Annotated in this window: 89 protein-coding genes and 1 tRNA gene; 53 read left to right on the top strand and 37 right to left on the bottom strand. The window is 48.1% G+C overall.

The genetic code is table 11. The annotated features are described in order from the left end of the window. Positions 1-43: 43 nt before the first annotated feature. The 4 genes from DXA74_RS06020 (at position 44) to DXA74_RS06005 (ending at position 5,965) form a co-directional block, all read left to right on the top strand. The gene (locus DXA74_RS06020) at positions 44-553 is read left to right on the top strand and encodes an RNA polymerase sigma factor (RefSeq protein WP_118525872.1); all 510 of its coding nucleotides are present in this window, start codon (positions 44-46) and stop codon (positions 551-553) included. Then, the gene (locus DXA74_RS06015) at positions 543-1,058 is read left to right on the top strand and encodes a hypothetical protein (RefSeq protein ID WP_118525871.1); all 516 of its coding nucleotides are present in this window, start codon (positions 543-545) and stop codon (positions 1,056-1,058) included. Before DXA74_RS06020 ends, DXA74_RS06015 begins: the two co-directional genes overlap by 11 nt. A 13-nt stretch (positions 1,059-1,071) precedes the next feature. After that, entirely contained in the window at positions 1,072-1,548 is a 477-nt protein-coding gene (locus DXA74_RS06010) for a DUF4252 domain-containing protein (RefSeq protein WP_118525870.1), read from the top strand. 394 nt (positions 1,549-1,942) lie between these two features. Continuing rightward, positions 1,943-5,965: a glycoside hydrolase family 2 TIM barrel-domain containing protein gene (locus tag DXA74_RS06005; protein WP_118525869.1), complete on the top strand. Its 4,023-nt coding sequence runs from the start codon at positions 1,943-1,945 to the stop codon at positions 5,963-5,965. Positions 5,966-6,283: 318 nt separating this feature from the next. Here the strand turns inward: DXA74_RS06005 and DXA74_RS06000 are convergent, their stop codons facing one another. Genes DXA74_RS06000 through DXA74_RS05990 form a run of 3 tightly spaced genes read right to left on the bottom strand, consistent with a single transcriptional unit; the run spans position 6,284 to position 8,630 of the window. Continuing rightward, positions 6,284-7,060, bottom strand: a complete 777-nt coding sequence (locus DXA74_RS06000; RefSeq protein ID WP_199666095.1) for a CPBP family intramembrane glutamic endopeptidase — start codon at positions 7,058-7,060, stop codon at positions 6,284-6,286. Between the two features lie 10 nt (positions 7,061-7,070). Continuing rightward, entirely contained in the window at positions 7,071-8,000 is a 930-nt protein-coding gene (gene ribF / locus DXA74_RS05995; protein WP_118525867.1) for a riboflavin biosynthesis protein RibF, read from the bottom strand. A 9-nt stretch (positions 8,001-8,009) separates the two neighbouring features. Further along, complete coding sequence (locus DXA74_RS05990; protein ID WP_118525866.1) at positions 8,010-8,630, bottom strand: HAD family phosphatase; 621 nt, start codon at positions 8,628-8,630, stop codon at positions 8,010-8,012. A 112-nt stretch (positions 8,631-8,742) separates the two neighbouring features. On the opposite strand from DXA74_RS05990, the gene DXA74_RS05985 reads away from it, so the two are divergent. The 3 genes from DXA74_RS05985 to DXA74_RS05975 all read left to right on the top strand — a co-directional run bounded on the left by DXA74_RS05985 (position 8,743) and on the right by DXA74_RS05975 (position 10,951). Next, a tRNA-Ile gene (locus DXA74_RS05985) sits at positions 8,743-8,816 on the top strand. A gap of 99 nt (positions 8,817-8,915) precedes the next feature. Continuing rightward, complete coding sequence (locus DXA74_RS05980) at positions 8,916-9,590, top strand: M15 family metallopeptidase (RefSeq protein WP_118525865.1); 675 nt, start codon at positions 8,916-8,918, stop codon at positions 9,588-9,590. A gap of 5 nt (positions 9,591-9,595) precedes the next feature. Further along, complete coding sequence (locus DXA74_RS05975; RefSeq protein WP_118525864.1) at positions 9,596-10,951, top strand: class I SAM-dependent methyltransferase; 1,356 nt, start codon at positions 9,596-9,598, stop codon at positions 10,949-10,951. A gap of 8 nt (positions 10,952-10,959) precedes the next feature. Here the strand turns inward: DXA74_RS05975 and ccsA are convergent, their stop codons facing one another. The 7 genes from ccsA to DXA74_RS05940 all read right to left on the bottom strand — a co-directional run bounded on the left by ccsA (position 10,960) and on the right by DXA74_RS05940 (position 20,906). Further along, entirely contained in the window at positions 10,960-13,194 is a 2,235-nt protein-coding gene (gene ccsA, locus DXA74_RS05970) for a cytochrome c biogenesis protein (protein WP_118525863.1), read from the bottom strand. A 377-nt stretch (positions 13,195-13,571) separates the two neighbouring features. Further along, a complete protein-coding gene (locus DXA74_RS05965) occupies positions 13,572-14,693 on the bottom strand; it encodes a Rid family hydrolase (protein ID WP_118525862.1) in 1,122 nt (373 codons plus the stop codon). A 22-nt stretch (positions 14,694-14,715) separates the two neighbouring features. After that, entirely contained in the window at positions 14,716-15,423 is a 708-nt protein-coding gene (locus DXA74_RS05960) for a hypothetical protein (protein WP_147401042.1), read from the bottom strand. Positions 15,424-15,445: 22 nt separating this feature from the next. Then, a complete protein-coding gene (locus DXA74_RS05955; RefSeq protein WP_118525860.1) occupies positions 15,446-16,747 on the bottom strand; it encodes a porin in 1,302 nt (433 codons plus the stop codon). A gap of 97 nt (positions 16,748-16,844) precedes the next feature. Further along, positions 16,845-18,194: a di-heme oxidoredictase family protein gene (locus tag DXA74_RS05950; RefSeq protein ID WP_118525883.1), complete on the bottom strand. Its 1,350-nt coding sequence runs from the start codon at positions 18,192-18,194 to the stop codon at positions 16,845-16,847. A 157-nt stretch (positions 18,195-18,351) separates the two neighbouring features. After that, positions 18,352-19,569 (bottom strand): imelysin family protein, encoded by a 1,218-nt coding sequence (locus DXA74_RS05945; RefSeq protein ID WP_118525859.1) that lies wholly within the window; start codon positions 19,567-19,569, stop codon positions 18,352-18,354. Positions 19,570-19,598: 29 nt separating this feature from the next. Beyond that, positions 19,599-20,906 (bottom strand): hypothetical protein, encoded by a 1,308-nt coding sequence (locus DXA74_RS05940; RefSeq protein WP_118525858.1) that lies wholly within the window; start codon positions 20,904-20,906, stop codon positions 19,599-19,601. A 245-nt stretch (positions 20,907-21,151) separates the two neighbouring features. Between DXA74_RS05940 and DXA74_RS05935 the strand changes: the two genes are divergently transcribed. Beyond that, complete coding sequence (locus DXA74_RS05935) at positions 21,152-22,105, top strand: LuxR C-terminal-related transcriptional regulator (protein ID WP_158576023.1); 954 nt, start codon at positions 21,152-21,154, stop codon at positions 22,103-22,105. 72 nt (positions 22,106-22,177) lie between these two features. Here the strand turns inward: DXA74_RS05935 and DXA74_RS05930 are convergent, their stop codons facing one another. Beyond that, positions 22,178-23,329, bottom strand: a complete 1,152-nt coding sequence (locus tag DXA74_RS05930; protein ID WP_233550467.1) for an OmpA family protein — start codon at positions 23,327-23,329, stop codon at positions 22,178-22,180. Positions 23,330-23,522: 193 nt separating this feature from the next. On the opposite strand from DXA74_RS05930, the gene DXA74_RS05925 reads away from it, so the two are divergent. From DXA74_RS05925 to DXA74_RS05885, 9 genes are all read left to right on the top strand, one after another. Further along, the gene (locus DXA74_RS05925) at positions 23,523-24,671 is read left to right on the top strand and encodes an N-acetyltransferase (RefSeq protein ID WP_118525855.1); all 1,149 of its coding nucleotides are present in this window, start codon (positions 23,523-23,525) and stop codon (positions 24,669-24,671) included. Positions 24,672-24,682: 11 nt separating this feature from the next. Beyond that, entirely contained in the window at positions 24,683-26,707 is a 2,025-nt protein-coding gene (locus DXA74_RS05920; protein WP_118525854.1) for a DNA topoisomerase IV subunit B, read from the top strand. Beyond that, positions 26,704-27,162: a pantetheine-phosphate adenylyltransferase gene (gene coaD / locus DXA74_RS05915; protein ID WP_118525853.1), complete on the top strand. Its 459-nt coding sequence runs from the start codon at positions 26,704-26,706 to the stop codon at positions 27,160-27,162. Before DXA74_RS05920 ends, coaD begins: the two co-directional genes overlap by 4 nt. An 8-nt stretch (positions 27,163-27,170) precedes the next feature. Next, positions 27,171-28,760, top strand: coding sequence for a S41 family peptidase (locus DXA74_RS05910; protein ID WP_118525852.1), 1,590 nt, complete (start codon positions 27,171-27,173; stop codon positions 28,758-28,760). 291 nt (positions 28,761-29,051) lie between these two features. Next, positions 29,052-30,341: a DUF3575 domain-containing protein gene (locus DXA74_RS05905; RefSeq protein WP_118525851.1), complete on the top strand. Its 1,290-nt coding sequence runs from the start codon at positions 29,052-29,054 to the stop codon at positions 30,339-30,341. Beyond that, a complete protein-coding gene (locus tag DXA74_RS05900; RefSeq protein WP_118525850.1) occupies positions 30,338-31,273 on the top strand; it encodes a DUF5119 domain-containing protein in 936 nt (311 codons plus the stop codon). Before DXA74_RS05905 ends, DXA74_RS05900 begins: the two co-directional genes overlap by 4 nt. A gap of 43 nt (positions 31,274-31,316) precedes the next feature. Further along, the gene (locus DXA74_RS05895) at positions 31,317-32,480 is read left to right on the top strand and encodes a fimbrillin family protein (RefSeq protein WP_118525849.1); all 1,164 of its coding nucleotides are present in this window, start codon (positions 31,317-31,319) and stop codon (positions 32,478-32,480) included. A gap of 163 nt (positions 32,481-32,643) precedes the next feature. Further along, positions 32,644-33,741 carry a fimbrillin family protein gene (locus DXA74_RS05890; RefSeq protein ID WP_118525848.1) on the top strand — a complete coding sequence of 366 codons (1,098 nt, stop codon included), beginning with the start codon at positions 32,644-32,646 and terminating at the stop codon, positions 33,739-33,741. Between the two features lie 32 nt (positions 33,742-33,773). Next, the gene (locus DXA74_RS05885) at positions 33,774-35,822 is read left to right on the top strand and encodes a hypothetical protein (RefSeq protein WP_118525847.1); all 2,049 of its coding nucleotides are present in this window, start codon (positions 33,774-33,776) and stop codon (positions 35,820-35,822) included. A gap of 126 nt (positions 35,823-35,948) precedes the next feature. Here DXA74_RS05885 and ybeY read toward each other — a convergent pair whose 3' ends face one another. Together ybeY and ruvB are read right to left on the bottom strand one after the other, a co-directional pair. Next, positions 35,949-36,377 (bottom strand): rRNA maturation RNase YbeY, encoded by a 429-nt coding sequence (gene ybeY / locus DXA74_RS05880; protein ID WP_118525846.1) that lies wholly within the window; start codon positions 36,375-36,377, stop codon positions 35,949-35,951. A 14-nt stretch (positions 36,378-36,391) separates the two neighbouring features. Then, positions 36,392-37,423, bottom strand: coding sequence for a Holliday junction branch migration DNA helicase RuvB (gene ruvB, locus DXA74_RS05875; RefSeq protein ID WP_118525882.1), 1,032 nt, complete (start codon positions 37,421-37,423; stop codon positions 36,392-36,394). A 125-nt stretch (positions 37,424-37,548) separates the two neighbouring features. On the opposite strand from ruvB, the gene DXA74_RS05870 reads away from it, so the two are divergent. The 4 genes from DXA74_RS05870 to DXA74_RS05855 are packed head-to-tail and all read left to right on the top strand — an operon-like array spanning position 37,549 to position 43,893. After that, positions 37,549-38,781 (top strand): nucleoside recognition domain-containing protein, encoded by a 1,233-nt coding sequence (locus DXA74_RS05870; protein ID WP_118525881.1) that lies wholly within the window; start codon positions 37,549-37,551, stop codon positions 38,779-38,781. A 40-nt stretch (positions 38,782-38,821) separates the two neighbouring features. Next, on the top strand, positions 38,822-40,315 hold the full coding sequence (locus DXA74_RS05865; RefSeq protein ID WP_118525845.1) for a lipopolysaccharide biosynthesis protein: 1,494 nt from the start codon (positions 38,822-38,824) through the stop codon (positions 40,313-40,315). Between the two features lie 18 nt (positions 40,316-40,333). Beyond that, on the top strand, positions 40,334-41,692 hold the full coding sequence (locus DXA74_RS05860; RefSeq protein ID WP_118525844.1) for a TIGR00341 family protein: 1,359 nt from the start codon (positions 40,334-40,336) through the stop codon (positions 41,690-41,692). 32 nt (positions 41,693-41,724) lie between these two features. Next, positions 41,725-43,893 carry a S46 family peptidase gene (locus tag DXA74_RS05855; protein WP_118525843.1) on the top strand — a complete coding sequence of 723 codons (2,169 nt, stop codon included), beginning with the start codon at positions 41,725-41,727 and terminating at the stop codon, positions 43,891-43,893. A gap of 361 nt (positions 43,894-44,254) precedes the next feature. Here DXA74_RS05855 and DXA74_RS05850 read toward each other — a convergent pair whose 3' ends face one another. After that, positions 44,255-46,183 carry a DEAD/DEAH box helicase gene (locus DXA74_RS05850; protein ID WP_118525842.1) on the bottom strand — a complete coding sequence of 643 codons (1,929 nt, stop codon included), beginning with the start codon at positions 46,181-46,183 and terminating at the stop codon, positions 44,255-44,257. A gap of 118 nt (positions 46,184-46,301) precedes the next feature. After that, a complete protein-coding gene (locus DXA74_RS05845; RefSeq protein ID WP_118525841.1) occupies positions 46,302-47,915 on the bottom strand; it encodes an alpha-galactosidase in 1,614 nt (537 codons plus the stop codon). A 208-nt stretch (positions 47,916-48,123) separates the two neighbouring features. Here DXA74_RS05845 and DXA74_RS05840 point away from each other — a divergent pair, with 208 nt between their 5' ends. Further along, on the top strand, positions 48,124-49,044 hold the full coding sequence (locus tag DXA74_RS05840; protein WP_118525840.1) for a carbohydrate kinase: 921 nt from the start codon (positions 48,124-48,126) through the stop codon (positions 49,042-49,044). Here DXA74_RS05840 and DXA74_RS05835 read toward each other — a convergent pair. The 5 genes from DXA74_RS05835 to DXA74_RS05815 form a co-directional block, all read right to left on the bottom strand. Then, positions 49,041-50,159 (bottom strand): DegT/DnrJ/EryC1/StrS aminotransferase family protein, encoded by a 1,119-nt coding sequence (locus DXA74_RS05835; protein WP_118525839.1) that lies wholly within the window; start codon positions 50,157-50,159, stop codon positions 49,041-49,043. The two genes, DXA74_RS05840 and DXA74_RS05835, sit on opposite strands and share 4 nt — an antisense overlap. Continuing rightward, a complete protein-coding gene (locus tag DXA74_RS05830; RefSeq protein ID WP_118525838.1) occupies positions 50,156-51,121 on the bottom strand; it encodes a GNAT family N-acetyltransferase in 966 nt (321 codons plus the stop codon). Before DXA74_RS05830 ends, DXA74_RS05835 begins: the two co-directional genes overlap by 4 nt. Before the next feature lie 3 nt (positions 51,122-51,124). Then, positions 51,125-51,520, bottom strand: coding sequence for an FdtA/QdtA family cupin domain-containing protein (locus tag DXA74_RS05825; RefSeq protein ID WP_118525837.1), 396 nt, complete (start codon positions 51,518-51,520; stop codon positions 51,125-51,127). A gap of 73 nt (positions 51,521-51,593) precedes the next feature. Then, on the bottom strand, positions 51,594-52,154 hold the full coding sequence (locus DXA74_RS05820) for a TIGR00730 family Rossman fold protein (protein ID WP_118525836.1): 561 nt from the start codon (positions 52,152-52,154) through the stop codon (positions 51,594-51,596). Between the two features lie 67 nt (positions 52,155-52,221). Continuing rightward, positions 52,222-53,202, bottom strand: coding sequence for a helix-turn-helix transcriptional regulator (locus DXA74_RS05815; protein ID WP_118525880.1), 981 nt, complete (start codon positions 53,200-53,202; stop codon positions 52,222-52,224). A 511-nt stretch (positions 53,203-53,713) separates the two neighbouring features. On the opposite strand from DXA74_RS05815, the gene feoB reads away from it, so the two are divergent. From feoB to DXA74_RS05795, 4 genes are all read left to right on the top strand, one after another. Then, positions 53,714-55,987 carry a ferrous iron transport protein B gene (gene feoB / locus DXA74_RS05810; protein ID WP_118525879.1) on the top strand — a complete coding sequence of 758 codons (2,274 nt, stop codon included), beginning with the start codon at positions 53,714-53,716 and terminating at the stop codon, positions 55,985-55,987. A gap of 102 nt (positions 55,988-56,089) precedes the next feature. Further along, positions 56,090-57,157, top strand: a complete 1,068-nt coding sequence (locus tag DXA74_RS05805) for a carbohydrate porin (RefSeq protein ID WP_147401041.1) — start codon at positions 56,090-56,092, stop codon at positions 57,155-57,157. A 49-nt stretch (positions 57,158-57,206) separates the two neighbouring features. Beyond that, on the top strand, positions 57,207-58,505 hold the full coding sequence (locus DXA74_RS05800; RefSeq protein ID WP_233550466.1) for a pitrilysin family protein: 1,299 nt from the start codon (positions 57,207-57,209) through the stop codon (positions 58,503-58,505). Positions 58,506-58,529: 24 nt separating this feature from the next. Further along, the gene (locus DXA74_RS05795) at positions 58,530-59,774 is read left to right on the top strand and encodes an NAD(P)/FAD-dependent oxidoreductase (protein WP_118525834.1); all 1,245 of its coding nucleotides are present in this window, start codon (positions 58,530-58,532) and stop codon (positions 59,772-59,774) included. A 90-nt stretch (positions 59,775-59,864) separates the two neighbouring features. Here DXA74_RS05795 and DXA74_RS05790 read toward each other — a convergent pair whose 3' ends face one another. After that, entirely contained in the window at positions 59,865-60,545 is a 681-nt protein-coding gene (locus tag DXA74_RS05790; protein ID WP_118525833.1) for a BT1926 family outer membrane beta-barrel protein, read from the bottom strand. A 354-nt stretch (positions 60,546-60,899) separates the two neighbouring features. Here DXA74_RS05790 and DXA74_RS05785 point away from each other — a divergent pair, with 354 nt between their 5' ends. Continuing rightward, the gene (locus DXA74_RS05785; protein WP_118525832.1) at positions 60,900-62,171 is read left to right on the top strand and encodes a histidine-type phosphatase; all 1,272 of its coding nucleotides are present in this window, start codon (positions 60,900-60,902) and stop codon (positions 62,169-62,171) included. A gap of 73 nt (positions 62,172-62,244) precedes the next feature. Here the strand turns inward: DXA74_RS05785 and DXA74_RS05780 are convergent, their stop codons facing one another. The 3 genes from DXA74_RS05780 to dapB are packed head-to-tail and all read right to left on the bottom strand — an operon-like array spanning position 62,245 to position 65,139. Beyond that, on the bottom strand, positions 62,245-62,889 hold the full coding sequence (locus DXA74_RS05780; protein ID WP_118525831.1) for a WbqC family protein: 645 nt from the start codon (positions 62,887-62,889) through the stop codon (positions 62,245-62,247). 15 nt (positions 62,890-62,904) lie between these two features. Further along, positions 62,905-64,353, bottom strand: coding sequence for a S26 family signal peptidase (locus tag DXA74_RS05775; protein ID WP_118525830.1), 1,449 nt, complete (start codon positions 64,351-64,353; stop codon positions 62,905-62,907). 30 nt (positions 64,354-64,383) lie between these two features. Beyond that, positions 64,384-65,139 (bottom strand): 4-hydroxy-tetrahydrodipicolinate reductase, encoded by a 756-nt coding sequence (gene dapB / locus DXA74_RS05770; protein ID WP_118525877.1) that lies wholly within the window; start codon positions 65,137-65,139, stop codon positions 64,384-64,386. A 93-nt stretch (positions 65,140-65,232) separates the two neighbouring features. Here dapB and DXA74_RS05765 point away from each other — a divergent pair, with 93 nt between their 5' ends. The 3 genes from DXA74_RS05765 to dprA are packed head-to-tail and all read left to right on the top strand — an operon-like array spanning position 65,233 to position 68,067. After that, on the top strand, positions 65,233-66,552 hold the full coding sequence (locus DXA74_RS05765) for a DUF2851 family protein (RefSeq protein WP_118525829.1): 1,320 nt from the start codon (positions 65,233-65,235) through the stop codon (positions 66,550-66,552). Then, positions 66,542-66,952, top strand: coding sequence for a thioesterase family protein (locus DXA74_RS05760; protein ID WP_118525828.1), 411 nt, complete (start codon positions 66,542-66,544; stop codon positions 66,950-66,952). The genes DXA74_RS05765 and DXA74_RS05760 overlap by 11 nt, the downstream gene beginning before the upstream one ends. Continuing rightward, positions 66,949-68,067, top strand: coding sequence for a DNA-processing protein DprA (dprA, locus tag DXA74_RS05755; protein ID WP_118525827.1), 1,119 nt, complete (start codon positions 66,949-66,951; stop codon positions 68,065-68,067). Before DXA74_RS05760 ends, dprA begins: the two co-directional genes overlap by 4 nt. 373 nt (positions 68,068-68,440) lie before the next feature. Here the strand turns inward: dprA and DXA74_RS05750 are convergent, their stop codons facing one another. From DXA74_RS05750 to DXA74_RS05735, 4 genes are all read right to left on the bottom strand, one after another. Continuing rightward, positions 68,441-68,815 carry a hypothetical protein gene (locus DXA74_RS05750; protein WP_118525826.1) on the bottom strand — a complete coding sequence of 125 codons (375 nt, stop codon included), beginning with the start codon at positions 68,813-68,815 and terminating at the stop codon, positions 68,441-68,443. 511 nt (positions 68,816-69,326) lie between these two features. Next, a complete protein-coding gene (locus DXA74_RS05745; protein ID WP_118525825.1) occupies positions 69,327-70,085 on the bottom strand; it encodes a succinate dehydrogenase/fumarate reductase iron-sulfur subunit in 759 nt (252 codons plus the stop codon). 37 nt (positions 70,086-70,122) lie between these two features. Beyond that, entirely contained in the window at positions 70,123-72,105 is a 1,983-nt protein-coding gene (locus DXA74_RS05740; protein ID WP_118525824.1) for a fumarate reductase/succinate dehydrogenase flavoprotein subunit, read from the bottom strand. 35 nt (positions 72,106-72,140) lie between these two features. After that, positions 72,141-72,818, bottom strand: a complete 678-nt coding sequence (locus tag DXA74_RS05735) for a succinate dehydrogenase cytochrome b subunit (protein WP_118525823.1) — start codon at positions 72,816-72,818, stop codon at positions 72,141-72,143. Positions 72,819-72,986: 168 nt separating this feature from the next. On the opposite strand from DXA74_RS05735, the gene mnmG reads away from it, so the two are divergent. From mnmG to deoC, 6 genes are all read left to right on the top strand, one after another. Continuing rightward, a complete protein-coding gene (gene mnmG / locus DXA74_RS05730) occupies positions 72,987-74,858 on the top strand; it encodes a tRNA uridine-5-carboxymethylaminomethyl(34) synthesis enzyme MnmG (protein ID WP_118525822.1) in 1,872 nt (623 codons plus the stop codon). 54 nt (positions 74,859-74,912) lie between these two features. After that, positions 74,913-75,443: an adenine phosphoribosyltransferase gene (locus DXA74_RS05725; protein ID WP_118525821.1), complete on the top strand. Its 531-nt coding sequence runs from the start codon at positions 74,913-74,915 to the stop codon at positions 75,441-75,443. 53 nt (positions 75,444-75,496) lie between these two features. Further along, a complete protein-coding gene (gene uvrC, locus DXA74_RS05720; protein WP_118525876.1) occupies positions 75,497-77,356 on the top strand; it encodes an excinuclease ABC subunit UvrC in 1,860 nt (619 codons plus the stop codon). 282 nt (positions 77,357-77,638) lie between these two features. After that, positions 77,639-78,091: a D-aminoacyl-tRNA deacylase gene (gene dtd / locus DXA74_RS05715; protein WP_118525820.1), complete on the top strand. Its 453-nt coding sequence runs from the start codon at positions 77,639-77,641 to the stop codon at positions 78,089-78,091. A 5-nt stretch (positions 78,092-78,096) separates the two neighbouring features. Beyond that, the gene (locus DXA74_RS05710) at positions 78,097-78,420 is read left to right on the top strand and encodes a nucleotide pyrophosphohydrolase (protein WP_118525819.1); all 324 of its coding nucleotides are present in this window, start codon (positions 78,097-78,099) and stop codon (positions 78,418-78,420) included. 2 nt (positions 78,421-78,422) lie between these two features. Next, complete coding sequence (gene deoC / locus DXA74_RS05705) at positions 78,423-79,337, top strand: deoxyribose-phosphate aldolase (protein ID WP_118525818.1); 915 nt, start codon at positions 78,423-78,425, stop codon at positions 79,335-79,337. Between the two features lie 228 nt (positions 79,338-79,565). Here the strand turns inward: deoC and DXA74_RS05700 are convergent, their stop codons facing one another. Continuing rightward, complete coding sequence (locus tag DXA74_RS05700) at positions 79,566-80,540, bottom strand: polyprenyl synthetase family protein (protein ID WP_118525817.1); 975 nt, start codon at positions 80,538-80,540, stop codon at positions 79,566-79,568. Between the two features lie 91 nt (positions 80,541-80,631). Between DXA74_RS05700 and polA the strand changes: the two genes are divergently transcribed. From polA to lgt, 3 genes are all read left to right on the top strand, one after another. Then, complete coding sequence (gene polA / locus DXA74_RS05695) at positions 80,632-83,400, top strand: DNA polymerase I (RefSeq protein ID WP_118525816.1); 2,769 nt, start codon at positions 80,632-80,634, stop codon at positions 83,398-83,400. A gap of 113 nt (positions 83,401-83,513) precedes the next feature. Then, a complete protein-coding gene (gene ychF / locus DXA74_RS05690; RefSeq protein ID WP_118525815.1) occupies positions 83,514-84,617 on the top strand; it encodes a redox-regulated ATPase YchF in 1,104 nt (367 codons plus the stop codon). Between the two features lie 11 nt (positions 84,618-84,628). After that, positions 84,629-85,474: a prolipoprotein diacylglyceryl transferase gene (lgt, locus tag DXA74_RS05685; protein ID WP_118525814.1), complete on the top strand. Its 846-nt coding sequence runs from the start codon at positions 84,629-84,631 to the stop codon at positions 85,472-85,474. Between the two features lie 81 nt (positions 85,475-85,555). Here the strand turns inward: lgt and DXA74_RS05680 are convergent, their stop codons facing one another. Then, positions 85,556-86,437, bottom strand: a complete 882-nt coding sequence (locus tag DXA74_RS05680; protein ID WP_118525813.1) for a LysR substrate-binding domain-containing protein — start codon at positions 86,435-86,437, stop codon at positions 85,556-85,558. 106 nt (positions 86,438-86,543) lie between these two features. Here DXA74_RS05680 and DXA74_RS05675 point away from each other — a divergent pair, with 106 nt between their 5' ends. Further along, positions 86,544-86,981, top strand: coding sequence for a hypothetical protein (locus tag DXA74_RS05675; RefSeq protein WP_118525812.1), 438 nt, complete (start codon positions 86,544-86,546; stop codon positions 86,979-86,981). Between the two features lie 11 nt (positions 86,982-86,992). Beyond that, a complete protein-coding gene (locus tag DXA74_RS05670) occupies positions 86,993-88,456 on the top strand; it encodes a catalase (protein WP_118525811.1) in 1,464 nt (487 codons plus the stop codon). A gap of 645 nt (positions 88,457-89,101) precedes the next feature. Here the strand turns inward: DXA74_RS05670 and mutS are convergent. Beyond that, positions 89,102-91,717, bottom strand: a complete 2,616-nt coding sequence (mutS, locus tag DXA74_RS05665) for a DNA mismatch repair protein MutS (RefSeq protein ID WP_118525810.1) — start codon at positions 91,715-91,717, stop codon at positions 89,102-89,104. Positions 91,718-92,201: 484 nt separating this feature from the next. On the opposite strand from mutS, the gene DXA74_RS05660 reads away from it, so the two are divergent. From DXA74_RS05660 to DXA74_RS05625, 8 genes are read left to right on the top strand one after another with little or no spacing between them, the layout of a single operon-like run. Next, complete coding sequence (locus tag DXA74_RS05660) at positions 92,202-92,717, top strand: flavin reductase (protein ID WP_118525809.1); 516 nt, start codon at positions 92,202-92,204, stop codon at positions 92,715-92,717. A gap of 58 nt (positions 92,718-92,775) precedes the next feature. Next, on the top strand, positions 92,776-95,613 hold the full coding sequence (leuS, locus tag DXA74_RS05655; protein ID WP_118525808.1) for a leucine--tRNA ligase: 2,838 nt from the start codon (positions 92,776-92,778) through the stop codon (positions 95,611-95,613). Positions 95,614-95,615: 2 nt separating this feature from the next. Further along, on the top strand, positions 95,616-96,539 hold the full coding sequence (locus DXA74_RS05650; RefSeq protein ID WP_370448488.1) for a YitT family protein: 924 nt from the start codon (positions 95,616-95,618) through the stop codon (positions 96,537-96,539). Continuing rightward, complete coding sequence (locus DXA74_RS05645) at positions 96,536-97,426, top strand: YitT family protein (protein WP_118525807.1); 891 nt, start codon at positions 96,536-96,538, stop codon at positions 97,424-97,426. Before DXA74_RS05650 ends, DXA74_RS05645 begins: the two co-directional genes overlap by 4 nt. 5 nt (positions 97,427-97,431) lie before the next feature. Next, positions 97,432-98,016, top strand: coding sequence for a non-canonical purine NTP diphosphatase (locus tag DXA74_RS05640; protein ID WP_118525806.1), 585 nt, complete (start codon positions 97,432-97,434; stop codon positions 98,014-98,016). Positions 98,017-98,036: 20 nt separating this feature from the next. Next, a complete protein-coding gene (locus DXA74_RS05635) occupies positions 98,037-100,337 on the top strand; it encodes a two-component regulator propeller domain-containing protein (RefSeq protein WP_118525805.1) in 2,301 nt (766 codons plus the stop codon). Then, positions 100,338-101,345, top strand: a complete 1,008-nt coding sequence (locus tag DXA74_RS05630) for an acyltransferase (RefSeq protein WP_118525804.1) — start codon at positions 100,338-100,340, stop codon at positions 101,343-101,345. Between the two features lie 8 nt (positions 101,346-101,353). Continuing rightward, positions 101,354-101,986, top strand: a complete 633-nt coding sequence (locus tag DXA74_RS05625) for a response regulator transcription factor (protein ID WP_118525803.1) — start codon at positions 101,354-101,356, stop codon at positions 101,984-101,986. Between the two features lie 139 nt (positions 101,987-102,125). Here DXA74_RS05625 and DXA74_RS05620 read toward each other — a convergent pair whose 3' ends face one another. The 3 genes from DXA74_RS05620 to nadA all read right to left on the bottom strand — a co-directional run bounded on the left by DXA74_RS05620 (position 102,126) and on the right by nadA (position 105,040). Beyond that, complete coding sequence (locus tag DXA74_RS05620; protein WP_118525874.1) at positions 102,126-103,412, bottom strand: O-acetylhomoserine aminocarboxypropyltransferase/cysteine synthase family protein; 1,287 nt, start codon at positions 103,410-103,412, stop codon at positions 102,126-102,128. 69 nt (positions 103,413-103,481) lie between these two features. Continuing rightward, positions 103,482-103,964 carry a GNAT family N-acetyltransferase gene (locus DXA74_RS05615; RefSeq protein ID WP_118525802.1) on the bottom strand — a complete coding sequence of 161 codons (483 nt, stop codon included), beginning with the start codon at positions 103,962-103,964 and terminating at the stop codon, positions 103,482-103,484. An 83-nt stretch (positions 103,965-104,047) separates the two neighbouring features. Beyond that, a complete protein-coding gene (nadA, locus tag DXA74_RS05610) occupies positions 104,048-105,040 on the bottom strand; it encodes a quinolinate synthase NadA (protein ID WP_118525801.1) in 993 nt (330 codons plus the stop codon). Between the two features lie 462 nt (positions 105,041-105,502). Here nadA and DXA74_RS05605 point away from each other — a divergent pair, with 462 nt between their 5' ends. After that, positions 105,503-106,039: an RNA methyltransferase gene (locus tag DXA74_RS05605; protein WP_118525800.1), complete on the top strand. Its 537-nt coding sequence runs from the start codon at positions 105,503-105,505 to the stop codon at positions 106,037-106,039. A 667-nt stretch (positions 106,040-106,706) separates the two neighbouring features. Here DXA74_RS05605 and DXA74_RS05595 read toward each other — a convergent pair. Further along, positions 106,707-107,336, bottom strand: coding sequence for a DUF4294 domain-containing protein (locus DXA74_RS05595; protein ID WP_255420791.1), 630 nt, complete (start codon positions 107,334-107,336; stop codon positions 106,707-106,709). 132 nt (positions 107,337-107,468) lie between these two features. Between DXA74_RS05595 and DXA74_RS05590 the strand changes: the two genes are divergently transcribed. From DXA74_RS05590 to DXA74_RS05580, 3 genes are all read left to right on the top strand, one after another. Next, a complete protein-coding gene (locus DXA74_RS05590; RefSeq protein WP_158576022.1) occupies positions 107,469-109,484 on the top strand; it encodes a helix-hairpin-helix domain-containing protein in 2,016 nt (671 codons plus the stop codon). 78 nt (positions 109,485-109,562) lie between these two features. Further along, the gene (locus DXA74_RS05585) at positions 109,563-110,339 is read left to right on the top strand and encodes a radical SAM protein (RefSeq protein WP_118525797.1); all 777 of its coding nucleotides are present in this window, start codon (positions 109,563-109,565) and stop codon (positions 110,337-110,339) included. A gap of 48 nt (positions 110,340-110,387) precedes the next feature. Further along, complete coding sequence (locus DXA74_RS05580) at positions 110,388-111,887, top strand: TrkH family potassium uptake protein (RefSeq protein ID WP_118525796.1); 1,500 nt, start codon at positions 110,388-110,390, stop codon at positions 111,885-111,887. Positions 111,888-112,040: 153 nt separating this feature from the next. Here DXA74_RS05580 and DXA74_RS05575 read toward each other — a convergent pair whose 3' ends face one another. Both DXA74_RS05575 and nadB read right to left on the bottom strand, forming a co-directional pair. Beyond that, positions 112,041-113,411 (bottom strand): MATE family efflux transporter, encoded by a 1,371-nt coding sequence (locus tag DXA74_RS05575; protein ID WP_118525795.1) that lies wholly within the window; start codon positions 113,409-113,411, stop codon positions 112,041-112,043. Between the two features lie 171 nt (positions 113,412-113,582). Next, the gene (nadB, locus tag DXA74_RS05570; protein ID WP_118525794.1) at positions 113,583-115,172 is read right to left on the bottom strand and encodes an L-aspartate oxidase; all 1,590 of its coding nucleotides are present in this window, start codon (positions 115,170-115,172) and stop codon (positions 113,583-113,585) included. Positions 115,173-115,343: the final 171 nt, after the last annotated feature.

Here is a 115,343-nt window from a genome sequence, read left to right as displayed (position 1 = left end):
AGTGTAACATTTGTGCCACTCACCCGTCTTTATTATAGAGCAGATGAAAGAAACCAGTTTCCAGCACGATATACTCCCGTTGAAGGACAAACTCTTCAGAACGGCCTTACGAATCACATTGGATACGGCAGAAGCCGAGGACATTGTGCAGGAAACCCTTATCCGCATCTGGCACAAACGGGAAGAATGGAACAGCATGGATTCGATAGAAGCCTACTGCCAAACCATTTGCCGCAACCTGGCTCTGGACCGCGCAGCGCGACTGAGCAACCAGAACATCCGGCTGGAGGATGCCAGCAGCGACCCCGCCAGTGCACAAACCCCGCAGGAAACTCTCGAAAACAAAGACTATCTGCACATCGTGCGCCAGCTGCTCGAGGAACTGCCCGAGGCGCAACAGCAGGTTCTGGAACAGAGAGAAATTGAGGGGAAAAGCTATAAGGAAATTGCTCAGACTTTGCGGCTCACGGAAGATCAGGTGAAAGTGAACCTGTTCCGGGCCCGACAAAAAATTAAAAAACGATTCTTAGAGATAGAGATATATGGATTATAAATACATCGAACAGCTGCTTGAGCGCTACTGGAATTGCGAGACAACTCTTGAAGAAGAGGATATCTTGCGCACTTTCTTCTCACAGAAGGAAGTACCGGCGCATCTGCTTCGCTACCGTTCCCTGTTCACTTACGAACAGACGATCAAGAAGGCACGGCTCAGCGATGACTTCGACGAGAAAATCCTGAAACTCATCGAAAGCGAGGAGGCACCGGTAAAGGCGAAGACCATTAACTTCACCCAGCGCATACGCCCGCTCTTCAAGGCAGCGGCAGTCATTGCCATCCTGCTCACTCTGGGCAATGCCGCACAGCACTCCTTCAAGCAAGAAAACGCTCAAAAAGAATATAACTACGACCATTATCAGGACACTTACAAAGACCCTGAGGTGGCCTATGATCAGGTTTCCTATGCTCTGCAGATGGTAGCCAAGGGACTGAACGACTCGGTGATGACCGACTCAACAGCCGCCCTGAATACCAAAGCGGCAGGAAAGAACCGATAACCATGCGCCGTTTATGAAAAAGGCAACGCTCATGCTGGTATTGACCATGGCCGGAAGCCTGGCAGCCAGCGCGCAGGACTTTGCTTCGCGGTTTATGATGGACTTCAGCAAGGACACCACCATACATTGCCAGACCATCAGCCCGAAAATGATGGAAAAACTGGTTAACGTACACCGCAAGAACAATGAACGCGCAGAAGCCCGCCAACTGATTGCCAAACTCAAAAGTGCACGCATCATTCAGGGAGCAGACAAACCCAAATATTTTCTGCATGCCGAAAAGATGCTCAAGCACAACCGCCAGCGGTTTATCCCGCTCAATCAGTCTACGGCCCGGGGAAACAACCAGATTTTTGTCCGACGGAAAGAGGATTTCATCATCGAACTGATCATGCTGAACAAGGATTCGGCCGCAGGAACCTTCACGATTGTGAACCTCACCGGTGACATGGACGACGAGTTCATCCGGGTGCTTTCGGGCAACAAGTAAACAGAAATAATTTTTGCTTTATATATTAAAACAAGTTAGTGCTTAATAAAACAATCACGAAACTGTGAAGTTTCAATCTCTCAATTTTTTCATAACATACTAACGTGGGACAGGGCTGCCGCCGAGGCAGCCCTTTTCTTTTGCCCGCCACACCAAAATTTCATCATAATGAATGCAAAAAATCATCACAATCATCTGTTAAAATCATTATGATGATTTTTGAGAACGAACATACAGGCGTAAAATATTACATTCCTATTTCAATTCTTAATTTTAAGGCTAAAAGATTGAGGATAGTATTTTTATTATTATCTTTGTAGCATGTGAAATAGTTTTTCCAAACAAATACTCTTTTGATCCAATCAGAAACTAATATTAATAATCATTTATATCTATGAGAAAAATTACCTTTAGTTTCATTCTATGCTGCATGACCTTAGGGTCGGCCAATGCACAGCAGCCTTTGGGCGGCTTTCTGTATGGCATAGAATCACAGCCGGTGGGTACGGAATGGGAAGCCCCGGAAAAATTATCCTTGAACAAGGAACAACCACGCGCCTACTTCTTCTCTTTCGGTGACGTGGAAAGCGCCAAGAAGGTGCATCCGGAAGCCAGCAAATACTGGCAGGACTTGAACGGAACCTGGAAATTCCACTGGGCTCCGAATCCGGACGAACGCCCGAAAAACTTTTACGAGGCCAACTTCAACGCCGAAGGTTGGGACGACATCAAGGTTCCTTCTTGCTGGAATGTAGTGGGCATTCAGAAAGACGGCTCCCTGAAGTATGGTGTGCCTATCTATTGCAACCAGCCGGTTATCTTCAAGCACACAGTGGCTGTGGGCGACTGGAAAGGTGGCGTGATGCGCGAGCCGAACAAGGACTGGACCACTTACAAGTATCGTAACGAGGTTGGTTCTTACCGCCGCACCTTCACCGTATCCGAGGATTGGAAAGACCGCGAGGTTTATATCAACTTCGACGGTGTGAACTCTTTCTTCTACCTGTGGATCAACGGCAAGTATGTAGGTTTCTCTAAGAACTCAAGAAATACCGCTACCTTCAATATCAGCGACTATCTGGTTAAGGGTGAGAACGTAGTAGCCGTAGAGGTATATCGTAACTCCGACGGTTCCTTCCTCGAAGCTCAGGATATGTACCGTCTGCCGGGTATCTTCCGCGACACTTATCTGACTTCTACTTCAAAGGTTGAGGTACGCGACATGAAGATCAACACCGACTTGACTGCAAACGGTGCTTCTGTAGAGGTGAACGCCAAACTGCGCAATCTGGGCAAGAAGGCTGCTAAGGGATATACTCTGAACTACAGCGTTTATGAGAACAAGCTTTATTCTGACGACATCGTGGGTCAGGTAGGCCAGCCGGTTGCTTCAGAGAGCTTCACTCTGGAAAAGGATGACAACAAAGCCATCAGCACGAAATTCAATATCGACAACGCCAAGTTGTGGTCAGCCGAAGAGCCTAACCGCTATACTTTGGTTGTTGAACTGAAGGACAAGAAGGGAAAGACCGTAGACGTCGTTTCTTCTTACTTCGGTGTATGCAAGGTAGAAATCAAGGACACCAAGGCCGAGGATGATGAATTCGGACTGGCCGGACGTTATTTCTACGTAAACAACAAGCCGGTGAAACTGAAGGGTGTGAACCGTCAGGAAATCAATCCGAACAGCGGTAACAGCATCACTCACGAGCAGATGGAAGAGGAGATTATGATCATGAAGCGCGGTAACATCAACCACGTGCGTAACTCTCACTATTCTTGCGATCCTTACTGGTACTACCTGTGCGACAAATATGGTATCTATCTGGAAGACGAGGCGAACTTGGAAAGCCATGAGTACTACTACGGCGACGCATCTCTTTCTCATGTTCCTGAATTCAAGGACGCTCACGTAGCCCGCGTTATGGAGCTGGTACACGCTCATGTGAACCATCCTTCTATCGTGATCTGGTCTTTGGGTAACGAGGCCGGCCCGGGTGACAACTTCAAGGCTGCCTACAATGCCATCAAGGAGTTCGACACCAGCCGTCCGGTTCAGTACGAGCGTAACAACGATATCGTGGATATGGGTTCTAACCAGTATCCGTCTATCGCTTGGACTCGTGAGGCCGTTAAGGGTAAATATAACATGAAATATCCGTTCCATATCTCTGAGTATGCTCACTCTATGGGTAATGCCGGAGGTAATCTGGAGGACTACTGGGAAGCTATGGAGTCAACCAACTTCTTCTGCGGTGCCGCTATTTGGGACTGGGTGGATCAGTCACTCTATAACTACGACAAGACTACCGGCGAGAAATATCTGGCCTACGGAGGCGACTTCGGCGAGAAACCAAACGACGGTATGTTCTGTATGAACGGTATCCTCTTCCCGGGACACAAGCCGAAACCTGAATATTATGAGGTGAAGAAGGTATACCAGAATGTAGGCGTTAAGGCCGTAGACATCACCAAAGGCCAGATCGAAGTGTTCAACAAGAACTATTTCGAGCCGATGACCGATGTGGAAATGGTATGGTCTCTGTGGAAAGATGGAAAGAAGATTCAGGAAAGCAACGCCTTCAAGGGTCCGCGCAACATCCTGGGTCCGCGCGAAAAGGGTAATTACACCATTCCGTTCGACTACAGCGCACTGGATGCCAACAGCGAATATTTCGTAAAAGTACAGTTCCTGCTGGCTAAGGATATGCCTTGGGCCAAGAAGGGATATGTGCAGATGGAAGAGCAGCTTCCGGTGAAGAGCGCCGGACAGTTCGCCAGCATCAAGGAGAGCGCCAAGGGCGACAAGCCGACTTTGTCACAGACTAAGGACAAGAACCTGGTTAAGGGCAACGGCTTCTCTGTAGTATTTAACAATGCAACCGGTACCATCAACAGTCTGCAATACGGCAGCAAGGTGATCTTTGCCGACGGCAACGGTCCGAAACTGGATGCGTTCCGTGCCATGACCGACAATGACAACTGGGCATACCGCCAGTGGTTTGCCAAGGGATTGAACAACTTGCAGCACAAGGTGCTCGATTCTAAGGTATACACTAAGGAAGACGGAACTGTAGTATTGGCTTACACCGTTGAGTCACAGGCTCCATACGGACAGAATATCCGCGACTTGGGTATCAGCTCCGGTAAGTACGAGATTACCAAGAGTAAGGACTTCGGTCCGGACGACTTCAAGTTTACCACCAACCAGATCTGGACCGTTTATCCGGACGGCTCTATCGAATTGGAGGCAAACATCAATTCAAGCGAACCGGGTCTCGACCTGCCACGTTTGGGTTATGTCATGAAGACTCCTTCAGACCTGAAGAACTATACTTACTATGGACGTGGTCCACAGAACAACTACAACGACCGTATGAACGGCGCCTTCGTACAGCTTTATAACAGCACCGTACAGGATCAGTTCGTTCACTTCCCGAAACCTCAGTCTATGGGTAACCGCGAAGATGTTCGTTGGTGTGCTTTGACCGACGAGGCCGGAAACGGTGCTCAGTTCATTTCTACCACAACCTTCTCGGCTTCTGCTTTGCCATGGTCGGCTATGCAGATGGTAGAAGCTCCGCATCCTTATCAGTTGCCTAAGTCAGACGGTAACTATCTGCACCTGGATTTGAAGGTAATGGGTCTGGGCGGTAACAGCTGCGGACAGGGTGGTCCGTTGGAAGAAGACCGCATCAAGGCAAGCAATCATTCTATGGGCTTCATCATCCGTCCGGTTCAGAAGAGCGACGATATGAGCGAGCGTGCCAAGGTTTCTGCTGCCGGTGACATGCCATTGGGCGTTGCCCGCGACCGTGCCGGTAAGGTAACTATCTCAACCGAAAAGAAGGATGCCGTAATCTGCTACACATTGAACGGTAGCAAGAAGGTACAGACTTACAGCGAACCTGTAAATATGCGCGACGGCGGAACCATTACCGTTTGGGAGAAGAGCAACGACAAGCTGAAGACAACCATGACATTCGAGAAAATCGAGAATGTGCCGGTTGAAGTTATGTATGCAAGTAGCGTGGAAAGCGGTGAAGGTGATCCGAACCATTTGGTGGACAACGATCCGAACACATTCTGGCACACCATGTACTCAGTAACCGTTGCCAAATATCCACACTGGGTGGACTTTGATTGCGGAGAAGTAAAGACTCTGAAAGGATTCACTTATCTGCCTCGTCAGGATAGTCCGAACGGACGAATCAAAGATTACCAGATCCAGGTAAGCAACGACGGTAAGACTTGGGGTGATGTTCTGGTTAAGGGTTCTTTCGAGAACAATGCAAAAGAGAAGCGCGTGATGTTCAGCAAGCCGGTTAAAGCTCGCTACGTACGCTTCACAGGCTTGAGTTCTCAGGACGGTCAGGACTTCGCAACTGGTGCTGAAATGGGCGTATTGGCTGAATAAACAGCCTTTGAATATAAAAAGAACGACCGGCTCAAGAATTTTTGAGCCGGTCGTTCTTTTTTCTCTCCCCAGTTCCTCCCCGATTTTAACCCTGTTATCTAAAATAAAGCCTCCTTTGTAATCAACGGGATTGCCCTATATTATCAACAAAGTACCTATTCTATAACTCAAAAGGCTCTGTCAGACTTCGTAACCAGAAGCCGTGACAGAGCCTTTTGTATCAAAGAGAAGCAGATTCGGGATCTTAATCAAATTTCCATCTCCACAGAACCTGAATCCCGCAATCTTTCAGTCTCTTTTCATTAAAATAAGAATTGCTTATTCTTCATTCAAGAAAACAGGAGCTTTGCTTTTAAAGGCTTTTCGATAAGACAAAGCCAAGCCTACAAAAGCAATTGAGGAACAAAGTATCAAGGCCCCCAATCCCCAGGGGCCGAAGAAGTCCATCATTTTCTGGTCCTCTCCCCAAATGGTAAAGGTAAGTACGCCAATCAGGTTGTTCAAGGCATGGAGCATCCAGACAGTCCATACGCTGTTCGTACGCCAGTAAATCCATCCGAACAACAAGCCAAACAGGAAGGCGCCGGGAATCTGTGCCGGATTACCATGAATCACCCCGAAAGTCACCGATGAAATCACAATAGCCCATACCGGGAAATAATGCCCTCTCCGCAAAATATCCAGCATACCTTTACGGAAAATCAACTCCTCGACCAAAGGGCCCAATAGCACAATATTCAGAACCCCCAAAGGATTAACCATCAGGCCGGCAAAAGAGGTTTGCATGATATCCGACAAGCGAAGCAATTCGGTCAGCCCGTTAACCGGAATAATCGCCAGCAACACGAGACCAAGCAAAAAAGCCGTTTCTTTCATATTCCAGGAATAACGGCGGAAAGTTTCCTGGAAAGATAAAATACGGCATCCGAAAAGAAGTACCGCAACCAGCAAATTACTCAACAAAAGGAGTACCGCCAACACATTGGTACTTTGCGGATTTATCTGCAAAAAAGAACAGACAACTGTTCCTAGAACAGACATAAGCAACTGTGTTCCTAAAAACAGGACTACCAGTCCCAGCAATCGCCACCACATACGCATCTTGTTATCGTTTTAATAATTGTTCCACTTGAATACGGTCTTTCTGTAATTGGGCAACCAGTTCTTCCCTATTCGAGAAGCGCTGCTCCGGGCGCAGATACTTCACAAAACGCACCGTAAGCTTTTGTCCATACAAACTGCCGGAAAAGTCCAGAAGATGCACCTCTATGGTCGTTTGTGCCCCATTATCCATTGTCGGGCGGTTTCCAATATTCAGCATACCGGGATAGGACACTCCGTCGGGCAAGTCCACCCACACTGCATACACACCATCGGCCGGAATCAGCTTTTCCTCGGAATCGACCGATACGTTTGCCGTAGGAAAACCTAATGACGAACCGATATGAAAGCCATGCACCACCGTACCGCACAACGAGTAATAGCGTTGCAGCGCATGCGTAGCGAAATCCAGATCACCGGAGAGCAATGCCTTGCGGATTACCGACGAACTGACATGCTGCCCCTCATCCTGATATTCACAGGACTGCACCACCTCGATGCCCAGTTCCTTTCCATAACGGACATAGTCCTCAAAAGTATCGCAGGCTCCGTGCCCGAAATGATGATCATAACCGATCAGCAACACACGCACATGAAGCTGTTTCAGCAACACATCGCGCATGAACTCATAGGCAGAAAGGGCCGACATCGCCAAATCAAAATGCAACAATACGGCATGATCCGCTTCTGACTGTTCCAGCAAAAGGCATTTCTCTTCAAAAGGAGAAAGCAATTGCGGACGATAATCGGCCTGCATCACCTGACGGGGATGGCGGTCGAAAGAAATCAACAGAGAGTCGAGTCCCCGTTCGCGGGCCAATGTCGTGACCTGATGCACCAGGAAACGGTGTCCGCAGTGCATCCCGTCGAAGAAACCGATAGTAGCCACCGAAGGGCGGAAGTCATGCTGTTCTATAGAGGTAATAATCTTCATATTCTAGAGTTAGGAAATAAATAAAGGCAACCAGTCGTCAGCTTCGGCCGGACAATAGGTCTGTATGCCCAAAGCAGAGGCAGCCGCACAATTGGCAGCCGAGTCATCAATAAAGAACGTTTCTGAAGCTTCCAACTGTTCGCGTCGCAACACTTCCTGGAAGATCTCCTTTCCGGGCTTCATCAGTTTCAGATCGCACGACAGATAGATATGGTCGAAATAGTCCTCGACATGACCGCCCTGCACTGTAAACAGGTATCGGGCAGAATAATCCCAGTGAATCATATTCGTATTGCTCAGCAAAAAGACACGGTAGTGTTCGCGCAGCTGTTTCAACGCCTGCAGACGGCGCTGCGGAATGCGCACCAGCATCCGATTCCAGGCTCCGGCAATCTGTTCGTCGGTGGGCTTCTCCGCCCGGGTACTCATCTGGCGCAGTGTTTCCAGAAATTCCTGTGGAGTTGCAGCACCGCTCTCGAGCAGGGCAAACGGTCCTCCCTGCACGTAATCCCGGATATGCTCCTGCACATCAATTCCCAGTTCGGCAAACGACTGAACTGTCTGCTGTTTATCCAAATCTACCAGCACTCCGCCAAAATCAAAAATCAGGTTTCTTATCTTTTTATCCATACAGTTATCCATCAAAAATATTTAGAAACGATGATGCAAAATTACTAATTTTTATTTGCTTTATTCGACTGAATGTATTAATTTTGCAGACACAAAAGGGAATTATTCCTTTGGACTTGTAGCTCAGTTGGTTAGAGCAACAGACTCATAATCTGGAGGTCCCTGGTTCAAGCCCAGGCTGGTCCACAATGAAACAAAGAGCTGTAAACGGTTGTTTACAGCTCTTGTTTTTTTCCGACAAACCGATTCTCGGTGCAACACCCGGAGAATCCTAAATTATTTCGTATGAAGCAACTATTGACACTATGCCTGTTGCTCGGCTCACTGGCTGCCCCACTCCATGCCCAGCAACCCAGCGCCACGGCCCGTTCGATGGCCAAACAGGGGCTGGTGGATATCCATGAACTGGCTCCGGACATCCCGGTCAGCCTGATGTATGCACGGGCCGACAATTTCACGGGAAAGGTTCTCTATAAAGACCTCAAAGAGGCATATCTCCATCCCAAGGCCGCCAAGGCTCTGGCCAAGGCGCAGCAGATTCTGAAGAAGTCGCATCCGGAGCTCACACTGAAGGTGTATGATGCCGCACGCCCCATGCACATCCAACAGATCATGTGGAACGTGGTGGCCGGTACCCCGAAAAACATTTATGTGAGCAACCCCAAAAACGGAGGAGGCATGCACAACTACGGAATGGCGGTAGACCTGACGCTGGCCGATGCCAAAGGAGACAGCATTCCGATGGGAACGCTCATCGATCACCTGGGACCGGCTGCACACATCGACAAGGAGGCTCTGCTCGTGCAGAAAAAGGTCATTTCGGCAGAAGCCAAGCGCAACCGTGAATTGCTGCGCTCGGTGATGAAGCAGGCGGGCTTCAAACCCTTGCGCACCGAATGGTGGCACTTTAACCTCATCTCCCGCGCACAGGCAAAAGCTTATTACAAACCCATAAAATAGAATTCATGTTTCATCAAGATACCTGGGACTTTATCCGCAAACACGCGCAGGATGATGTCCGCAAACTGGCATTGAAACGGCCGACAAATCCGAATGTGGACTTAAAGGAAGCGCTCGTACAGATTGAGGGCTATCAGACGGCACGGAAGAAACTGCCGCTCTGGGCGGAGAATCCGCAACTGGTCTATCCGCCGCGCATCTCCATGGAGCAATGCTCGTCCGAAACCACGGCGCTCTACAAACAACAGGTGGTGCGCCGCCTGCTGCAAGGCTTGAACGGTCCGCTGAGCATGGCCGACATGACCGGCGGTTTCGGCATTGACTTCAGTTATCTGGCACCACTCTTCGACCGTGCCTATTACATCGAACAGCAGGAAGTACTCTGCCGCATTGCGGAGCACAACCTGAAAGTGCTGGGACTGGAGCAGGCCGAAGTACTGCATGGCGACGGTGTAAAACGAATGCCGGAGAAAGCTCCGCTCACGCTGGTCTTCATCGATCCGGCACGCCGTGACCAGCAAGGAAAGAAAACAGTGGCACTAAGCGACTGTACTCCCGATTTAGGAGCCATTCAGGAACGTATACGTTCGTGTAGCCGCTTCTGCATGGCCAAACTGTCGCCTATGCTCGATATTCATCAGGCGCTTCAGGAATTGAAAGGAGTAATCGAAGTACATGTAGTAAGTGTGGACAACGAATGCAAGGAACTGTTGCTGATTCTTGCCTCCGGAAAGACTGAAAATACAGCCGAAATTGCAACGGCGGGAAAAAGACAAGAAACAGACTGTAATCTGGCTTCAGCAACAGATAAGGGTAAAGAAGCATCCGCAAACAAGCTTGAAAGCGCAAGCACAACCTCAAAATCGGAACGAAACGCCGTAAATAAACCGGAAGAAATACGTATCTGCTGTATCAATCTCCAGAAGGGAGAACAACAGACCTTCGAATATACCGCACAGGAGGAAGCCACGGCCGAAGCGGTCTATACCGACCAGCCGGGCGCTTATCTTTACGAACCGAACACTTCGCTGCTCAAGGCCGGAGCCTATAAATGTCTGTGCGCGCGTTTCGGTGTTCGCAAACTGCATCCGAACAGTCATCTGTACACCTCCGACACACCGTGTGCCGACTTTCCGGGACGGCGGTTCCGCGTTACGGGCAGCCGCACCTTCAGCAAGCAGGACCTGAAACAAATCGCCCGAGATATTCCGCAGGCGAATATTACCATCCGGAACTTCCCGTCAACCGTGCAGGAACTCCGCAAGAAACTGAAAATAAAAGAGGGGGGCGACCGTTATCTGTTCGTCACCACCCTAAAAAACGAACAGCACATCATTCTGGAATGCCTGAAAGCGGAGTAACTCCGTTTTCAGGCATAACTGTGCATACCCCCCAAGAAATAATTCACACCGATGTAGGTCATCAAAACCGTCAGAAAACAGAACAGCATATAAAGATGGTAACGCACCGGCGAACGGAACACCCGGAATCCGTGCAACGGAACGGCATAAAGCAACAGATTGATCAGCGCCCACACTTCTTTGGGATCCCATCCCCAATAACGCCCCCAGGAAACATTCGCCCAAATGGCGCCCACAAAGATACCGGCAGCCAGCAAGGCAATACCAGGATAAAGGAACAGACGGGAAAGAAGCAACAGCGACTCCTGTCGTTCAGCCAGACGGCAGTCCGGCAAACGATGCAATACCTGAAGCAACAGCGACACAATGGCGCATAATGCGGTAAACGACAACAGAGCATAGGCACTCATGATGAGCGACACATGAATGCTGAGCAAAGGAGAAGAGAGCACGGGCACTAAATGCGTCATGACGGGGTCCATCTGCGAAAGTCCGGAAACCAACAAAAAGAAACCCGACAACAGAAAACCAAACGACACCAATGCCGGAAAGCGACGATTAAGTAGCACAGGCAGCAGAAGCACCAGCCACGCCAAAAGGAGCATCGTTTCATAACCGTTGCCCATAGGCAGACGACCGCAAATCACCCAACGGAGTGCAATATGCGCTGTCAGCAGGGCAAAAACTCCTCCTAACAAAACCCATACCCCACCCCGCATCCAAGGATTACGGACATAAGGAAGCGGACGATTTTTCAGCAAAGCAAAAATCAGAGCCAGAAACAGAAGCAATCCCACCGTGAGATTTATCTTATAAAGCATTCCGACCACCGGAAACCGATTGTACCATTGTTCCGCACGCAGACGAAACGAAGCGGGTACAGAATCCCCACCATACTGTTGCTGATAGCTTTTGATCTTGGAAAGCATATCCCGCAGCACGGCATCATCTTCCCGACGCACTCCATACTCGTAAAGCCAACCGAAGGCTTCGCGTACAAAGAGCCGCTGCGCCCGTGGCGTGGCTGCAGGCAAGGAATCCACGGGGCTGTACCAACGTATCTGACCGTCGGACTGCCTTGCGGGAAACACGCGCATCATGCTCCCCTGTCGCATCAAGGCCAGAAGCTGCAGGCGTTCATCCAAATCCACGGCCGCTTTGTTGAGTTTGCTGTGCTTGCCTCGATAATATTCCTCCACATAAGGCTGAAGCACATAATCCCCACCCTGCACCAGTTGGTTTACCGACACATACTTGTCGCATTGCAGGGCCTGCCTCAAACCGGTATCCTTCACACGCACCAACGGCTCGGCATCCCATTCGGCGGCATAAAAAAGAAGACCGGCCATAACCTGCTCGGCCGAATAATGCTGATAACTGTTGCTGCCGTGCAACTTACGCACCATATCCAAGGCCAATGTCTGCATGGGGCACACCCGCCCCTGATAGGAAACCAGTAAGCGACCAAACTCTTGTGCCCGGTCTTCGCGCAACGTAGGCAGAGCACGCGCTTCCGAGGCCAGCACCAACAAGCAGCACAGCATCATGAGGCGGTGCAGACGCGGATTACGCCACAAGCTCCGGAAACCGCCATTCCGCTCACCAAGTATCCAGATAAGCGAGACAAATAGCAGGAAATATCCGGCATAGGTCACCGAAATGCCATAACGGTCTTCATTAAGGCTCAGATAACTCCCTTTTCCGTCGGCATCATAAGAAGTCTGATAAAAACGGATGCCCCGATAGGAAAAGATACGGTTCATGGAAACCGTTCCGGAAACCGGACTGCCGGTCTGCTCTTCTTGAATCGTAAAAGAGGTTTCATAGTCAGCGGGCATCTCGGAACCGGGATGATAGTGTACCGAGAACTGTTCCAGCCTCATCGTAAAGGGTAAACGGACTGTAACCTTACCTTGAGGTGTTTCTTCCTGAAAAGAATCTGCCGGCACTCCTTGCCGTAAATGGACCACTCCTCGACGTGCCGTCAGAAAAGTCAGCAGAGCCCCCAAAAGAATCAGCAGCAACGAGGCATGCAGGGCAATCAGCGACCTACGGAACTGACGATGCAACAAGGCTGCACAACCGGAAAAAGCAACCCATCCCCACAACAGGACAAACCACCAGGAATGATAAACATAACGGACCACAAAATCTGTTCCGAACGACTTCTCAAAAAAAGTGGCCACTGCCAGAATGACCACCAGAATCCCAATTCCTACAAACGACCCAATCTTCCAATTCATATTCTTGCACTATCAATCTGTTCCGCCAGAAAAAGAAAAGCGGCCACGCTCTCCTCTCCCAAAATTCATCAGGATGTTTTTGGAAAATCATCGAAATGACTTTTTCATTTCATCAGGATGATTTTTTCGCACAACCGGCCTGATTGTTTTTTCCCGTAACCATGAGAAAAGCCGCTGCCTTCCTCAAAATCGAAACACTACTAAAGACTTCGAGGAATAAGGGACAGCGGCCTCACTGATTTTCTGTTTTCTGTGTTGCAAAAATAGAAGAAAAGAATCTGACTGTCAATACACAAAAAGGATGATTCTTTTCAAAACACTGATGGCCGGACTCAGTGTCCGGCCATCAGAAAATACTTACATTTAGGGAGTAAAAATCAGAAGGGTTCATATTCCGGATTACCTTCCGGAACCAAGGCCATACATTCCATCTCAACCAGCCATCCGGGACGACATACCGGAGCCCACAGAATCACGCGCGGCACATCCGGGAAACGCTCCTCGAACATACGGTTCACCAGTTCGTAGTCAGCCACATCGCGCAGATAAACCAGCATGTGGGCCACATCACCGAAACCGGCTTTACCCTCGGCCAGCAAAGCCTCCACATTCTCCCACATTCGCTCCACCTGCTTGCGGATATCCCCGGGATACACCACCTGACCGCGGTTGTTGATGCTGGCTGTTCCCGATATGAACAGATGACGACGGTCGCCATAGTCGATATACGTTCCGCGCTCGAAACTTACGCCATACTCGGCAGTGGGATTCAGATGGTCGGACGCATAGAGAAACTGCATCTGTCCGTATTTCAGTCCTTCCACAGCATAGGTATCCATCGTAGCCAGTGCCTTGGCATCGGGCTTGCGACCGCAGATACCGGTGCTGGAAATGAAGTGGGTGGCTGTTGTGAGTCCTTTTTCCCAAAACAAGCGGTTTCTGCCGGTAACTACTCCCGCATAGTTCACATCTACATTCTGCACAAAGAACCAGGTACGCACGCAGTTTTCCAACAAATTCATTCCACGCTCTTCAAGCAACGTGGCATAGCGGTTCAGCAAATCATAGGTCTGCACCTCGGAATCCGCTCCGACGGCGGTCATGTCTCCACCCCACCAATGGGTGTAGCTGTTGTGCTGGAAAGCGTGCAACTCGCCCGGAGAGGCAAATGGCTGCATGTCGGTTTGCAGATAGGCCCAAAGGGCAATCTTGCTGCCGTCGAGCGGCGGCTGTTCAATAACGGACACGGCATAAGCGGCATCCTGCAAGTATCCGGAGAGTTCTTCCGACTGATTGGCACTGTCGCTCAGGAATACCCGGACAAACACCGGCTGTGCTCCCGCCAAATCTTCGCGGCACACTCGCACAAAATCACCGAACACCTGCTTCAGTTGTTCGGAATAAGTGATCATACGATCCTGCACATGGATCATTACATGGTGCTCCGACACACCTTCCTGAAACGGGTAAGACTTGATTTCTATATGGTTCTGTTTCATCTTGTTTGATTTATTTTTTACGTTAGTTTACCGGTGCTCCACCGCTTATCCACGCTTTCAGCAACGTAATGTCGTTGTCCTTTAAAGTGGTCAGCGTGGTGTGGAAAGAACCGGTATCATAATCGGTCAGTTGCTTGACCATCAGACTGCCTTCGGCATCTCCCGGCTTGACAATCGGCATACCGGGCACCTTGCTCTCCACATTCACAATGGCCCGGTAGCTCTGTCCCTCGCCCAGATTCAGACCACGGGAAAGATTACCGCCGCTGTGACAGTCCAGACAACTCTGATTGAACAACTGCTTCTGCACCCGGTCGTAGGCAATCAGATTGACCGTCACGGCTCCCAGATCCACCCGATCGGAAGAGGAGTTGATTTCCTTTTCGAAGAAAGGATAGATAATCTGATTGTCCTGATCCACCAGAGCCAGCACCACCTGACGGGTATCGTCGGGCACCTGTGTAAGTGATAGCTCAGTAGGTGTTCCCTCTTGTGCTGAGGTGATGACATGAATGCGGTTGGGTTGCTCGTCGCCGGGTTGCGTATAGGACATAAAAGCCAGTTTCCGTTCGCGCACTGCGGGAATCGTTTCAACATGAGTGAAAGAAACGGTGGCCACAATCTTCTTGTTACCACTATCGGACTTCGGAACAATATCCCCGCTGTCGCAAGCCATACAGCATAGGACTGTAAAGACGGCAACACTTATTTTTCTGAGATGCTGTTTCATATACTTGCCTCCTTTTCTGTAATTAGAAGGTGTATTGCAGCATCACCGTAGCACTGTGATAGGCCATGCCCATATCGTCGTTGTCACGTTCCAGCTGGGTGTCGTGTCCCCACTTGCCGATGTACTGATACATGGCCTGAAGCTTCAGGTTCGTACGGGCAAAGAAATAGTTGAATCCCACAGCCGGCATGTTCAGGAATCCGGCCAGCTCCGTACCGTTACGGTCAAAGAAATCATAGCGGGCGGCCAGTTGCAGCTTCTTCGTAGCGAAGTAGCCTAACTGCCCATAGGCACCCCATGAAGTGAAACCACCTTCGCGCATCATTCTCTTGGTCCAGTTCATACGCAGCAGATAGCCTTCGGCACTAACATACCAGCGGTTTTTCAGCCAGGCAAACTCCAGTCCGGCACGGAAATCATTCGAGCTCTCGCTGTTGCCTTCCACATTGACACTTCCGGACAGGGCGAACAGCAGTTTGTCGTTCCGCAAATCGTCCGGATCACCTTGATGAGTAGGCATCACTCCCTTGGGCATGTAAGCCAGACGACCGGCATACAACAGGGAAGGCAATCCCTTATGATCGTCGCTGGTACCCTTGGTGGCGGTGTTCACTCCGGTACCGGTTCCGTTGAAAACACCCACCTGATAGCCTAAGCGGTTCTTGACCACACCGTGAAGCTGAACGCCCAAATCAAATCCAGTATAGATACTGGGCTGCACGGCATCCAGGCTCAGATTGGTGCGCACCGGAGTGGTCATGGACGAAGGCAGCTGCGGAAACATGGTCTGTCCCAATGTAGTCAGATAACCTGTTTGGAACGGGGTCTTGAACTTTCCGGCACGGAAGCGCACCGCCTCGCAGAAATTGACATCAAACCATGCCTGTTGAAGCAGTTCTCCACCGCTCTTTGCCGCATTCAGTGCAAAGTTAAAAGTAATTTTGTTAAACGCTTTACCACTGAAACCAATAATTGCGTTCGGAATGGCAAAACCGCTGTTTGCCACACGGTCCACCTCCGCCAGATTCAGATTTTCGTCATCATAATAATTGAAATTGCCCGATGCCTGAATCAGAGCATAAGGCTTGAAAAGGAAGTCGCCGGCACGAGTAGAAAAGCTGAATCCCTGCTTTCCGGCCAAAGGTACCACATCACTTTCCACATATTTGTCATCGTCCGATGGGCGGGCACTAGCTGCCTCATCTGATCCGTTCCGAGGATTTGCTGTGAAATCACGGGTGCTTGGCGTATTATTGTTATCAGCATTTTGGGCAAAGGCTGGTGTTCCCAGAGCCAGAACTGCCCCCAATAGTATTTTTTTCATATCTTTTTTCTAAACATTTTCAGATGTTTTCCTGATTGTGAACTATAAAATTTACGGCGTTCTTCGGATGATAGGAAGAATCTTACAAGGAAGCGAGCTAAAGACTCTCCACAAAACGGATCAGCGCGTCGCGGTCGGATTTCTTCATCCGACGGAATTTTTCGCGCGAGGCGGCCCCTTCGCCTCCGTGCCACATGATGGCCTCAACAAGATTTCGAGCCCGTCCGTCGTGCAGAAACTGTGTATGACCGTTGACAATGGCCTGCAAACCGATGCCCCACAGAGGGGTGGTGCGCCACTCATATCCGGCCGCCAATCCCGAAGGATAATGGTCGTTCAGTTCCGGTCCCATGTCGTGCAACAGATAATCGCTGTACGGATGGATGGTCTGCCCGCAGAGCCAAGGCAACTCCGAACCGTTGATGAGCACCGTCCGTTTGTTGCTGGTATGCAACGTGGGCAGATGACACAGATTGCATCCAGCCTCGATAAACTTCTGTTCACCCAACTGCACAACCGGATCGTCTACATCCCGACGCGCCGGCACCCCCACACACTGCATATACAGATCTACCTTTTCCATATCTTCTGAAGAAACCTGAATCTCGTGCCCACCGTCGCCGTAAATCTGCTCATACTGATCCTGTCCCTGACAGACCTCTTCGGGATAGCGGTCGTTGGTCACCCCGAGGTCGGACGAGAAGCCCAGCTCCACGGTCAGATCGGCATGCTGTGCCTTGTTGCCCGAAATGCCCATACGGCGCACGCCGCGTTCGGTGATGTAATTCAGGCGTCCACTGATGCCATACTCCGGATAGTTGCTCTGTGCCGCCACGCGCTTCATAGTCTCTTCGTCGAGGCTCATCATCTGCCCCATACCCACATGACGCAGAGGGATGCGAACGGACACAATCAGATCCTCGGGAGCGAGCGAATCGGCATACCAATCAGTAATGCGGTAAGAAGGTGTGGCCAGCTCGTATTCTTCCCCGTCGGGAAACTGATACGTCTGATACGTATAGGTTACTTTCAGTTTTCCTTCGGGCTTCACACCGATGATGGATGACTGGTCGTGCAGCACGCGACCGTAGTTTCTCAGAAACCCTCCGTCCTTACGGGTGAGATAGATCAGACAGGACGAGAAGCCGGCACTTCCGCTTCCTCCCTCAGTCCACAGCGTACTGGCTGTACGCCCCGTATTGTTATGGCAGCTGCCGCAGGAGAAACCCGCATACACCGGTCCCAGACCTCCCTGCTCGAAACCGTCCATATCGGGAATGCGCCGGTCGTCGTACAGCAAATCTCCCTGCAGGAACCGGTTGTAGAGTTCGCCCGTAACCCAGGGCGCGTTCGTGTCGTAGGCCGTTTTCGAGTTATTGAAAATCGTTGCCGTACCGGCAGACAGTTCTTCATATTTGGCTTTCTTTCCGGTAAGTGTATTGATCATTTCCGTTTCGGGCAGTGTATCCACCTCGCAGGAAAGCAGACACACCGAAAAAGCAATGCACAAGAAACGAAATCCGGCATGGATTCCGTTTCTTGTGATTCCCCCAACAGAATGATTCTTTTCGGAAAAAATATCCTGATGCTTCATGTTTTTTGTTTTACTGTATCGTTACCATTCCGTCTTTGATGAATGTTTTCACCAGGCGCGGATTACCGTTCTCAAAGAGCAGAAGCTCCAGTGTGTGGAAGCCCAAAGTGTTGGCACCCATAGACGAACCGTCCTCATTGGCCCAGTCAAAGTTACCGCGCAGGATGGACTTGATGTTCAGCTGACTCAAAGGCCATGAATCGAGATGCGGGTCAAACTGCTGGTCGGCCACCGGACCGAAGAGGAAAGCCTCGCTGCGCTCCCAAGGAATACGGGTCTGCTTCCACTGCTGGCAGGCTGCATCCAGATTTTCCTGAGTCGGATTCTGTGTATATTTGCTTACCGCCTCAACCAATTTTCCGGCTTCATTCTTCAGGTTCGTATAAGTCGGAATCACGGTACGGTCCACATAATTGGTTACTACCTGGTCGGCAACGGTTTCACTGATGGCCTCTACTGCACCGTTCAGCTGCTCCAGACTCTGAGCCAATGTGCCGATAGTGGTGATGGCTTGTTCCACCTGCGGGCTCTTGATATTGTTATTGGCATAAGCCAACACCGCATCACGGAAACAACCCTGTTCCTTTGCCGCCTTCAAAGCCTGATGCGAAGCTTCGATATCGCTCTTCACCTGCTCAGCCAAAGTAGCGTTCACGGCCTTCACTGCCGCATACAGACTGGTTGCCTCGTCACGGTTATCCTCCGGACCTCCCAGATAAGCGTTCTCGATGGATTCGATGTTGTCATCATAGTCTGTATATGAATTGAAACTGTACCACGATTCCACACCGTAAACATTCTTCTCATTATAAGGAGCCGCTATCTTCTGTTCCGATACTTCAGTGGCGATATCCACACTGGCCGCAATAATGGTCTGCAAACAGACTTTCGCATTCGGATAGGTGCTGCCGGCCTGATGTTTCTTGAACAAGTTGCCGTAACCGTCGGCCAGCATGGCCGGAATCTCCAGTTCTTCTACACGGCCTGCTTCGTCGGCCGGAAGATTGTTGGTACCCTTCCACAAGGCATAGATGCTGAACGCGTCACGCTCCAATACTTCCGACACCACGCGAGTATAACCCGAATAGTTACTCCAGGTGGCTTCGATAGTCTGGTTTCCGGCACCGCCTCCGCCATTTCCGTTTCCTGAATTCTCACTACAAGATGACATTCCCAATGTGGCACCGCCAACGACCGATGCCAACAACAAATTCTTTAATGTTCTCATTTTTTATTTGATTGATTTGATTATTCTGTTTATTTGCTCCAGAACCATCCGGCATAGGCTATACCGATCTGGAAAGTGTTCTCCGGATTGAAGTTTCCATGGTCAATAATCCGGTGATTATAATCGGCCTTCAGCACCAAACCGGGTGCGGGACTGTAATTGATTCCTGCTGAAATCAGTCCCACATTCAGACGTTTGTCCGACACGACGGTACCGGTCTGCTCATTAGCCATCGTATTGTATTTCTCATATTTGACATAAGGTGTCAGCATCGTGCGGTTGCGGAAATGACGTCCTACGTTATATCCAACTTCCGCATGCCAGGTATAGGCATTCTTGGCCACCGGCGTTCCGGGGTATCCTGTGTACTTGTTCGGACGAAGCTTGTTAATTTCCGTAGCATCGCCCACATAACCATAAAGCACATTAGCCCGTGCCGTAACACCATATCCCTTATATTCGGCATCGGCCGAACCGATCAACACCGTACCTTTAAAGTTTGTCGTGGTCGAAGGATTCGTAGCATTACCGTTGATACGGGGTGCATAATATCCCGAAGCACCGATACGCAATCCCTTCACGCCCCGGTAATCCAAACGAAGCACATAAGCGGGATTCTTCATCTGCGTTTTTTCAAAACGGCTTTGCATGCCCGACTGTATCCAATTCTCTGAACTGAATCCGTAAGGGTCCAGACCGCTCACAATCATTGCCTGATAACCCAATCCTTTAAACTCACCTAAAACAGCCAGACCGGTTTCGTGCCAGGTGCAGGGGATAATCGTACTTTCTCCCTCGGGACGTGCGGCTCCGAAGAAATTGATCGGCTCATGATGCGTATTTGTCAAGCCTACCGGAACCACCATATGACCGGCACGGATAGAAAATGCTTTATTAAATACCTTTGTTATATGAAACTGCTCCAAAGCAACTTCACCGCCTTTCTCAAATTCGTACTCATATTCGGTATTCTCTCCATACTCCACTTCTACACCCGCTCCGGTACCACCATATTCAAACTCTATCTCCGCTCCCAGAATCCACGAAGGCGAGAACTTGTAATCCAAAGCCAAAACAAAGCGAGGCACGGAAATCTCTCCACGACGGTCAGCCGGAGAACCGCTGCCATTACCGCCAAAACGATACGGACCGTAATCAAAATTCTGATAAAGCATCTCACCATATCCGCCGACACGAAACTTTCTGTACCCGTCCATATCCTCGGCAACTCCCTTTTTCTGCTCCTCCGATTTATCAGTTGTTTCTTCTGTCACAGCACCAACCTGAGAAACTCCCAAACAAAAAGACAACAGAATCAAACTAGCTTTCTTTTTCATTTTCCAAGTTTTTTATTGCGCTGCAAAGGTATGACACCTGTTAAATTTAACCAATACACAAAAAAGATGAAAAATTAAACAGGAGTGATGACCATCTTTACAAGGAAAGTATCGGGATTTACCTAATGTTTAGTTAAAAATACCCAGTCGTGGCGATTGACCGGAATTGATAAAATCCAGTCCTTTGCATTCGCAAAATTATCAACCTTATAAAAATGAAAAAGGAATACAAAGAGAGTGATCGCATGGAAGATATTATATGCAGTGATCATCACATGCTTCAAGTAATCAACAGTTTCGGCTTTACTCTCGGATTCGGCGACCAGACTGTTCAGGAAGCTTGCTTCAGCCAAAAAATTGATCAGACCACATTTCTTTCGGTAATCAACTTCATTCATCATCCTCAAAATGAAAAGAAGCCTGAGAACTCTTTTCCTCAAAACATATCACCATGCACCTTGAAAAACTATGTACAAAGGTCGCACGATTATTTTCTTCATTATCGTCTGCCGGCCACACGCCGTCGCCTGATTGAAGCCATAGACTGTTCCGGTGAAGACAAAGTACCTTACCTGTTTCTAAAGTTCTTTGATTTATTTACGGCAGAGGTAGAGCAACATGCTTTATATGAAAATACCTATATTCATCCTTACGTAAATCATCTGATACAAGGAGTTCATCCTACACAAGATTACAACATCAGTTTCTTAATGAAAAAACAAAAAGAACATCACCATTTGATACGAAAAAAAATATCCGATCTGACACACGTAATCGTGAAATATTATAAGAACCAAAAGAAAAACCGGTTAATGAATGATGTGCTTTATGAGCTTTTTGTCATGGAAGAGGATTTCAGATGTCATAGCATGATAGAAGAACAAATATTCACAGCCAGCATTCAAGCATTGGAAGAAAAAGCCAACCAACCTCGTTCTTTGAAAAACATCTCCAACACCAGTCATTCAAAGAAATCCCAAGACACGCTCAATCTGTTAAGTAAAAGAGAAAAGGAAATAATCTGTCTGGTCACAAAAGGACTTCCCAACCGGCAAATAGCCGAATTACTGAATATATCCATCAACACTGTATTGACCCATCGCAGACATATCAATAAGAAACTGGAAATACACTCATCCTCAGAATTGACAATACACGCCATCCTCAACGGACTTGTGTCCATAAACGATATCAAATGATAGCCGAACCGGAAAAAGAAAAGGGAAGCCTTCGAAACAGGCCTCCCTTCAATTGGAATTAAGAAACAATAATTATTTCACTCTATAACGTGTCTCCTCAATGCGGAACTTCTTGGTTACCACCTTTTCCTTCTTGGTTCCCTCACCGGTAACAACCGTTATTGTTACACGGTTCTTGTCATTCTCAGCAAACGGCTGAACGGAGTCTCCCTTTGATTCTGCGGTAATGATGTTCTTATCTACACCAGCCTTTACCAAAGCATCCACTACGTTCTTGGTACGTTCCTCAGAATACTTCATATTAATGGTTGGATTACCTGTTCCCTTATCCGCATAACTGGTCACTGAAATCTTACAGTTCTTATGGTTCTTCACGAACTCGACAATTTCATTGATCTTGGCCTGCGGCTTAGGTTCTGACAAACTGATGTTATAATAAATCTGACTTTCGAGCTTATCCTGCACCGGAACATTCTTGTAAGTCACGTCATCATACCATACCGTGTCCTTACGGGTTTCCCAAACTTCCTCGACAACCGGAGCAGGCTGTGCCTTCTTATCCTTATAAGCAAACTTAAAGGCCAAGCCTAATGAAGCGGTAAGCTGCCAGTCATTACGCGAACTCATTTTAGAATTGAACTTATCGGACAAGCTATTCGCCATAACCTCCAGATTCAATCCTACATGCTTTGCAAGATTTACATCCAACTGCATACCAACACGAGCATTGTGAGACAAAAGATTGTCATCCCAAGCCTGTGAATAATGAGTCTTTCCCGCACTATTCAAGGCCAGCATGTCATCATTATCCCATGCATAGTTCAAACCGACACCTCCGAATAAAAGTACATTAAAAAGATGGTCGTGCTTTTTGGAGAACAGGTTGGTCAAATTCAGAATTACGTCTATATCCGTTGTCACATACTTATAATCATAAGTCTCGTTGATGGCTCTGACTCCTCCTTTAGCCTGATATCCGCTTACATGCAAGCGAGTTCCGACCACGGGGTTAAAGTAGCCTCCCAAAGATGCTCCATACAACGGAGTAATCAACTTAGAGGGTTTATAATCTGTGAATGTAATCTGGCCTCCGCCATGTAACCCGAAGAACATGTGAGGATAAGATTTATAATTCTTCTCTGTCGTTGTGCCTTGTGCCCAAGCAGCCTGTCCGCAGCCCAGCATCAGCGCAGCCGCCATACATAAAAATCTAAACTTTGTCATAATCTATTATTTTAAAACCTTCTAAGTATAACAAATATAAAATATTAATATCTGATTAGCAAATATTTTCTTTTTTTTCTAGTGAAAATAAGTTTTTTACCGGCTTTTTGGTCTTTTTCAGAGGCATTCAGTTACCCTTTAGATAAAAAAAACTATCTTTGCCAATTAATCATTAATAAAGATATAAACAGCTATGTCCGAAGTCATTATTAAAAAAATAACCAACCGGAAAGAGCTAAAAGCTTTTATTCGATTTAATTACGAACTCTATAAAGGAAATGCCTTTGCCGTACCTGATTTCTATGAAGATACGCTTGACACGTTCAATCCCAAGAAGAACGCAGCCTTTGATTTTTGTGATGTAGACTACTTTCTGGCCTACAAGGACAACAAGATTGTAGGGCGCGTGGCTGCCATCATCAACAAGAAAGCCAATGCCACCTGGAACGTACAGGACGCACGCTTCGGTTGGATTGATTTCATAGATGACCCGGAAGTTTCAAAAGCATTGTTGAATGCTGTGGAACAATGGGGCAAAGAGCATCATATGACCCGAGTAGTAGGCCCGCTCGGCTTTACGGACATGGACCCGGAAGGAATGCTCACCGACGGTTATGACCAGTTGAGCACAATGGCTACCATCTACAACTATCCGTATTATCCCAAACACATGGAACTTCATGGCTATGAGAAGGAAGTGGACTGGGTAGAACGCAAGGTACGCGTACCGGATTCTGAACACGAAGCACGCTCCGCAAAATATTTCCGCGTAGCCGAAATCAGTGCCAGCCGCTATAACCTGCATGTCCGCAAATTCAAAAGCGTGAAAGAGGTGCGCGAAGGCGGATACGGATACAAAATATTTGATGTGGTCAACAAGGCATACGCACCGCTGTATGGTTTTTCGGAAATGAACAAACGGCAGATTGACCAGTATGTAAACATTTATTTGCCTTTGGTAGACCTTCGGCTGGTTACGGTAATCGAAACCGAAGACAACCAACCTATCGCCATCGGTATCGGTATGCCGTCACTGTCTACGGCCTTGCAGAAAGCACATTCCCGCCTGTTTCCATTCGGATGGGTGCATCTGGCAAAAGCTCTTTACGTGAAGCGTTCGGACATTGTAGACCTGCTCCTGGTAGCCGTGCTTCCGGAATATCAGAACAAGGGCGTGAACGCCATGCTTTTTGCCGACCTTATTCCAATCGTACAGAAGATGGGATTCAAGTTTGGCGAGACGCATCCTCAGCTTGAAACCAACGACAAGAGTCAGGGACAATGGGCTTATCTGGATGCCGAAATTCACAAGAAAAGACGCTGCTATCAGAAAAAAATCTAACCCCCTGATTCATGGAAGAAATAAACGAAGAAAAGGAAGCCTTGACTCCAGAGGCTCCCGTGGCTTATACCGACGACAACATCCGCCACTTGTCCGATATGGAACATGTGCGTACCCGCCCGGGTATGTATATCGGAAAGCTGGGCGACGGATCACAGTCTGAGGATGGAATCTATGTGCTTTTGAAGGAAGTCATCGACAACAGTATCGACGAATTCAAGATGAATGCCGGAAAGCGCATCGAGGTTACTCTGGAAGAGAACCTTCGCGTCAGCGTGCGCGACTACGGTCGCGGTATTCCTCAGGGAAAACTGATTGAAGCGGTGAGTGTATTGAACACCGGAGGAAAATACGACTCTAAAGCCTTTAAGAAAAGTGTGGGTCTGAACGGAGTCGGCATTAAGGCAGTAAACGCACTGAGCACTCACTTCGAAGTGCACAGCTATCGAGAGGGCACCGTACGAAAGGCGGTGTTCGAAAAGGGTGTGCTCATCAGCGACACGACCGAAGATACAGAAGACGAAACCGGAACCTACATTTACTTTGAGCCGGACAACGGATTGTTCAAACACTATCAGTTCCGCCATGAATTTGTAGAAAACATGCTGCGCAACTATACGTACCTGAACACCGGACTGACCATTATGTTCAACGGACGGAGAATACACTCACGCAACGGACTGGTGGACCTGCTGAACGACAACATGACCAACGACGGACTGTATCCCATTGTGCATCTGAAGGGCGAGGACATCGAAATTGCCTTTACACACACCAACCAGTATGGTGAGGAATACTACTCATTTGTCAACGGACAGCACACCACACAAGGTGGTACCCACCAGAGTGCCTTCAAGAAGCATATCGCCGAAACCATCAAGGAGTTTTCGGGCAAGAATTTCGACTTCGGGGATATCCGAAACGGACTGGTAGGAGCCATTTCCATCAATATCGAGGAACCGCTTTTTGAGAGTCAGACCAAAATCAAGTTGGGATCACTGACTACCATTCCCGACGGCGGCATCAGCATCGACAAGTTTATCGGTGATTTTGTCAAGGAACAGGTGGACAATTATCTGCACCGCAATCCGGACATTGCCGAAGTGATTATCCAAAAGATTTCCGAGAACGAGAAGGAAAGAAAAGCCATGGCCGGTGTGGCTAAACTGGCCCGGGAGCGCTCCAAAAAGGCCAATCTGCATAACCGCAAACTGCGCGACTGCCGCATTCACTTGAATGACCAGAAAACCTCGAAGAAGGACGAGGACATGGAGAATGATCCGCGTCTGGAAAGTTCCATTTTCATTACCGAGGGAGACTCGGCTTCGGGTTCCATTACCAAAAGCCGCAACGTAACGACACAGGCTGTATTCAGCCTGCGCGGTAAACCGTTGAACAGTTACGGACTAACCAAGAAAGTGGTTTATGAGAACGAAGAGTTCAATCTGCTTCAGGCTGCCCTCAACATTGAGGACGGGCTCGACGGTCTGCGATATAATAAGGTGATAGTAGCCACGGATGCCGATGTGGACGGCATGCACATCCGTCTGCTGATGATTACCTTCTTCCTGCAATTTTTCCCCGATCTGATCAAAAAAGGGCATGTATATATCCTGCAGACCCCACTGTTCCGTGTGCGTAACAAAAAGAGCAAGTTGGGCAAAAACAAGCTCCGTGAGATTGATGAATATATAGCCGGACTGGAAAAGAACAAGGGCGTGGTGCTTTCCAACCGTTCGGATTTCATCACCCAATACTGCTATACAGAAGAAGAACGTCAGGCGGCGGTGGAGATACTCGGACCGGATCCGGAGATTACCCGATTCAAAGGACTGGGAGAAATCTCGCCCGACGAGTTCAAATATTTCATCGGTCCTGAGATGCGTCTGGAGCAGGTATCGCTTCAGAAAAGCGATCAGGTAAAGGAATTGTTGGAATACTACATGGGCAAAAACACCATGGAACGCCAGAATTTCATCATCAACAATCTGGTGGTCGAAGAAGACCCTACATTTGAAGAAACAGAACTAGAATGAGAACAGCAATTTTTCCCGGAAGTTTCGACCCCTATACCAAAGGACATGATTCCATAGCCCGCAGGGGGCTGCAACTTTTTGACCGCATCATCATCGGTGTGGGCATCAATGAAAAGAAGAAAGGCATCATGGCCGTGGAAAAGCGTATCCAAGCCCTGAAGAATCTGTATCGCAACGAGCCCCGCATTTCTGTGGAGGCATACAGCGACCTGACCGTGGATTTTGCCAAACGGAAGCAGGCGGATTTCATTCTGCGGGGCGTGCGCTCGCACAAGGATTTTGAATATGAACTGGCCATTGCCGATGTCAACAAACGGCTTTCGGGCATTGAAACCGTGATTCTTTTCACCGAGCCGGAACTGGCTTGTATCAGTTCTACCATTGTGCGCGAACTGATGCACTTCGGCCGCGACATCACCGAATTCCTGCCCGAAGGGTTTACCATAGAAGAATAAAGACCATTATGACAAAGAAAAGAAACATCTGTCTGTGCCTGCTTGCCGCATTATGCTGTCTGCCGGCATGGAGCCAACAAAAAAATACGGCCGCTGCCTATGAGGCTTCCATCAAAAAGCTTTATATGGCGCATCTGGCCATCAGCAGCCTGTATGTAGACAGCGTGAACACCGACAAACTGACAGAGGATGCCATCGTGGGCATGCTCAAGGAGCTTGATCCGCATTCGGCCTACTCGAACGCCAAAGACACCAAGGCCATGAACGAACCGCTGCAAGGCAATTTCGAGGGTATCGGCGTGCAGTACAACATGCTTGAAGATACTTTGTTCGTGATACAGCCCGTAAGCAAAGGCCCCTCTGAAAAAGCCGGTATCCTGGCCGGAGACCGGATTATCTCCGTAAACGACACTGCCATTGCCGGCGTGAAAATGAGCCGCGAGGAAATCATGCGCCGCCTGAAAGGTCCGAAAGGTTCTATCGTGCGTCTGGGCGTCGTGCGCAACGGCATTGACGAGGTGCTGAAGTTTGATGTAAAACGCGACAAGATTCCGATGACTTCGGTAGATGCCGCCTATATGGTTACTCCGCAGACGGGTCTGATCCGGGTCAGCAGCTTCGGCGCAAAAACGCATGAAGAGCTGAAACAGGCGATGAACAAACTGAAAGAACAGGGAATGAAAAACCTGATTCTGGACCTGCAACAGAACGGTGGCGGCTATCTGGGCGCAGCAATCGACATTGCCAACGAGTTTCTGGACCAGAACGACCTGATTGTTTACACCAAAGGCCGCCGCACTCCTTATACGGAATACAAAGCCAAAGGAAACGGTGGTTTTAAAGATGGCAAAATAGCCGTGCTGGTGGACGAATATACCGCCTCGGCCGCAGAAATCGTTACCGGTGCCATTCAGGATCACGACCGCGGTATCGTCATCGGACGGCGCACGTTCGGAAAAGGACTGGTGCAGCGCCCGCTCGACCTGCCCGACGGCTCGCAACTGCGTCTCACCATTGCCCGTTATTACACTCCGGTGGGCCGTTGCATTCAGAAACCCTACGAAAACGGCAACCGCACTTCCTATAACATGGATGTGATTAACCGTTACAACCGCGGAGAACTGGTACATGCCGACAGCATCCATTTCCCGGACTCTCTGAAATATAAGACTCTGAAGAAAGGACGCATCGTTTACGGAGGAGGAGGCATTATGCCCGACTATTTCATTCCGCTGGATACAACAAAGTACACCAAGTACCACCGCGAACTGGTTGCCAAGGGTATCATCACCAACACAACCCTGAGATACAGCGACCGCAACCGCAAGAAAATCCTATCGACCTACAAGAGTTTTGACTCGTTCCTGAAAAACTATCAGGTGAGCGACGAAGAACTGGAAATTCTGAAAGAGGAGGCAGAAAAACGCTCCGTAAAACCAAAAGACGAAGAGGAGCGCAACAAGACATTGCCGCAGCTGAAACTTCAGCTGAAAGCTCTGCTTGCCCGTGACTTGTGGGACATGTCGGAGTACTTCGAGGTAATGAATCAGGAAAACGAAGCCGTGCAGAAAGCGGTAGAGCTGCTTGAAAAGAAATAAAAAGCGCCCCCGGAACGAATCAAAAAAATCATTTCGATAAAAATTTCAAATCATCAGGATGAAATCTCCAAATCATCCTGATGATTTTTTTTTCACTTCACCTATTTATATGCGTCAAGAAAAAAGAATAGGGCAAAACCGTTTTGTCAATCAATGTGGCCGAAAAGGAAACAGCGGTGAAGTAAATCTGATATACATTTGCAACCGCGAAAAGATAAAGTGGTTACTAAAATGTAATTAAAGCTGATTCAGGAATAAACAAAACAGAAAACGGCCCTAAACCATAACGTAATGAAAAAATTTATATTCATCATTGTTTTGGGATGTTTGGCATGGGGAAAATCAAAAGCTTATGAATCAGGCGAGAGGAACCGATACAGGGTATACTTCCCTACGGCAAGCATCATCCTCAACCCTGTCTTTAAGGAAAACAAGGTCACATTAGACTCCCTGGTCATCCATATCCAAAACAAGCAAAAAAACGCAAAACTGCGCCGCATCCGCATCACCTCGGGTGCTTCGCCCGAAGGGCGGACCAGTCACAACAAATGGTTGTCGCAAAATCGAGGTGAAAGTCTGCAGGCCTATCTGCAAGAAAAACTCGCTCTGCCGGATTCTTCTTTTACAATCGAATCCCGAGGACAGGATTGGGAAGAATTGACACAAATGGTGGAACTCTCGAATATGACCCACCGCAACGAAGCACTCCGCATTCTCCGCGAAACACCGGAATGGGTCGTACGCAACGGAGTGGTGCAGGACAGCAGAAAAAGACAGCTGATGCGCCTGAAAGGGGGAAGCGTATGGCAATACATGCTCCATAATTTCTTTCCGGAACTGCGCAACAGTTCTATCATTGACTGCGAATTTGACTCCATCCCTGTCGTCCGAAAAGATACTCTCATTCTGGAAAAGACCGACACCGTGGTCCTCCGCGACACTATAAGGATAACGGAAACAGTGCGGGACACCATCATCATAAAAACAGAACCTACGGTCGTTAAAGAAAGAAATTTCGGTATGGCCGTCAAATCGAATCTCTTGTACGATGCCTGTCTGATTCCCAATATCGGCGCCGAATTCTATTTAGGAAAAGGATGGTCGCTCAATGCCGACTGGATGTATTCCTGGTGGAAGAATGACAGACGACACCTGTACTGGCGCATCTACGGAGGCGACTTGGGCATCCGCAAGTATTTCGGCAAAAGCGCACAAACAAGAAAGTTTACCGGACATCATATCGGTATCTACGGACAAGTGCTGACCTATGATTTTGAATTGGGAGGACGCGGTTACATCGGAGGCATACCGGGCGGTAGCATCTTCGATAAGGCTCACTACGGCGGAGGACTGGAATATGGTTACTCAAAAGCCATCAGTCGGCGCCTCAATCTGGACTTCTCACTTGGAGTGGGTTATCTTGAAGGCGTATATTATGAATACCTCCCCATAGACGACCATTATGTGTGGCAAGCCACCAAGAAACAGCAGTGGATCGGTCCCACAAAAGCCGAAATCACGCTGGTATGGTTGCTGGGAAACACCAAAATCAACAGACGCACGAAAGGAGGAAAACAATGAAAAAGATATATCATGCCTTGATGCTGCTCATCGGGTGCCTGCTCGCCTCTTGCGAACATAAGGAATTGTGTTTCGATCATTCTCCGGCCATGGAAGTAGAAGTGGTCTTTGACTGGAAAAACTCTCCCGAGGCCCATCCGGAATCCATGCGACTGTATCTGTTTCCGAAGGAAGGAGGAGAACCCTTGCTTTATGAGTTTCCCAACAAAACAGGAGGAATCATCAAAGTACAACCTGGAGAATACAAAGCTCTCTGCTACAATTCCGATACGGAAACCATCGGATTCCGCAATATCGAAAGCATGGAAACATTCGAAGCCTATGCCCTCAAGGGAATTCTGGCTCTCGGAGGTTCTCTGGCTCCACGGGCCGAAGGCACGGAAAAAGAACGCATCGCCCTGCAACCGGAAATGCTTTACAGCGACCGAAATGCGGATATTATCATAAAATCCGATGTAGAAAAACAGCAGATTGTACTCTATCCGAAAAAGGCAATATGCCACTATGATGTGGAAATCAGAAACGCAACCAATCTAAGACATATCTCTATGGATGGAATAAGCGGATCGCTCTCTTCACTTGCCGGAGGATTTCATTTGGGAGAGAATCATCTGACCACCGAACTGGTCACCATGCCTTTTGAACTGAAAACAACCGGAAGCACGACTCTGAAGGGTGACTTCTATACCTTCGGCCAACATGCAAGCAATCCCCAACCCCACAAACTGGTTGTCTATGCGATCATGTCTGACGGTAATAAAAGATACTACACGTTTGATGTTACCGATCAGGTGGACAATGCTCCCGACCCCTATAATGTCCATATCATATTGGACAGACTTCCTCTGCCCCAGCCTATTCCGGGTGAAGGTGGATTCCAACCCACGGTTGACGAATGGGAAGAAACCGTACCTATAGACATTTCAATGTAGATTAGATGATTATATTGTTTTATTTTAAACTAAATTTTGTTTTATGAAAAAATTATTATTCGCTGCGGCAGTCATTACTGCCATGGCATCTTGCTCAAACAATGAGATTATTGATGTAAACCCGGGAGAAGGCATCTCCTTCAGAACTTCTCTGGACAAGGCAACACGTGCAAATGCTGCTAATGTTACCACTTTAGATAATCTTTCAGAGTTCAAAGTTGCAGGTATTGGAAATGGTGCAACTTATATGCCTGAATTATTGGTTTCAAAATCAGCCTCAGCATGGAACACCGCTTCAACATATTATTGGCCTGAATTCGGTTTGAAATTTTTTGCCTATGCTCCTACTAACCTCGGAACAGGTAGTGCAACCTTAAACCATACTGCTCAAACGATTAGCGGATTTGCACCTGCTACAGAAATTGCAGATCAAAAGGATTTGCTGATTTCCTACAACACAGGAAACAAAACAAACAATGAAGCCAACGGAGTAGAAATGAACTTTAAGCATGCTCTTTCTCAGATTGAAATTTTAGCTAAGAATTCAAATCCTAATATTAAGATTGAAGTTAAGGGAGTCCGTATTGTCAATGCTGGTAGAAAAGCAGACTTTACATTTCCTACTGAAATAACAAATTCTGCATATACCTTACCTCAAGCACAATGGTCTAACTTACAGGAAAAAGATACCAGAGAAGCTTATAAAGTAAAAGGTGAAAACATTGTAGAACTGACTTCTAATGCTCAATCTATCATGTTTGGAAAAAAGAACTTTATGCTGATTCCTCAATCTTTGACAGCATGGAAGGGTAAAGGATATAACGATGGAGCATATATTTCTGTGCTTTGCCGAATCTATAGCAAGTCTGGAAGCGAAGAAATTCTACTGTATCCTAAAACTTCACCTGCAACCAGAGCCTCAGTAATACTTCCAGAGCAAACAATGTATGCATACGCTTCTGTTGCAATCGGTACAAACTGGGAACCAGGAAAGAAATATATCTACACTCTTGATTTCTGCTCTACAGCGACCAATGGAGGCGGAGCTGGTCTAATTGATCCAAACCCAGATACAACAGACCCTGAAGTTGATACAAATCCAAAACCAGGTTCAAACGGTGGTGATCCGGTTCTGAACGGTCCGATCAAGTTCACAGTTACAGTTGACGAATGGACAGATGCTTCTGAAAATATTATCATGAACTAATTCAACAACCATCCATTAATAACTGCAAAAGGCAGGGACGCGTTCTTAAATACGATTGTTTATGTTAAAGTTTCTTCATGTGTCCCTGACCTTTTCCCAAGAAACAGAATCGGGGTGTATTGCTCACCCCGATTCTACTTTTTAATACAAAACCCAAAAACAGATGAAAAAGATTTCCCTTTCCAACACTAAAAGTCTTTACCTTTCCGGAATAATCTGTAGCCTGTTCTGTGGCATCCTGCTTTCCTGTTCGGAGGATAACACAGATAAATTGGAATCTTCGAAAGGGATTTTGTTTATCCCAAGCATCCAAGAATCCTGGTTACAGTCCGGTCGATCTGCAACATCGCAGACCACAAACAACAATCATGTCAGCATCTTATATAAGGAAGGGCAGAAAGCCTTGTACTTACATACCATCTACAGCGACAGGAACAATGCAAATCCGTTCTCTTTGCAAAATGACAAGGCTCAAACAAGAAATACTCCTGTTACAGCCAGTAATATGTATGCCTCATTCGGTGTATCGGCATTTTGCTATACGGATCAATGGAATGAAAACAAAACCCCAAACTATATATATGATGCCACGGTTCAAAAAACGGGCAATGCATATGCACTCCCATCCATGTACTACTGGCCGGGGGCTTCTTATAAACTGAAATTTTTTGCTTATGCTCCCCAAAGAGACGCAGCCTACACACTGTCGGGTGCCGGCACACCCGGTTCACCGACAATACATGCCCTCATTCCCGCCAGCGTAAACGACCAGAAAGATCTTCTGGTAGCCTCAACCGATGAATACTCTGGAAACAGTGCAGCGGCAGTGCCTCTGGCATTTAAACATCCGCTTACAGCCATACGGTTCGCCTGTGGTGAAAATGTCTCTGCCGGAAAACTTGTAAAAGTCAGCCTGAAAAACGTATATACCGAAGGTACTTATAATATGGGAACAGAACAATGGACCCTAACCAATGCGACCGGCTCCTTCGAACAACTCCTGAACAAAAATATTACGGGAACAAATAACGAAGAAATAACCACCTCCTCGCAAACCTTCATGATGCTACCGCAAACCTTGCCTGCGAATGCTCAAATTGAAATAGTCTTTGAGGATCAGAGCGGACAAACCACACTAACAAGCAGCATCGGCGGAAAGACATGGCCCATGGGAAAAACCGTTACCTATAAAATTTCAATGGACGATAAAATTATCATCGAAACCAATCTGGGAAACTTTACGGATGGTGGTGAGATATAACCACCTCCTGATAACACAAAAACAATTAGATCATGAAATGGATTACCTCTTATAAATACATGTTCCCCCTACTGGCACTGCTGGCTCTTGCCACGGCCTGTGAGGATGAGAACGAAGTCTGGAACGAACCGGCACTTGAATCTTCTGTTGAGGATTTCTCACAATATACCGGAGAAATCATACGCATCGGTATAGAAACAACGTTACCCAATGCGTCAGCAACACCAGAGGCATCAACACGGGCCTTAAAAGAAGATAATGGTGTATTGCAGATAGACTATTCCAAAATGCTGGGAGCAGTCTCAGTACATATCGCCCTGCGCAATAAAACGACTCGCGAGATTACCTACAAGACCATCACCGACGCACGCATCGAACTCGACAATGGAGTCTATAAATTAGTTTGCCATAGCGCGAGTCTGCAACTGAAAAAGGGATTCTTCAAGGACGGCTCTTGGGAAGTATGTGCCCTTATCGACAACCGGAACAAAGTGCAAAGCGGAAGATACAAGAATATTGAGTTCAACACTCTGGACTATTTAAACCCTAACGGTGGAGTCTCTGACAATGAACTGGAACAAATGGAAGTTCCGCTCTATAGCAAGTATCAGGATGTAACCACCGACAGCGAGGGCCGCAAGGTGCTCCGTCTGGATTTTGCCCCTCTGGGAACTGTAATCACCGCAACACTGACAGACCCTTTCTACACCGATGTGGCATTTACACAAATAAAACTAAGCAACAGCAACGTTGTTGCAGGAAACGTCATTCTGAATTTCGGTGAGGAAAATTCTACAATGGGGATTCCCGACATCAAGCCCAAAACTTTGGGAGAAGGCAGAAGCACATTGAGTTTCAAGACTCCCGTAATGACTAAAGACAAAAAGGATGTCAAGGCTTATCTTTGGTGCATCCCACTGATGAAGAAGAGTGTGAAGCCTGAGTTTAATATCTTCTATAAGATTTCTCTGGCCGACGGAGCAGACAGCACGGAATATGCGTCAGAGAAAACACTGGCAAACGGCTATGAAAACTCCAGAAACTACAGAATGAGAATCAAGTTGCCGGAATCTGACTTGATGATTACGGAAGTTGGCCATCTAAATCCCGGAGGCTGGAATTACTCGTATGTAGAGATATTCAATCCAACCAACAGAACCATCGATCTGTGGCAGTACGGACTGATCCGAGTATTGGACTGGAATTCGTCAAACAGCGATCCCAACGTGGCAATCTGGCAAAATCGTTATAACGCACATGTCGAAGGTTCAATCGATAACGCGTTGGTACAAAGTTTGCACCTGGCAACAGAATACGACCCTATATGGACTGTCAGCGGGGAGAATATCAATACATCTGGCGTAAAAAGAAACTTGTTCGCACTCTTGTACGTAAACAATACCAAGGATCAGCGCTATACAAATAACCACGTGCTTGAGCCCGGTAAATGTATTCTGATCTTTGCAGGAGGAACAAGACTAGATATGGTCAAAGGGCATCCGAACCAATATAAGTATTTCCCTACAGGAAATCTGTGTTTCAACTCTTTTTATTTGCCGAATGCCGTATTCAAAGGATATTGCAAATATGTTCTGGCAGTTGATAACGGGGCACATACCAATGCTTATGCTGCTATCGGATCGCACAGAAGTGGTGAAGCAGGAGTCATGCAGCATGGAGGAGACCACTCCATGATTCTGGTAAAACGGGAAAGAGTTGACGGGGGTAAATATCAGATATTGGATGCCCAAATGGGAACAATCAATAAAAGAATATTTAATCAGTTTAAGAATAATATTGCAGTAACACTTCCAAGCGGAAATGACTGGGCCTGGTATGGCCGATTTGCCAATGTGATGTATCCTCTGACATTAAAACCGGCCAAACAATATCAGCAGGTTCCGATTTTCTTGCCTAACGGAGGCGTCAGAAATGGAGAAGGAACTTTCCTTGACTGGCTCTTCTTTATTCAGCCATGGACAGACTTTCCCCACAGAACCTCACCGGGAACACGTTTTCCGATGGATGAGGTCAGCAATGGAGGCAAACGCCTGTTCGGCTCTACTTTGGAACATGGATAAAATAAAAGTTCTTTTATGAAGAAACTTTTTCAGACAAGGGATATTGCATAAAACGTGAAACAATTCATCTTCATAAAAGAAAAATCAGCGAAGTGCGATTCAGATTGCACTTCGCTGATTACGTTTTTATTCGTGATGCATTTCCTGACGCAAAGCCAAAGCTTTGTCCTCGGCAGCCTCCATAATCTCGCGTTCACCCGGTCCTTTGTCGTTGATGCCGCAAAGATGCAGAATGCCATGAATGATTACACGGTACAGTTCGTTTTCATAAGTGGCTCCAACCAGTTCGGCATTACTCCGCACGGTATCCAGACTGATAAACAGATCTCCTGAAATGCGATCTCCCTCGCAATAGTCAAATGTAATGATGTCTGTGTAGTAATCGTGCTGCAAATACTGACGGTTCACCTCCAGAATCTTCTCATCATCCACAAAAATGTAGGCAATCTCTCCCACTCTCTTGCCGTAAGTGGCGGCCACGGCCTTTACCCACTCCGTGTTTTCGCGCTTTTTTATATCGGGCATGCGCACTCCCTCTGCATGATAAGTAATCATATTCTTTAATCCGTTTAATCAAACAAACTTCCCAAACTGCCGCTCTCGTAACGGTTCACTCCCAGATGACGATAAGCCAGTTCGGTCACTTCACGTCCGCGCGGAGTGCGCTTGATAAAGCCTTCCTTAATAAGGAACGGCTCATAAACCTCTTCCACCGTACCGGCATCTTCGCCAATGGCGGTGGCAATGGTAGAAATTCCCACGGGACCGCCCTTGAACTTGTCGATAATCGTGAGCAGAATCTTGTTGTCGATCTCATCCAGTCCGAACTGATCGATATTCAGAGCCTCAAGTGCATAACGGGCTATCTCCACATCAATGCTTCCGGTTCCCTTCACCTGCGCAAAGTCGCGCACACGGCGCAACAGGGCATTGGCAATACGCGGAGTGCCGCGACTGCGCGAAGCAATCTCGCCGGCAGCCTCCCAGGAAATCGGTACATTGAGGATGCCCGAAGAGCGCTCTACAATGCGTGCCAGCACTTCGGTATCGTAATATTCCAAATGCAGATTGATACCGAAACGGGCACGCAACGGTGCCGTCAGCAAGCCGCTTCGGGTTGTGGCACCGATCAGCGTAAAGGGATTCAGATCAATCTGAATACTCCGTGCCGAAGGGCCCTTGTCAATCATAATATCAATCCGATAGTCCTCCATAGCCGAATACAAATACTCTTCCACGACAGGGCTCAGACGATGAATCTCATCAATGAAAAGCACATCATTCGGTTCCAGCGACGTGAGCAGTCCGGCCAGATCACCGGGCTTGTCCAACACCGGACCGGAGGTGATTTTAAAGCCAACCCCCAATTCATTGGCGATGATATTACTCAGAGTTGTTTTGCCCAATCCCGGAGGACCGTGGAGCAAAGTATGGTCTAAAGGCTCGCCCCGATACTTGGCTGCCTCGACAAAAATGCGCAAGTTATCCACCACCTTGAACTGTCCGCTAAAGTCTTCAAAGCGAAGCGGGCGCAAGGCGTTTTCGAAATCCCGTTCACCGGTATTCCGTTGCTGTTGTCTTATATCAAAATCTTCTTCCATTTCATCGCAAAGATACAACAATAAACAGTTCTCAGCAAAAAAGACAGCGTTTATCACAAAAGCGCCTGATATTAACAGAAAAAAATGTAACTTTGCCCCCTGATATTCATACGATATTCCAAATTATGGTGCTTAATTACATATGGATTGCCTTTTTCGGCATCGCTTTCCTTACGGCATTGGTCAAGCTGATTGCTTTCGGCAACCTGGAAATATTCCCGGCCATTATGGATGCCACTTTCTCCAGTTCAAAAACAGCATTCGAGATTTCACTCGGTCTGACCGGTGTTCTTTCCCTTTGGATGGGAATCATGAAAATCGGTGAAAAAGGAGGTCTGGTCAATGCACTGGCCCGATGGCTCTCCCCGCTCTTCATCAAGCTTTTTCCCGATCTGCCCAAAAACCATCCGGTCATCGGCAACATCTTTATGAATCTGGCAGCCAATATGCTGGGACTGGACAATGCAGCGACTCCACTCGGCCTGAAGGCCATGGAAGGACTGCAGGAACTGAATCCGAAAAAAGATACGGCATCGAATTCCATGATCATGTTCCTGGTGCTCAACACTTCGGGACTGACACTTATCCCGGTGAGCATTCTGGTGTATCGCGCCCAGATGGGAGCGGCGCAGCCTACGGATATTTTCATTCCCATCCTGCTGGCCACTTTCATGTCTACCCTCGTCGGAATTATCGCCACGGCCCTTTATCAGAAAATCTCGCTATGGAACAAGACCATCCTTACTGCCCTGGGCGGATCACTCCTATTGGTGGGACTGCTCATTTGGGGCTTTAGCAGTATGGACCGCGAACAGATGAATGCCGTGAGCACCACAGTGGCCAATGTTTCGCTGTTTTCCATCATCATGGCCTTTATTGTTGCCGGAATGCGGGCCAAGACAAATGTGTACGACGCATTTATCGAGGGAGCCAAAGACGGTTTTTCCACCGCAGTACGCATCATCCCCTATCTGATTGCCATTCTGGTGGCCGTAGGCGTGTTCCGCGCCTCTGGAGCCATGGATCTTCTGACAGACGGTGTTGCCGCCTTATTACGTTGTTGCGGTGCCGACGACCGCATTGTGGGTGCCCTGCCCACTGCTCTGATGAAACCGCTGAGCGGAAGCGGAGCGCGCGGCATGATGGTGGATGCCATGCAGACCTACGGTGCCGATTCGTTTGTGGGCCGTCTGAGCTGTATTTTCCAAGGCTCTACCGACACCACTTTCTACATTCTGGCCGTATACTTCGGCAGTGTGGGCATCCGCAAGACCCGCCATGCCGTGACCTGCGGTCTGCTGGCCGATGCCGCCGGAATACTGAGCGCCATTGCCGTGGCCTACTTCTTCTTTGGATAAGACAAGAATAAACAAGTTGTAACTTAAAGATATTCATTTTATGGCAGAACTAAAGTCTGTGGTGAAAGACACCGCAATTTATGGACTGAGCAGCATTATCGGACGATTTCTGAACTATCTGCTCGTACCGCTTTACACCGCCGTGCTGCCGGCCGGCTCCGGAGGTTATGGCGTGGTGACCAACATTTATGCCTATGTGGGACTGATTCTGGTGATTCTGACTTTCGGAATGGAAACCACTTTCTTCCGCTTCGCCAACAAGGAAGGTGAAAAACCGCTGGTGGTTTATTCCACAACTCTGATTATCGTGGGCACCATCTCGCTGTTCTTCCTGTGCATGGTTTTGGGCTTTCTGCCCCAAATCTCACAAGCAATGGGCTATGCCACCCATCCGGAATATATCGGCATTATGGGTGCCTGTGTGGCATTGGATGCCTTTCTGGCCATCCCGTTTGCCTGGCTCCGCTATCAGAAAAGACCGATAAAATTTGCCGCACTGAATCTGTTGTTCATCTTCCTGAACATCGTGACCAACCTGCTTTATTTCCTGGTATTGCCCAAACTCTATCCGCTCTATCCGGACGTTATCGGACTTTTCTACAATCCGGGAGTCGGTGTGGGCTATATTTTCGGACTGAATCTGGTGTGCAAGGCAGCCATTGTGGCTTTCTTCATTCCGGAACTGACGGGATTCAAATACATTCTCGATGTGGCACTGATGAAACGCATGCTGCGTTATTCCTGGCCGATATTGGTACTGGGTATTGCCGGAATCCTGAATCAGACCGCCGACAAAATCATCTTCCCGCTGGTTTACGGTGATATTCAGGAAGGACAGGTGCAATTGGGTATTTACGGTGCCTGCGTAAAGATTGCCATGATCATGGCCATGATTACCCAAGCATTCCGATATGCCTACGAGCCGTTTGTGTTCGGTAAATCCAAGGATCAGGACAGCAAGACGACTTATGCCAAGGGTATGAAGTTCTTCATCATCTTCACCCTCCTGGCGTTCCTGTGCGTCATGGCCTGGCTCGATGCCTTGAAATATATCATTGCTCCCGGATACTGGGACGGATTGCGGGTGGTACCGATTGTCATGGCCGCAGAAATCATGATGGGTATCTACTTCAATCTGTCTTTCTGGTACAAGCTTATTGACAAGACCATCTGGGGCGCCTGGTTCTCTCTGGCCGGATGCGCCGTGCTGTTGGTCATCAACTTTGTCTTCATTCCCCGCTATGGATATATGGCTTGCGCCTGGGGAGGTTTTGCCGGATACGGCACTTCCATGATTCTTTCTTACCTCGTAGGCCAGAAGAAGAATCCGATAAACTATCCGATGCGCAGCATCATGACCTACATTGCACTGGCGCTGCTGCTCACTCTGGTTATGGTCTACATTCCCGAAAACTGGAACATCTGGGCCCGTTTGGGAGCAAAGACCATTCTGGTTATCCTCTTTGCCGCCTACATTGTCAAGAAAGACTTCCCGCTGAAAAGCCTTCCGGTAATCGGAAAATATTTCAAATAACCTATAAACCGGCATATCATGGAGAAACATCTGATGAAAACAATCAAACAACTGGTCAGCAGAGTTTTCTATGTTGGTGAGGACAAAGCACCCGAACAGGAAACCATCGCCCGCATCAAAGACAGCGTAGACTTCCGCGGTGCCAAACTGTGGATTCTGATTTTCGCCATATTTGTGGCTTCACTCGGCCTCAACACCAACTCCACGGCTGTGATTATCGGCGCCATGCTGATCTCGCCGATTATGGGCCCCATCATGGGAATGGGACTGGGAGTCGGCATCAATGATTTTGAACTGTTCAAACGCTCGCTGAAAAGCTTCATTACGGCCACCATATTCAGTGTGCTTACAGCCACAGTCTACTTCCTGATCACTCCGCTGGCCGAAGCCCAGTCGGAACTGCTGGCACGCACGGCTCCCACCATCTACGATGTGTTCATCGCCCTGTGCGGCGGTCTGGCCGGTATCATAGCCACCTGCAGTATCAGCCAGCGAAACGGTAATGTGATTCCAGGAGTAGCCATCGCCACGGCCCTGATGCCGCCTATATGTACCACCGGATTCGGTATTGCCACCGGCAACTGGCTTTATGCAGCCGGAGCCTTTTACCTGTATATGATCAACACGATCTTCATCAGTCTGGCCACTGTTATCGGAGTGCATATCATGCACTTCAGCAAGAAAGAGTTTCGCGATGCCCAGCGTGAGCGGCGCGTCAAGCAAATCATTGCCGCCATTGCCGTAGTCACCATGGTGCCGGCCTCCATACTCACCTATCAGCTGGTACGTGAAACCGTGTTCGAAAACAAGGCCAACAACTTTATCGTGCAGGAGCTGGAGTCGGATACAACCAAAATCGTGACCCGCGACATCCGATACAAGGAAAAGGCCATCAATGTGGTTCTTTTCGGAAAAGAGGTGAGCAAAGAAAGACTGGCCGAAATCCAGAAGAAACTGGACAAACATGGACTGGAAGGAACCAGACTATCTGTTGTTCAGGGCAGCAATAACCTGAACTCAAAAGAAATACAGACAATACTGAAAGGAAACGCCAGACTCCTGTCGGAGGAAATACAGACCGAACAGCTGCAACGGGAAAAAGCCGAGCAGATAGAGAAACAGTGGCAACCCGTGGAAAAGGTGCTGAATTCGGCTGAAAGCGTACAGAAAGAATGCCGGGTTCTGTTTCCCGAAATCAGCAGTCTGCACATCGGTTACGGTATAAACATGCATCTGGAAGATGCTGCCCCAACCGACACCGTCACGCTGATTTCCATCCGGCTCAAACAAAGAATCAACCGGAAGACGGAGGAGAAGCTGAAAGAATGGCTCAAGCAAAGAATTCAGGCAGACTCTCTGGTGATTTATCCTTTATGAGAATAAACAAAACAATTCTTTAAATACAAGTTATGAAAAAAAAGTTTATGACCCTGCTTGCCCTGTCGCTGATGGCAAGCACGCACATGAAGGCCGATGAAGGCATGTGGATGCTCAACAGCCTGACTCCACAAAGTATGAAAGTGATGAACGGACTGGGATTGCAGCTGAATGAGAAGGATCTCTACAATCCTAACGGCACTTCGCTGAAGGATGCTGTTGTCAGCTTCGGCGGTTTCTGTTCCGGAGTAATCGTTTCGCCGGAAGGACTCGTGTTCACCAACCATCACTGCGGTTTTGCCAACATTCAGGCACTGTCTACTCCAGAAAACGACATGCTGAAAAACGGTTTCGTGGCATCTGGCAAGGAAAAGGAAATCCCTGCTCCGGGACTTTTTGTTGATATCCTGCAATACACAGAGGATGTAACGGCACGCATCAACAAAACCATGGACAAAATTTATAAGAAGACCACCAAGAAGCAGCGCGAAGCTTACGGTGAGAACTGGAAAATCCAGGTGCTCGACGAGCATATCGACTCTATCTTCGAAGAGATTCAGAAAGAATACACCAAGGGAGATCCGACTCTCCGTGCCGAGGTAAGCTCTTATTACAGCGGTAATGCCTATTATGTATCGGTATACAAGCACTTCACCGACATCCGTCTGGTGTTCACTCCGCCACAGAGTCTGGGTAAGTTCGGTGGTGAGACCGACAACTGGATGTGGCCGCGCCAGACTTGCGATTTCAGCGTGTTCCGTATTTATGCCAACGAAAAGAACGAGCCGGCCGACTATGCAGCCAGCAACCGTCCGTACCAGCCTAAATATTTTGCTCCGGTATCTATCCAGGGATTCCAGATGGGCGACTACTGTATGACTTTGGGATTCCCGGGAAGCACCGACCGCTATCTGTCTTCTTACGGTATCGAAGAGCGCATGAACAGCATCAATGCCGCACGTATCGAAGTGCGTGGTGTCAAGCAGGATGTATGGAAAAAGTGGATGGACAAGGACGCAACCATCGGTCTGCAATATGCTGCCAAGTATGCACAAAGCTCTAACTACTGGAAGAACAGTATCGGTATGAACAAGGCTCTGAAAGAGCTGAAAGTGGTAGAGCAGAAGCAGGAACTGGAAAACCGTCTCCGCGAATGGGTCGGAAAAGATGAAAAGAACAAGAAAACATTCGGTAATCTGTTCCAGAACCTGGAAGAAGCCTACAAAGGCAGAAAGTCTGATTTCTATGCTTACATGTTCCTGCGCGAGACCTTCTTCGGCGGATCTGACATTTTCAGCATTGCCAACACCGCCAATGCCTGGATGGAATCCAAGGATGCTGACTACAAGAAGCGTCTGGTAGAAGTTCTGGAAAAGAAGTTCAAGGACTACAACGAGAATGTGGACAAGGAAGCTACTGCCGTTCTGCTGAAATACTACGGAAAGACTGTGGCTCCGGAATATCTGCCGGCCTTCTACACCACCATCAAGAACGATTTCAAGGGCGACTATCAGAAGTTTGTGGAAGACCTGTTCCAGAAGTCTGCTTTGTCGGATGCAGCCGTTCTGAAGAACCTGAATGCCGATGCCCTGAAAAAGGATATCATGATTACGTACATCAATCAGGTGAAGGACCTGAACGACAAACTGACTGAGAAGAACGAGAAGCAGGCTTATGCCATCGCTGAAAACGAGAAGCTGCTGTGCCGTGCCATCCTGGAGATGGAAGAGGATCAGGCTCACTACTCTGATGCCAACAGCACTCTGCGTCTGAGCTACGGTATCGTGGCCGATTACACCAACGAAGGTGTCCGTCAGAACTATTTCACCACCTCACAGAGCATGCTCGACAAGATTGCGCAGAGCGATTCTATCGCCGACTACGAGGTTGAACCAAGCATCACTGCTATGCTGAAAGCCGGAAACTTCGGTCCTTATAAGGATAAGAAAACCGGCGAGATGCAGTTGTGCTTCATCACCAACAACGACATCACCGGCGGTAACTCCGGTAGCCCGATGTTCAACGGTAAGGGTGAACTCATCGGTCTGGCCTTCGACGGTAACTGGGATGCCATGAGCAGCGACATCAGCTTCACTCAGAGTCTGACCCGCTGTATCGGTGTGGACATCCGCTATGTGCTCTACATCATCGACCAGTGGGGCAAGGCTGACCACCTGATCAAGGAAGTAAATGCAAAATAACAAAGCACTCATTCAGTCAGAGCCGGCATGATGCCGGCTCTGACTTTTTTTATTTGTCATCCAAAAAGATACTTACAGAATCGGCCTCCGGGCCTAATCGGTCACTTATCCAAACAAGCCTTTCAGAAACAGCACATTATACATTCTGAGCTTTTCTGCCGAAGATTCTGAAAAAACATCCTGATCAAAAAGAAAAATCATTTCGATGGTTTTCGGAAATCATCGAAATGATTTTTCTTTTTGTTGCCGTGCAAATGTTTCCCGGAAACAGAAGAAGTAATAAAAAGCAACAAAAGGGGCTGTACCGTGCATACCGGTACAGCCCCTTTTATTGCTTTACTGAAAAGAATAGTCAGGCAGACTATTTCTTTTTAGGATATCTTCTGGCCCAGCCTTCTTCCGAAAAATCCGGCTCCTCGCCTACCAGCTCATCCGATGAGTTTCCTCCCGAGAAGAACTGTTTCCAGTCATCCTTAGTATATTTCTTTCCACGCGGTGCGGTATATCCGCGCTCCTCGCGCGAAGGCTTTTCCTTTTTATCTTTCTTGCGCTCCTTGGCCTTTGGTTCTTCCTTACGGTCGGCACGCGCCTTTTTCTCGCCGCGACGGGTCTCCTTGTCACGATTGTCGTCCTTGCGCTTTCTCTTGCGTTTAGAAGAATCGTCTGCATTCTCGTCGCTGGAAGCCACTTCCACAACTACCTTGCGTCCCTTTACCTGTACCTTGGACAGACCGGAAATTACCCGGTCGGCTTCTTCCTCGGCCACCTCAAAGAAAGAGAAACTCTTCATCAGGTCGATACGGCCCACTTCGACCTTTCCCTTCACATGGTCATTGACCAGTTTCATGATTTCCTTGGCATAGAAACCGTCCAGCTTGCCCAGGTTCAGGAACAGACGGGTGAATCCTTCTTCGGCATTGCGGCCACGCTTGCCTTTGCCCTTCTCTCCCTTGGCTTTCTCGGCCGGCTCTTCAATCTCCGGAGCGTTGGCATAATATTGCAGGAAGCGACCGAACTCACGGCTCACAACGCGCTTGATCAGCTCTTCTTTATCCAGCCACTCCAGTTTGCGATATACTTCGGGCAGGAACTGTTCGATCTCTTCCTCGTCCACCTCCACACGCTCAATGTCGTCAATCACCTTATACAACTGTTTGGCACAGATGTCCTTTCCGCTCGGCAACTCTTCCTTGACAAAGCTCTTGCCGATAATCTTCTCCACCTCGCGCACTTTGGCACATTCACGGGTGTTGATGATGCAGATGCTGGTACCTTTCTTTCCTGCGCGTCCTGTACGTCCGCTTCGGTGCGTATAACTCTCCGTATCATCGGGCATACCGTAGTTGATGACGTGAGTCAGGTCCTCCACATCGAGTCCGCGGGCAGCCACATCAGTGGCCACCAGGAACTGCACACGGTGCTGACGGAACTTCTGCATCGTCAGGTCACGCTGCTGCTGCGACAGTTCGCCATGCAGGGCCTCGGCATTATATCCGTCCTGAATCAGCTTATCGGCAATCTCCTGCGTTTCCATACGGGTGCGGCAGAAGATAATGGCATAAATCTTGGGATAATAGTCCACCACGCGTTTCAAGGCCAGATATTTGTCGCGGGCATGCACCATATAATAGACATGGTTCACCGTCTCGGCACCTTCGTTGCGCGAGCCCACTACAATCTCCTGCGCATGGCGCAGATATTTCTTGGAGATACGCTCAATCTCCTTGCTCATCGTGGCCGAGAAAAGCAGCGTGTTGTGATTCTCGGGAATTCCGGCCAGAATGGTATCTATACTCTCCGAAAATCCCATGGAAAGCATCTCGTCGGCCTCATCCAGAACCACATTCTCCACCTGTCCCAAAGAAGCGGCTCCGCGCTCCATCAGGTCGATCAGACGACCGGGAGTAGCCACAATGACCTGCACGCCTTTCTTCAGGGTGCGTATCTGCGACTCAATGTTCGTACCGCCATAAACGGGCAGCACGCGTACTGACGGCAAATATTTGGAATACGCCTCCAGATCGTCGGCAATCTGAAGACACAACTCACGGGTTGGAGACAAAATAACAGCCTGCGTATCGGTGCGGCTGGGATCAATCTTCTGTAAAACAGGCAAACCGTAGGCAGCGGTTTTTCCTGTACCTGTCTGCGCCAGGGCAACGACATCATTATTCACTCCCAGCAAGTAAGGAATCACTTCCTCCTGTACCGGCATGGGGTGCTCATACCCCAGTTCTTCAATAGCTTTACGGATTTCCTCAGAAACTCCAAGCTCTTCAAATGTTTTCAAAATACGTATCTTATTAAAAATTCAGTGCAAAGGTAGCTAAAAAAGAAGACATTACCCGAGCCCAAACCCTGTTTTCAAGTTTTTTGTGTTTCGAAAACAATAAAAGAGGAGGCGTTCCTTAGTTTTTTGCCCCACCGCGAAGCTCGATATAGTCTATATTGGGAGCTGCTCCGCCCTTCTGAAACAGACGGATGGTATTCTTTCCGGGACGGAGTTTCACGACAATTTCGGCAAAAGCGATATCGTTCCATCCTGCCGAACGCAGGCGGGACAAAGTGTATGTTTTTCTGCCGTTGATCTTCACGCTCAGGTTGCGCTCCTCGGCACTGGCAAAAGCAATTCTCAAGGTATATTTGCCTCCGTTTTTGCTGTACACCGTGCGCCACTCCATATAGTTGTCTTCCCGGTCGATATCCCCCAGATAACCGACATAAGCTCCCGAAGAAGAGTTTGCATCGCTGATGACACGGGCAAAATCTCCGGGCTCGATGGCCGAATACTGCTCCAGCCAGGCATTTTCGGCTTCATATCTGCTTTGTTCCAGACGCTCCTCGGCCTCCATGCGGTAAATGCGGGTACCGTGTGCCGGAACCTCGACCGAAAAACGGGAATCTGTCACCTGCGGCAAATTGGCATGCGCATAAAGATCACGCACCTGTACCTTTCCTCCCAGTCCCAACTTCTTCAAATCAATATGGATTGTCTGGCCGATATCTCCGGAATTGTAAAAGGCAACGGCACGGGCCTTTCCGAAGCGTGTCTCCACATCCTTCACCAAAACATAAGAGTTGCCCTGTTTCTCCACCACCTCGGCCTGTATGGCCAACGGGTCCTGATTCAAGGCAATCAGTTCGCTGTTGGTCAGCAAGGCAAGCGTTTTATCGCTTATTTGGGTCATGTCGCACCCGATCATCAAAGGAGAGCTCATGATGCACCACATGCCAAAATGGGTCTTGTCCTCCTCTTCCGAAAGGCCGCGCCCCACTTCCATGATGTCCATATCATTGAACTTTCCCTCGGTGGCATAGGCCGACATATACAGGTTTCTGCCAATGATTCTCTTCACAGCCCCCCAAGACATGTTGATGTCGGCATCAATACGCCACGAAGTGGCCACATCGTGCACCCAGGTACCGGGAAAAGCCCAGCGGCAAACATTCATCCGGACATTCTTCTTTCCGGTCTTTTCTACAGCCCGACTAATGGCTGTGTACCGCTCCTGTTCGTTCAGATCCAGTTTCTCTGTATTCTGCCCCGGGTCTCCCCCACAAAAATCCACCTTGATAAAATCAAAGTCCAACTCCTTGAAGAAGAAATCCGCATCCTGCTGGTCGTGTCCATACATGCCCACTCCTACTCCTATTTTATCGGCATCCCAGAAAGAGCCACAGGTATTTCTGCCGGCATCCGAATAAATGCCGGCCTTAAAGCCCAGGCCGTGAATAAAATCGACAACGGGTTTCAGGCCGTTCGGGAAACGGGTGGGATGAATCAATAAATTTCCGGCAGCATCTCTGCCTCCAAAGTAACCGTCATCAATATTGATGTATTGGTATCCGGCTTTGCCCAAGCCTTTGTCGTACATGGCCTGAGCCTGCTTCTTGATGGCTTCTTCGCTGATATTTACCCGATAGGTATTCCAGGAGCTCCAGCCCATAGTGGGGGTTTCATAAGCTGCCAACGGTAGGGAGAACAAAAAAAGTAAAAAGCAAAAATTTCTTCCGCGTTTCATGGTATTGATTGATTAGTTATTCAGAATTTCATAGAGATTACGGTACAAAAATATCATATCCCCGCTCAAAAAACAAGAATTTATCCGGAAAGAACTGCACAATCGCATCGGATAAGAACCCGTTTTTGCAGTTTTGCACTTGCAAAACTCCGTATTTTTTGCGAATATTGCATCACTTTCCTTGATAAAACAAACTAAAAACTAGAATATGCGTAAAGTGATTTGTGCCGGTGAAACCATACTGGACATTCTGTTTAAAAACAACCAGCCGATAGCAGCCGTGCCCGGCGGATCTTCTTTTAACTGTATCATTTCTTTGGGAAGAGCCGGTGTTCCGGCTTTCTTTTTAGGCGAAACCGGCGAAGATGCCGTGGGCGACCAGATTGCGGCATTCCTGAAAGAGAATCAGGTCAGCACCGATTATTTCACCACCCGAAAGGATATCCGCACCGCGGTGTCTCTGGCTTATCTGAACGAGAAAAACGACGCACAATACGTTTTTTATAAAGACAAGCCCAAACCGAACGACAACTTCTGCATCCCCGATTTTCAGAAAGAGGATATTCTGGTTCTGGGTTCTTACTATGCTATCTGCCCGAACCTGAGAGCGCAGGTAAAACAACTGCTGCATGCCAACAAAGAGGCCGGCGGAATGGTTTATTACGACATCAATTTCAGAAAAAGTCATCAGCAGGAACTGGAGGCTTTGACTCCGGCCATTCAGGAAAATTTCACTCTGGCAAGCATTGTACGCGGATCGGCCGATGATTTTGAGATTATGTATGGAACCAGAGAGGCTGAGGTAATCTATAAGGAAAAAATCGCTCCTTATTGCCCGGTATTTATCTGCACCAATGCCAATAAAGAACTGAAGGTGTGTCTGCCCGACCGGGTTTTGGCTTTTCCCATAACGCCGATAAAGACGGTCAGTACCATAGGGGCCGGAGACAATTTCAACGCAGGATTCGTTTACGGACTGATGCGTTATGGCATCAAGAAGGAAGATTTACTGCAAATGGAAAACCATCAATGGGAAAAACTGGTAAACTGCGGACTTTACTTCGCCGCCAATGTTTGCCAGAGTATTCATAACAGTATTGACCCGAAACTGGATCTCAGTTGCCTTTAAAAGGCAACCTGATCCAGAAATTCGTTGATGGCGTCAATCACACAACGGATATCTTCTTCGCTCATCTCCGGAGAAATAGGCAGACTGAGCTCTTCGCGATGTATCCGCTCCGTAATGGGCAGCGAACAGGCCGCAAACTCGGTCATGGAATCCTGCCGGTGAGGCGGAATCGGATAATGGATCAATGTCTGGATTCCGCGTTCTTTCAAGAAGGCTTGCAAGGCATCGCGCTGCGCACAGAACACCGTAAAAATATGGAATACATGTGCCTCCGGATCATCAAACGCAGGAAGACACAGTCCGGACGAAGGACGGATTCCCTGAAGATAACGCAACGCTACTTGCTTACGTTTCTCGTTATCCTGATCCAACCGTTTCAATTTCAGGCGCAAGACAGCGGCCTGCAACTCATCCATTCTGCTGTTGACCCCACGGAAAGGATGCACATATTTCTTGGAGGAACCGTAGTTGGACAGCACACGCACCCGGTCGATTAAGGCCTCATCATCTGAAGTCACGGCACCGGCATCGCCAAGCGCTCCCAGATTCTTGCCCGGATAGAAACTGAATCCGGCAGCATCTCCCAAAGCACCCACACGCACACCGCCGTCCCGTGCTCCATGGGCCTGCGCACAGTCTTCCACAATCTTCAGGGCATATTTCGCCGCCAAAGACTTTATTTTGGGCATGTGGCATGCCCGGCCATACAGATGAACCACCAGAATAGCCTTGGTCTTTTCAGTAATCAATGCTTCAATCCGCTCTGGATCAATATTACAGGTCTCCCATTCGGGTTCGCAAAGCACAGGCTTCAGACCGGCACGCTGCACGGCCAGTATGGAAGCAATATAAGTATTGGCAGGAACAATCACTTCGTCGCCCGGCTGCATCAGTCCCAACGAACAGTAAGCCATGAAAATCAGTGTCAGGGCATCCAGTCCGTTGCCCACAGCCACACAACCGGCTGTTCCGCAGTAATCGGCAAACTCCCGTTCAAAACCTTTGTTTTCTTCACCAAGCAAATACCAGCCCGAACGGACAATCCTTCCTACGGTTTCCGACAGTTCCGGTTCAAAAGAGTGATTGATTTTTTTTAAGTCCAGATAATCTATCATCGTGTTGTTGTTCTTATTGGCAGTTCATACATATCATATACCACAGCGCGGCCGCCCATACCTTCTTTCTGAAAGATCAGTCCCTCGTTGAGGAACCATCCTCCCTGCTCTACCGATGTGCCCATATCGAAATATTTCTTGCTCCGGAAGTGTTCATGAATCAACCGGTCGAAAAGGAAATCCACGGCCCCGCATTGTCGTCCACAGTCCGTAGAGGCGATATACTGCACATGAACGGCGCATTGCGACACATAGAGCACCGTGCCGGCTACGGTCTGTCCCGCCGTATCGCACACCCGATACAACAGAATGTTCTGTGGAAAACGCTGATGCAGCAGCAGAATCTCGTCCAAAGTATGTACCGGAGTGGCCTGATGACGGTCTTGCAGATTCTCCCGCAACACAGCCCAGAATGCAGCCCAGCCCTCATCCTGAAGCAGACAGAACTGTTCCTGACTGGCTTTCTTTACTTTTCTTTTCCGGAGGGTACTGAATCCTAAAGCATTTTCCGAAGGAATCACCGAGGATATCTTCCGCTGTTTCAAGACAGCTCCCAGGCGGAACAGGGCATACAAGTCCTCCTGACTGGGATAACGGGCATAGATATATGGAATGGGACGATAGCACCAGGTTTCCACATCTCCGCGCTGCTTCAGATAATCCACCACAGCCTGAAACAGTTCGAGCATACTTTGCGCGGTCATGCTGTCCTGAATCAGAAAACCTCCAAACGTAAGCCCGTTGTGCGAAGCAAAAGTGCTTCCGCTCAAATGGGCCGGCAAAAGCGCCATGAGCTTGCCGCCCTGATAACATAACAAAGAATGATCCTGAAAGCGGTCGGCGTGATAGTCCATATATTCTCTGTAGAACAGGAAAATGGCATTACGCGATCCGTTTACAAAATCATTCCACAACTGTCTTTTCTCAGACGAATAAGGTTCTAAAAGCCACGCTTTCTCCATAAATCATTCAGCTACTGGATGCACGATTTTCTGAAACACTTCATAAGAGTTGATATACGTCTCGGGCTCATAGGGATGAGAGGCCATGACAAGCAGCACAGCATCATCGGAAAATTTCAGCAGTTCATTCCAGGTCAGCGGCGGCACCAGCAGTCCCTTGTCGGGCGAATCCAGCAGATAATGCTTTCTCTCCTGCGCATTCTCCAGACAGATTTCCACCGTGCCGTGCACGGCTATCAGATACTGATAAGATATCTTGTTGGCATGCATTCCCCGGCTTTTGTCTTCGGGAACCTGATAAATCCAATATATTCTCTGCACTTCAAAAGGCACCTCTCGCCCCACTTCGGCAATGGTCAGACAACCTCTTGAATCTGTATAGGTTTTCAATAAATCCATAGAATCTGTAAATAGATATGCAAAGTAAACAAAAAGAATCCATATCAGGAAGCAATCTTCCGAAAACTACAAGCTAAGCACCCGGAACAGCCTTGGTATAGTCTGCCATCAGCGTTTCCAGTTCCTCAAGCGAAGCAACGACCCGCAGATAGTTTTGGCAAGGGACATTGATAAACGACTTTCTGTCGTACTCCTCAAGCAATGCCAGCAACGAGTTCCAGAATCCGGATTCATTATACAGGACAATCGGTTTTTTCTGATATCCGATGCTGTCGGCTGCCATCAAAGTAAAGATCTCATCCAAAGTTCCCACGCCCCCGGGCAAAGCGAGAAGCACATCGCTCTGCTCAATCATAATCTGTTTCCGGTCGTTCAAATCCGTACACGGAACCAGCTGGTCGATATACGCACTGGCGCGACGCTTGGTCTCCAATATGCGCGGAACCACTCCCACAACGGTTCCTCCCGCTTCGTGCACTCCTTGCGCCACACACTCCATGGAACCGGAATTGGCTCCTCCGTAAACCAACGCCCATCCCATCTGACCGATTTTCCGGCCCACACGCAGGGCTTCATCATAATAGGCTGCCTCCAGTCTCTGCGAAGCAGCACAAAATACACCAATATGTTTCATAACAAACAAAGTTGCACTTTTCCTTTCAAAAAGCGCAACTTTGTCTGTTAAATGAATAAAAATAGAATCAGAGTTTTACATCTTCCAGATTAATCAGCCCATTGACAATGGCGTATATGGTCAGTCCGGCCGGAGAATGAATCTGCAGTTTGCGACTGATGTTCCTTCTGTGGGTCATGACCGTATTGACAGAAATGAAAAGCTTTTCGGCAATTTCCTTATTCGAAAGCCCCTTGACGACACAGACAATCACCTCCCGTTCGCGATCACTCAGCGAATCTGTTCCTGCATTGTCCGTTTGCCCGCTTTCCTCTTCCTGGGCCTGCAAGGTCTCCGCACGCAGGGCACAATCCTTTTCCAACTTCCGGACAGCCTCAATATAAAGCGTATCCTCCATCTGGCAATGGTTGAAAAGATCTTCCTCCAACATATACAAATCCATCAGTACTTCGTTCAGCAACTGTCCGTTGCTGTCGCTGGGATAATATTTGATGATGATACTTTTCAACTCGCCCAGGCTTTTGTCTATCTGAGCATGATTATCATGATGCTTTTCTTCCAGCACATTGATGTTCACTCCCGTCTCCGAAAGTTTACCGGCAAGCAGTCCTTCCACATAAGTATGGATGTATTTGTCTTCATATTCCATGTGTCGGGATACTTCGGCAGCAAACTCATCATAGAATTTCAGAATGAGAAAGGCAATCTGGTTACGGGCCGAACAGTCAATACTTTCTATGAGCTTACGACGGATAGCAGGTATTCGGAAATCAACAAAATAGGTATGCGACTGCGACAAATACTTGGTCATGGCCGCCACAGAAATGGTTTCCACCACATCGCCAACGTTGACTCTTCCGTTAGACTTGATAAAATTGACCACAGCCAGAAAGGTCATGGTATCCACGCCATTGGAAGCGCAGGCCGTGGTCACGGTCTGGTCGCCAAATCCGAATGTCAATCCAAAACGGCTGATCACCTGCAACAGACGATAATCGTCGCAAATGATGTCACTCATCTTGTCTGTTTCCTTATATTTTTCCGTCATATCACCTTGTTTATTTTTTACGGTGCAAAGAAAATTAAAATCGGCCAAAGAAACAATCACTACATCTAAGTATTTTTCAAGGAAGCAACCAACAGAGAGCTCTATCTGCCACAAAAACAGGTAGAAACCGAATGAAGAAAATCATACAATTTAAGTATTGCAACCAAACCGGACAGGCCTTAACTTTGCAACGTCGGAAAGAAAAACTTTCTGACTGGAAGAAAACGTATTCTGACTTCGGGATTATACCTCCCTAACGCAGAACCGACGTTCTTCCAGAATATGATTCGTGATGAACCATAATAACCATTTTATTAGTTTAGTATTAGTACATTTTGAAATTAAAAAGCCTAGAATATGGTCTCTGAGAAGAGATCATATTTTTTTATACCCAAAAATAGTGATTTTTACGACCCTCTTTTGTTCTTCTTTTTTTAAAAATCACTAATCAAGGTATTGGCTATCTGTATAAAGAAGAGTAATTTTGCATCCGGAAAATAAATTCAGCAGAATGAAATTAACAGAAGTCAAAAACGATGAATGTGTTTTCATCGCTCAAATAGAAGGAAGCGGTTCATTCCGCGCCCGATTGGGAGAAATGGGATTTGTCAAAGGACAACAGGTAAAACGTTTGTTCGCATCGCCCATCGGCAATCCCATTGTTTTTGAAATCATGGGCAGTAAGGTAGCTCTCCGCAGTCAGGAAGCTGCCAGCATCGAAGTAGTACGTCATGCTGACGAGATTCCGGATCAGGAAAGCATCTCTGCCTCCATCCACACTCCAAACTCCCCTTTTCAGATACACGACAAAGCATCTCATTGCGCTTGTGAAAGCAGGAAAAAAGTCCAATCAACCTTTGAACACAGTCACGATGTGGTGACCCTGGCACTCGTCGGTAACCCCAACTGCGGAAAAACATCTCTGTTCAACGCAGCCAGCGGCGGGCATGAACGCACCGGAAACTACAGTGGCGTTACGGTGAGCAGTGTCATCGGCAGTATTGAGTTTAAGGGACGACAGATTCGTTTTGTGGACTTGCCCGGCACTTACTCGCTTCGTGCTTTCAGTCCGGAAGAGGCTTACGTGGCCCACGAACTGGAAACCGGAAAGATTGATGCCGTAATCAATGTGCTCGATGCCACGAATCTGGAACGCAACCTGCTGCTCACCATGCAGCTCAAAGAGCGCAATCTGCCGTTGATCGGTGCCTTGAATATGTTTGATGAGGTCGAAAAGAGCCAAAGTATTATTGATATTCCGGCGCTGGAAAAGAAACTGGATATGCGTCTGATCCCCACGGTAGCCCGCAGCAAACGAGGCATTGACACCTTGATTGAGGAGGCCATCAAACTGGCCGACCAACAGCAGGCTTCGTGTGTGGAAAACCGTTCCTGCACCAAAGAGAAGCCAAAAGAATGCCAACACTCCTTTGAAACGCCAACTCATGGGCACCATGAAGCATGCCCCTGCAAACAGCGCGAGGAAGATGATGCCATGCGCTATGCACGCATCCGTGCCTTGCTTCAGGACGTCTACCAACGAAAGAAAGGCAAAGCCGACCGGACGACAACCCTGCTGGACCGCATTTTTGCCAGCAAATGGGTGGCCTATCCCCTCTTTTTTGTCCTGATGTGGTTCATATTCTGGGCCACTTTCGTAATCGGAGCTTATCCGTCAGATTGGATTGACCAGGGCATTTCCTGGGTGGGCGACCTGCTCAAAGGCAATATGGGCGAAGGTCCGCTGCGCGACCTGATCATTGACGGAATCATAGGCGGTGTGGGCAGTGTCATCGTATTCCTGCCCAATATTCTGATTCTGTACTTCTTCATTACTATATTGGAAGACTCCGGTTATCTGGCCCGTGCCTCCATGCTGGCCGATCCGATTCTGAACCGCCTGGGACTGCATGGCAAGTCTTTCATCCCGATGCTGATGGGATTCGGCTGTAACGTGCCGGCGGTCATGGCTACCCGCACCATTGAAAACCATAAGAGCCGTCTGGTAACCATGCTGGTCATTCCGATGATGTCGTGCAGCGCACGTATCCCCGTATATGTGGTCTTTGCTGGAGCGTTCTTTGCGGCCTATGCCAGTTGGGTAATGTTCGGCCTTTATCTGTTCGGATTACTGATGGCCGTGCTTGTAGCGTGGGTGTTCAACCGTATTTATCATCCCGAACAGGATACACACTTTGTGATGGAAATTCCTCCCTACCGCCTTCCGAACTGGAAGGGTGTGTTCCGCCACACTTGGGAGAAAGGCCGCCAGTATCTGCACAAGATGGGAGGCATCATTCTGGTTGCCAGCATCGTCATCTGGGCCTTGGGCTATTTCCCGCGCCCTGACCGCGAGATGAGTCCGGCCGAAGCACAGGAACAATCCCTGATGGGACAGATAGGACACGCCATCGAACCGGTTATCAAACCGTTGGGTTATGACTGGCGCATGGGTGTCGGTATCATGGCTGGCGTAGGAGCCAAAGAGCTGATGGTTACCAGTTTGGGCGTACTCTACAACAGTCCGGAAGGAGACTCTGAGGCCGGTTCTGTTGAAGAAGCTTCTCAGACGAGACTGGCTTCTGCCCTGCAGACCCACACCACCCCCGAAGCAGCTCTGGGCTATATGGTATTTGCCCTGCTTTATTTCCCCTGTCTGGCCACGATAGCGGCCATCGCCGGAGAAAGCGGCAAATGGAAATGGGCCCTGATTACCGCCGGATACACCACTGGTCTGGCTTATGTCGTAGCCTTTGTGGTCTACCGTCTGGCCCTGTTCCTCTAGGAAAAGTTTGATTCACTATAAAATAAAGAAACACTACAAATGAATTTTATCACACGTACAAAGCAAGGCATTTTCAGATGCCTTGCTTTCTGTCTTTCTGTTATGACATGGTCTGTAACCTCAGCACAAGAGAATCCGCAATCCTTGCCCGATTCTCTTGCAGCCGATACCGCTTCGGCACCACGCGTATCCTGGTATGCTTCCGTTACTACGGAAATGCCCTGGAACATCAGTGACGGCCGCGTCGGATGGGCCAACTATATAGAAGCCGGAGCGGAAATCGGCTTATGGAAAGGCGGATCGCTCAACATGGATGCCATTGCCACGTACGAATATCATAATCCGGTGCTCGGAGACTTGCAGTGGTTTTCCAACATTACCATTGGAGCCAACAAGGCATTCCGACTGATGCAGTTCGAATTGTCGCAGCAGTTGGGCGACAAAGGACTGGTTTCTCTTGGACTGCATAATAATGATCTCGACTGTTTTAATTCACCCTACACCAGTCTTTTTACCAATTCATCCCATACCAGTTTCCCTACCCTGGCCTACAATTTTCCTGTAGCCACGGCCCCTGTAGCCGCCTTGGCGCTTCATCTTGAATACCAGCCCATAGAGAAACTGACCATCAAGGAAACTCTCTATAACGGTATGGCCGACGACCGTCTGGACCATCAGTTCCGTTTCTGTCCGAAAGGCGACGGAGTGGTAAACATCACCAGCATACAGTATTCCGACCAGGAGCGCTATACCTATTCTCTGGGAGCGGGACTAAGCAACTCGAGCATGGAAAACGAAGATACCGGGAAGCCGGAAAAACCGTTCCAATATGCTTTGTGGCTGCTGGCCGAACAGGAACTCTGCACCATCGGCAAAAGCGGACTGGGACTGATGCTGCAAGGAAGCATTGCCCCAAAGGAAAGCAGCTATTGCAGCCATTACTGGGGAGCCGGACTGGTATGCAACCGCCTCGGAAATATGGAAGCGCAAGTCGGACTGGCCGTAAACCGCGTGCTGATGAGCGATGGCCGGGAAACAGACATAGAGCTGACCACCACTCTTCCGGTGTGCGAATATCTGTCTCTGCAACCGGCACTGCACTGCATCAACACGAACGGTACCTATAAAATGGCCGCTCTGATTCGGGCTTCTTTTGAAATCGGCAATTAAAGATTGGCGCAATTTTCCTATTTTTGCACCAGATAAAACAAGAAACATCATGACTCAAGAAACATCAGCAACCGATATATTCACCACCACACTGCCTTGTGGCATGCGTGTGGTGGCCATCCCTTCCATCACCAATGTGGTCTATTGCGGTATAGCCATCAAGGCCGGCACTCGCGATGAACTGCCTCACGAAAGCGGTATGGCCCATTTCTGTGAGCATCTCACCTTTAAGGGAACGCACCACCGAAGTTCGCGTCAGATTATCAACTACATGGAGTCGGTTGGCGGCGATCTGAATGCCTATACCGGAAAGGAGGAAACCATTTATTATGCCACCTTTCTGAAGGAACATTTCCCCAAGGCGGCCACGATTCTGACCGATATCGTACTGGGCAGCACTTACCCGGAAAATGAGATGAACAAGGAGGTGGAAGTGGTGATTGATGAGATTGAAAGTTACAACGACTCACCGGCCGAACTGATTTTCGATGAATTTGAGAATATCATCTTTCAGGGGCATCCTCTGGGACGAAACATTCTGGGCGAAGCCGACAAGCTGCGCCAGTTCCGCTCGGAGGACGTACAGAAATTCATCCGGCGCAATTACCGTCCGGAAAACATGGTGTTCTTCCTTTACGGACAGATACCCGGAAAGAAGGTCGTAGACACCCTGAACAAGGCCATCGCCCAGGTAAGCAGTTCGCTCGGTCCGGAAAGTCCGCTGTATCCTTACCTGTTCCAGCAGGAAAACCAACAGCCGGTTGCCCCAACCGAACCAATGCCGTTGCCCCCCTATCAGGCAGCCCGCATCACCAAAAACAAAGATACACACCAGGCACACGTCATGATGGGTACCCGCGCTTACAGTGCCCGCGACCCGCGTCACATCGCACTGTATCTGCTGAACAATATTTTGGGCGGACCGGGAATGAGCTCGCGTTTCAACATCATCCTGCGGGAAAACAACGGACTGGTCTACACCGTGGAAAGCAATATGACGAGCTATACCGATACGGGTATCTGGAGCGTATATTTCGGTTGCGACCCGCACGACGTGAAGCGCTGCGTACGCCTCATCCAGAAAGAGCTGGAACGGTGGACCCGCGCACCGATCAGCGACCGTGCGCTGGCAGCAGCCAAGCGTCAGATCAAGGGACAGATCGGTGTGTCGTATGATAATTTTGAGAATGTGGCACTGGCTTCGGGCAAGACCTATCTGCATTATCATATCATTCGCGACCGCGAAGCGCTCTACCGGAAGATCGACGCGCTCACGGCACAGGAACTGCATCAGGTGGCCTGCGAACTGTTTGCTCCGGACAAGCTCAGCATCCTGATTTTCGAATAAAAACCATCAAAAGCATTACTGTTCATGGCTACAACCAGAATCGCCGTCATCGGCGGAGGAGCCGCCGGATTCTTTCTGGCTGCCAATATCCGGAAAAGCAATCCGGACACACAAGTCATCATTTTTGAGAAAGCCGCCAAAGTGCTGGCCAAGGTAAAGGTTTCGGGAGGAGGAAGGTGCAACCTGACCAACTCTTTTGCCAAAATCAAAGACCTGGTGCATGCCTATCCGCGCGGCCACCGGCTCATGAAGAAGCTGTTCAAGACTTTCGACTATGAGGATGCCTACCAGTGGTTTGAAGACAGAGGTGTGAGGCTCACCACCCAAGAAGACCAGTGTGTGTTTCCAGTTTCACAGGACTCGGAGTCCATCATCCTTTGCCTGAAAAGAGAAGCACAGAAGAATGGGACGGAAATCCGGACACGCCATGAAGTGAGCCGGATAGAGCATCTCGAGGACGGCACCTTCCGACTGTCCTTTACCTCGGCCGACATAGCTCCCTGCTGCGTGGACCGTGTGGCCATCACTTCGGGTGGAGCACCGCTCCCCAAAGACCTGCTTTATCTGGAGACTTTGGGACACGAAACCGAGGCTCCCGTACCTTCGCTTTATACGTTTAATATCAAAAACGAAGCAGCCCATCAGCTTATGGGTATCGTTGTAGAGGAAGCCACGGCCTGGATTCCGGGCACCAAATTCAAAAGCCAGGGCGCCCTGCTCTTTACGCACTGGGGCATGAGCGGTCCGGCCATTCTGAAACTGTCGTCCTACGCAGCCCGCTGGATTCACGAAAACGGCTACCGTTTTCCGTTGCAGGTGTGCTGGATCGAAGAAAACAATACCGAGCGTGTTGCCGAAGAGCTGAAACACATCCAGAACCAGCATGCCCAGAAACAACTGGCCAGCATCCGTCCTTATCTGCTGCCCCAGCGACTCTGGAACCATCTGATCGAAAAAGCCGGACTCACTCCCGACAAGAAATGGGGGGAAACGGGCAAGAAAAGCATCAACCGGCTGGTCACCCTGCTCACCTCGGATACGTATGAAGTGAGCGGCAAAGGCAGTTTTCGCGAGGAATTTGTCACCTGCGGAGGCATCAGTCTGAATGCCGTATCGCACCAGACTCTGGAGAGCAAACACTGTCCGGGCCTGTTCTTTGCCGGCGAGGTGCTCGATATTGATGCCATCACCGGAGGGTTCAATCTGCAGGCAGCCTGGACCACGGCCTATACGGTGGCCCAGCACATCGGCAAGAACCGCCCTGAATAAAACCATAAAAAGTAGCCATGATTCTCACGAAATATCCCATTTTGCGAGAATCATGGCTTTTTGTTATATTAAATCAGGAAAAGAATCTGCCTAGAAGTTCCAACCAATTCGTATGGAAGGATTCACGTTAAATCCGAAATCATGACTTGATGAAGCTGAATTACCGTCTTCATTCTCTACAGTATTTCCATTGGAAACCTCGGTATTCTTGCGGCCTGTGCTGTTATATTCATATCCCAAGCCCAATTCGGCACCGAGATAAAGACCTTTGCACACATACACATCAAAACCGGTAATGAAATTAATGCCAAAACCGAAGAACGGAGTCTTTTCTACCGTGTAATTGTCATTCCGTGTATTGTCGGTCTTGTTTCCGGTATTTCCGGCAATGAATCCCAGTTCACCTCCGATAAATGGAGATACGCGCTCGAACTTGTCAAAGTGATACTCCAGACCCGGCATGAAAGAGAACTTGTTTACAAAGACCTTGGCATCTGATTCATACTCCTTGTCATTAGAGTCCTTGAAATAAGTGGTGCTGATGTCGCTGCTGGTACCGATACCCACATTAAAACGCAGGGCCAGATTATTGCTCATGTGATAACGGACCCGTGCACCGTATTTCTGCAAATCAAAGCGTCCGTTGTCTGCACCGCCGGGCGAATAGTTCATTTCAACAGACCAGGTGTTTGCCTCAGCCTTATACTGTGCCTGAGCCACGGAAGAACCCAACAGCATACCACTCGCCAATAAAAAGAAAAATTTTTTCATAGTCGTTCATTTTAAAAATAAAACATATTTACTCCCGCCACTCAAATGGTGAGACGGCAAATCTAAGACAAAAGAAAATTATAAACAAGTAAAACGGAGAAAATATTTATTTTATATAAAAAACACAGAATTTTCTTATCTCCATGAAGCTTCTGAAAAATCATCAGGATGATTGGAAAAAATGATTGTGATGTTTTTAGAAAATCATTGAGATGATTTATTTAATTGATAAAACAAACCGGTTACAATGGTATAACAGCGAAAAACGGCGTGAAGAAAAAAAGAAACGAAAAAACCGGCGGCATGCAGAAAACACTACCTTTGCAGACAAGATTTTTTTAGGAATAACAGAATATGAGAAGAGCCGTACTTTTATTTGCCCTCACCTGCTGCATCTGGAATGCACCGGCACAGACCGCACGCGAGGATATTGAGAAAAACCCGCTTCTGAGCGCGGGAAAATATTTTGCCTATCAAGCCCCCGCCACAGCACAAACAGCGCCTCCAGCGGGCTATAAAGCCTTTTATCTGTCTTCTTTTGCCCGTCATGGCTCCCGTCATCTTACCAAGGAGAAGAAATATACCGAACCGCTCCAGATTCTGTGGGACGCAGAAAAGGCTCAGATGCTGACTCCGACAGGGGAAAAGACTCTGAAGATTGCCACAGAACTTTATGACCGCGCCAAGGGGCGTTACGGGGAACTGACCGAAAAGGGAGCGCGTCAGCACCGCGAACTGATTCAGAGAATGTTCCGGAACTATCCGGAAGTGTTTGCCGACGGAGTGCACGTCGACGCCCGGTCTACCTATAAGACCCGCGCCTTTCTATCCATGGCGGCCGCCTGTGTGGAACTGAAAGGGCTGAATCCAAAGCTGAATGTCACCACGGAAAGCAGCAATGCCGACCTGTATTATATCAAATACGAGAACGAAGCCTACGAACAACAGAATCTCGTCCATATGGACTCGGTATATCGGATGGCGGACAGCATTTACATTCATCCGGAAAGAATCCTGAAAGAACTGTTCCGCAAAGCGGATTTTGTGCAGCAACATATTCCGGACACCCGCAAGTTTATGGCCGATCTGTTCGAATTGCACGGAATCAGTCAGAGCTACGACAACCAGCAGGGACTGGACTTTCTGTTCTCTCAGGAGGAAGCATACGACATGTGGCAACGGAACAACTTTGAATGGTATTACGAAAAAGGAGCTTCGCCACTGAGCGGAGGACACATGTATTATCTGGAAAAGAATCTGCTGAACAACTTCATCGAAACGGCCGACTCGGTTATCAATCATTCCTGCAAGCTGGTGAGCCTGCGCTTCGGCCACGACACCAATCTGGCTCCACTGGCAACCTTGATGGGGTTGAACCGCCTCCGTACCGAGACTGCCGATTGGCAAAAAATTGCCGATACTTACCGCACTTATCAGATTATCCCGATGTGCGGCAACATTCAGATGGTATTCTACAAGAATGCAAAAGGCAATATTCTGGTAAAAATCCTGCTGAACGAGCGGGAAGCCACGCTACCGATAAAATCGAAAACGGCTCCTTATTATGAATGGAAGGCCGTAAAGGATTACTGGAGAAATACACTGAACCAGATCGCACTGCCGTGATGATTTGAAACAAACGAAAAATCGCTCCACGAAACAGCTTTTCCAACTGTTTCGTGGAGCGATTTTTTTTTCTTTACTGACAGCAGTCGCGAAGTACCAGAAGGCTTTCCGGTCCCATATTGAAGAGCAGGTCTGCAATGCTCAGATTGGGCAGGAAACCGTTTCTTTCGGCGAATACCTGATAATACGGTACGGCTCGGAAATGGGCGTCCTGCTCGGCCGGAACACGCGGCTGGATCAGGAAACGGCAATCTTCTGCCGGACCGCAATTTTCGTCGAGGAACTGGTCGGAACGACTCATCTGAGGCTGAAGGTCAATCAGGCGGCACACCGTGTCCTGAATGGCCAGATTGAAATCCAACAGGAAATCCCACTTTTTCTCATAGAACGGGCGGAAATCATCGGCATAGTACTCAAAGAACGGGCTGTTGCGGTAGGCCGATTCCAGCGCGTTCCAATGCAGATGGCGCCAGTTGCCGTGGTCGGAAATGCGGATGTCCTTCATGGGGCATTTCAGTCCTTCGTATTTCACGGTAGGCACCGTCAGTGCCAACGGTCCGTCGGGCGCGGCAATCACGCAGCGGTTCCGGTAAGTCTGCTTCGTATAATGATCAAACTGTTCCGTCACCACACGGGGATAACGGAACAGTTTGGTATAATATTGCACCGGGGCCCAATAAGCGGTTGTGAGCCATACGGTGTCTTTTTCTTCGGTCATAATTCTTGTTTCTGCTTATTTGATATTATCTACCAGACGGAAGAGGCGGTTCCAGCGTACATGTCCGTCAAACCATCCGCGGTCTTTGTCGAGCGACAGCCAGATGATAATCGGTTTGCCGACTACATGATCCTCGGGCACAAATCCCCAGTAACGGGAATCTTCGGAATTGTGACGGTTGTCACCCATCATCCAGTAGTAGTCCATCTTGAAGGTATAACTCTTGGCTTCCTTACCGTTGATGTAGATCTTTCCGTCTTCCTTCACCTGCAGGTCATTGCCTTCGTACACACGGATCGGGCGCTCATAAACGGCAATGTTCTCCGGAGTGAGGTCGATAGACTTGCCCTTGGCCGGAATCCATACCGGACCGTAGTTGTCGCTGGTCCATCCGGTTGCCTGATTCCAGGGGTAGATACCCTCGGTATCGTTGGCCGGCTCGTAAGCGATGCTTTCTACAATATCCTTGCGTTTGGACAGAACGTCATAGGCATGCTGGGTGAGCGGCATCACGCCACCACGCTGTGCGGCTCCCTGAAGGTCTTCCTGACTGAGTCCCAGTTCGCGAACCAGTTCGTCGGGAATATTCTGTTTCAGGCTGATGCGGTAGTTATACTGCACATTATCGGGCTCTTTATTCGGTTTTCCGTCCAGATAAACAATGTGATCTTTAATCTGGAGCGTCTGTCCGGGCAATCCCACACAGCGCTTCACATAATTCTCACGACGGTCCACCGGGCGCCAGGTAACCTCACCAAACTCGGCCTGATTCTGCGCCACATACTGGCGTCCCAGTTCATAGAACTGAAGCAGATAGGAACGCTGCTGCATCACGGGCAGTGAGTCAAGCACCGGCACCGGAGCAATCATCTGGTCGTAAATCTGACGACCGTAGCCGTAGCACAGGCGGTAGTACACAGCCTGATAGTTCGGATTGAGCGACACGGTATCTCCGGCCGGATAGTTAAACACGACTATGTCGTTCAGCTGTACCTTGCCTCCCTTGACACGCTTATACTCCCACTGGGGCCACTCGCTGTAGGATTTGGTACCCAGAATAGGCATGGTGTGCTGGGTGAGCGGCATGGAAAGCGGCGTTTGCGGCACGCGCGGTCCGTAACTCATCTTGCTCACAAACAGATAATCGCCCACAAGCAGGGATTTCTCCAGCGAAGAAGAAGGGATGGTATAGTTCTGGAAGAAATAGATATTCACAAAATATACCGCAACCAAAGCAAAGACAATAGCGTCTACCCAGCTCATCACGGTGCGGGTAACGGGATTTTCGGCATCCTTCCACCAGGTCCAGCGTATTTTCTTGGTGATATAGGCATCGAAAATGAACGGCAGCACGATCACGCCCCACCAGCTTCTGATCCAGATCAGAAAGGCAATGTAGAGCAGGCACACCACGCTCATTTTGATCCACTGCGCCTTGGTCGGTTTCTGATTCTTTCTTTTCATGATGTTTATCTTCTTGAGGTTAGTTGGCTTTTAGAACTGGAAAAGATCGTCCATCGTGAGCAGTCCGGTGTGGTTTGCCGTGTATTCGGCAGCCAGCACAGCGCCCAAGGCGAATCCCTTGCGGTTGTGAGCATCGTGTGTGATGGTAATCTTGTCGGCCTCACTGTCGTAAGAAATGGAGTGAATGCCCGGAACCTCATCCCGACGGATGCTGTCGATCGGGAACTCGGACGGCTGACACTCGTCGCTGCCGCTCAAAGTACCGTCCGGAGCCAGCAGGGTGCCTTTCACCCATTTGTCCTTGCGGTCCAGCTCACTCAAAATGCCTTCGGCCAGAGTAATGGCGGTTCCGCTCGGTGCGTCGAGCTTATGGATGTGGTGCACTTCTTCCATCTTCACCTCATATTCCGGGAAACGGTTCATGATGCGGGCCAGATACTTGTTCACAGCGCTGAAGATAGCAACTCCCAGACTGAAGTTGGAACTCCAGAACAGGGTCTGTCCTTCTTCACGGCACATGCGGCGCACGTCATCGCCATGCTCCTCAAGCCATCCGGTAGAACCGGAAACCACTTTTACATGGTGTTTGAAGGCTTTCAGATAGTTATCGTAGGCCACATGAGGCGCGGTAAACTCTATCGCCACATCGGCACTGCGGAATGCCTCCGAATCAAAATCCTGAGGATTGTCAATATCAATGATGCTTACAATTTCGTGTCCTCTGCTCAATGCAATCTGCTCAATCATACGGCCCATCTTGCCGTAACCAATTAATGCTATTTTCATATTCATCTATGTTTTTGTAGGGCAAAGATAGGGATTTGAATTTAAATTCGTTACATTTGTATAGAAATAAAATGGATATAAAACCGGCATACTATGGAAAAACTGCTGCAATATATTTGGAAACACAAGATATTTCCGCTGGCTCCATTACGTACCGATAAAGGGGAAGAAGTGGAGGTAATCGATCCGGGCATTCAGAACACCAATGCCGGACCGGACTTCTTCAATGCCAAAATAAAGATAGGAGATACAACCTGGGTAGGCAATGTGGAGGTGCACCGTCATGCTTCGGAATGGTTTCAGCACGGACACGACAAGGACGCTGCCTACAATAATGTGATTCTTCATGTCACAGAACGGGCAGACTCGCCGGTGACTACTGCTGCCGGAAAACCGGTGCCGCAATTGCAGTTGCCCATACCGGAAGAAACACTCCGGCAATACCAGATTCTGAAAGCTTCTGACGATTATCCGCGCTGCCACGAACTCATCCGTAATCTGAGCGGATTTATGGTGCACAGCTGGATGAGCGCCTTGGTCTACGAAAGACTGCAAACACGGTCGGAACTGGTGTTGCAGCGCCTCAAGCAGCAGAACGGCGACTGGGAACAGGCTTTCTTCATCACACTGGCCCGCAACTTCGGTTTCGGACTGAACGGGGATGCCTTTGAGCGCTGGGCACGACGGATTCCGTTTCAGGCCATTGCCAAGCATCGCGACAGTCTGTTCCAGACTGAAGCTTTCTTTATGGGACAGGCCGGTTTGTTGGACTCTGATGGCATGGACCGTGAGGAACGCGAAGCTGCTCTGAACGACGAGTATTTCCTGCGTCTGCAAAAGGAATATGCGTATCTGCGCCATAAGTTTGAACTGACTCCGCTGCCGGCCGACAGCTGGCGCTTCATGCGCACACGGCCACAGAACTTTCCGCACATCCGTCTGTCGCAAATCAGCCGCATGTATCAGGAGGAGAAACTGAACTTTTCCATTATCCGGGATATCAGCGACATCGACGAGCTGCGCCGCAAACTGCAATTCCAGACCAGCGAATATTGGGAGACGCATTTCCTGTTCGGCTATCCGTCTCCGCACAGCATCAAGCGGATGGGACGCGGTTCCATAGACCTGATCATCATCAACACCATCATCCCTACCCTTTTTGCATACGGACGCTATCTGAACGACACACGCTATCAGGAGCAGGCCGTCGGATTGTTGGAACAGCTCAAGCCCGAAGAAAACCACATTATCCGCCTGTGGCGACAGTGTGGACTGGAGGTGCAGCATGCGGCCGACAGTCAGGCTCTGATCCAGTTGAAAAAGGAATATTGCGACCGGCACGAGTGCCTGCGTTGCCGCTTTGGCTATGAATTTCTGAAATCGAATAAAAAACAAAATAATTATGGAGGATAAATATTGTTATGAACTCAAGATGAAGGTGCGTGACTATGAGTGCGACCTTCAGGGAATCGTCAACAACGCCAATTACCAGCATTATATGGAACACACACGACATGAGTTTCTGCTTTCTACAGGCGTGAGCTTTGCCGATCTGCATAACCGGGGTATTGATGCGGTGGTGGCACGACTGAACATCGCCTTCAAGACTCCCTTGAAAAGCGGAGATGAGTTTGTCTGCAAACTGCGTCTGAAGAAGGAAGGCATCAAGTTCGTGTTCTATCAGGACATCTTCCGTCTGCCGGATATGAAATGTGCCATCAAGGCGCAGGTGGACACGGTATGCGTCGTAAACGGACGTCTGGCCGAATCTCCGGAATTGTTTGCGGTTCTTGAAAAATATATCAGCGAATGACCGAACAGGAAATCATCTATACCATGGCTCTCACACGGGTGCCCCGGCTGAATCCCACGAACCAACGCATTCTCTTGCAGGAACTGGGTAGCGCCACGGCGGTATTCGAAAACCGGAAGGACTTAAAACAGGTGCTTCCGGATGCGTCGGAAAAACTGGTCGAGGCCGTAGCCCACATGGACGGACAAATAGCCCGTGCCGAAGAAGAACTGCGCTTTGTCATGGAAAAGAAAGTGGATTGCCTGTGCTTTCACGATGCAACCTATCCGCAAAGGCTGAAGGAATGCCCGGACGCCCCTATCCTGCTTTTCTTCAAAGGTAACGTGTCGCTGAATCAAAGCCGCATCATCAATATCGTAGGCACCCGCCACTGCACGGAATACGGAAAGGACATTTGCAATCGTTTTATCCGTGAACTGAGCGAACTTTGCCCCGAAGTACTGGTCGTCAGCGGACTGGCTTATGGCATCGACATTCAGGCGCATCGCAGAGCTTTGGAGAACGGTTTGCCCACCATTGGCGTACTGGCGCATGGGTTGGACCAGATTTATCCGCGTATGCATCGCGACACCGCCATACAGATGATGACGCAGGGCGGACTGCTCACCGAATTTATGAGCGGAACGAATGCGGACAAGGTAAACTTTGTGCGCCGTAACCGCATCGTGGCCGGCATCAGCGATGCCACCATTGTAGTGGAATCGGCTGAGAAAGGCGGGGCGCTGATTACCGCCGACATTGCTTCCAGCTATCATCGGGATGTATTCGCTTTTCCGGGACGTATCGGAGATCCTTACTCACAGGGCTGCAACCGACTGATCCGTGACAGTAAGGCGGCTTTGTTGGAATCGGCTCAGGGATTTATGGAAGCTATGGGCTGGCCTTGCCGTAAAAAGGAAGAGAAAAACGGAAAAAGCTGTTTCGAACTGTTCCCGGACTTATGCGAGGAAGAACAGCGCATCGTGGACTGTCTGCGCCAGCATGACAAACTTCAGATTAATATGCTGACCGTAGCCACGAACCTGCCCGTACATAAATTGAGTGCCTTTCTGTTCAATCTGGAGATGAAAGGCATCATCAAACAACTCAGCGGCGGCATGTACCGACTACTCTGAGGAGGCTGGAAAAATTTCAAAAAGAAAATGCAGTTCAAGAGTCACTTTTAATGATTTTGAACTGCATTTTCTCTATTTTAACAAAACGTTTCTATTTGACTTGTTTCTCGTTTCTTCATTTTTATAGATAACAAGTAAAATATCAAATACTTATCTCCATTTCAAAGCGCTGAGACTTCATTTTTTGCTTGCTTCCCTCCTTCCGTACGGAAATTCTAAAGTCTGATATTCATTTTTTAGAGTATGTCCTTAAAGCCTTCTTTAGAAAAATGGAAAGACAAAACAAACTCTGTAGATTTTCTATTTCTGATGGAAAACCTACAGAGTTATCAAAGTCATCCCCAAAGGTGATGTCTCCCAATCCGAAGTTCCTTTAAGGAACCTTCTTCTCATAGGTTTTCGAGTAGATGGTTTGGGTTGTCGAAATATTTCTAATACAGAAAGTATAACTGCCATGCCAGTCACAGGTGTCCAGTTTCGTTTCCACTTTCTGACAGGTCTGTAATACTTTCTGGTCGCAATCCTGAACTTTTCCTTCCATCTTGAATGTATTGTCATTAGTCCCCAAAGCTGCCTTATAGGCCGACTCAATGACTGCCAAATCTGAAAGGTCCGAACTTTGAACCGTATCAAATCCCATCGTATAACTGACTACACCGCTTTCTTCTTCCTCCGTAGAACAGGAGAACAACACAAGACTGAAGAAACTAACCCAAAAAATACAGAACAGGTTCTTTAATTTTCTCATAACACTTAAATAATTATTGGTTGATACTTACTTTTCAAGTAGGGTTGTTTTGCAAAAATAGAAAAATAATCTATGCCAAACGCATCACCTGTCTTTTTTAATTCCATTGGACCTAAATCCCGATGCAATCAAAATCTCCACCAAAAACAAATGATAACATCATAAAAAAACAAAGAGAATCTTTCTTCTAAAAGTAGGCTCTACATAAAAACTTTGCAAAGAACCATCATCGGAATCTGAAGTCTGGTAATCTCAAGATACCTTTAACCTTTTCAAAGATGTCAAATAAGACTCCTTGCGTTGATCATTGCAGAGTAAAAAAACAGATGGAAATGCCTGATAAAAGCCACTTATAAAAAACAAGGATTTTCTGCAAGAAGACGTGTAAATCATGAACTGAGAAAATCATCCCAGATACAATAAAAACAAAAAGCGGAACCACCGATTGGCGATTCCGCTTTCTTGTTATAAATAGATACTCAGAGGCATTTTCAGCCCCGTAGAGCACTGATTAGTCGTTCAACTTAGCCTTGATGAACTCACGGTTCAAACGGGCGATGTTGGCGATGCTTTCGTTCTTCGGACAAACAGCCTCACAAGCACGGGTGTTAGTACAGTTACCGAAGCCCAGCTCGTCCATCTTAGCGATCATGGCCTTAGCACGACGTGCAGCTTCAGGACGTCCCTGTGGCAACAGAGCCAGCTGGCTTACCTTAGAAGAAACGAACAACATAGCTGAACCGTTCTTACATGCAGCAACACAAGCACCACAACCGATACAGCTTGCGCAGTCCATAGCCTCGTCAGCGTTCTGCTTCGGAATCAGGATTGCATTAGCATCCTGTGGCTGTCCGGCACGCAGAGTTACATAACCACCGGCCTGCATGATCTTATCAAATGCTGTACGGTCTACCATACAGTCCTTAATTACCGGGAAACCGGCAGAGCGCCATGGCTCAACAGTAATGGTATCACCATCGTTGAACTTACGCATATACAACTGACAAGTTGTAGCACCGCGCTCAGTCTTACCGTGTGGAGTACCGTTGATGTACAGAGAGCACATACCGCAGATACCCTCGCGGCAGTCGTGGTCAAATACGAATGGCTCCTTGCCTTCCTCAACCAACTGCTCGTTCAGAATGTCGAGCATTTCCAGGAATGAAGTGTCGCCCGGAATATCTTTCATCTCGCGCTCGTCGAAGTGACCTTTATCTTTCGGTCCGTTCTGACGCCAATATCTAAGTTTAAATGAAATATTTTTTTCCATTGTTTTTGTCTTTAATAATCGTTGAACACACCGTTAATTAGCTCTTGTAGTTACGAGTCTGTACCTTGATTGCTTCGTAAACCAGAGGCTCTTTGTACAATACCGGAGCCTTGTCGTCAGAACCCTGATACTCCCAGCAAGCTACATAGAAGTAGTTCTCGTCATCACGCTTAGCCTCGCCTTCCTCGGTCTGGTACTCTTCACGGAAGTGACCACCACAAGACTCGTTACGGTTCAATGCATCGTAAGCGATCAACTCACCCATAGTGATGAAGTCGTTCAAACGGATAGCCTTCTCCAACTCAACGTTTACACCTTCCTTAGAACCCGGAACGAACAGGTTAGTTTCGAATTCCTTGCGGATCTCTTTCAGGCAAACCAAAGCAGTTTTCAAGCCTTCTTCTGTACGGCCCATACCTACGTACTCCCACATGATGTGACCCAGTTCCTTGTGGATAGAATCAACAGAACGCTTACCGTGGATACCCATCAGGTGATCGATACGACTCTGTACGTCTTTCTCTGCAGCTGCGAACTCAGGCAGATCGGTAGAGAAACGAGGAACAGTGATCTGGTCAGCCAGATAGTTCTGGATGGTGTAAGGCAATACGAAGTAACCGTCAGCCAATCCCTGCATCAATGCAGAAGCACCCAAGCGGTTTGCTCCGTGGTCTGAGAAGTTACACTCACCGATAGCGAACAGACCCTTGATTGAAGTCTGCAACTCATAGTCTACCCAGATACCACCCATTGTATAGTGGATAGCCGGATAAATCATCATTGGGTTGTAGTACTTCACACCGTTGATTTCCTTAGCCAACTCACCTGGATTTACGTCGGTGATCTCTTCGTACATATCGAACAGGTTACCATAACGCTGCAATACAACGTCGATACCCAGACGCTCGATACTTTCTGAGAAGTCGAGGAATACAGCCAAACCGGTGTTGTTTACGCCGAAGCCCTTATCGCAACGCTCTTTGGCAGCACGTGAAGCCACGTCACGAGGAACCAAGTTACCGAATGCCGGATAACGACGCTCCAAGTAGTAGTCACGATCCTCTTCCGGAATATCGCTACCCTTCTTGGTACCAGCCTGCAATGCCTTGGCATCTTCGATCTTCTTAGGAACCCAGATACGACCGTCGTTACGCAGAGACTCAGACATCAAAGTCAGCTTAGACTGCTTGTCTCCGTGTACCGGAATACAAGTCGGGTGGATCTGAACGTAAGCAGGGTTAGCAAACCAAGCACCCTTACGGTAGCACTGCATAGCGGCAGAACAGTTACATCCCATAGCGTTAGTAGAAAGGAAGTAAGTGTTTCCATAACCACCGGTTGCGATAACTACTGCGTGAGCAGCGAAACGCTCCAGCTTACCAGTTACCAGGTTACGAGCGATGATACCGCGAGCACGGCCGTCGATCATAACCAGATCCATCATCTCATAACGAGTATACAGCTTAACTGTACCAGCGTTTACCTGGCAGCTCAATGAAGAGTAAGCACCCAACAGCAACTGCTGACCAGTCTGACCCTTTGCATAGAAAGTACGAGATACCTGAGCACCACCGAATGAACGGTTAGCCAACATACCGCCGTATTCGCGAGCGAAAGGAACACCCTGAGCCACGCACTGGTCGATGATGGCGTTAGAAACCTCAGCCAAACGATAAACGTTAGCTTCACGAGCACGGTAGTCACCACCCTTTACTGTATCGTAGAACAAACGATAAACAGAGTCACCGTCGTTCTGATAGTTCTTGGCAGCATTGATACCACCCTGAGCAGCGATAGAGTGAGCACGACGAGGAGAGTCCTGAATACAGAAGTTGAATACACGGAATCCCATCTCACCCAATGAAGCGGCAGCAGAAGCTCCGGCCAGACCGGTACCTACTACGATGATGTCCAAGCGACGCTTGTTAGCCGGGTTCACCAATTTCTGATGAGCTTTATAGTTGGTCCATTTCTCAGCTATTGGACCTTCAGGTATTTTTGAATCGATTATCTTAGTCATAATACTTTTTCTATTTAATGATTCGTGAAATTTAATTAGCAGCAGCTACCGCAAAAAGAGAAATACAAAGCTACTACAAGGAACATCAGCATGATTACTGTTGCATAGATGTTACCGATAACCTTCCAACGGTTGAACCAGATCTTACCATTCCAACCCAAAGTGTGGATAGCACTCCAGAAACCATGAGTCAAGTGGAACCAGATAGCGAACAACCAGATTACATACAATACAGTGTAAACCGGATTGCTGAAGGTCTGCACGATGTATCCGTAACCGTCTGTTGCATGAATGCCACCCAGGTAAGGATCACCCAACAACTCGGCAAACATCATGTTGTACCAGAAGTTGTACAAGTGCAGGAGCATACCCAAAACTACGATCACACCCAGGGCCAACATGTTCTGTGAAGCCCACTCTACCTTTTCAGGTTTTGCAGTAACATCGTAACGGTTGTTACCGCGGGCACGACGGTTCTGGATAGTCAGCCAGAACGCATAAATAATATGAATCACTACCAAGGCAGCCAAACCGATGGTTGCAGCTACTGCATACCAGTTTGCGCCCAGGAATTCACAAATCATGTTGTAGCCTTCTGCAGAGAACAGTGCCACAACGTTCATTGACGCATGGAACGTCAAGAACAGGACCAGGGCAATACCAGTTACTGACATCACAACCTTACGTCCAATAGATGAATCACATAACCACATAAATGATTGAAATTAAATTATTTAAAAATTAAATTAAGAAAATAGTATACTTGGTACACTTTTAATAAGATGCAAATTTAATCTAAATCCGTGATTGCACAAAAGAAATATCCAATATATTCCTAAAAATACATTACTTTTGCAAACACTAAAAACATCTCTTTAATAATGGATTTTAAATACGACGTAATTGTTATCGGAGCAGGACACGCCGGATGCGAAGCCGCCGCTGCCGCTGCCAATATCGGTGCCAAGACTTGTCTCATTACCATGGACATGAACAAGATTGCACAGATGAGTTGTAACCCGGCTGTCGGTGGCATTGCGAAAGGTCAGATTGTACGCGAAGTGGATGCCCTGGGAGGCTTCATGGGTATCGTAACCGATCGCAGCTCCATTCAGTTCAGAATGCTGAACCGTTCCAAGGGACCGGCCATGTGGAGCCCCCGCGCCCAATGCGACCGCGGCAAGTTTATCTGGAACTGGAGAGAGATTCTGGAGAACACACCCAACCTGCACATCTGGCAGGACCAGGTGAAAGAACTCATCGTAGAAGACAAAGAGGTCAAAGGAGTGCGCACCTACTTTGATCTGACCATTCAAGCCAAATGTGTGGTGCTGACTGCCGGAACATTCCTCAACGGACTGATGCACATCGGACGGACACAAATCCCGGGAGGACGCGTGGCCGAACCGGCTTCTTATCACCTGACCGAATCCATCACACGCCACGGCATCACTGCCGGAAGAATGAAAACCGGTACTCCCGTACGTATCGACGGACGAAGTGTTCATTTCGAGGATATGACCATACAAGAGGGAGAACACGACTTTCACCGTTTCTCTTTCATGGAAGAAGAGCGGAAATTAAAACAGCTCACCTGTTGGACCTGCTACACGACCCCCGAGGTGCACGATGTGCTCCGCAGCGGACTTGCCGACTCTCCTTTATACAACGGACAGATTCAAAGTATCGGTCCGAGATATTGCCCGAGCATTGAAACCAAAATCGTCACCTTTGCCGAACGGGAGCAGCACCAGCTGTTTCTGGAGCCGGAAGGCGAGACCACTCAGGAATATTATCTGAACGGTTTTTCATCCAGCCTGCCTCTGGATATTCAGATCCAGGCCTTGAAAAAGATTCCGGCTTTCCGCGACCTGGTTGTATACCGCCCGGGATATGCCATCGAGTATGACTTCTTTGATCCAACCCAACTGGAACATACCCTGGAATCGAAAATCATTTCGGGACTCTATTTCGCCGGACAGGTGAACGGAACGACCGGATACGAGGAGGCCGCCGGACAGGGTATCGTAGCCGGTATCAATGCCGCCTTGAAATGTGGCGGATCGGATCCGTTCATCATGCACCGCGATGAATCGTACATCGGTGTTCTGATTGACGACTTGGTCACCAAGGGAGTGGACGAACCTTACCGTATGTTCACCTCAAGAGCCGAGTACCGCATCTTGCTCCGTCAGGATGATGCCGACGCCCGACTCACGGAAGTGGCCTACAAGATGGGACTGGCCGGATCGGCACGTTACCAGAACTGGATGCGCAAGAAAGAGAAGATCGAAGAGATTATCCGTTTCTGCGAAAACTTCTCTTTGAAACCGGCACTCATCAACGCCGGCCTCGAAGCGCTCGGCTCTACTCCACTGCGCTACGGTTGCAAACTGTTTGACGTGATCAATCGTCCTCAGATCACACTGCTCAACATTGCTCCTTATATCGAACCGTTGCAGCATCTGCTCGACAGCATCACCGAACGCCGCGAGGAAATTATCGAGGCTGCCGAAATCAAGATGAAGTATCACGGATACATAGCCCGCGAGAAAGTCATCGCCGACAAGATGCAGCGTTTGGAGAGCATCAAGATTCGCGGACGCTTTGACTACGCAAGCATGAACTCACTCTCCACCGAAGCCCGTCAGAAGCTGAGCAAAATCAACCCCGAGACCCTGGCTCAGGCCGGCAGAATTCCGGGAGTTTCCCCAAGCGACATCAACGTTCTGCTCGTTCTTCTGGGAAGATAAAATGCAGGTTTCACGTGAAACATTACTTAAACAAACAAACCTAATTGATTGTATATGAATAACGAAACATTAATAAAAAACTTGAGAAACATCCCCGATTTCCCAATCCCGGGCATTCAGTTCAAGGATGTGTCTACCCTCTTCAAGAATCCCAAGTGCATGAAGATTATGGTCAACGAAGTGTATGACCTTTATAAGGACAAAGGGATTACCAAAGTAGTCGGCATCGAGTCGCGCGGATTCATTCTGGGTGCCGCCGCTGCCGTAAAATTGAACGCAGGATTTGTGCTCGCCCGCAAGCCGGGAAAGCTTCCGGCCGAGACCATCAGCGAAAGCTATATGAAGGAATACGGCAAGGACACCATCGAAATCCATAAGGATGCCATCGACGAAAACGATGTGGTTTTGATTCATGACGACCTGCTCGCAACGGGCGGCTCCATGAAAGCGGTATACAATCTCGTGCAGAAATTCCACCCCAAAAAGATCTACATAAACTTCATCATCGAACTGACCGGAGAGGGTCTGAACGGAAGAGAAACTTTCGATCCGGATACGGAAATCACGACGCTCATCAAAATCTAGGAACAAAGGCTGTGGCAATCCACAGCCTTATTTTTTACAGGAGACGAATGGATATGACGCAAGAAGAAAAAGAAAAAACCGACAGCTATCTGAAGAACATTGTGCTGAATCTTCCGGAATGTCCGGGTTGCTACCAATACCTCAATGAGCAGAACGAAATCATCTATGTGGGTAAGGCGCGCAATCTGAAACGACGGGTGTATTCTTATTTCAGCAAAGAGCATGACAACCGGAAGACCGCCATGCTGGTCAAAAAAATCCGGGACATCAAATACATCGTGGTCAAGACAGAGGAGGATGCCCTGCTGCTCGAAAACAATCTGATCAAACGCTACAAGCCACGCTACAATGTATTGCTGAAAGACGACAAGACCTACCCGTCCATCTGCATCACGAACGAATACTTTCCGCGCATCTTCAAGACCCGCCAGTTGAATCATAAGGGCTATACTTACTTCGGTCCCTACAGCCATATCCCCACGTTGAACAGTCTGCTCGAAGTGATTGCCAAACTGTATCCGCTGCGCACCTGTTCCCTGCCCCTTTCGCCCGAATCAATCGAAAAAGGGAAATACAAAGTGTGTCTGGAATACCACATCAAGAACTGTCTGGGACCCTGCGTCGGCAACATCTCCGTGGAGCAATACATGAAGTATATTCAGGAAGCCAAAGAAATTCTGAAAGGCAACACCGCCGAACTCTGCCGCCAGATGCTGGAAGAGATGCAGACACTGGCTCAGGAGATGCGCTTTGAAGAAGCACAGGTCATCAAACAGAAATATATGCTGCTGGAGAACTACCGCAGCAAGAGTGAGATTGTGAGCCGCACCCTGCACCGCATTGATGTGTTCAGCATCGAAACCGACGATAAGGCGGCCTACATCAACTACCTGCACGTAAGCAACGGAAGCATCAATCAGGCTTTCACCTTTGAGTTCAAAAAGCGGCTTAACGAGACCGACGAGGAACTGCTGTCGCTCGGTATCATTGAAATGAGAGAACGCTACAAGAACGATTCGCGTGAGATTATCGTGCCGTTTGAGATTTACTTGAATCTGGAAAATGTCATCTTCACCGTGCCGCAACGGGGCGAAAAAAGAAAGTTGCTGGACCTGTCGCTGCTCAACGTAAAGCAATATAAAGCCGACCGCATGAAACAGGAGGAGAAGCTGAATCCCGAACAGAGAAGCATGCGCCTGATGAAGGAAATCCAGGACAGCCTGAAACTGCCAAAACTGCCCATGCGCATCGAATGCTTCGACAACTCGAATATCTCCGGAACGGATGCCGTGGCTGCGTGTGTGGTATTTCAGAAGTGCAAGCCCAGCAAGAAGGACTACCGCAAATATATCATCAAGACCGTAGAAGGTCCGGACGATTACGCTTCGATGAAAGAGGTGGTGTTCCGCAAATATCAAAGAGCCGTACAGGAGGAAACACCCCTGCCCGACCTGATCATTACCGACGGTGGCAAGGGACAGATGGAAGCCGTACGCCAGGTTATCCAGGACCAGTTGCATCTGGACATTCCGATTGCCGGACTGGCCAAAGACGACAAGCACCGCACGAACGAGCTGCTCTACGGATTTCCGGCGGCCACCATCAGCATGAAGGTAGACAGTCCCCTGTTCCGTCTGCTCACACAGATTCAGGACGAAGTGCACCGCTTTGCCATCACCTTCCACAGAGACAAGCGCAGCAAGCATCAGATAGCCTCGGAACTGGATTCCATCAAAGGCATCGGCGAAGCCACCAAAAGCACGTTGCTGAAACATTTCCGCAGTGTGAAGCGCATCAAAGAAGCCGAAGAAAGCGAACTCATCGCCCTCGTGGGTGCCGCCAAAACCCGCATCCTGCGCGAAGCGTTCGGCCTAACCGGAGCAAACAGTCAGCCGACTCCGTCCGGAGAATGATTCATTTAAAGGAATCATGTCTTCGGAAAAATACTGTCTGCACGGCCCTCTACCCATCGAAGTAATATACGAAAGGCAGAGACCAAAAAGCAAAACAGCCTTTCCGCTTCAACAAATACACAAGGCGCAACCAGGCTCCTATCCCTGCGGACAAGAGTATAAAACGAAGCAAATCTTTAAAGGAATATAAAAGGAGAAGCAGCGCCGCACAAAAGCAAAGAGGCCGCTTGCATATCTCCCATTTTTTCACGAATATTGTAATTATAAGTTTTTCAAAACCCCATGAGAGTAGTTATACAAAGAGTAAAACATGCGTCGGTCACCATCGACGGAAACTGCAAATCATCCATCCAGAAAGGCTATCTCATCCTGCTCGGAATTGAGAATGCCGACACGCAGGAAGACATCAGCTGGCTCTGCAAGAAGATCATCGGACTGCGCGTTTTTGACGACGAAAACGGCGTGATGAACAAAAACATTCTGGATGCTCAGGGCGACATCATCGTGGTGAGTCAGTTCACCCTGATGGCCTCCTACAAGAAAGGAAACCGCCCTTCGTACATCCGTGCCGCAGGTCACGAAATCGCCATTCCGCTCTACGAACAGTTCTGTGCGGCTTTGAGCGCAGAATTGGGCAAACCGGTACAGACGGGCGAATTCGGAGCTGATATGAAGGTGGAACTGCTGAACGACGGTCCGGTGACCATCTGCATGGACACTAAAAACAAAGAATAATTCCTATGACCATTCAAGAAGCACAACAAGCCGTAGACCGCTGGATCAAGGAATACGGCGTACGGTATTTCAGTGAGCTGACCAACATGGCCTGCCTCACCGAAGAAGTGGGCGAACTGGCCCGCGTCATGGCCCGGAAATACGGCGACCAGTCCTTTAAAGCCGGAGAGAAAGAGAATCTCGATGAAGAAATGGCCGATGTGCTCTGGGTACTGATCTGCCTGGCCAACCAGACCGGAGTGAACCTGGAGGAAGCCTTGAAAAAGAGCATCGAGAAGAAAACCAGCCGTGACAAAGAACGACATAAAAACAATTCCAAACTATATTAGTTATGAAACCATACGAAGATTTTGAGCAGGATCAGGAAAGCAAATATCTGCAAGCCCTGGATCAGTACAACACCTCTATCAAGGATGAGGATGTAAAAAAGGCGGTAGAGAAACTGATTGCCGAACGAGTGCCGGAAAACGACACCAAGGAAGTAAAGAAGTTCCTCCTGGGCAGCGTGGAGCTCACCACCCTGAAGACCACAGACAGCGACGAAAGCGTCCTGAAGTTTACCGAAAAGGTGAATGAGTTTGAAGAGAAATATCCCGATCTGCCACACGTAGCCACCATCTGTGTGTACCCGTGCTTTGCCTCAATCGTGAGCAAATCGCTCGAAGTGGAAGGTGTAGAAGTGGCCTGCGTTTCGGGCAGCTTCCCTTCTTCACAGGCACTCTTGGAGATCAAAATCGCCGAAACAGCACTGGCTCTGAAAGACGGAGCTACAGAGATTGACATGGTAATGTCGGTAGGTAAATTCCTGAGCGGAGATTACGAAACCGTATGCGACGAAATCAGCGAAATGAAGGCTACCTGCGGCGATCATAAACTGAAGGTGATTCTCGAAACCGGTTGCCTGAAAACCGCGGAGAATATCAAAAAAGCCTCTATCCTATCCATGTATGCGGGCGCCGACTACATCAAGACCTCTACCGGTAAGGAATCGCCGGCAGCTACTCCGGAAGCTGCTTATGTGATGTGCCAGGCCATCAAGGAATATTACGAGAAAACCGGCATTCAGATCGGATTCAAGCCCGCCGGAGGCATGAACACGGTGCACGATGCTCTGGTATATTACACCATCGTAAAAGAGGTTCTCGGCGAAAAATGGCTCACCAACCAGTGGCTCCGTCTGGGCACCAGCCGTCTGGCCAACCAGTTGCTGAGCGATATTCTGGACGAAGAAGTGAAGTTCTTCTAACCGCAATCAGAAGCGCCTGAAGGAAGAGAAAAACCGCCATGAGCGGCCGTCTGCCGGAGCACCTCGCAGGAGCAAATGCAGCTGCACCGGAAGGCAGAAAAAAATCATCAGGATGATTTTCTGAAATCATCGAAATCATTTTTCAAATTCATCAGGATGATTTTTCTCAAAAAGAATAAGGGCTGCACCGTGCATTACGGTGCAGCCCTTATTCTTTTATATCGGGTTTTACGAAACGCGCTTCAAAACAAAATCCAGATACAGGCGCAAAGCTTCATTAACAGCTTCGTCCCCTCCTTCACCCACCAGTTCAAAGGCGGTCTGACGAATCTCATCCATCTTGCGGCGAGCGTAATCAATGCCGCCCGATGCTTTGGTAAACTCCACCAAAGCCGCAATTTCCTCGTCATTCGCGATTCGGGAACGTACCTTATAGGCCAGCTGCTTCCACTCATCAGCTCCGGACTGCAATACGGCATAAATCACCGGTAAAGTGAGTTTTCCCTCTTTCATATCATTTCCGGTCGGTTTTCCTACTTCCTGATCCGTATAATAATCAAAGATGTCATCACGGATCTGGAAACACAAACCGATATATTCTCCAAACTGACGGGCCTGCTCTATCTGCTCCTCAGAACCGCCGGCCAGCATGGCACCAATCTGCGCACTGACGGCAAACAACGATGCTGTTTTTTTACGGATTACTTCGAAATACTGCTCTTCGGAGATCTCTTCGGACTGGATATTGGCCAGCTGTTGCAATTCCCCGTCAGACAGTGCCTGTCCTAACCAGGAAATCAGCTCCACTACCCGGATATTTCCGGTCAGCGCGGCATGTTTCAAGGCCGTAGAGAGCATATAGTCGCCCACGAGCACAGCCGCCTTGTTGTCCAATAAGGCATTGACAGACTTCTGTCCGCGCCGCTCGGCACTCTCGTCCACAACATCGTCGTGCACCAGACTGGCCGTATGGAGCATCTCCAGGCTCACTGCTGCATGCAAAGCCTGATCCGTTACCGCACCGCACTTTTTGGCGGCCAGAAACAACAATATGGGACGCATCATCTTCCCCTTGCGCCCCAGAACGTGGCGCAGAGCTGTCTCCAAAAGAGGATTCCGGTGCTGCAAAGTAAAATCAAACAGATTCTTGAATGACTCAAGTTCTGCTTCAATCGGTTTTCTGATCTGTGATAAAACGTCCATATAATCGGCTAATTTATAACCACAAAATTACATAAAAATCAAAAGCAACTCATATTTTTTATGTAATTTTACGGAGAAATATATCAATAATATGGAGAAATTATTCTTATTGGATGCCTATGCTTTAATTTACAGAGCATATTACGCTTTTATAAAAAATCCCCGTATCAATTCCAAAGGTCTCAACACATCGGCCATCCTGGGCTTTGTCAACACGCTGGAGGAAGTGCTCACCAAAGAGCAGCCTTCGCACATCGGCATTGCCTTCGACCCTGCCGGACCTACTTTCCGACACGAAGCCTATGAGCAATATAAGGCGCAGCGCGAAGAAACTCCCGAAGGAATACGCGCTGCTGTACCGTATATAAAGGACATCATCCGCGCATATCGAATCCCAATTCTGGAGGTTTCGGGCTACGAAGCCGACGATGTTATCGGTACGCTGGCACGCCAGGCTGACGCCCGCGGAGTGGATACTTTCATGATGACTCCGGACAAGGACTACGGACAGCTGGTGACTGAACACGTAAAAATGTACCGCCCGAAATACGGCGACAAGGAATTCGAAGTGCTGGGCGTGGAAGAGGTGAAAGAGAAATACGGGCTCTCCTCGCCTACTCAGGTCATCGACATGCTGGGACTGATGGGCGACTCGGCCGACAACATTCCGGGCTGCCCGGGTGTGGGTGAGAAAACTGCCACCAAACTGATCCAGCAGTTCGGCAGCATCGAAAACCTGCTCGCCGGAACCGATCAGCTAAAAGGAGCCCTGAAGACCAAAATCGAAAACAACCGCGAACAAATTGAGTTCTCAAAATTCCTGGCCACCATCAAAACGGATGTGCCCATCGAACTCGACATGGAACAGTTGAAGAAAGAAGAGCCCGACGAGGAAAAACTACGCAGCCTGTTCGAAGAACTGGAATTCCGCACGCTGCTCGACCGAAAATTCAAAAAGGAGAATCCGCAGCCAGCACAGGACCTTTTTCAAGGCACTCTCTTTGCAGATTTTACGGCCAATTCCCCGGAAGAATCAAAAAATTCAAGTCTCACGAAGTATAATAAGGGTGATTTTGATTATCAACTCATTGATACAGAAGAGAAAAGAAAGGAAATTATTGATTTATTCTTTACAAACGATTTTCTCAGTCTAGATACGGAAACCACCGGAACAGACCCAATTTCGGCAAAACTCGTGGGTTTGAGCTTCAGCATCCGCGAAAATCAGGCATTTTATGTGCCGATACCACAAAATGATGAAGAAGCTCAAAAAATAGTTAATGAATTTAAACCAATTTATGAAAATGAAAAGATTCTAAAAATTGGTCAAAATATCAAATACGACCTGCTGGTGCTGCAAAACTATGGTGTGGAACTGAAAGGAAAGATTTTCGACACCATGATCGCTCACTATCTGCTCCAACCGGAACTGCATCATGGCATGGATTATCTGGCAGAAGTTTATCTGAACTACCAGACCATCCACATAGAGGAATTGATCGGCAGCAAGGGAAAGAACCAGAAGAATATGGCCGACCTCCCTCCTACTGCCGTGTATGAATATGCGTGCGAGGATGCCGATGTGACGCTCAAGCTGAAAAATGTGCTGGAGCCGCTGCTGAAGGAAAACGACTGCAACCGCCTGTTCTGGGAAATCGAAATGCCGCTGATGCCGGTACTGGCCTATATGGAACGTAACGGTGTATGTATCGACCGGGAGGGTTTGAAGGAAACATCTCGTCTCTATACCGAAGAGATGAACCGAATAGAAAAGGAAATCCACGAACTGGCCGGAACAGACTTTAATATCGCTTCGCCGAAACAGGTAGGCGAAGTGCTGTTCGACCGTCTGAAAATTGTAGACAAACCCAAGAAAACCAAAACAGGGCAGTATGTCACCTCAGAAGAGGTTTTGGAGAGTCTGCGCGCCAAACATCCGGTTGTGGAGAAGATCCTGGAACACCGCGGCCTGAAGAAACTGCTGGGTACTTATATTGATGCCCTGCCCAAACTGGTAAATCCGGTCACCGGCCACATACACACTTCATTCAATCAGACCATCACCACCACAGGACGTCTGAGCAGCAGCAACCCGAACTTGCAGAACATTCCCGTACGCAACGAGTATGGCAAGGAAATCCGCAAGGCGTTCATCCCCGAAGAAGGCTGCCTGTTCTTCTCGGCCGATTACTCACAGATCGAGCTGCGCATCATGGCGCATCTGAGCGGCGACGAACACATGATCGAGGCTTTCCGCAACGGACAGGACATTCATGCGGCTACTGCTGCCAAGATTTTCAAGAAAAGTCTGGAGGAAGTGACCAAAGAGGAAAGAAGCAAGGCAAAAACGGCCAATTTCGGCATCATATACGGCATCACGGCCTTCGGCCTAGCCGAACGTATGGGAGTGAGCCGTACGGAAGCCAAGGAGCTGATAGAAGGCTATTTCCAGACCTATCCCAAGGTGAAGGAATACATGAACCGAAGCATTGAGATGGCACGCGAAAAAGGATATACAGAGACCGTATACCACCGCAAATGCCATCTGCGCGACATCAACAGCCACAACGCTGTAGTGCGCGGCTATGCCGAACGTAACGCCATTAACTCTCCGATTCAGGGAAGCGCGGCCGATATCATCAAGATTGCCATGATCCGCATTTACCGCCGCTTCCGCGAAGAGCAGTTGCGCTCCAAGATGATCCTGCAGGTGCACGACGAATTGAACTTCAGTGTATACCCCGAAGAAAAGGAAAAAGTACAACAGATTGTCATCGAGGAAATGGAGAGTGCCTACTCCATGCTGGTACCTCTCGAAGCTGACTACGGATGGGGAAAAAACTGGCTCGAAGCCCATTGACAAAATGCTTCTCCGGCAGAAATACGGAGAAGCATTTTCTGTATACGGGATTTATTCTTAATTTTGCAAACTGTTTAGTAACAAAAGCATATCATTAAAAACAAAATAACATTATGGCATTAAAAGCAGGTATCGTAGGCCTCCCGAATGTGGGCAAGTCTACCCTATTCAATTGCTTGTCCAGCGCAAAGGCACAAGCAGCAAACTTCCCGTTCTGTACCATCGACGCCCAGCTGGGACAGATCTCCGTTCCCGATGAACGACTCACCAAGCTGGCCGAACTGATCAATCCGGACCGTATCGTACCGGCCACTTGTGAGATTGTGGACATCGCCGGATTGGTAAAGGGTGCCAGCAAGGGCGAAGGACTGGGTAACCAGTTCTTGGGTAACATCCGCGAAACGGATGCCATCATCCACGTGTTGAGATGTTTTGACAACGATAATATCGTGCATGTAGACGGTTCTGTAGACCCGGTGCGCGACAAGGAAATTATCGATACTGAGCTCCAGCTCAAGGACCTGGAAACCGTAGAGAACCGCATCAAGCGTGTAGAAAAGATTGCCAAAGTAGGTGGCGACAAGCAGGCAAAGATTGAATACGAAGTGTTGCTGAAGTATCAGGAAGCCCTGCTGAAAGGAAAATCAGCCCGTACCGTATCTTTCGACACCGATGAAGAAGTGGCAGCAGCCAAGAATCTGTTCCTGCTGACAACCAAACCGGTACTTTACGTGTGCAACGTAGACGACAAGTCTGCTGCCAACGGCAATAAATATGTAGAGGCAGTACGCGAGGCCATCAAGGACGAGAACGCGGAATTGCTGACCATCTCCGCACAGACTGAAGCGGACATCTCTGAGCTGGAAAGCTATGAAGAGAAACAGATGTTCCTGGAAGATATCGGTCTGAAAGAGTCCGGTTGCGACCGTCTGATCAAGGCAATCTATCATCTGCTCAACCTGCAGACTTACATCACTGCCGGAAAGATGGAGGTACGCGCCTGGACATTCCGTCGCGGATGGAAGGCTCCTCAGTGCGCCGGTGTCATCCACACAGACTTTGAAAAAGGCTTTATCCGCGCCGAAGTCATCAAGTATGAGGACTACATTAAGTATGGTTCAGAAACAGCCGTACGCGAGGCCGGAAAGATGAGCGTAGAGGGTAAAGACTACGTAGTGCAGGACGGCGACATCATGCACTTCCGCTTTAACGTATAATCCGCACAGCAATGACTGCCCTCCAGTATATTCTGTGGAATCCTCCGGTGGAGGCATTCCACATCGGCGGCCTCAGTATCCGCTGGTATTCCATCTGCTGGTGTCTGGGCCTTCTGGCCTGCTATGTGATTGTGCAGAAGCTCTACAAGAAGCAGAACCTTAAGGAAGAGTTGTTTGAGCCTCTCTTCTTTTACTGTTTCTTCGGTATCCTGATCGGTGCCCGCCTGGGCCACTGTCTGTTCTACGAGCCGGGATATTTCCTGAGCCATCCTCTGGAAATGATTTTGCCCATGCGCCACACCATGAACGGATGGGTGTTTACCGGCTACGAAGGGCTGGCCAGTCACGGAGGAACCCTCGGTCTGATGATTGCCCTTTGGCTTTATGTGCGCAAAACCAAAATCAACCTGATGCGTATTTTGGACAACATTGCCATAGCCACACCGATCTGTGCCTTCTTCATCCGTATGGGAAATCTGATGAATTCCGAAATTATCGGAGATCCTACTACAGTTCCCTGGGCTTTCATCTTTGAGCGTGTGGATATGCAACCGCGCCATCCGGGACAGCTGTACGAAGCACTCTGTTATCTGGCCTTTTTCTTCATTGGTCTGTACCTGTATAAGAAACGTCCGGAACAGGTGGGCAGCGGTTTCTTCTTCGGATTCTGCCTGACAACCATCTTTACCGCACGCTTCCTTTTAGAGTTTACAAAGGAAGTTCAGGAGGCTTTCGAAGCCAATATGCTGCTGAATATGGGTCAGTTGCTCAGCATTCCGTTCATCATTTTGGGAGTATATTGCATGGTGGGCGGCAAGCTCTGCCGCAAACTCGGTGAGCCGCAGTTCAGAAAATAATACTAGAAACTATATTCATATAGCCATATCCTGCATTTACGCGTTGGATATGGCTATATTTTTTTATCCAAGACCTCTCCCCTATCCTGCCGTTATTTCTTGCAGACAAGCGGCAAAAGCCAAAGCAGAATTCTTACGATAAATGCCCTGAGGCCAGAACAGATATGCCTTGGAAGCCGTCTGATCGGCACATAAAATCGGAATGCAAACCAGATCCGCTTCCCCATGAACTGCCGCTTCGCTCATGATTGTGGCCCATTTTCCTCCGGCAAGCATGTGCAGAATGGTGTGCACATCATTGATTTCAATACCGACCTGCAACTCCAATCCATGACGGCGGCAGATGGCATCGACTCTCTTACGCGTGGCAAATCCCCTCTCGGGCAAGATAAAAGTAAGCTGTTGCAGTTTTTTGAGCGTTATGGAAGAAAGTCCGGAGAAAGGGTGCGTACGATGCATGACCACAAAAAGATGCGAAGTAAACAAGGCTATCCGATCCATATCCCCCCACTCTTCTTCCGCATCAAAAGACAATACAAAATCCAGAGTATTACTCTTCAATCCCTCCATCATCTGTGCCGAAGTACCGATAGTAACCATGATTTTTACCTTGGGATGACTCTCGGCAAAGCGGTTCATGGCCGCAATCAGGAGAGGTACCAGGCTATGCGTGGCACCAATATGCAGAGTACCTGTCTCCACTCCTTTCAGGTCACGGATAATCTGCCGGCCGTCCTCGGCATCCTGTATGGATTTGCAGGCAAAAGGCAAAAAAGCCTTTCCGGCTTCCGTAGGTACAATTCTTTTGCCGATACGGTCAAAGAGCAACACATCCAGTTCATCCTCTAACTGCTTGATTTGCTGCGAAAGTGTGCTCTGAGAGATATGAAGCACCCGTGCGGCCTCGGAGAAATTCTGCAACTCGCAGGCCTCTTTAAAATATTTCAACTGTCTTAATTCCATCCCAACTTATCGTTTTCATCTATATGGCTTATCGAAAAATAGTGGTCTGCAAATATAATATATTTTTTGTACCCATTATACATTTGTGAAATTAACAATTGATAGGATGAAAGCAACCGTTGTCTATTACAGTCATAAAGGAAAAACGGTCGGTTACGCCCGCGAAATCGCCATGTATCTATGGTCTAAGGGATGGAATGTAAGCCTGAGTTCCCTATCCGACTTCAAGCCGGAACGCATTCGGGATACAGACTTGCTGATTACCGGATGCTGGACCTGCGGCTGGTTTGTCGTGGGGCAGCATCCGCACCGCACGTGGGTAGATCTGAGCCGACCGCTTGCCGGCATCATACCCGCAGAGCAGACTCTGTTTTTCACCACTTACAAGATTCACACGGGAAGCATGTTCCGAAAGATGAAGAAGGTGATGCAGATTCCCCGAGAAAGTCACTCTCCGGAACTGAAATCAAAAACCGGACGACTGACCGAGAAGGACAAACAGATTCTGGATCAATTTATTAGAAACAAGAGATTTAACTTTTAAAATGGAGTAATATGGAGAATAAAAAACTAACTAGCGCTTCTGGAGCACCAATAGCCGACAATCAGAATGTTGCCACTGCCGGACGCCGAGGTCCGATGCTTCTTCAGAATGTATGGTTCCTCGAAAAATTAGCTCACTTTGACCGCGAAGTCATTCCGGAAAGACGTATGCACGCCAAAGGTTCGGGCGCGTTTGGTACCTTTACCGTAACGCACGACATCACACGTTACACCAAAGCAGCCATTTTCTCGGAAATCGGAAAGAAAACCGAACTCTTTGTCCGCTTCTCTACCGTGGCCGGAGAACGTGGTGCAGCCGATGCGGAAAGAGATATCCGCGGCTTTGCCATCAAATTCTACACCGAGGAAGGAAACTGGGATCTGGTGGGCAACAACACCCCGGTATTCTTCCTGCGCGACCCGCTGAAATTCCCTGATTTGAATCATGCGGTGAAGCGGGATCCGCGTACCAACATGCGCAGCGCCCGCAATAACTGGGATTTCTGGACCTTATTGCCTGAAGCCCTTCATCAGGTAACCATCACCATGAGCGACCGCGGTATCCCTTATTCTTACCGTCACATGCATGGTTATGGCAGTCATACCTTCTCGTTTATCAACGCCGAAGGCGTACGTCATTGGGTGAAATTCCATCTGTTGACACAACAGGGCATCAAGAATCTCACAGACCAGGAAGCTGAAGCTCTGATCGGCAAGGATCGTGAAAGCCATCAGCGCGACTTGTTTGAAAGCATCGAAAAGGGAGATTTCCCAAAATGGAAGATGTATGTGCAGATTATGACCGAGGAGCAGGCCAAACAGATGCCTTACAACCCGTTTGATCTGACCAAGGTATGGTCGCAAAAAGAGTTCCCGTTGATAGAAGTTGGTATTCTGGAACTGAACCGTAACCCGGAGAATTATTTTGCAGATGTAGAGCAGGCGGCTTTCAATCCTGCTAATGTGGTACCGGGAATCGGCTTTTCACCCGACCGTATGCTGCAAGGCCGACTGTTCTCTTACGGAGATGCCCAACGTTATCGTTTGGGAGTGAACCACTATCAGATTCCGGTGAACCGCAGCCGTTGTCCTTTCCTGAATATGTATCACCGCGACGGACAGATGCGTGTGGACGGTAATCATGGTGGCACTTTAGGGTATGAACCGAACAGTTACGGAGAATGGAAAGACCAGAATGAGTATAAGGAGCCACCATTGGAACTGGATGGCAGCGCTTATCAGTGGGACTACCGTGAAGATGACTGTGACTACTATTCACAGCCCAGAGCCCTGTTCCGCCTGATGACTCCGGAGCAACAGCAGGTGCTGTTTGAGAACACCGCCCGCGCTATGGGAGATATTCCGGAAGAAATCAAACTCCGCCACATCAGCAACTGCCTGAAAGCCGATGAAAATTATGGTATGGGAGTGGCCCGCGCTTTGGGATTGGAACATTTAGTGAACAATATGAAATAACAAAGTGACTTTATCAGGAGGAAAAACAAGCCTCTACTCTTCAAAACAAAATCAGAAAAATCCATATCCGATAGCAAACGATCCGGATATGGATTTTTATTTATCTCTCAGAGAACATATATCCATTGTTTTATCTATTTGCAGCAAACAGTATGCTGAAATAAGGTCCTATCAAACAGTATCGGAGAACGAAGACCAGTTTGCAGCCTATGAAACAGGTACATAAACACAGAACCTTTAGACAAAACGATGTCTAAAATGAATCTGCTCCATAAATAAAAAATACAGGAACTGAAAAAAGTTTTTTGAAAAAATCAGACAGTTGTTCCATTCTATAGCTCTGAAAACAGAAAATATACAGACTACTGATTATCAGTATTTTGAATGAAACAGGATTTTCTTTTCGGTCTTTTCGGAAAAACATCAGGATAATCGGAAAAAAACATTTCGATGTTTTTGGAAAATCATCCCGATCATTTGAAAAGGAAACTGCAGCAACCGTTTTTTCCCAAAAAGAATCTGGAAATAAATGATACAAAAACAGCGCAGAAAGGCCCGAAAAGTTTGTTTGTATCATTCCCTACGGATACGTAACAAAAAGGCCATAGCAGCTTTAAATGAAAGCGTGCTATGGCCTTTTTCTGTTTATCTGCCCAATACGATACGTTTGATTTCGTTCAATTTATTCAAAGCCTCTATCGGGGTCAGATTATTGATATCGAGATGAAGAATCTCATCGCGCACCTGACACAATACCGGATCGTCCAACTGGAACAGACTGAGCTGGACGGGTTGTGTCTTCTTGGGATCTTCTTTCAAGGACGCAGCCAATTGCTCTTTACCACTACCCGACTCCAATTCCTTCAGAATCACATTGGCACGCTTCACGATACTTTTAGGCATACCGGCCAGTTTGGCCACATGAATACCGAAGGAATGCTCGCTGCCGCCTCGCTCCAGTTTACGCAGGAAGATCACCTTACCATCTACCTCGCGCACGGAAACATTGTAGTTCTTGATGCGTGGGAATATCTGTTCCATCTCATTCAGCTCGTGATAGTGAGTGGCAAAAAGCGTGCGCGCCTTGCCTTTCTTGTTCTCATGGATATACTCCACAATGGCCCAGGCAATGCTGATGCCGTCGTAAGTGGACGTACCACGACCCAACTCGTCAAACAGTACCAGACTTCTGGACGACAGGTTGTTCAGAATGTTGGATGCCTCGTTCATCTCCACCATAAAGGTACTTTCGCCCAAGGAGATGTTGTCGCTGGCTCCCACGCGCGTAAATATCTTGTCCACCATACCGATGCGGGCACGCTCGGCCGGCACGAAAGAGCCGATCTGTGCCATCAGGGTAATCAGAGCGGTCTGACGGAGCAAAGCCGATTTACCGGCCATATTCGGACCCGTAATGATGATGATTTGCTGCTGTTCACAGTCCAGATAGACATCATTGGCCACATAGCGCTCCCCTACCGGCAGCTGTTTCTCAATCACCGGATGGCGCCCCTGAATAATCTCCAGCACATCGCTGTCCTCGATTGTGGGACGGATATAATTGTTTTCCTGAGCCACCAGAGCAAAGGAAAGCAGACAGTCCAAACGGGCAATCAGGTTGGCGTTGATCTGAATGGCAGGAGTATATTCGGCCAAGGAAAGGATCAGATCATTGAAAAGTTTCAGCTCCAAAGAGAGAATCTTGTCTTCGGCTCCCAGAATCTTTTCCTCATATTCTTTCAGTTCCTGAGTGATGTAACGCTCGGCATTGACCAGAGTTTGTTTTCTGATCCAACCCTCTGGTACTTTGTCCTTATGAGTATTTCGTACCTCAAGGTAATATCCGTAGACGTTATTGTAACCTATCTTCAAACTGGGGATTCCGGTTTCTTCGGTTTCGCGCTGCTGGATTTGCAACAGATAGTCTTTGCCTTCGTAAGCAATATGGCGCAACTCATCGAGCTCAGCATTTACTCCTTCGGCAATGACCCCACCCTTATTGACCAGCAAAGGCGGATCGGCCTTGATTTCGCGGGCAATACGGTCGCGGATGGAAGCACACAGATTGAGCTGTTCGCCAATACGTTTCAAAGTCGGGTCCTCGGCCTGCTCGCAGGCGGCCTTTATCGGTTCAATGGCCTGAAGCGCCGTGCGCAACTGTACCACATCGCGGGGCGACACTCGTCCCACGGAAACCTTGGAGATAATACGCTCCAGATCACCGATCAGATGGAGCTGCTCTTCGATAATCTCTCTGTATTCCAGATCCTTAAAGAAGTATTCCACCACATCCAGACGCTCGTTGATGGGCTTTTCATCCTTCAGCGGAAAGAGAAGCCAACGTTTGAGCAGACGCGCTCCCATCGGAGTAATCGTACGGTCAATGACATTCAGCAGGGAGTTGCCGCCTTCGTTCATCGAACCCAATAACTCCAAATTGCGCACGGTGAACTTATCCAGGCGCACATAGCGCTCTTCCTCGATGCGCGACAATGAGGTGATGTGTCCGATCTGGCTGTGTTGCGTCATTTCCAGATATTGCAGGATTGCTCCCGAAGCAATGATTCCGGATTTAAGATGATCCACACCGAAACCTTTCAGGTTCTTCACCTCGAAATGCTTCAGCAGTTTCTCGTTGGCAGTCATTTCGGTAAAAACCCAGTCTTCCAACTCGAATGTAAGATATTTTGTTCCGAAATTCCCTTCGAACATGCCCCGCTTTCCCCGTTCATACAGCACTTCCTTGGGAGAGAAGTTGGCAAGCAGTTTGTCGATATATTCAAAGGTTCCTTCCGCAGTCAGGAACTCGCCGGTGCTGATATCCAGAAAAGATACACCGCAGTTGTTCTTTCCGAAATGAACCGCAGCCAAGAAGTTGTTTTCCTTATAATTCAGTACATTATCTCCCATTGCCACACCGGGAGTAACCAACTCCGTAATACCGCGCTTGACCAGTGTCTTGGTCAGTTTCGGATCTTCCAGCTGGTCGCAAATGGCTACGCGCTTACCCGCCCGAATCAGTTTGGGCAGATAAGTGTCTAAGGCATGATGCGGGAAACCGGCCATTTCAATAGGTTCCCCACCCTTGCCTCCGTTATTTCTTTTTGTAAGAGTTATTCCTAATATTTCAGAAGCAGAGACAGCATCGCTGCTGTACGTTTCGTAGAAGTCGCCACAGCGGAACAACAGCACCGCATCGGGATGCTTTGCCTTCAAATCGTAGAACTGCTTCATCATGGGGGTGAGCCCGTCTTTTGCCATAAACTAGTGATTTATAAAATAAGTTCGCGCAAAATTACAAAAAAATACTCTTCCCGAAACCGGGAAGAGCCAAGTTGTGGCTTTTTTGCACAGATTGACAAAAATAAAAAACGGGACCACTTTAAAAGCGCCCCGACAATCAATCCTAAATCTCTCAATTTTTTTCTAAAACCCTAAACATTAAATTCCATTGTATCCCTACAACGATAATTTACTAATTATCAATTTACTAACAATCTTTTTACTTTAAATCTCTCGTTGTTCCTTTGAACACTGCAAAGGTAGGGCGAAATTCATTTTCCCGAAAAAAAAGCAAGCTAAATTAGAAAAAAACACACCATTTCTTGACCTATGTCAATCGGAATGACCGGGAAAGGCCTTGCAGAGAAAAATTATACACCCGCTGACGGCGGTTTTTAAAGCAAGAATTCGCTCTTGATAATAGTTTTTTTATATCTTTGCACCTTATTAATAAAAAGAAAAAATGAAACAGATTGAACCCTCTGAATTCAAAGAAAATATCTTTGAAACAATCGGTAAGGAATGGATGCTGATAACCGGCGGCACCAAAGAGTGTTTTAACATGATGACCGCATCATGGGGCGGAATAGGGTGGCTGTGGAACAAACCCGTGGCTTTTATCTTTGTCCGTCCGGAAAGATACACCTACGAGTTTCTGAAAAAGAACCGCAAACTGTCGCTTTCTTTCCTGGGCAAGGAAGAAGAGGCACGGAAAATCTATACGCTCTGCGGCTCAAAATCGGGTAGGGACCTGGATAAAGTAAAGGAAAGCGGACTGAAACCGGTATTTACGGAAACCGACGGCATCACTTACGAACAGGCACGCATGACTCTGGAATGCCAGCAGCTCTATGAGGGAGAAATGCGCGAATCGGATTTTCTGGACCCGGAAATCCTGAAAAACTGGTACGGAGAAAAGAAAGGCAACCTGCATAAAGTGATCGTTGCCGAAATCGAACATATCTGGATCAACGAGTAGGGGAGCGCGCCCATTCATTTGCAGACAACATAATAATTATCATAAAACAAAACTCACAATGGAATACAATTTCAGAGAAATTGAAAAGAAATGGCATCAACGTTGGGTTGAGAACCATACGTACAAAGTGACAGAAGACGAATCGAAAAAGAAATTCTATGTGCTGAACATGTTCCCTTATCCAAGTGGAGCGGGCCTTCATGTGGGACACCCGCTGGGATACATCGCTTCGGACATTTATGCCAGATACAAAAGACTGCAGGGCTTCAACGTGCTGAACCCGATGGGCTATGACGCCTACGGACTGCCGGCCGAGCAGTATGCCATCCAGACCGGACAGCATCCGGCCATCACAACAGCTGCCAACATCAACCGTTATCGCGAGCAGCTGGACAAAATCGGTTTCTGCTTTGACTGGGACCGTGAGATCAGAACCTGCGAACCGAACTATTATCACTGGACCCAGTGGGCCTTCCAGAAGATGTTCGGAAGTTTCTATTGCAATGACTGCCAAAAGGCACAGCCTATCGAAAAACTGGTTGCTCACTTCGAACAGCAGGGTACGGAAGGCTTGAACGTGGCTTGCAGTGAGGAACTCACCTTTACTGCCGACGAGTGGAAAGCCATGAGCGAAAAGCAGCAGCAGGAAACATTGATGAATTACCGTATTGCCTATCTGGGCGAGACAATGGTTAACTGGTGTCCGAAACTGGGAACCGTATTGGCCAACGATGAGGTAGTGGACGGTGTTTCTGAGCGTGGAGGTTACCCGGTAGTCCAGAAGAAGATGCGCCAGTGGTGTCTGCGTGTCAGCGCTTATGCACAGAGACTGCTCGACGGACTGGATACCATCGACTGGACTGATTCTCTGAAAGAGACTCAGCGCAACTGGATCGGCCGCTCGGAGGGTACTGAAGTGGAGTTCAAGATCAAGGACAGCGACCGTTCATTCACCATCTTTACCACCCGTGCGGATACCATGTTCGGTGTGACCTTTATGGTTCTCGCTCCGGAAAGCGAACTGGTTCCATTGGTTACTACAGCCGAGCAGAAGGCCGAAGTGGAGGCTTATCTCGAGGCAACCAAGAAGCGTACCGAGCGTGAGCGTATTGCCGACCGCCGTGTAACCGGTGTGTTCTCCGGTTCTTACGCCATCAATCCGTTTACAGGAGAGGCCAACCCGATCTGGATCAGCGACTATGTATTGGCCGGTTATGGTACCGGTGCCATCATGGCTGTTCCGGCACACGACAGCCGCGACTATGCTTTTGCCAAGCATTTCAACCTGCCGATCGTTCCGTTGGTTGAGGGATGCGACGTGAGCGAAGAGAGCTTCGATGCCAAGGAAGGTATCGTAACCAATTCACCGAAAGAGGGAGTGACTCCTTATATCGACTTCTCTCTGAACGGTCTGACTGTGAAAGAGGCCATCGCTGCTACCAAGAAATATGTAAAGGAACACAATCTGGGACGCGTGAAGGTGAACTTCCGTCTGCGTGATGCCATCTTCAGCCGCCAGCGCTATTGGGGCGAGCCGTTCCCGGTATATTACAAGGACAACATGCCTTATATGATTCCGGAAAGCTGTCTGCCTCTGGAATTGCCGGAAGTAAGCAAATTCCTGCCTACCGAAACCGGTGAGCCTCCATTGGGACACGCTACAAACTGGGCTTGGGACACCGTAAACAACAAGGTGGTAGCCAACGAACTGATCGACAACAAGACCATCTTCCCGTTGGAATTGAACACCATGCCGGGATTCGCCGGAAGTTCGGCTTATTACCTGCGCTATATGGATCCGAAGAACGACAAGGCACTTGTTGATCCGAAGGTTGACGCTTACTGGCAGAATGTAGACCTGTATGTGGGCGGTACAGAGCATGCTACCGGTCACTTGATCTACAGCCGCTTCTGGAACAAGTTCCTCTATGACTACGGTTACAGCGTGAAGGAAGAGCCGTTCCAGAAACTGGTGAACCAGGGTATGATTCAGGGACGAAGCAACTTTGTATATCGTATCAAGGACACCAACACCTTCGTTTCTCTGGGTCTGAAGGATCAGTACGACACCACACCGCTGCACGTGGATGTGAACATCGTGACAAACGACGTGCTCGACGTAGAAGCCTTCAAGAACTGGCGTCCGGAATACAACAATGCCGAGTTCATCCTCGAAGACGGCAAGTACATCTGCGGATGGGCCATCGAGAAGATGAGTAAGAGTATGTTCAATGTGGTCAATCCGGATATGATTGTCGAGAAGTTCGGTGCCGATACTCTGCGTCTGTACGAAATGTTCCTGGGTCCGGTAGAGCAGAGCAAGCCTTGGGATACCAACGGTATTGACGGATGCCACCGCTTCCTGAAGAAATTCTGGTCGCTCTACTTCAGCCGCGACGGCAAGTTCCTGCCGGAAGAAGGTGAGGCTACCAAAGAAGAACTGAAGTCGCTGCACAAGCTGATCAAGAAAGTAAGCGCCGACATTGAGGCCTTCTCATACAATACTTCGATCAGTGCGTTCATGATCTGTGTGAACGAACTGGGACAGCTGAAGTGCAAGAACAAGCAGGTATTGGAGCAGCTTGTAGTGCTGATCGCTCCGTTCGCTCCGCACATCGCCGAAGAATTGTGGGAGCAGTTGGGTCATACCACTACGGTTTGTGACGCACAGTGGCCGAAATTCAACGAGAAATATCTGGTAGAAGACAATATGCGCCTGAGTATTTCGTTTAATGGTAAGACACGCTTCACCATGGACTTCCCGGCAGATGCCGACCAGAAGACCATCGAGGAAACGGTTCTGGCTGACGAACAGACTCAGAAGTATATTGACGGCAAGCAGATTGTGAAAGTGATCATTGTTCCGAAACGAATTGTAAACATCGTAATCAAATAGCAATGTTCAACGACATAAAAAAGCTAAAGCCGAAGAAATTGACCAAAGCGGCTGTAATGACCGAAGCCAAAGACTTCGTAGCCATTAACTTTGGACTGATTTGTTACGCCATCGGTTGGGCAGCATTCTTGCTGCCCTACAAGATGACAACAGGTGACTTGACGGGTATGTGTGCCATCTTGTATTACTTGACAGGCATCCCCATTCAGTTATCCTATTGTATCGCCAACGTGTTCCTGCTGGTATTTGCCATCAAAGAGCTGGGATACCGGTTTGTGCTGAAAACCACATACGCTATCTTTGCGCTGTCTTTCTTCCTCGATGTGGCACAAAACATCATGAAGGACGACCAGGGACAATTCCTGCAGTTACTCGGTCCCGGACAGGATTCCATGGCCTGCGTGCTGGGAGCCATCATCTGCGGATTCGGTATCGGTACGGTATTTGTAAACAACGGTAGTACCGGTGGACTGGATATCGTGGCGGCCATCGTCACCAAATACCGCAATATCAGTCTGGGCCGCGTGATGATTTACATCAACATTCTGACCATTTCTTCCTGCTACTATTTCTTTGACAGCTGGAGAATGGTGGTGTTCGGCTATGTAGTTCTGGTTATCTGCAACTACACGCTCGATATGATTGTCAACAGTTCGCGACAAGATGTGCAGTTTATCATCTTTACGAAAGACCACGTTCAGTTAAGTGAACGCATTATTAATGAAACGAGTCACTCGGTAACGGTAATCGACAGTGAAGGCTATTACAGCCACACACCGACCAAGGTATTGATTACCATCGTACACAAGAATGAATCCATTCATATCTTGCGTATGATTCACGAAGTAGATCCGAATGCATTTGTTTCAACAAGTAGGGCAGAAGGTGTTTATGGAAACGGATTTAACCAAATAAAATTAAAATGAAACACTTTAAGATTAATGCATGGCAAGAGACTAAAGACTATGCGCTTATCATGATCGGGCTGCTTTGTTATGCCCTGGGAGTAACTATCTTCCTGATTCCCTATGAAGTGACCACCGGAGGTGTGGCGGGTATTTCTTCGTTGATTTACTTTGCCACCGGTATCAAGGTACAGTATTCTTACCTGGTCATCAACTCTATTTTGCTCATAGCTGCCATCAAGGTGCTGGGCTTTAAGTTCTGCGTCAAAAGCATCTATGCCATCATTGCTCTTACCCTATTACTGGCCGGATTCCAGGAACTGATTGCCGACGAACAGGGCAATTTGCCCCGCATCGTCGGTGATCAGGCCTTCATGGCCGCAATAATCGGTGGCGCATTGGAAGGATTCGGACTGGCTATCGTATTCCTGAACAACGGAAGTACCGGAGGAACGGATATCATTGCCGCCATTGTCAACAAATACAAAGATATCACCATGGGGCGTATTCTGATGATTTGTGACTTTATCATCGTATCCTCCAGTTATATCGTCTTCCATGACTGGGAGAAAGTGGTATTCGGTTTCTTTACCCTGGTCGTATCAAACGTCATGCTGGACTATGTCATGAACTCTTCACGCCAATCAGTCCAGTTCCTGATCTTCTCCAATAAATACGATGAAATCGCGGCAGCAATCAGCCATGATGTTTCGCGCGGAGTAACCGTACTTTATGGTGAAGGCTGGTACAGTAAGGAACCGAAGAAAGTTTTGGTCATCCTGGCCAAAAGAAGAGAAAGTGTCATTATTTTCAGACTGATCAACCAAATTGATCCCAAAGCCTTTGTATCGCAAAGCAATGTAGTAGGCGTATATGGAGAAGGATTTGATCAGATTAAAGTTAAATAAGCCCTATGGAAAAAAGAAAGCTTGTTTTTGCAACCAACAACAACCATAAACTAGAAGAAATCCGAGCTATACTAGGCCAACAGATCGATGTTCTCTCTCTAAAAGACATCAATTGCCACGAAGATATTCCCGAAACGGCAGAAACCCTCGAAGGAAATGCGCTCATCAAGGCACGCTTTGTATATGAGCATTATCATCTGGACTGTTTTGCCGATGATACCGGACTGGAAGTTGAAGCTCTGAACGGCGCTCCTGGAGTTTATTCTGCCCGTTATGCCGGAGGAGAAGGGCATGATTCGGAAGCCAACATGAAAAAGCTTTTGCAGGAAATGCAGGGAAAGGCCAACCGGAAAGCACGTTTCAGAACCGTCATCGCTTTCATAGAAGGTGGAGATACCCATCTTTTTGAAGGAACCGTCCATGGAAACATTACCGAAGAGAAGCAGGGCGACAGCGGCTTTGGCTACGATCCGATTTTCCGTCCGGACGGCTTTTCTGAGACATTTGCCGAAATGGGCAACGAAGCCAAGAACCAAATCAGCCATCGCGCAAATGCCGTTAAAAAACTGTGTGAATATCTTTCCCAATAAAATCTCTAATAAATGTCGTTATGAACAGAATATTATTCCATTTCTTTTTGATCATCGGATGCTTGCATTTGCTCCCTGTTGCAGCACAGAAAATGTATCAATGGGAGATTTACCCCTCGTATCATAATTCACAAAAAAACGTATCCAGCAAAGGAAAGGTATATTCTCTTTGTAACAACGATCTGATATCCTATCAGCCAGCGGATCAGGAACTGTATCTGTATGACAAAACCAATCTGCTGAACGAGTTCCAGATATCCTTTATCAAGTATAATGAGGAAGTAAAGAAGTTGATTATTGTCTATTCTGACGGTAATATTGATATTTTGCGCGATGATGAGACAGTAATCAACATTCCTCAATATAAAGACAAGAACATCAACAACAAAGACATTAACGGAGTAAACGTAGTGGGAAAGTATGCTTTACTCTCAACCGGCTTTGGAGTTGTCATGCTGGATCTGGAACAGGAAATCATCACCAATACTTATACTTTGGATGTGAAGACCAATGCGGCTACCATTTATAAAAACAGTATATATGCAGCCACATCATCAGGTGTATACAGAGGAGACAGAACGCAGAATCTGCTGGATAAAAGCAACTGGAAAAAACTGGTCAGCCATTATTTGACAGAATTGCTCGTTTTTGACGGCAATCTCTACGGTAACAATACCTCTGCATCTCTGTTCCGCTTGAATGCCGCCGGAAATGATTTCATCGCCACGGATGAAAAAAAAGTAAATATATTCCAGGTTTCCAACGGAGTGATGATAGCAGCCAACAGTTCCAATATCTATATTTTCCAGAAAGCCAATCAGCGTACTGCCATTGCGCAAAGCAATTCGTTTACGGACATCAGCTACAGCAACGGAACTTATTGGATGAGCATGGGATATGCAGGCCTGCAACCGTATAAATTAAGCAGTCAGAACAAACTGGAAGCTATCGGTGAAGCCATCGTTCCCAACAGTCCGGTCAGAAATTACTTCAACTTTATCAACTACACCGGCAGCCGACTGCTGGCTGTGGGAGGAAGTCTGAACTATAACGGAGTGAAGTACGACGGTACCGTCATGTATTATGACGACGGCAAATGGACCAATTTCCAGGATGGAAACGAAATAGCCACAGCAACCAAAGTTCCGTATATCAACACGGTAAACATGGCGCAGGACCCAAGAGATCCCAACCATCATTTCGTCACTTCTGCCCGTATGGGACTTTATGAGTTCCAGAACGGACAACTGCTCAAACACTATTCCTGCGATAATAGCCGGCTGGTTTCCATCAATCCGAACGATGTACTGAAAAGACAATACGTCAGCACGGCAGGCGCCATCTACGACCGGGACAACAATCTGTGGTTTATCAACAATCAGGTGGACACCATCATCAACATCATCAAGGCTGACGGCAGCTGGGTTAAAATCTATGATGAGAAACTCAAGGGCCTGCCTACCTTTGACTTCATTATGTTCGACCAGAAGAACCGGGTGTGGATCAACTCACGAAGATACCAGCCGGGCATGTATATGCTGGACTATAACGGAACCATGAGTGACGATTCCGATGACCAGTCCATCTTCAGAAGCAGCATTACCAACCAGGATGGAACAACCTATACACCGGATGTGTTCTACTGCATGACCGAAGACAAGAACGGAGAAATATGGGTAGGAACCAATCTGGGACTGTTTGTTATTTCCAATCCGGATGAGTTCATGAGCAACAGTTTTCACTACACACAGATCAAGGTGCCCAGAAACGACGGTACCAATTATGCCGACTATCTGCTGAACAATACCTCGGTGACGTGTATCGCCGTAGACGGTGCCAACCGGAAATGGATCGGAACCACAAGCGGCGTGTATCTGGTGAGTGCCGACGGTCTGGAGACCATCTATCATTTTACCGTTGATAATTCTCCGCTCATCTCCAACAACATCAATTCCATTGCCATTGATCCGGCCACAGGAAGAGTAATGATAGCTACCGACAAGGGACTGGTGGCCTATAACAACGATGCCTCAGAACCGGAAGAGAGTCTGGAAAAGAGTGGGGTACTGGCTTATCCGAATCCGGTGAAACCTGACTATAACGGCTATATCACCATTAAAGGTCTGACCGCCAACAGCAGTGTAAAAATCACCTCTTCCAACGGACAGCTCATCACCTCGGGCACTTCCAACGGCGGTATCTTTACCTGGAACGGACGCAACAAACAAGGCAAGCGTGTAGCCAGCGGCGTGTACAGTGTCATGGCCACCGATGAAGAAGGCAAGGAGAGTGTGGTAACCAAAATAATAATGATCCGATAAATGATAAACAAGAATCTCGTCATTCCCCGAAAAAACGGAGTAAACTTCATACGTTATGTCTTTGCTTACGCACTGATTATCTTTCATTACAACATTCTGTCGGGGCATGATGTGTTCTGGCTGCTTCAAGGAGGATACCGCATCAAGGCATTCTTTATCCTGACCGGTTTCCTCACTTTTTACAGTTATTTCAAGCATCCCGGAGCCAAGGAGTTCGCCAAAAGACGTTTCAAGCGCCTGGTTCCCTCGTATGTCTTTACGGTGCTTCTTTGCTTCTTCGGCTGCTCACTGCTCAGTGAATACTCTTTTACAGAGTATTTCACTTCATCGCAGAGCTACCGCTATCTGGTCGCCAATCTGACGTTTCTGAATTTCCTGGGTCCAGACTTGCCCGGTGTCTTTACCCACAACGAGTCTCAGGCCGTCAACGGTTCCCTTTGGACCATGAAAATTGACATCATGTTTTATGTCACCGTACCGTTTCTGTACTATCTGTTCCGCAAATATCCGAAACGGTGGGTTCTGGCAGGTATTTTCCTGATTACGGTAATTTATAACGAAGTGTTTGAGTATCTGTACCAGCACTCAGGCAGTTCGCTGTATCTGATGCTGAAAAGACAGATCGGAGGGCAATACATCTACTTCCTGGCCGGTATGTGCATTTATTTCTACTATCAGCAGGTACACAGTCAGGTCAAGTGGCTGCTTCCGGTTTCCGTGGTCGTATTCCTGGTGGGCTCCTACTACGATTCCTGGGAATATCTCACCGCCTTTTGCTATGCCGTCATCATCATGGAACTGTCTCTGAACGCAAAAGTGCTGAGCCGTTTCAGCGAAGTGCCCAATGTCACCTATGGGCTTTATCTGTATCATTTCCCCGTGGTGCAGATCCTGTTGCATTTCAAGGTCAACGAATGGAGCCACACCGGATGCTGCCTACTCTGTCTGGGCATTGTCACTCTTTTATCCATCATGAACTATCAGCTGATAGAAAAACGAATCAAATAAACACGCCTATGGACATCATTATTCTGGACAAACAGGAAATCACCCGTGAAGGACTGAGAAGCATTCTGAGCCAATATCCGGACTGTGGCAGGATTTCTCTGCCCGAAGAGGACAAACAGCTCGTTCAGGAACTGATTCACTGTCCGGAATCCGCCGTGTTTTTGGACTATACCCTGATGAACCTCACCTCCGAACAGCTGCTGGTCATGAACCAACGCTTTCCGAAGGCCCATTTTATCCTGTTCTGCGATAATCTGAGCAAGGATTTTGCCCGCAGGATTCTGCTGACCAACAAACGTTTTCACATCCTGCTCAAAGACTCCACGCTTCAGGAAATTCATCAGGCATACGCCGATATCCGCAGCGGACGCCAGTTTGTCAACCAGAAGCTGCTCATCTGGATGGAAACCTCTGAAAAGAATGAGAAATCTCCACTTACCGCCACAGAAAAAGAGATTCTGAAGGCCATGTCCTTGGGTAAAACCACCAAAGAGATTGCCGCAGAGCGATATTCCAGCGTTTATACGGTAATGACCCATCGCAAGAATATCTTCCGCAAGCTCGATGTAAACAATGCCCAGGAAGCCGTGCGCTATGCCGTACAGGCCGGTATTGTAGACGTAATGGAATATTATATCTAGGGAATGACCCCGCCATACTATCAAAAAATCCGCTTTAGGGTATGCCAGTATGCAATACACCTAAAGCGGATTTTTTGTGCCCTGAGGTCTCTGCAGGGCGATATCCGTAAAGTTAAAGTATGGTCTAAGGAAATTACGCTCAAATCTGCTCAAAAGCCTGAGACAGGTCTTCTATCAAATCGTCCACATGCTCTGTACCGATAGAAAGACGGATGGTGCCCGAAGTGATATTCTGTTCGGCCAGTTCCTCGGCAGTCAGCTGCGAGTGTGTGGTCGTCTCCGGGTGAATCACCAGTGACTTTACATCAGCCACATTGGCCAGCAATGAGAAAATCTGGAGCGAATCGATAAAGCGGTGCGCCTCGGCGGTACCTCCGGCAATCTCAAACGTAAAGATCGACCCGGCTCCCTTCGGGAAATAACGCAGATAGAGCGCGTGATCGGGATGCGAAGGCAACGACGGATGATTTACGGCCTTCACCTTCGGATGACGGCTCAGGAAAGAAACAATCTTCAGAGCATTCTCTACCTGACGTTCTACACGCAGGGAAAGTGTCTCCACACCCTGCAGAAGCAGGAATGCATTGAACGGGCTGATGGCAGCTCCTGTGTCGCGAAGCAGGATGGCACGGATACGGACGATATAAGCCAGTCCCGGCGCTGCATCCACAAAGCGCACGCCATGATAGCTCGGATCGGGCTCGGTAAACTGAGGAAACTTACCCGATGCCTTCCAGTCAAAACGGCCGGAATCCACGATAATACCTCCCAAGCTTGTGCCGTGGCCACCGATAAATTTAGTGGCCGAATGCACCACGATATCAGCTCCATGCTCCAAAGGACGGATCAGATAAGGAGTTCCGAAGGTATTGTCCACCACCAGCGGAATGCCGTGCTTGTGCGCTATGGCAGCCACAGCTTCCATATCAATGATATTGGAGTTCGGATTACCCAGCGTCTCAATGAAAATCAGTTTGGTATTTTCGCGAATCGCCTGTTCAAAATTGCTGATATCCGAAGGATCTACAAAGGTAGTGGTCACTCCCGACAGGGGAAGTGTATTGGCCAACAGATTATAGGTTCCTCCGTAAATGGTATTTGCCGAAACCACATGATCCCCTGCCAAGGCCAGATTCTGAATGGCATAGGCAATAGCTGCCGCCCCTGATGCCACGGCCAGAGCCGCTGCACCGCCTTCGAGAGCCGCTACGCGCTCTTCGAGCACTCCCTGGGTGGAATTGGTCAGGCGACCGTAGATATTGCCTGCCTCGGTCAAATTAAAGCGGGCTGCCGCCGAAGCACAGTTGTCGAAAACATACGATGTTGTCTGATAAATAGGTACGGCACGCGCTCCGGTTGCCGGGTCGGCCTGCTCCTGTCCCACATGGAGCTGGAGGGTTTCAAAATGCAGTTTCTTTCTTTCCATAAGCTTCATTTGTTTTTTGCAAAGTTAGGGAAAGAAGGCCCCGAGGACAATACCCTATATAGGGTATATTTAGAAATCTACCTGAAAAGCCAGCCGCTCTGTTCCGTTGGCCACACGGATGATGCCACAGTAACGGAAACCGTTCTTATATAATATGTGTTGCATGGGCTTGTTGTCCTCATGGGTATCCACACGCAGCGAGCGGCACCGCTCACGGCACCAACGCAGACAATAGTCGGCCACCCCTTTCACCTTTCCGTTGGAGGCAATGCGATGTATCACATAATAGGGAGTGTTCGACAGCCACTGTCCTTCGATATGCGCATACGTGGGGTCGGGTCCGGGGATAAAACAGAATGTAGCCACAATCTGCCCTTCTTCCTCACAGACATAGCACCAGTCCTGCGCAATCTGTTCGCCGACCAGCTCTCTGGAAGGGTATCCCTGAATCCACTGGTTCGGGTTACCGCTGGCCACCATATACTGCTTGGCCACCTCAAACAGCTCCATCAGATGGTCCAAATCCGTTGTTTTTGCTTTTCGAATATTCATCGTGTTATCCTTTATTTTTGCAATCCGTAAAAAACACATAAAAAAAGGAGAGGGGGAAACGCCCCTTCTCCTTCATTGAATTATTAAAGTCCGAGTTTTTCGGAGATTTCCAACATCTTGTTTATCGGTTTGATAGCTTTCTCCGCAACCGCAGGATCCACCTTGATTTCGGGCCATTCATACTTCAAGGTGTTATACAGCTTTTCGAGAGTAATCAGGCGCATGTAGTTACATTCATTGCAAGCGCAGTTGCTGTCCGAAGGAGGAGCCGGGATAAAGGTCTTGTCCGGGCAGGATTTCTGCATCTCATGCAAGATACCGCTCTCTGTAGCCACGATATACTCCTTGGCCGGCTGTTCGATGGCATATTTCAGCAAAGCGGCTGTAGAGCCCACTTTATCTGCCAGCTTGGCCACGGCTCCCTTACATTCCGGATGCACCAGAATCTTGGCATCGGGGTATTGTTTCTTCAGTTCGATGATTTTCTCTACCGAGAAGCGCTCGTGCACGTGGCAGGCTCCATCCCAGAGCAACATATTACGACCGGTTACAGAATTGATATAGCCACCCAGATTTTTGTCCGGACCGAAAATAATCGGTGTATCTTCGCTAAAGCTCTCCACAATCTGCTTGGCATTGCTCGAGGTGACTACCACATCGGTCAGCGCCTTGGTGGCTGCTGTCGTATTGACGTAAGAAATAACGGTGTGCTGCGGATGCGCCTTGACAAATTCTTCAAAACGGTCGGCCGGACAGCTTTCTGCCAGCGAACAAGTGGCATTCAGGTCGGGAACCAGTACTTTTTTATCCGGACAGAGAATCTTGTTGGTCTCGCCCATAAAATGCACACCACACATCACAATAATATCTGCGGTGGTTTTAGCTGCCTTTTGCGCCAGTGCCAGACTGTCGCCCACAAAGTCTGCCAAATCCTGTATTGCCCCGTCGGTGTAGTAGTGCGCCATGATTACTGCATTCTTCTGCTGGCACAAATTCCGGATTTCCTGCTTCAGATCCAATGCTGCATCTACCGGTTCATCTACATAACCTTTTTTCAACCAATCTTCTTTAATCATATTATTAATATATTTATTCTTTTATTTTTTAGAAAAACCTTATGATGATATTTATTGCCTGTTGAAAGTGTTCAGAAAAAAGTGTCTGATAATTTGCTTTTTACGTTATTATTTCTGGAGAATAAGTAATGAACAACTTATCGACAATCCAATCTTTCGCTTATCCTTTGATAATGATGGGCATATCCGGTCTTTTCCTTGATTTTTCAACGATATGTTGATAAAATGCAAAGTTAAAAACTTTAATAGAAAAAAGTGGTAAAAAACAGATGAAAATCTCGTTTAAATCTTGTTATCATCTTTTGATAATTAATTTGTCTATCTCCCGAATTTTTATATTAACTGTTTGATTATTAGCAAACAAATTTATTTTTTAAATTGTATTCCTTATTTATAAACGGGTTTTGAACAGGTTTTAAACGGGTTATTATTATCTTTGTGAACAATTTATTGATAATAGTCATGAGAAAGCTGAAAATTACGGAACTGAACCGTGTATCGAAGGAGGAGTTCAAGAAAATAGACAAGCTGCCTCTGGTGGTGGTACTCGACGAGGTCAGAAGTTTATATAATGTGGGATCGGTATTCCGCTCATCGGATGCCTTTGCCGTTTCGGCGGTTTATCTGTGCGGCATTACGGCTGTTCCGCCTAATGCCGAGATTCATAAAACGGCGCTGGGAGCCGAGGAATCGGTGGACTGGAAGTATTTTAAACGTACACAAGATGCTGTAAATGAGCTGAAAGCAATGAGTTATGAGGTGCTTGCCATCGAACAGGTGGAGCACAGCACCATGTTGCAGAACATTTCTTTGGACCCGCAAAAGAAATATGCCATTATCTTGGGAAATGAGGTGAAGGGCGTGCAGCAGGAGGTTGTGGATATGTGCGACGGCTGCATTGAGATTCCTCAGTTCGGAACCAAGCACTCGTTGAATGTGTCGGTCACTGCCGGTATCCTTATTTGGGAGTTTGCACGGATTCTCAAGATCGGTTCATAACTGTTGATAACTGTTGTTTATAACAAAACTGCTATATCGTATAGTTTTGTAATTCAGGTGTTTATATAGTTATTACCTTTTGTTGATAACTGTTGATAACCTTGGTTGAACGTCAGAAGCGGGGAGAGAGGACCGGAGGATTTCCGGAGAAAGGAAAGTCAGGGAAAAACCGGGAAACGAAACATTCTGCTGAAATATTCTTTGGTTTGCTTTCCACTGCTTTTTGGAAAAGTACACAAAGAGAAATCCGGCGGCATTATAAATATTCATTTTTCCGCTCCTCAATGCAGAATATACGTATTTTTATGCAGCAATGAACACGATGGTTTACCAAAAGCATCAGGATGGTTGGTGAATTTCATCAGCATCAATTCAAAGAATAATCCCCCGTTTTGAATAAGTTTTCAACATTACTTGTTCAAAACGGGGGATTATCCTGTTTTTAAACTCCGAATGGGAGTTCCGTATTTCTGTTTGTCGTTTTTCAAAAACGTTATTTTCGAGAGCAATAAACTGACTGACAGAGTCTTGTATCGAAAATGCCTTTCTGAGACTGCCGTTTTTACAATCAGAAGCCTTCAGGACTGTATATTTTATAGTCTGAGCGTCTGTTGTTGACAAACTGTCAAAAAGTAACTTCGCGTGTTTTGTAGAAAATAGATGCGGATTATATGGAGCCGGATTCAACAAGCCGCACTACACGTTCCACCATGCGGTCGTCATATTCCGGGTCGTACTCTTTCTTCAGACTGGCACCAAACAGCCAGGCAAAACTTTGATAGAATCCGGCTTTGAAGCTGCCGAAGAATGCCTGCACAATGTGAAAGGAAGACTGGTTGCACTCCCGATCAATCAGTTTGATCAGCAATTTGCCCTGAGCATAAGTCAGTTTCTTCATTACTGGAGTGTATTCGGTTTTGAGGTCTTTTTCCACCTTTTTCATGTAGGCATCTCTCTGCTTTTTAGTGGGCAGTTTCTCCAGTTCCTCGTAGGTTTCCAAAATCTTTCGGTTCACCAGTTTGGCGTAAGGCAGTGTGCGCTTTACGTTTCTTATCAGCTTGTTGTAGCGGGCAACCTCGCGTTTGTTCTTGAACTTCAGCGGAGGATACACAGGCAGTTCCGGCATGATAATCACCTCGATGGAATCACCTTTATAGAATTCCTTCTGCACTTTTTTATAGAAAACAACACGAAGCTGCAGCTCGGGAGCACTTCCCAAGTCGTCCGTATCTTCGTATTGGGCGTGAGCCGGAAGTGAAGACACCATCATCCATATCAGCGGAACATACCATTTCATAATGTCGGTGCAAATTTATAAATTTAATTGTTTGGTAGGCACATGTTTTTGTGAATATCTTCTGCGTTTTAAATTTTAAAGACATTTGTTTGTATGGTTCAGCAGAATAGGGGTTTTTCAAACTATCAACAGATGTTGTTGAAAACTATAGTAATAGCTTGTTTTTCAGTGCTATGCTTTGTTGATAACTTGTTGGCTCAGGAACTTTCCTGGGATTATTATTTAGAAAAGTTTGCTCAGCAGGATTTCTATGAACGCCCTGTTTCGGACGAAGATTTGCAGGATTTGTATCACCTGCGCGAGCAGCCTTTGAACATCAACACCGTTACGAAAAATGATTTGGAACGGCTCTTCTTTTTGGAATCCGTACAAATTGAAGATATTCTGGCTTATCTCTATCAATACGGACCGATGAAGTCGTTGGGAGAACTTCAGTTCATCGAGAGTTTGGACTATGAAAGGCGGGAGTTCCTCAAATTCTTTCTTTACGTTGATGATAACCCTGTTGAAAAGTCGTCTGTTTCGTTGAAAAATCTGTTGAAAGAAGGACACTATTCGTTTACAACTCGTTTGGATATTCCTCTTTATCAACGAGATGGATACAAAAATTATCCGGATAGCATCTTGTTGAAAACTCCTGATAAAAAGTATCTGGGAAATGCGCTTTATCATTACGTGAAACTGCAATATGACTACCGGAATCGTTTGTATTGGGGACTGACTGCCGTGAAAGATGCCGGTGAACCTTTTGCCAATAATCTGAATAAAGGTTATGATTCATACAGTTTTCATCTGTTGTTGAAAAACTGGGCTTTTTGGGAAACACTGGCCTTGGGCGACTATCGGGTACGAACCGGCGAAGGACTGCTTTTCGGTTCCGCTTTTTCTATGGGAAAGGAATTTGATATCACGATGAACCGTCAGGTTATCAACAAGCATACGTCAACGGATGAATACTATTTTATGCGGGGAATGGCCGCTACCCTGAAATGGGGCGACTGGCGCTTTTCTCCTTTTGTGTCTTTTCGGAAAACAGATGCCTCTCTGGACGATGACGGAAATATAGAGAGCTTGAAAACAGACGGTTATCATCGGACATGGACGGAATATTTTCGCAAGAACAATGTTTTCAACAGTCTGTATGGAGCGCATCTTTCTTATAACAGACCTCATTATAAAACGGGAATGACGGGGTATTATCAGCATTGGAATCGTGAGTTTTCAACAGGCACGCAACTTTATAAACGGTATGCTCCAAGCGGAAAAAGATTTTGGGGACTGTCGGCCGACTACGGTGTGGCTTGGGGAAATTGGGCGTTTTCGGGAGAGCTGGCTTACAGCGGGCTGTATCACGGATGGGCCACGGTAGACAAGCTTCTTTACCGTCCTCTGGCCTATCTCAAGCTGTTTGCCTTGTATCGTTTGTATGCTTACCGTTACTATGCTCCTTATGCTTCTGCCTTTTCCGAAGGAAGTAAAACACAGAACGAAAGCGGTGTTTATTTGGGAGCAGAGTATCAGCCCTGGCGGTTTGTTCAGCTGAAGGCTGCCTTCGACTATTATTATTTTCCCTGGCCCAAGTACGGGCTCGATCATAGCAGTTCGGGCTATCAGGTGAGGGTTCAGTGTGATGTGAAGCAGAATGACCGGATGCGCTATGCCCTGACTTATTCCTTTAAGAAAAAGGAAAAGTTCAATGTTTTTCATGAGACACACCGCCTGCGCCTGAAGTACGTATATCGGCCCACGGAACAGATGGTACTGCAAACGGAATGTTCCGGAGTGGGCGCACAGAAGGCAGGAGAAAGCCGGAAGTATGGTGCCCTGATCGGAGAATCTTTTTCCTGGGTTATGAACAGCCTGTTGAAAACTACGTTGACCTGTGCCTATATTCATGCCGACGGCAGTCTGTGCAGTCTTTCTCTTTATGAGCCGGGTTTACTTTACTCCTTCTCTTTCAACAACTTCTATGATCCGGTGCTGCGCACTTCGGGCACGCTGCGTCTGGATTTTGGGAAACGGGTCATGCTGATGATAAAGTATGGTTTGAGCAAATATTTCGGGGTTATGGAAATATCTTCCGGTCGTCAGCGGATTGCCGGTTCCCTCAAGCAGGATCTTTATTTGCAGCTGCGTGTCAAAATTTAAATTAATAATACGGATTCATCTTCAAGAAGAAAATAAATCATTAATTTTGCGGGATTGATAAATTAAAAACAGATTGCTATGTCTACAATTATTTACCCGTCTCCGGTTTTCGGACCGGTGCACAGCCGCAGACTAGGAGTTTCCTTAGGAATAAACCTGCTGCCTGAAGACGGAAAATTCTGCACTTTTGATTGTGTCTATTGTGAGTGTGGCTTCAATAAGGACCATAGACCTCACCGCCCGCTTCCCACCCGTGAGGAAGTATATACCGTGCTTGAGGAGCGCTTGAAAGATATGCATGAAAACGGTCCGCACCCCGATGTATTGACTTTTGCCGGAAACGGAGAGCCGACCTTGCATCCGGAGTTTGCCGGAATCATTGAGGATGTGGTACGCCTGCGTAACCATTATTTTCCGGAAGCGAAAATCAGTGTGCTGAGCAATGCCACCCAAGTGCTGAAACCCGAAGTTTTCAACGCCCTGTTGAAAGTGGATAATAATATCCAGAAACTCGACACGGTGAATCCGGATTATATTGAACTTGTGGACCGTCCTACCGGGCATTATGACGTGCAGCAGATTATCGACCAGCTGAAAGCCTTCTCCGGTCATGTGATTATCCAGACCATGTTCATGACGGGCAGCACGCAGGGAAAGTCTGTGGATAATACCACTCCGGAATTTGTGGAGCCCTGGCTGAAAGTGGTTCAGGAAATCAAACCACGGCAGGTGATGATTTATACCATCGACCGCGAAACACCCGATCACGACTTGCGCAAGGCCGGAAAGGAAGTGCTCGACCGTATCGGAGAACAGGTACGTGAGGCAGGTTTCGAAGTTTCCGTATCTTATTAATGTCATGCCTTCCTTACTAAGAATATAGAAAGAAGAAATAACTATTCTATGAAATCGAAGATTTTTGGAATTCTCGTTCTGATGGAGGCGGTCTTCATGTTGCTTTCGTCGGGAGTGTCTTTATTTTATAAACATCGTTGCGGCGATCAGGACTTGGAGGCACTGCTCTATTCCACGCTGATTACCTTTGTGGTGGGAGGAGGACTTTTCCTGATTGGAAAAAGGAGTCCGAAAACCAAACTGACACGCAAGGACAGTTTTTTGATTGTAGCTCTGGTGTGGGTGATTTTCTCGTTTCTGGGCATGTTGCCGTTTTTGTTTTACGGAACGACGACTACCATAGAAGATGCCTTTTTTGAGACCATGTCGGGTTTCACCACTACGGGAGCTTCGGTGCTGAATAACATCAACGACCAGCCGCATGGCATTCTCTTTTGGCGAAGCATCATACAGTGGCTGGGTGGTCTGGGTATCGTAGTCTTCTCGTTTGCCCTGATTCCTGTGTATGAGTTGAAGAATACGCAGATCTTCTCTGCCGAGGTAACGGGATTGGATGTGGATAAGCTCCGACCCAAGATTGGGGATACGGCCCGCAGGCTGCTTGTGATTTACATACTCATTACAGTTTTGTGTATGCTCAGTTATTGGGTAGGCCCGATGAACTTCTTTGATGCGATCTGCCATTCCATGACCACCATTGCTACGGGTGGATATGGTACGCATCAGAACAGTCTGGCCTATTTCAACTCTCCTTACATAGAGTATGTGTGCAGTTTCTTTATGTTTATTGCGGGAGTAAACTTTTCGCTTTACTATTACTTGAGTATTGGAAAGAGAAAGGTGTTCTATCGCAATGAGGAGTTACGCTGGTACACTTGCTTCACTCTGGCTGCCGTGGCTGTGTTTGCGGGACTGTTCTATTACACCCGTTATCAGATGTCTGTCACACCCGAGCAATTGACTGTACTCCCCGAAGGTTTTGAGGACACGTTCCGCACCTCGCTCTTTCAGGTAACCTCCCTGCTTACTTCCACCGGATTCCAGGCGGCGAACTTTGATTATGTGGCCTGGGGAGAAGTGTTCTGGATGCCTACACTCATCATCCTCTTCATAGGAGCTTGTGCCGGATCGACAAGTGGTGGATTTAAGGTGATTCGCATGCTGGTGTGTCTTAAGGATGCCAAGAATGAATTCAAGCAACAGTTGCATCCTCGTGCCGTGATTCCTGTACGCTTGTCGGGCTACGTACTTCCGGAGAATAAGGTGCTTCGTGCGCTGGCATTCCTGTTCCTCTATCTGGTCATCGTGGTGATCGGCACTTGCTTACTTACCATGATGGGATTGAATTTGGATTCGGCTCTCGGTTCGTGCATCACGAGTTTGAGCAATGCCGGTCCGGGATTGGGATCAACAGGTCCGGCTTCGAACTTTTCTGCTGTGCCGGCTTTTGGAAAATGGTTACTGAGTTTCCTGATGCTGGTTGGCCGTTTGGAAATCTTTACGGTGCTGTTCCTCTTTATGCCTGACTTCTGGCGTGAGAAAGCCTGATAAAGAAACGAAAGCAGATACAGTCTGACTGCTATATGAAAATAGAATAACAACCGAATCGGGTCATCATTCAAAAAGGTGAATGATGACCCGATTCGGTTGTTTATAGAGCGATATAAGTCCGTTCCTTTTCGGATAATAATTTCAGAAGCTTCAGGAAGCTTCCTGAAGACAAGCCTGCTGTTGCCGGTATCTTCTGCGTGCCAGTTTGTGATGCACTAAGATAAAGGCCGGAATGAGGAATACATCAGCTGCCAGCCATGCTGAAGGGTCGCCGTAGCACACTCCAGTATAGCCTAACATCGGCACCAGAAAGAGACTCACGGCTACACGGTCTACCATCTCAAAAACGCCGGAAAGCATGGCCAGACGACTGAATCCCAATCCCTGAATACTGTATCGCAGAATACAAAGCAATCCGAGCGGAATGTAATATGTGCTGGATATTCTCAAAAACTGAGAAGCTTTGTTGATAATTTCGGTTTCTTCGGGAGAGACAAACATCAGCAACAGGGTTTTGTCTGCGGTGTATAAAATCACCAGACATACCAGACAGTAGGCGATAATCATGGAAAAACTGGCCCGCACGCCCCAGTTGATTCGTTTCAGTTGTCCGGCTCCCAGATTCTGTCCGCAATAGGTAGCCATGGCAATACCCATATTCTCCAACGGGCAGATAAAGAACATTTTAATGCGCACAGCCGCAGTAAAGGCAGCCACACAGGTAGTGCCCAGTGCATTGTTTGCGCTTTGCAGCATGATACTTCCGATGGCGGTGATGGAAACCTGCAGGCCCATAGGAAGGCCCATTGCCAACAGTCCTTTGGCATAGTGCCAGTCATACCGTTTGTCCTCGGCATCCATTTTCAGAAGCGGAAACTTGCGAAACATATAGATGAAGCACAGTATGGCGGATACGGCTTGGGAGAAGACGGTAGCAATAGAGGCACCCATTACTCCCCAGTCGAGCACCAGAATACAGAACAGATCCAACAGAATGTTCAATACGGCCGCCAGAATCAGAAAGTTGAACGGGGTACGGCTGTCGCCCAATGCCCGGATGATGCTCGAAAGCAGGTTGTAGAAGAATGTAAACGGGATGCCGATGAATGTTACCAACAGGTACAGATACGCATCACGAAAGATTTCATCGGGTGTCTGCATCTGCTTCAGGATGGTGTGACACAGCAAAGAAGTGACAATCATCAGAAAAACAGAGATGCCTAATGCCAGCCACAGACTGTTGCTGATATAGCGGCGCATGCTTTTGTAGTCGCGTGCTCCGAAAGTCTGTGCCACGGGGATACCGAAGCCACAGCAGCATCCCAGACAGAACCCGATGATGAGAAACACCACCGAGGTGCTGGCGCCCACGGCAGCCAATGAGTTAATGCCCAGATATTTTCCCACAATGGCTGCATCAATCAGACTATAGGTCTGTTGCAGGATGCTGCCTAAAATCAATGGGAGAGCGAAATTGAAGATCAGTTTGAAGGGAGACCCTTCAGTCATTTCCTTTACCATAAAAAAATTGTTATACCTTGAAAACAATATAAGAACCGAAAGACTATCCCGTTTCCTCCCGGATCCGGAATAGTCTTTCAGTTCATCTTATCTATATCATGTCTTGAAGTCGGGATAATTTCATGCCGTTATCTCCTTTACTTCATGCAAATTAAATTTTATAATCGTGTCTTATTTCTGGTCGTAAGCATGCTTCGGATAGTCGATGGTGTAGTGCAGTCCGCGACTTTCCTTCCGCTCGATGGCCTGACGGGTAATGAGATAACCCACATTGATCATGTTGCGCAATTCGCAGATGTCCTTGGTGGCTTTAACCCGCTTGAAGAGTTCTTCGGTTTCTTCGTAGAGCAGGTCCAGACGGGTCCATGCACGTTTCAGACGCAGGTCGCTGCGCACGATACCTACATAGTTGCTCATAATCTGTCCCACTTCCTTCATATCCTGAGCAATGAGCACCTTTTCTTCGTTACTCAATGTACCCTCGTCATTCCATTCCGGAACCTGTTCGTTGAAGGTATATTTGTCGATGTTTTCCAGACTATGCTTGGCTGCCGCGTCGGCATAGACCACAGCTTCGATGAGCGAGTTGCTGGCCAGACGGTTACCGCCATGCAGACCGGTGCAGGAACATTCGCCCACGGCATACAGACGATGAATGCTTGATTCAGCGTGCAGATCCACTTTAATTCCGCCACACATATAGTGGGCACACGGAACTACCGGAATATATTGCTTGGTGATGTCGATACCGATGCTGAGGCACTTGGCATAGATATTCGGGAAATGTTTCTTGGTTTCTTCGGGATCCTTGTGTGTTACGTCCAGACAAACATGATCCAGACCATGGATTTTCATTTCCTTATCGATGGCGCGTGCCACAATATCGCGTGGAGCCAGACTGAGGCGTTTGTCGTACTTCTGCATGAATTCCTCACCGTTAGGCAGACGCAGAATACCTCCATAACCACGCATGGCCTCGGTAATGAGGTAGGCCGGATGAGTTTCGCCCGGATGATACAGAGCGGTAGGGTGGAACTGTACGAATTCCATACCCTCTACCGTACCTTTGGCACGGTAAACCATGGCGATACCGTCACCTGTAGAGATATTCGGGTTGGTGGTTGTGGCGTAAACGGCTCCTGTTCCTCCGGTGGCAATCAGGGTCACTTTAGACAGGAAGGTATCAATCTTCTGGGTATCGGGATCGAGGATATACGCACCGTAGCACTCAATGTCCGGAGTGCGGCGGGTCACCTCTACGCCCAGATGATGCTGCGTAATGATTTCTACGGCAAAATGGTTTTCCAGAATCGTGATGTTCGGTTCGTTGCGTACCGCCTCCATCAGGCCGCGCTGAATCTCAAAACCCGTGTCATCGGCATGGTGCAGGATGCGGAATTCAGAGTGTCCTCCCTCGCGGTGCAGGTCAAATTCTCCGTTTTCCTTCTTGTCGAAGTTTACACCCCATTTCAGCAGGTCCTTGATACCCTGCGGAGCGTTCTTCACGACCATTTCCACGGCCTTCGGGTCGCTGATGTAATCACCTGCGATCATGGTGTCCTGAATATGTTTCTGGAAATCGTCTACTTTCAGATTCGTTACCGAAGCGATTCCACCCTGCGCTTTGGCAGTATTGGCTTCGTCCAGCGTTGTTTTACATACTAAGGCTACTTTGCCTTTTCCGGAACGGGCCACTTTCAGGGCATAACTCATGCCGGCTACGCCCGAACCGATAATCAAGAAATCAAATTTGCGTATCATGTCTGTTAGCGTTTACGACTGCAAAGCTACAGAAAAACTCGCTTCGTTGTGCCGCCGGACTTCCGGTTTTTTGTAAAATCCTTTGTCGGAGTTCCCAAAAGGGCAAACTTTGCGGTCTTAGTGCAGTCGGTTAAACCTGTTGGCGGAATTAAAAAACCGCCTGAAAATTAG

It is taken from the genome of Bacteroides sp. OF04-15BH, assembly GCF_003477995.1.
Classification (GTDB): Bacteria; Bacteroidota; Bacteroidia; order Bacteroidales; family Bacteroidaceae; genus Paraprevotella.
This window is presented reverse-complemented; position numbering and strand designations above follow the sequence as displayed.

What these genes read in the sequence shown, in the direction of transcription:
- DXA74_RS06020 (WP_118525872.1), top strand. Translation starts at nt 44, where the DNA reads ATGAAAGAAACCAGTTTCCAGCACGATATACTCCCGTTGAAGGACAAA.
- DXA74_RS06015 (WP_118525871.1), top strand. Translation starts at nt 543, where the DNA reads ATGGATTATAAATACATCGAACAGCTGCTTGAGCGCTACTGGAATTGC.
- DXA74_RS06010 (WP_118525870.1), top strand. Translation starts at nt 1,072, where the DNA reads ATGAAAAAGGCAACGCTCATGCTGGTATTGACCATGGCCGGAAGCCTG.
- DXA74_RS06005 (WP_118525869.1), top strand. Translation starts at nt 1,943, where the DNA reads ATGAGAAAAATTACCTTTAGTTTCATTCTATGCTGCATGACCTTAGGG.
- DXA74_RS06000 (WP_199666095.1), bottom strand. Translation starts at nt 7,060, where the DNA reads ATGTGGTGGCGATTGCTGGGACTGGTAGTCCTGTTTTTAGGAACACAG.
- ribF (WP_118525867.1), bottom strand. Translation starts at nt 8,000, where the DNA reads ATGAAGATTATTACCTCTATAGAACAGCATGACTTCCGCCCTTCGGTG.
- DXA74_RS05990 (WP_118525866.1), bottom strand. Translation starts at nt 8,630, where the DNA reads ATGGATAAAAAGATAAGAAACCTGATTTTTGATTTTGGCGGAGTGCTG.
- DXA74_RS05980 (WP_118525865.1), top strand. Translation starts at nt 8,916, where the DNA reads ATGAAGCAACTATTGACACTATGCCTGTTGCTCGGCTCACTGGCTGCC.
- DXA74_RS05975 (WP_118525864.1), top strand. Translation starts at nt 9,596, where the DNA reads ATGTTTCATCAAGATACCTGGGACTTTATCCGCAAACACGCGCAGGAT.
- ccsA (WP_118525863.1), bottom strand. Translation starts at nt 13,194, where the DNA reads ATGAATTGGAAGATTGGGTCGTTTGTAGGAATTGGGATTCTGGTGGTC.
- DXA74_RS05965 (WP_118525862.1), bottom strand. Translation starts at nt 14,693, where the DNA reads ATGAAACAGAACCATATAGAAATCAAGTCTTACCCGTTTCAGGAAGGT.
- DXA74_RS05960 (WP_147401042.1), bottom strand. Translation starts at nt 15,423, where the DNA reads ATGAAACAGCATCTCAGAAAAATAAGTGTTGCCGTCTTTACAGTCCTA.
- DXA74_RS05955 (WP_118525860.1), bottom strand. Translation starts at nt 16,747, where the DNA reads ATGAAAAAAATACTATTGGGGGCAGTTCTGGCTCTGGGAACACCAGCC.
- DXA74_RS05950 (WP_118525883.1), bottom strand. Translation starts at nt 18,194, where the DNA reads ATGATCAATACACTTACCGGAAAGAAAGCCAAATATGAAGAACTGTCT.
- DXA74_RS05945 (WP_118525859.1), bottom strand. Translation starts at nt 19,569, where the DNA reads ATGAGAACATTAAAGAATTTGTTGTTGGCATCGGTCGTTGGCGGTGCC.
- DXA74_RS05940 (WP_118525858.1), bottom strand. Translation starts at nt 20,906, where the DNA reads ATGAAAAAGAAAGCTAGTTTGATTCTGTTGTCTTTTTGTTTGGGAGTT.
- DXA74_RS05935 (WP_158576023.1), top strand. Translation starts at nt 21,152, where the DNA reads ATGGAAGATATTATATGCAGTGATCATCACATGCTTCAAGTAATCAAC.
- DXA74_RS05930 (WP_233550467.1), bottom strand. Translation starts at nt 23,329, where the DNA reads ATGACAAAGTTTAGATTTTTATGTATGGCGGCTGCGCTGATGCTGGGC.
- DXA74_RS05925 (WP_118525855.1), top strand. Translation starts at nt 23,523, where the DNA reads ATGTCCGAAGTCATTATTAAAAAAATAACCAACCGGAAAGAGCTAAAA.
- DXA74_RS05920 (WP_118525854.1), top strand. Translation starts at nt 24,683, where the DNA reads ATGGAAGAAATAAACGAAGAAAAGGAAGCCTTGACTCCAGAGGCTCCC.
- coaD (WP_118525853.1), top strand. Translation starts at nt 26,704, where the DNA reads ATGAGAACAGCAATTTTTCCCGGAAGTTTCGACCCCTATACCAAAGGA.
- DXA74_RS05910 (WP_118525852.1), top strand. Translation starts at nt 27,171, where the DNA reads ATGACAAAGAAAAGAAACATCTGTCTGTGCCTGCTTGCCGCATTATGC.
- DXA74_RS05905 (WP_118525851.1), top strand. Translation starts at nt 29,052, where the DNA reads ATGAAAAAATTTATATTCATCATTGTTTTGGGATGTTTGGCATGGGGA.
- DXA74_RS05900 (WP_118525850.1), top strand. Translation starts at nt 30,338, where the DNA reads ATGAAAAAGATATATCATGCCTTGATGCTGCTCATCGGGTGCCTGCTC.
- DXA74_RS05895 (WP_118525849.1), top strand. Translation starts at nt 31,317, where the DNA reads ATGAAAAAATTATTATTCGCTGCGGCAGTCATTACTGCCATGGCATCT.
- DXA74_RS05890 (WP_118525848.1), top strand. Translation starts at nt 32,644, where the DNA reads ATGAAAAAGATTTCCCTTTCCAACACTAAAAGTCTTTACCTTTCCGGA.
- DXA74_RS05885 (WP_118525847.1), top strand. Translation starts at nt 33,774, where the DNA reads ATGAAATGGATTACCTCTTATAAATACATGTTCCCCCTACTGGCACTG.
- ybeY (WP_118525846.1), bottom strand. Translation starts at nt 36,377, where the DNA reads ATGATTACTTATCATGCAGAGGGAGTGCGCATGCCCGATATAAAAAAG.
- ruvB (WP_118525882.1), bottom strand. Translation starts at nt 37,423, where the DNA reads ATGGAAGAAGATTTTGATATAAGACAACAGCAACGGAATACCGGTGAA.
- DXA74_RS05870 (WP_118525881.1), top strand. Translation starts at nt 37,549, where the DNA reads ATGGTGCTTAATTACATATGGATTGCCTTTTTCGGCATCGCTTTCCTT.
- DXA74_RS05865 (WP_118525845.1), top strand. Translation starts at nt 38,822, where the DNA reads ATGGCAGAACTAAAGTCTGTGGTGAAAGACACCGCAATTTATGGACTG.
- DXA74_RS05860 (WP_118525844.1), top strand. Translation starts at nt 40,334, where the DNA reads ATGGAGAAACATCTGATGAAAACAATCAAACAACTGGTCAGCAGAGTT.
- DXA74_RS05855 (WP_118525843.1), top strand. Translation starts at nt 41,725, where the DNA reads ATGAAAAAAAAGTTTATGACCCTGCTTGCCCTGTCGCTGATGGCAAGC.
- DXA74_RS05845 (WP_118525841.1), bottom strand. Translation starts at nt 47,915, where the DNA reads ATGAAACGCGGAAGAAATTTTTGCTTTTTACTTTTTTTGTTCTCCCTA.
- DXA74_RS05840 (WP_118525840.1), top strand. Translation starts at nt 48,124, where the DNA reads ATGCGTAAAGTGATTTGTGCCGGTGAAACCATACTGGACATTCTGTTT.
- DXA74_RS05835 (WP_118525839.1), bottom strand. Translation starts at nt 50,159, where the DNA reads ATGATAGATTATCTGGACTTAAAAAAAATCAATCACTCTTTTGAACCG.
- DXA74_RS05830 (WP_118525838.1), bottom strand. Translation starts at nt 51,121, where the DNA reads ATGGAGAAAGCGTGGCTTTTAGAACCTTATTCGTCTGAGAAAAGACAG.
- DXA74_RS05825 (WP_118525837.1), bottom strand. Translation starts at nt 51,520, where the DNA reads ATGGATTTATTGAAAACCTATACAGATTCAAGAGGTTGTCTGACCATT.
- DXA74_RS05820 (WP_118525836.1), bottom strand. Translation starts at nt 52,154, where the DNA reads ATGAAACATATTGGTGTATTTTGTGCTGCTTCGCAGAGACTGGAGGCA.
- DXA74_RS05815 (WP_118525880.1), bottom strand. Translation starts at nt 53,202, where the DNA reads ATGACGGAAAAATATAAGGAAACAGACAAGATGAGTGACATCATTTGC.
- feoB (WP_118525879.1), top strand. Translation starts at nt 53,714, where the DNA reads ATGAAATTAACAGAAGTCAAAAACGATGAATGTGTTTTCATCGCTCAA.
- DXA74_RS05805 (WP_147401041.1), top strand. Translation starts at nt 56,090, where the DNA reads ATGACATGGTCTGTAACCTCAGCACAAGAGAATCCGCAATCCTTGCCC.
- DXA74_RS05800 (WP_233550466.1), top strand. Translation starts at nt 57,207, where the DNA reads ATGACTCAAGAAACATCAGCAACCGATATATTCACCACCACACTGCCT.
- DXA74_RS05795 (WP_118525834.1), top strand. Translation starts at nt 58,530, where the DNA reads ATGGCTACAACCAGAATCGCCGTCATCGGCGGAGGAGCCGCCGGATTC.
- DXA74_RS05790 (WP_118525833.1), bottom strand. Translation starts at nt 60,545, where the DNA reads ATGAAAAAATTTTTCTTTTTATTGGCGAGTGGTATGCTGTTGGGTTCT.
- DXA74_RS05785 (WP_118525832.1), top strand. Translation starts at nt 60,900, where the DNA reads ATGAGAAGAGCCGTACTTTTATTTGCCCTCACCTGCTGCATCTGGAAT.
- DXA74_RS05780 (WP_118525831.1), bottom strand. Translation starts at nt 62,889, where the DNA reads ATGACCGAAGAAAAAGACACCGTATGGCTCACAACCGCTTATTGGGCC.
- DXA74_RS05775 (WP_118525830.1), bottom strand. Translation starts at nt 64,353, where the DNA reads ATGAAAAGAAAGAATCAGAAACCGACCAAGGCGCAGTGGATCAAAATG.
- dapB (WP_118525877.1), bottom strand. Translation starts at nt 65,139, where the DNA reads ATGAAAATAGCATTAATTGGTTACGGCAAGATGGGCCGTATGATTGAG.
- DXA74_RS05765 (WP_118525829.1), top strand. Translation starts at nt 65,233, where the DNA reads ATGGAAAAACTGCTGCAATATATTTGGAAACACAAGATATTTCCGCTG.
- DXA74_RS05760 (WP_118525828.1), top strand. Translation starts at nt 66,542, where the DNA reads ATGGAGGATAAATATTGTTATGAACTCAAGATGAAGGTGCGTGACTAT.
- dprA (WP_118525827.1), top strand. Translation starts at nt 66,949, where the DNA reads ATGACCGAACAGGAAATCATCTATACCATGGCTCTCACACGGGTGCCC.
- DXA74_RS05750 (WP_118525826.1), bottom strand. Translation starts at nt 68,815, where the DNA reads ATGAGAAAATTAAAGAACCTGTTCTGTATTTTTTGGGTTAGTTTCTTC.
- DXA74_RS05745 (WP_118525825.1), bottom strand. Translation starts at nt 70,085, where the DNA reads ATGGAAAAAAATATTTCATTTAAACTTAGATATTGGCGTCAGAACGGA.
- DXA74_RS05740 (WP_118525824.1), bottom strand. Translation starts at nt 72,105, where the DNA reads ATGACTAAGATAATCGATTCAAAAATACCTGAAGGTCCAATAGCTGAG.
- DXA74_RS05735 (WP_118525823.1), bottom strand. Translation starts at nt 72,818, where the DNA reads ATGTGGTTATGTGATTCATCTATTGGACGTAAGGTTGTGATGTCAGTA.
- mnmG (WP_118525822.1), top strand. Translation starts at nt 72,987, where the DNA reads ATGGATTTTAAATACGACGTAATTGTTATCGGAGCAGGACACGCCGGA.
- DXA74_RS05725 (WP_118525821.1), top strand. Translation starts at nt 74,913, where the DNA reads ATGAATAACGAAACATTAATAAAAAACTTGAGAAACATCCCCGATTTC.
- uvrC (WP_118525876.1), top strand. Translation starts at nt 75,497, where the DNA reads ATGACGCAAGAAGAAAAAGAAAAAACCGACAGCTATCTGAAGAACATT.
- dtd (WP_118525820.1), top strand. Translation starts at nt 77,639, where the DNA reads ATGAGAGTAGTTATACAAAGAGTAAAACATGCGTCGGTCACCATCGAC.
- DXA74_RS05710 (WP_118525819.1), top strand. Translation starts at nt 78,097, where the DNA reads ATGACCATTCAAGAAGCACAACAAGCCGTAGACCGCTGGATCAAGGAA.
- deoC (WP_118525818.1), top strand. Translation starts at nt 78,423, where the DNA reads ATGAAACCATACGAAGATTTTGAGCAGGATCAGGAAAGCAAATATCTG.
- DXA74_RS05700 (WP_118525817.1), bottom strand. Translation starts at nt 80,540, where the DNA reads ATGGACGTTTTATCACAGATCAGAAAACCGATTGAAGCAGAACTTGAG.
- polA (WP_118525816.1), top strand. Translation starts at nt 80,632, where the DNA reads ATGGAGAAATTATTCTTATTGGATGCCTATGCTTTAATTTACAGAGCA.
- ychF (WP_118525815.1), top strand. Translation starts at nt 83,514, where the DNA reads ATGGCATTAAAAGCAGGTATCGTAGGCCTCCCGAATGTGGGCAAGTCT.
- lgt (WP_118525814.1), top strand. Translation starts at nt 84,629, where the DNA reads ATGACTGCCCTCCAGTATATTCTGTGGAATCCTCCGGTGGAGGCATTC.
- DXA74_RS05680 (WP_118525813.1), bottom strand. Translation starts at nt 86,437, where the DNA reads ATGGAATTAAGACAGTTGAAATATTTTAAAGAGGCCTGCGAGTTGCAG.
- DXA74_RS05675 (WP_118525812.1), top strand. Translation starts at nt 86,544, where the DNA reads ATGAAAGCAACCGTTGTCTATTACAGTCATAAAGGAAAAACGGTCGGT.
- DXA74_RS05670 (WP_118525811.1), top strand. Translation starts at nt 86,993, where the DNA reads ATGGAGAATAAAAAACTAACTAGCGCTTCTGGAGCACCAATAGCCGAC.
- mutS (WP_118525810.1), bottom strand. Translation starts at nt 91,717, where the DNA reads ATGGCAAAAGACGGGCTCACCCCCATGATGAAGCAGTTCTACGATTTG.
- DXA74_RS05660 (WP_118525809.1), top strand. Translation starts at nt 92,202, where the DNA reads ATGAAACAGATTGAACCCTCTGAATTCAAAGAAAATATCTTTGAAACA.
- leuS (WP_118525808.1), top strand. Translation starts at nt 92,776, where the DNA reads ATGGAATACAATTTCAGAGAAATTGAAAAGAAATGGCATCAACGTTGG.
- DXA74_RS05650 (WP_370448488.1), top strand. Translation starts at nt 95,616, where the DNA reads ATGTTCAACGACATAAAAAAGCTAAAGCCGAAGAAATTGACCAAAGCG.
- DXA74_RS05645 (WP_118525807.1), top strand. Translation starts at nt 96,536, where the DNA reads ATGAAACACTTTAAGATTAATGCATGGCAAGAGACTAAAGACTATGCG.
- DXA74_RS05640 (WP_118525806.1), top strand. Translation starts at nt 97,432, where the DNA reads ATGGAAAAAAGAAAGCTTGTTTTTGCAACCAACAACAACCATAAACTA.
- DXA74_RS05635 (WP_118525805.1), top strand. Translation starts at nt 98,037, where the DNA reads ATGAACAGAATATTATTCCATTTCTTTTTGATCATCGGATGCTTGCAT.
- DXA74_RS05630 (WP_118525804.1), top strand. Translation starts at nt 100,338, where the DNA reads ATGATAAACAAGAATCTCGTCATTCCCCGAAAAAACGGAGTAAACTTC.
- DXA74_RS05625 (WP_118525803.1), top strand. Translation starts at nt 101,354, where the DNA reads ATGGACATCATTATTCTGGACAAACAGGAAATCACCCGTGAAGGACTG.
- DXA74_RS05620 (WP_118525874.1), bottom strand. Translation starts at nt 103,412, where the DNA reads ATGGAAAGAAAGAAACTGCATTTTGAAACCCTCCAGCTCCATGTGGGA.
- DXA74_RS05615 (WP_118525802.1), bottom strand. Translation starts at nt 103,964, where the DNA reads ATGAATATTCGAAAAGCAAAAACAACGGATTTGGACCATCTGATGGAG.
- nadA (WP_118525801.1), bottom strand. Translation starts at nt 105,040, where the DNA reads ATGATTAAAGAAGATTGGTTGAAAAAAGGTTATGTAGATGAACCGGTA.
- DXA74_RS05605 (WP_118525800.1), top strand. Translation starts at nt 105,503, where the DNA reads ATGAGAAAGCTGAAAATTACGGAACTGAACCGTGTATCGAAGGAGGAG.
- DXA74_RS05595 (WP_255420791.1), bottom strand. Translation starts at nt 107,336, where the DNA reads ATGAAATGGTATGTTCCGCTGATATGGATGATGGTGTCTTCACTTCCG.
- DXA74_RS05590 (WP_158576022.1), top strand. Translation starts at nt 107,469, where the DNA reads ATGTTGTTGAAAACTATAGTAATAGCTTGTTTTTCAGTGCTATGCTTT.
- DXA74_RS05585 (WP_118525797.1), top strand. Translation starts at nt 109,563, where the DNA reads ATGTCTACAATTATTTACCCGTCTCCGGTTTTCGGACCGGTGCACAGC.
- DXA74_RS05580 (WP_118525796.1), top strand. Translation starts at nt 110,388, where the DNA reads ATGAAATCGAAGATTTTTGGAATTCTCGTTCTGATGGAGGCGGTCTTC.
- DXA74_RS05575 (WP_118525795.1), bottom strand. Translation starts at nt 113,411, where the DNA reads ATGGTAAAGGAAATGACTGAAGGGTCTCCCTTCAAACTGATCTTCAAT.
- nadB (WP_118525794.1), bottom strand. Translation starts at nt 115,172, where the DNA reads ATGATACGCAAATTTGATTTCTTGATTATCGGTTCGGGCGTAGCCGGC.